Raw genomic sequence first — 115343 nt, forward strand, 5'->3', positions numbered from 1 at the left:
ATATCATATAAAGAACCTTCACCGTTGATATAATCCGTTATTGCTTTAATCTTAAGTTCATGTGAATAATGTTTATTTCTACTATTACTTATTAATCCATCCACTCCAAAAGCCTTATATTTACGTATCCATTCCTCAACCGAGAAGCTAGAAACTTGTAGTTGATAAGCTATTTGCCCTACACTTATTTTTCCTGATAAATACTCCTTAACAACCTCTATCTTAATTTCTGACAATATTTTAGTTTTTCTTTCCATAATAAAATGCTCCCTCTATATAAACAGTTTTTATTATTTCAACTGTCTACTATAAAGGGAGCATATCAAACAACTAGTCTTTTTTGAAAATTTCTATTTTATAAGGTCATCTGCAATATCAACTATTTTTTCTTTAGAATAAGTTGAAGCTAGCTTAGCTAGTTTATTACGCATTTGTTCTAATAATGCAGGGTTATCTAAAAGATTGTCTACATTTAGATTCAATTCTAAAAGATTATCTACATATAGGGCATATCCATTTGAAGTTAAAAAATCTGTATTTTGCATTTCTTGGCCTGGAATACAAAACGGAATTATAATAGGTAAGGTTTTATTAATGGCTTCAGTTATGGTTAAGCCACCAGGTTTAGTTATTATTAAATCTGAATAATCCATTAAGGATGCAATATCTTTAGAAAAACCAAGAATATGAAGTTTTTTATCTTTTATTCTATTCTTATATTCATTAGATAGACTGTCCTTTAATTTATTATTATTTCCACATACTACTGTAATTCTAAGTTTATGAGAATTATTAAGTAATTCTTTAACTACGTAGGATATATTTTTAAGTCCCATACTTCCGCTCATTAAAAGAATGTTAAAGTAATCTTCATCTTTAGTAGATAGGAGTCCAGGAACTATATTAAGGAATTCTTCTTTTACAGGTATTCCATAAGCAAAAATTTTATTGGAGTCTATACCTTTTTCAATAAGACTTTCCTTTGTGTTTTCGCTACCAGTTATATAAACATTAATATTACTATCTATATAAGTGCCGTGAGCCTTAAAATCAGTTACTATAGAAATTGCAGGTATATTTAAGCCTTTTCTTTTTAAGGTTCCAATTATGTTTACTGCGTATGGGTGTGTAAGTAATATTACATCTGGTTTAATTTTATTAATAAGTTTTAGAACTTTTTTATTCGTAAATAAAAAAAGTAATGATAAAAGCTTATTATTGAATGGACCATCAGTTAGTTTATAAGAAATTCCATAAAGTTTAGGAAATATAGAGGCAAGAACCTCATAACCCCCCACTAAAATAGTGTCTAAAAATTTACCATTACTTTTTAAAAAATCATTTTTTATTACTTCATATCCTCTTGCTTTAAAATTTTCTGCAATAGAATTAGCAGCTTGATTATGACCTTCTCCTGTAGAAGCTGTTAAAATTAAAATCTTTTTCATATATCATTACACTCACTTTTCATAAACTTAGGCACTTTCAAAAAAATAATAGATCAATTTGATAGGCTATTATTTTTTTCAAGTGCCTTAATTATTTTTAATAAGGTATCTTCAAAAAACTAGTCAATATGTTGATATGTCTTATTATTTATTTTAACATTAATTAGTATAATATAACATTATTATCTATTAAATAGTAGTAGAATATTTTTAGATAAGAAAAATGGGAAAGAACATGTCTTTCCCAGAATTTCTTATTCTTATTTGTTAAGATTAAATCTTTTGTTGAATTTATCAACTCTTCCACCAATATCAATTAGTTTTTGCTTGCCAGTGAAGAATGGGTGGCATTTAGAGCATATTTCTACTTTAAGTTCATCTTTAACTGAACCAGTTTCAAAGGAATTTCCACATGCACACTTAACCACTGCGTTGTGGTTATATTCTGGATGTATGCCTTCTCTCATATTTTTCACCTCGTTTCTAAATTTGTGACCTTACGGTTTGTTCAAATAACTTTTAAATTATAGCATATGGTCAAAAAACAGTCAAGTTTTGAAGTGGTTAATACTCAAAAAAATGTCTTTTTAAAGGGATATTTAAATGCTATAATCGATATATATATATACGCAGTGATAAAGGAGAAATTTTAAATGAGTAAATTATATTTTAGATATGGAGCTATGAATTCAGGTAAATCAACACATCTTATGCAAGTAGCTCATAATTATAAAGAAAGAGGAATGAATTCTTTACTTTTAAAACCATCTACAGATAAAAAAGGTGGGGAAAAGGTAGTTTCAAGGCTTGGAGTAGAAAGAAAAGTAGATATACTTGTAGCAGAGGACGATGATATATTTAAAAATGTTGAAGCATTGTATAAAGAAAAAGGTAAAATTGATTGTTTACTTGTGGATGAGGTTCAATTTTTAAAAAGTATACAAATAGATCAATTATTTGAGGTGGCAGTAGGGCTAGATATACCTGTTATATGTTATGGATTAAGAACAGATTTCAAAACACAGGGGTTTGAGGGCAGTACAAGATTACTTTTAATTGCTCATACAATAGAAGAAATGAAAACTATATGTAAGTGTGGCAGAAAGGCTTTGTTTAATGGAAGAAAAATAAACGATAAATTTGTATTTGAAGGTCAACAAATAGCCATAGATAATATAGATAACGTAGAATATGAATCTCTTTGTGGGCATTGCTTCTTTAAATATAAGAAAAGTTAGGGAGTTTCAAAAAACTAATGGAATGAGGGATTTATATGAAAAAGACTAGTGTTGGGGGTCAAGCTGTTATTGAAGGTGTAATGATGCGCGGCAGCAGCGGACTTGCTACAGCAGTTAGAACTCCAAAAGGAAATATAGAGATAGATTTTCAAAAAGTGGTTTCAATAACTAAGAAACATAAGATTCTAAATATACCTTTTATAAGAGGGATATTTATACTTATAGACTCATTAATAATAGGAATAAAAACTCTTAATTATTCAGCTTCATTTTTTGAAGAGACAGAGCCATCAAAATTTGAAGACTGGCTTAAAGGTAAATTTGGAGAAAAAAGTAATGATATAATTATTGGAATGACAATGACATTATCAATGGTGATTGCAGTAGTATTATTTATGGCAATACCAACAGGGGTAGCATCTTTGTTTAAGGGCTTTGGACTAACACCTATAGCACTTAATTTAATAGAGGCAGTAATTAGGATTATAATATTAATCGCTTATATTTATGGAATTAGCCAAATGGAGGATATATTCAGAGTGTTCCAATATCATGGTGCAGAACATAAGACAATATTTTGTTATGAAGCTGAAGAAGAGCTAACTGTAGAAAATGTTAAGAAATATGGTAGATTCCATCCAAGATGTGGAACAAATTTTCTGTTCTTAATTATGATGGTAAGTGTAGTTATTTTTACATTTACAGGTTGGGGAAGTTTTATACAACGATTAGGGCTAAGAATAGTTTTAATTCCTATAATATCAGGTATAACTTATGAAATTATTAAATGGCTAGGTAAAAGTAATAGCAAATTGGCACAAATAATTTCATATCCAGGTTTAAAATTGCAAGGATTAACAACTAGGGAACCTGATGATTCACAAATAGAGGTTGCTATTGCAGCACTTCTAGCAGCAGAAGGTCTTGAAGAACCAGAAAAGACAATTGGAGAATTGTTACAGTTTGGAGTAGAAAAACTTAAAAAAGTAGAAATAGATACTTATATTTTAGATACCCAATTATTATTAGGTAAGATTATAGAACGTGATAGAATATATATTATAACTAATAGAGATGAAAAAATAAATAATAAGTTTAAAAAAGATTATTTAGAGTTAGTAAACAAAAGAGTTAAAAAGATGCCTATAAGTTATATATTAGGTGAAACTGAATTTATGGGTCTAGATTTATATGTGGAAGAAGGTGTATTAATACCAAGAGCTGATACTGAAGTGTTAGTTGAAGAGGTATTAAAGTTAATTTCTAAGGATAAAGAAGTAAAAGTTTGTGATTTATGTTGTGGAAGTGGCGCAATAGGTATAGCACTTGCACATTATAGAAATAATATAAACATAGATTTGATAGATTATTATAAAGTGCCAGAAAAAATAACTATAAAAAATTTAAATAGACATAATTTAAATGAGAGAGCAACATTTATAAAAAGTAATCTATTAGAAAAACCTATAGAAGATAATAAAAAATATGATTTAATAGTCTCAAATCCACCATATATAGAAGAAAAAGTTATAGATACATTGATGGATGATGTAAAAAATTATGAACCTCATACAGCTTTATCAGGTGGAGAGGATGGGTTATGCTTCTATAAGAGAATAATAGACGAAAGTAAAAATGTATTAAATGAAAATGGAATATTATCATTTGAGATAGGCCATGATCAAGCAGAGGAACTAAAAAAATTAATGACGGATGCTGGTTTTAAGAATATTAGAGTCATTAAAGATTTATCAGGATTAGACAGAGTTGCAATAGGGGCTCTAATAGTTGATTAGTAGAGGCTTATTGTGATATAATACAGCAATGTAAAAAAATAGAGTACGGAGTGATAGCATGTTATTAGATAAACTAGCTTTTATAGAAAATAAATATGATGAATTATCAGTGAAAATATCAGACCCTTCAATTATGGCAAATCAAAATGAATGGAGAAAGCTTTGCAAGGAGCACTCAGATTTAGAAATTGTAGTTACAGCTTATAGAGAGTATAGAGATGTAACAGAAGAATTACAATCAAATAAAGAAATGCTAAATGATGAAAGTGATAGAGAAATGAGAGAAATGCTAAATGAAGAAATTTCTGACCTTACAAAAAAAGAGGTAGAATTAGCAGATAAAATACAAATTTTATTACTACCAAAAGACCCTAATGATGATAAAAATGTTTTTGTTGAAATTAGAGGTGGAGCTGGTGGTGATGAAGCCGCTCTTTTCTCATATAATCTTTTTAGAATGTACACAAGATATGCAGAAACGCAAAGATGGACTACTGAAATAATGAGTTTAAACGAAAATGATATCGGTGGATTCAAAGAAGTAGTATTTATGATTAAGGGAAATGGAGCATATTCAAAACTTAAATATGAAAGTGGAGTGCACAGAGTTCAAAGAGTTCCAGAGACTGAATCAAGTGGTAGAATACATACATCTACAGCAACTGTAGCTGTTCTTCCAGAAGTTGACGATGTTGAAATAAAAATAGAAGATAAAGATTTAAGAATAGATACGTACAGATCTTCAGGTAACGGTGGTCAATGTGTAAATACAACCGATTCAGCTGTAAGAATAACTCATATACCATCTGGAGTTGTTGTTGCATGTCAAGATGAAAAATCACAACTTAAAAACAAAGAAAAAGCTATGAAGGTTTTAAGATCAAGATTATTTGATGCAGCACAAGCAGAGAGATCAGCCGGGATTGCTGAAGATAGAAGAAGTCAAGTTGGTTCAGGGGATAGAAGTGAAAGAATAAGAACATATAACTATCCACAAGGAAGAGTAACTGATCATAGAATAGGATTAACTTTATATAAATTAGAAAGTTATTTAAGTGGAGATATACAAGAAGTAATTAATGCATTAATTACAGCAGATCAAGCAGAGAAAATGAAGAAAATGGGAAATACTGATACTATTTAGTATTAGTTGGCATCTAAAAATCCTTAAGGAGCTGAAAGAAAATAACAAGTCAGAGAATCTAATCTTACTAGTTATTTTTTTGAAGCTCCCTTACGTTATAAAACGTAGGGCTTTTAGAATAATTGGAGGTAAAGTATGAATATAAATAAGGCTTTGAAAAAAGAAAGTAAAAGTAAGAATCAATTATTTACAGTGATGATATTACTTTTCATAACTCTTCCTTTAACAGCCTATTTATCAGGAATACAATCTCTATTTTTATGGATATATTTAGGGTTTATAGAGTTGCTGATAATATTGAAAATTATAATAAAGTTAAATTATCATGGATTAAAATTTGTATGTAATAATAATAGACTAAAAATAAAAAGTGGATTATTTATAAAAGAAAGTTTAATATTATGTGATAAAGTTGCATTAGTTCATACTAGTAAAGAAAAGGATGAATTAGAAATTATTATTGTTACAGCAGTAAATTTTAAAAATAGAGGATTAAAACCTATAACACAAGGATTTATAAAGAAGTATTCCGAAGGTGCAGAAGAATATTTAAAAATAAAAAAATTAACACCTGAACATGTATTTTATTTTCAGGTAGTTAGAAAAGGTGCTCTTAAAAAGTACGAGTTACTTGATGCTATTTATAAAAATTGTGTTAGAGCTACATATACCTCATCAGCTATTGAAAATATAAAAATAGCTAGAGGTCAAATTGATATTTAGGCAACTGAAAAAATAATCCCGATTATAGAAGAACATTAAGACACTTTTAAAAAAATAATAGACCAATTGTTAGTCTATTATTTTTTCAAGTGCCTAAAATAAAGAAGGTAGATATTTTGCAAACAAAGGTAGCTATAATAAAAGATATAGAAAATGATAATAAATATATAAAAGAAGCCGCAAACATTATTCAAAATAATGGTACAGTAGCATTCCCAACAGAAACAGTTTATGGGCTAGGAGCAAATGCATTAGATCCTCAAGCTGTTTCAAAAATATTTAAGGCAAAGGGTAGACCTCAAGATAATCCATTAATTGTACATGTTGCAAATAAGGATATAAGTGGTTTAGTTTTAACCATACCAGAAATTGCAAAAAAACTTATTGATAAATTTTGGCCAGGTCCTTTAACAATAATATTAGAAAAAAATAATATTATTCCTGATGCAACAAGTGCAGGACTTAGTACAATAGGTATAAGGATGCCAAATAATGAAATAGCATTAAAGTTAATAGAGATGTCAAATAGACCAATAGCAGCACCTTCTGCTAATATATCAGGTAGACCAAGTCCAACAGAAGTTGAAAGATGTGTTGAAGATTTATATGGTAAGGTTGACTACATATTAGGTGGAAATAGAAGCGAGATTGGGGTAGAATCCACAATAGTAGATTGCACTGTTAACCCACCGGTGGTATTAAGACCTGGTGGAATAACCCTAGAAATGTTAAGAGAGTTTCATCCTGGGATAAATATTGATGAGTCAATTAAAGGAAAACCTAGCCCTGATTTAAAGCCAAAGGCACCAGGAATGAAATATAGGCACTATGCACCAAGGGCTAAACTTAAAATAATAAGTGGAAATAAAGAAAAAACTATTGATAAAATTAAAGAAATAGTAGACAATTATATAGAAAAAAATAAAAATGTAGCTATTTTATGCACAGACGAAAATGCGAATAAATTTCCAAAGGGTAAAATTATTTCTTTAGGAAGTGAGTTTATTTTAGCTGATATAGCTAAAAATATTTTTGAGGCTCTTAGAAGTTGTGATGATTTAGGTGTAGATTTAATTCTATGTGAAGCTTTTGAAGAAAAGGGTGTAGGAGTAGCTATTATGAATAGGCTAAATAAGGCAGCCGGATTTGATATAATAGAAGTTTAGGCATTTGATTTTTGAAGTGCCTTAATAATTAGGAGGGATCTCTTATTATGAAAATAGCAATAGGGTCAGACCACGGTGGAGTGGATTTAAAAGAGGAAATAATAAACTTTTTAAAATCAGAGAACTATGATGTAAAAGATTTTGGGACAAATAGCAAGGCATCTTGCGATTATCCAGATTATGCATTGAAAGTGGCAGAAGCTATAGTGGCTAAAGAATTTGAATTTGGTATATTAGTATGCGGTACGGGTATAGGTATAAGCATTGCTGCAAACAAGGTGCCGGGAATAAGAGCTGCTTTATGTTCAGATACATTTAGTGCACATGCAACTAGAGAACATAATAATGCAAATATATTAGCATTAGGGGCAAGATCTGTAGGCCCAGGGTTAGCATTAGATATAGTTAAAACTTTCTTAAATGCTAAATTCGAAGGTGATAGACATCAGGCAAGAATTGATAAAATAACAGCTATTGAAAAAAAATATATTAAATAATAAAACATATTGGAGGAATTTTTAATGAGCAGAGTAATACAAGTAGAACATCCATTAATACTTCATAAATTAGCTTTTATAAGAAGTAAGAATACAGGTGCTAAAGATTTTAGGGAATTAGTTGAAGAAGTTTCAATGCTTATGGCATATGAAGTAACTAGAGATTTGGCTACAGAAGAAGTAGAAATCGAAACACCAATTTGCAAAACAAAGTGTAAAATGTTATCAGGAAAGAAAATAGCTATAGTTCCAATACTAAGAGCAGGTCTTGGTATGGTGGATGGAATGTTAAAACTAATTCCAGCAGCTAAAATTGGACATATAGGTTTATACAGAGATGAAGAAACACTTCAACCAGTAGAATATTTCTGTAAATTACCACAAGATATTGCAGAAAGAGATGTAATGGTTGTAGACCCTATGCTTGCAACGGGAGGATCAGCTGCAGATGCTCTTACTTTATTAAAGAAAAAGGGTGCTAAGAACCTAAGACTTGTATGTTTAATATCATCACCAGAAGGTATTAAACTTGTACAAGAAACTCATCCAGATGTAGACATATATGTAGCTGGGATAGATGAAAGGTTAAATGAAAAGGGATATATAATACCAGGTCTTGGAGATGCTGGGGATAGATTATACGGAACAAAATAATTTAATAATTATAGTATATTCAAAAAAATAGTTAATATTATATTCTATTTTGAATCATACTTGCTTAATAGAGTTCACTGATAGTACAACTATCGGTGAACTCTATATCATAGTATGGCTCAAAATATATATTATAATTTAAACTCCTATTTAAGATTATTAAAGTTTAAAAATTAATTAATTAAATAATATTTTGAAAATTTGTATTGTGCAATAGATAGAGTGTATAATTATAGAAGTTATAAAAAGGGTATTGATATATTAAGGAGTGATTTCATTGAAAAAGAAAATTATAACAATATTTGGAACGAGGCCAGAGGCTATAAAAATGGCTCCATTAGTAAAGGAACTTGGAACTAGAGAGGGCATAGATATAAAGGTGTGTGTAACAGCACAACATAGAGAAATGTTAGATCAAGTTTTAGAGTATTTTGATATTATTCCAGATTTTGATTTAAATATAATGAAAACAAAGCAGACCTTAACTGGAATAACTAATAGAGTTTTAGAAGGACTTGAAGAGGTTTTTATAAATGAAAAACCTGATATGATATTAGTACATGGAGATACAACAACTACATTTTCAGGCGCACTTGCTGCGTTTTATCAACAAATAAAAGTTGGTCATGTTGAAGCTGGGCTTAGAACCTTTGATAAATATTTTCCGTTTCCAGAAGAAATGAATAGAAAACTTACTGGAGGATTAGCAGATTTACACTTTGCACCAACAAGTGGCTCAAAGAATAATCTTCTAAGAGAAGGGGTAAAGGAAGAAGAAATATATATAACAGGAAATACTGTAATAGATGCAATGCTTCATACTGTGAAAGATGGTTATATATTTGAAAATGAAGAATTAAATAAAATAGATTTTCAAAATAAGAAAGTTATTATGATTACAGCTCATAGAAGAGAAAATTGGGGAGAGGGTATAAATAATATTTGTGAGTCTTTAAAAGCTATTGTAGAAGCTAATAAGGATGTAGAATTAGTTTATTTAGTGCACTTAAACCCAGTTGTTAAAGATGTAGTCTATAGAAAATTAGGCGGAATAGAAAGAGTTCACTTGTTACCGCCATTAGATACTAAAGAAACACATAACTTAATGAATAAATCATTTATGGTTATGACTGATTCTGGTGGGCTTCAAGAAGAAGCACCACATCTTGGTAAACCAGTATTAGTTTTAAGAGATGTAACTGAAAGACCAGAGGCAGTATCTTATGGAACGGTTAAATTGGTAGGAACTAATATAAAAACAATAGTAGAAAATGCAAACACTTTATTAAATAACGAAGAAGAATATTTAAAAATGAGTAAATCAGTTAATCCATATGGTGATGGTAATGCTTCAAAAAGAATTGCAGATGCCATTGAAAAATACTACGGGTTAAGAGAAGAAGAAGTAGAAGAATTTAAGAGATAGTATTAACCATAAAAATAACTAGTTGTTTACGCGACTAGTTATTTTTATATCTTAAAGTGGGAAAAAAAACTAAAATTTAGTTGATTATAGAATTAAAAGTGTTATAATTGAATTGTGTTAATTGTTTAACAAGTTGGACAATTCAAACGATGAAAATTAGGAGGTATTGTGAATATGAGAGAAGTAGTTATTGTAAGTGCAGTAAGAACAGCAATTGGGGCATTTGGAGGAGCATTAAAAGATGTTTCTGCAGCAGATTTAGGTGCTCTTGTAATTAAAGCAGCTATTGAGAAGGCTGGCGTTCGTGGTGAATTAGTAGATGAAGTTGTAATGGGTAATGTAATACAAGCGGGTCTTGGACAAAATATTGCAAGGCAAGCAGCTATAAAATCAGGATTGCCAGTAGAAGTTCCAGCTATGACTATAAATAAAGTATGTGGATCTGGATTAAGAACTGTAGCATTAGCTGCACAAATGATAAAAGCGGGAGATGCTGATATAGTTGTTGCAGGTGGTATGGAAAATATGTCACAAGCACCATATGTATTGAAAGATGCAAGATGGGGACAAAGAATGGGTGACGGTAAAATGGTAGATACAATGATAAATGATGCTCTATGGGATTCATTTAACAATTATCATATGGGTGTAACAGCTGAAAATATAGCTAAACAATGGAATCTAACAAGAGAAGAGCAAGATCAATTTGCTGTTAATTCTCAAGTTAAAGCTGAAAATGCTATTAAAGCTGGAAGATTTAAAGATGAAATAGTTCCAGTTATAATTCCTCAAAGAAAGGGAGAACCAAAAGTATTTGATACTGATGAATTTCCAAGATACGGTGCTACAATGGCAGGGATGGCAAAATTAAGACCAGCATTTGCCAAAGAAAATGGTACAGTAACAGCAGGAAATGCTTCAGGAATAAATGATGGAGCAGCAGCTTTCGTAGTAATGAGCGCTGATAAAGCTAAAGAACTTGGAATTACTCCTTTAGCTAAAATAGTTTCATATGGTCAAAGAGGTTTAGAACCATCAATAATGGGTTATGGACCATTCCATGCAACTAAAAAAGCTTTAGAAGTTGCAAACCTTAAGATTGAAGATTTAGATTTAATCGAAGCTAATGAAGCTTTCGCAGCTCAAAGTTTAGCTGTAGCAAAAGATTTAAACTTTGATATGGATAAAGTAAATGTAAATGGTGGAGCAATTGCACTTGGACATCCAGTTGGAGCATCAGGTGGAAGAATATTAGTTACATTACTTCATGAAATGCAAAAAAGAGATGCAAAAACTGGTTTAGCTACTTTATGTATAGGTGGCGGAATGGGAACAGCATTAATAGTTTCAAGAGACTAATGTTATTTTGAAAAGATCCTTTAATTAGGATCTTTTTTTTTGTGTGTATTATATTTCTTAAATAGAATTTCATGAATTAATATTAAAAAAATGAGAATAATAAAAATATTAATGTGAAAAAAATATAGTAATTACTACTTTTTACTTTAATAATATTAAACTTATAATAGGTATATTAAATTTGGTAAAAACAATATTGTATAAAGGATAATAATTGCAAATAAAACGTATATAAAACTTATGCAAAACGTATATAAAACTTATGTGAAACGTATATAAAACTTATATAAACTAGATATTAGTCTATATACACATTAATATATGAATATTTAATTATAATAGTAAATTAAATGTCGAAAATAAAAATAAAAAAATAAAAAAATGAATAATTAATATTCAAATTTATTCATTTAGTGAAAAGGTTGAATTGAATTAAATTATTTGTTAAAGTATTCTATTTAAAAAAATAACTTCAAATAGAATAAAAGTGATAAAAAAACGTGAATGAAAATGTTAACATTAAATTGAAAGAAAAAACAGAAAAACAGAAAATTCAGTTAAATGAATATAGCTTGTATAATTAAAACTATAAACTTAGCAAAAGTTATTAATAATGAATGTAGTTAAGGAAATTGAGAATAAACCTATGTAGACAGTAAATTCAATCAAAACATAGGTAATTTGATTAAAAATGAGGTTTCCTTTAATTTTTTTTGAGGATTATAATTAGGACAGTCATTAGGGGGTATTGATGTATGAGTAAAGACGTGAATAAATTTCTTAATGAAATGATAAAATATGATTTGTATGGAGGAATTATTCTTTCTCTTATATTATCAATAACAGTTAATACTAAATTTTCAATTATTTATTTTCTTGGAATTATAGTTTCCCTAGCTAATTTTTTTATAGGTGGAAAAATTATGAAAAATATGCTAGAAAAAAAAAGAGGTGGTATGTTATTTCCGATAAGTGGTCTTATAAGGATATTAATAATAGTTGGAATAGCAGTACTTTTTATGAGTAAGTTAATTAATCTAATAGCATATATTACAGGATACATATCACATTTTGTATTCCTAACAATATATTGGGTAAAAAGTGAGAAGGGAAGTGATTAGGTGGAAACTCTAGAGCCTATAGTTTCTTTTACATTAGGAGGATTTAAAATAGACATAACTCCTGAGATGGTAGTTCAATGGGGCATAATTATTTTTATAGCTCTATTATGTTGGTGGACTACAAGAAACTTATCAATAAAACCTAGTAAAAAGCAAACTGTGGTAGAAACAATTTATAAATCGTTAAAGGGACTAATTATAAATAATGTTGGAGAGAAGTATTTAGACATACTTCCGTTTATAGGAACAACAGCAGTATTTATATTTATGATGAATATGGTTGGTCTTATAGGAATATCACCGCCAACCAAAAGTTTTAGCGTAACAGTATCATTAGGTTTAATATCGTTCTTTGTTGTTCAATTTTATGCAATTAAAAATCATGGCATAGGATCATATCTAAAAGGATATGCACAGCCAGTAGCGATAATGTTGCCTATAAATTTGTTGGAAAGAGTAATGTTTCCAGTGTCATTAGCATTAAGATTATTTGGGAACATATTAGCAGCTACAATTTTAGTAGAATTAGTTTATGAAGCTCTAGGCAGTGTAGCTTGGATAGCACAAATAGGTTTACCAATACCACTACATGGATATTTTGATGTCTTTGATGGGGTAATACAAGTGGTCATATTTGTAATGTTGACCATGATAAATATAAAAATAGTATCAGAACATTAAACAAAATTTAAGGAGGAAATAACAATGGATGCAATAGGAATGAGAGCAATAGCAGCTGCAATAGCAGTATTAGTAGGAGCAGGAGCAGGAATAGGAATAGGAATAGCAACAGGTAAAGCAGTAGAGGGTATTTCAAGAAATCCAGAATCAAGCGGAAAAATAACAACAGCATTAATTATAGGTGCGGGTTTCGCAGAAGCAACAGCTATATATGGATTATTAATATCAATTATTCTAATATTTGTTGGAATAAAATAGTTGCTTTAAGTGACTCCAGAGAGGAGGAGGTAATAATATGATGGAATTAAATCCTTCAATAGTAATAGCAACCATAATTAATTTCATTGGTTTGTTAGCAATATTAAAACATTTCTTTTTTGATAAGGTCAAGGCTATTATTGATGAAAGAGAAGCGCTTATAAACGAGCAATTAGATAATGCAGAAGAAGAACAAGAAAAATCAAGAATGTTAGCAATAGAAAATGAAAGAATGCTTAAATCTGCAAGAGAAGAAGGTAAGAAAATTACTGAGAGAGAAAAGCAGAAAGCCGAATCAATATATGAAGAAATTATAGGTGAGGCTCACACTGAAGCTAAAATAATTTTAGAAAGAGCTAAAATAGAAATCAATAGAGAGAAAGAAAAAGCAGAATATGAGTTAAAGAAGCAAGCTATAACTTTAGCTATTGAAATTTCTAAAAAGGTAATTGAAAAAAACATCGATGAAGAAAAAAATAGAGAATTAATTGATAATTTTATATCTAAGGTAGGTAGCTAGTATGCATGAATATCTAGATCGAAGATATGCCTTAGCACTTTATGAGGTAGCAGAAAAAAAAGGTAAAGTTCAAGAGTATCTAAGGGATTTAAGAGAAATCTGTGAAATTATAGATACAAATAAAGAGTTTTATGAAGTAATTAGACATCCTCAAATAGGGACTAAACAAAAAAAGAAAACATTTATTAATATCTTTAAAGGTAAAATAGATGAAGAATTATTATCATTTTTATTAATTCTTATAGAAAAAGATAGAATACTTTTTTTAAGAGAAAAACTTAATCAAATGGAAAAAGTAGATTTAGAGCGTAAAAACACTTTAAAAGGAATTGTTAAGACAACAGTCCCTTTAAAAGAAGAAGAGTTTAATACTCTAGTTTCTAAATTAGAAGCCAAATATAATAAACATATTATCCTAGAGCAGGTAATAGATAAAAGTATTTTAGGTGGGATATACGTTCGAGTTAATAATGATGTTATTGACGGAACAGTTAAGTCAAAATTAGAAGAATTAGAAGAATTAATGCTTAAAACGGAATAGAGGTGAAGTCATGAATATTAAGCCTGAAGAAATAACGTCTATAATTAAAAAAGAAATAGAAAGATATGAAAAACAGATTGTAACAGTAGATTCAGGAACTATTATACAAATAGGGGATGGAATTGCAAGAGTTTATGGACTAGATGACTGTATGCAAGGTGAATTATTAGAATTTCCTAACGGAGTCTACGGTATGGCTTTAAACTTAGAACAAGACAATGTTGGATGTGTTCTTTTAGGAGATGAAAATGGAATAAAAGAAGGCGATATAGTAAAAAGAACTGATAAAATCGTTGAGGTTCCAGTAGGTGAAGCATTACTTGGTAGAGTAGTTAACTCACTAGGTCAAGAAATTGATGGAAAAGGACCAATAGATTTTGCTGAATATAGACCAATAGAAGTACCAGCACCTAGCATAATAGATAGAAGTTCAGTAAATGAACCTCTTCAAACTGGTATTAAAGCTATAGATTCTATGATTCCAATAGGTAAAGGACAAAGAGAGCTTATAATAGGAGATAGACAAACTGGTAAAACTGCATTAGCAATAGATACTATATTGAACCAAAAAGGTAAAGATGTAATATGTATTTATGTTGCAATAGGCCAAAAACAATCAACAGTAGCTCATATTGTTAATACTTTAGAAGAAATGGGTTCTTTAGATTATTCTATAATAGTAGCAGGAACAGCTGCTGAAACAGCACCTTTGCAATATTTAGCACCATATGCTGGATGTAGCATGGGAGAATATTTCATGGATCAAGGAAAAGATGTATTAATTATATATGATGATCTTTCGAAACATGCAGTAGCTTATAGAACAATGTCATTATTATTAAAGAGACCACCAGGTAGAGAAGCGTATCCTGGAGATGTATTCTATATTCATTCAAGACTACTTGAGAGAGCAGCTAAGCTTTCAAAAGAAAAAGGTGGCGGATCTTTAACAGCGCTACCAATAATAGAAACATTAGCAGGTGATGTTACAGCATATATACCAACTAATGTAATTTCAATTACAGATGGACAAATATTCTTAGAATCAGGATTATTTAATTCAGGACAAAGACCAGCTGTTAATGCAGGTATATCTGTATCAAGAGTTGGAGGAAATGCTCAAATTAAAGCAATGAAGCAAGTTACAAGTACTTTAAGACTTGAACTAGCTCAATATAGAGAACTTGAAGCATTTTCACAATTTGGATCTGATTTAGACAAGGATTCAAAAAAGAGACTTGGAAAAGGTAAAAGATTATTAGAAATATTAAAACAAGATCAATATATTCCAATGTCTGTTGAAAATCAAGTAATAATTCTATATGTGGTAATTAATGATTTCTTATCAGATATCAAGGTTTCGGATATAAGAAAATTTGAAAAAGAATACTTGGAATATGTAGATACTCATCATAGAGACTTATTAAAAGAAATAGCTGTAGGAAAAATTTTAACAGATGAAATAAAAGTTAAAATAGAAGCCTGTGTTATAGAATTTAAGAAAATATTTTTATAAGATGCATAGCTTCAAAAGCTATGCACTTCTTTAGGAGGTGGAATTTTGGGAGCAGCAGGACTTATTGACATTAAAAGAAGAATAAAGTCAGTTGAAAGTACAAGAAAAATAACCAAAGCTATGGGTCTTGTAGCCACTTCTAAACTTAGAAAATCTAGGAAAGAACTTACTTCAAGCGAAGAACATTATAGTTTATGTGAAGATATAGTAAATGAATTAATGGGAGTTATACCTGAGGATTTTGATAATCCTTATTTAAAAAGTAAAGGCAAAACTTCTGATAAATTATATATTGTAATGGCATCTGATATGGGACTTTGCGGAGGCTTTAATGGAAATGTAGCAAATAATCTAAATTTATTTATTAAAGATAAAGATAGAGCAAAGGTAATAATAGTTGGGAGTAAAGGAATTTCGTACATGAATAGATACAAGTTTGATGTTGTAGGACAGTATGTAGAAATTTCAGATATTCCAACTGTAAGGGAAATTAAAGCTATATACCAAGATGCACTTTATATGTTTAAGAAAGGTGATATATGTGAGGTTAATATAGTTTATACAAAGTTTATATCACCAATGAAGCAAGAGGTTAAAATAGATAAATTATTACCAATGGATAAAACTAAAGGAAATAATGGAAACTTTTTAATAGAACCTAGTATGGATGAAGTATTAAATTCAAGTTTAGATGTATATTTTAAGAGTAGATTAAGAAGATCTATGTTACATTCAAAAGCTAGTGAACAGAGCTATAGAATGACAGCTATGAATGGAGCTACTCAAAATGCGGATGATATATTAAAGGCACTTAAAATTAAATTCAATAGAATAAGACAAAGTGCAATTACACAAGAAATATCAGAAATAGTAGGTGGAGCAGCAGCTCAAAAATAGCAAGGAGGTATTACTATGGCTAATAAAATAGGGAAGGTAGTTCAAGTTATTGGACCAGTAGTTGATATAAAATTCGATACTGATGGTTTACCAAATATCTATAATGAAATTAAAATAGATATGGGGGAAAAACAATTAGTAGTTGAAGTAGAGCAGCATATAGGTGATGATATTGTTAGAACAATATCTATGGAAGCAACAGAAGGCTTAAGAAGAGGTATGAAGGCTATTGATACAGGAAGATGTATTACAGTTCCTGTTGGCCAGCCTGTACTTGGAAGACTATTCAACGTGCTTGGAAATACTATAGATAATAAAGGTCCTGTAGAAGGGGAAGTTGAATATTATCCTATTCATAGAAAGGCACCAACTTTTAAAGAGCAATCTTTAGAACCAGAAATGTTTGAGACTGGAATTAAAGTTATAGATTTGTTAGCACCTTATCAAAAAGGTGGTAAAATAGGTTTGTTTGGAGGCGCTGGAGTCGGAAAAACTGTTTTAATTCAAGAACTTATAAATAATATAGCTAAAGAACATGGTGGATTATCTGTATTTACAGGTGTTGGAGAAAGATCAAGAGAAGGTAATGATTTATACAAGGAAATGATAGAATCAGGCGTTATAGATAAAACGGCTTTAGTGTTTGGTCAAATGAATGAATCACCAGGAGCTAGAATGAGAGTTTCTTTAACTGGTTTAACTATGGCAGAGTATTTTAGAGACAAAGGTCAAGATGTGTTATTATTTATAGATAATATATTTAGATTTACTCAAGCTGGTTCAGAAGTATCAGCGCTACTTGGAAGAACACCATCAGCAGTTGGATATCAACCAACACTAGCAACTGAAATGGGAGCACTTCAAGAAAGAATTACATCAACTAAGAATGGTTCTATAACATCGGTTCAAGCTGTATATGTTCCAGCTGATGATCTTACAGATCCAGCACCAGCAACAACGTTCTCACATCTTGATGCAACAACAGTTTTATCAAGAAGTATAGCAGAACTAGGTATATATCCGGCTGTTGATCCTCTTGAATCAGCATCAAGAATATTAGATCCTAGAATTGTTGGTAGAGAACATTATGATGTTGCGACAGAAGTTAAAAACATATTAGAAAGATATAAGGAATTACAAGATATTATTGCAATTCTGGGCGTAGATGAACTTTCAGATGAAGATAAAAAGGTAGTTGCAAGAGCAAGAAGAGTTCAAAGATTCTTATCACAACCATTTACTGTTGCAGAACAATTTATTGGAATGAAAGGTAAGTACGTTACAGTTAAAGAAACTGTAAGAGGATTTAAGGAAATATTAGAAGGTAAGTATGATGATATACCTGAATCAGCATTCTTGTTTGTAGGAAATATAGAAGAAGTAGTAGAAAAAGCTAAAACCTTAGTGTAAGGGGAGGATAGTTATGGATAAAACTTTAAAAGTAAATATAATTACCCCAGGAGCACCAACAATTACTGAAGAAATACAAGCACTACATACTAGAAGTCAAGATGGTGAAGTAGAATTTAGAGCAAATCATACACCTATAATTTTAAGTACAGTACCAACTGTAACTAAAATTATAAAATTGGATGGTAGTAATGCAATATATTTCACCTCATCAGGAATAATTATGATTAAAGATAACTTAATAAACTTTTGTTGTGATAGTGCAGAAACACCAGACAAGATTGATTTTAATAGAGCTATGCAAGCTAAAGAAAGAGCTGAGGCTAGATTAAAAGAAGATAAAAGTGAAGATATAGATGAGGACCGATTAAAACTGGCATTAGCAAGATCTATGTCTAGAATAGAAGCAGTAAATATATATAAAAGTTAAAAATGGTATAATCCTTTTGGATTATACCATTTTTTTTTATTTTAATTTAAATAAGTTTTAGTATAAATGATGACAAGCTATCACAAATTTTACATATTTTTATATATTATAATATAGCACCAGATGAATAAAATATAAAAAATGGGACAATAATTAGAATAAGAGTAGGGGGGGATTTTATGAAAAAGAAAATCTGCATAGTACCTCTGGTAATCTTTTCTTTATTGTTAATTGGAGCTAGACCATTAAAAAACTTCAATTCACCATCTTTTTTTGATTTAAACGAACAAGCCATTATAGAAAATGGTAATTTTATAGAAAATGGTGTAAAAATGAACTATTGTTCAAAAGTAGATATAGAAACAGAATACAAGAGATTATTAAAAGAATTTAAGAAGAGTGAAACTGAAAATTTACAGTTTAGCACTAATAAAATAATGTATAAAGACTCTAGTGAGGATATTAAAGTAATACTGTGGAAAGAAAATAATAAAACTATGGTAGAAATAATTGTTATTAATAAGAATAGTTCAAAGAGTTCTTTGTCATTAAAGAAGGAATTGGAAAAATTACAAAATAATAATTCTAATGAAGAAAACTATTTTGCTTTTATAAAGGGAAAGATAGAAGAAGAAAGTTATGAAAAAACAAAAGAAATGCTAATGGATAGCATCAAAAAAAATACATTAGAAGAATTAGATATCCAAAATGGTTATGTAGCTACGGCAAGGTTTAAGGATAACCAAAGAGTTAATATAGGATATATGAAATACGATTCAGGAAGACAGATAATTATTGGAACACCAATAATTTTCGTAACATACTAAGGCCCTTTCAAAAATAATAGACCAATTTGCTTAGTCTATTATTTTTTCAAGTGCCTAACAATTTATGATGGAGGATAATATGGAAAAAATAGTAATAAAAGGTGGAAAGAAACTTAAAGGTGAGGTAGATATTAGTTTAGCGAAAAATTCTGTTTTACCAATAATAGTAGCGAGTATCTTAAGTCCTAATGAAATAATAATTAAAAACACGCCAGTTTTAGAAGATGTAACTGTATTAGTTAATTTATTAAAAGATTTAAATTGTGAAGTTGATTTTTCTCATGAAACTGGAGAATTAAAACTAAATACAGCAAATTTACAACCAATAAGTTCAAATAGTGATTTAATAAGAAAAATGAGGGCCTCATTTTTAATAATGGGACCGATGCTTGCTAGGTTTGGAAGTTGTAAAATTTCATTGCCAGGAGGCTGTAATATTGGAAGTAGACCTATAGATCTTCATTTAAAAGGATTTAAACTTTTAGGTGCAGAAATAGAAATTGGGCATGGTTTTATAGAAGCGAAAGCAAAAAAATTAAAAGGAAATAGAATTTATTTAGATTTTCCATCTGTTGGAGCTACAGAAAATCTTCTTATGGCAGCTGTGTTTGCAGAAGGCACAACAATTATAGAAAATGCAGCTGAAGAGCCAGAAATTTGGGATTTAGGAAATTTTCTAAACTCAATGGGAGCTAAAATAGAAGGGGCAGGACTTGGAAGAATAACAATTGAAGGGGTTGAATCCTTAAAGGGAATAGAATATAAACCTATATACGATAGAATAGAAGCTGGAACATTTATGGTAGCAGCAGCTATAACTGATAGTATTATAACTATAAATGGAGTAAATGAGGAACACTTGAGGCCAACAATAGAAAAACTGAAAGAGTGTGGTGTTAAAATTCAGGTTAATGGTGATAGTATGATAGTAGATGGCACAGGGAAGAAAAAACCAGTAGATATTAAGACTTTACCGTATCCAGGGTTTCCAACAGATATGCAACCACAAATGATGAGCTTATTGTCTTTAATAGAAGGTTCAAGCGTAATTACAGAAACTGTTTTTGAAAATAGGTTTATGCATGTAGCTGAGCTAGTAAGAATGGGTGCTAGTATTAAAATTGATGGTAGAACGGCTATATTGGATGGAGTAAGTAATCTAACAGGATGTGAAGTTAAAGCTACTGACTTAAGGGCTGGAGCGGCTATGATACTAGCAGGGCTTGTAGCTCATGGAGAAACTGAAATAGGAGAATTATATCATATTGATAGAGGCTATACTAATATAGAAGAGAAGTTTAGAAAATTAGGTGCAGATATATATAGAGTAGATAAATAAAATGTTAGCTTAAGAATTTGAAAAAATATTAATATATTAAATAATTATTTTTTAAAATTAATTATTTAAATTAAAGAACTTGGATTAATTAACCCAAGTTCTTTAATTTTATATTGAATTAATAAAATCAATATAAATACATTGATTAGTAATATATTTAATAAATTTAAATTTATTACTTTCAAAAAAATAATAAATCAATTTATAGCCTATTATTTTTTCAAGTGCCTAAAAATATATAATGAAAAATAAAGTATATTTATCAAATTGTTACATATATTTAATCGTACAAGCTATTAAAGGAGGGCATTGCTGTGAAAAGAAATATAAATTTACCAGAGGGATTAATGTTATTACTAGGTGTTAGTATAGTGGTGATAATAGCAACTATAGCCATGCCAATGATGGCGATAAAGGCTTCGAGCAAAGAAAATCCTAAACCGAAAATTGAAGATGGAGTAATTTCAAAAAATACATCTGTGCAATTAGATGGAGAATCTACAGTTAAAGTTTTCATAACTGCAGAGAATAAAGTTGAAGAAGTAGATTTAGAAGAATATATAATAAGTGTAGTTTCAAGTGAGATGCCTGCAAATTTTGAAACAGAGGCCCTTAAAGCACAAGCAATAGCTGCGAGAACCTATCTTGCTACTAAAAAGGTTAAACCTTGTGAAAAGGCATCTGGTGGGGAGATATGTGATTCGATTCATTGTCAGGTTTATATGAATAAGGAAAGTAGAATTGAAAAATGGGCAGGTTCCGACGGTAAAGGTAATTGGGAAAAAATCAAAGAAGCAGTTGATGCAACGAAAGGTAAGGTTTTGAGTTATAATGGGGAGTTAGTAATGTATCCACAGTTTTTTTCAACAAGCTCAGGAAAAACAGAAAAAGCTATTGATGTATTCTCAAATGATTTACCATATTTAGTTTCAGCAGAAAGTAGTGGAGAAGAAATTGCGCCTAAATTTGAAACAGATTTAAGTATTAACATTGATGAATTCATTAATATTATTAATACAAAATATAATAAGGCTGGACTTACAAGGGAAAATATTAAGAGTAATATCGAAATTATAAGTAGAAGTGAATCAGGTGGAGTTAAGGAGATAAGGATTGGAACTGAAAAAATAAAAGGAACAGATTTTAGAATGTTATTAAAGTTGAATTCGACTAATTTTAAATTTGAAATAACTGAAAGTGAAGTTAAATTTAGCTGTAAGGGCTATGGCCATGGTGTAGGTATGAGCCAATGGGGTGCGAATGTAATGGCAAAAGAGGGACAGAAATATGATTATATACTAAAACATTATTACACAGGAGTAGATATTGTAGATTTAGAGTTTAAATAAATATATTTTATATTTGAAACGCCGTTTAGATAATGGCGTTTTTTATTTGTATATAAAATTACTAACTTTCGACATGAGATGTAGAAATTTGGTGTAAATAAATAATAGATAAACTGTATTATTTTAAAACAAAAGGCAAGAATACAAAAAGGAGGTGTTGATATGGACAACAAGAAAAAAGATAAGGTAAAAGACTTTTTTAGAAAGGAAGGTTTTTATGTAGCTCTATTCTTTTGCTTATGTATAGTTGCTACAGTGGCAGCTGTAACTATGAAGAGCAATAAAAAAGTAGAGCAAGCGAAAAAGCCTGCACAGGAATTTTCTTTAAATGTTGATAACAATGATGTTTCAACAGAAAAGCAAAATGCTGAAAGGGTTAAAAGTGAAACTGAAACTGAAAGGGTAGCTGATGCAACAACAGCAGAAGATGTTAATGTTGCAGCAGGAACAACTACAGAAGTCAAGTTTACAAACCCTGTTGAAGGAACTATAGCTAGAGAATTTTCATATCCTAAACCAAAGGAAATGAAAGATGGTTCGTTTAGAAACATAAAAGGGATAGACATAGAAACTAAGGTTGGAACACCGGTAAAATCATCAGCTGAAGGTGTTGTTGAAGTTATTACAAATGATGTTGAAGAAGGCTCATTTATAATAATAACTCATGCTAATGGGATAAAAACTAAATATGCTAATTTAGAGAAAGCAATTTTAGTTAAAAAAGGCGACAAAGTAACTTCTGAAACAGTTATTGGTAAGGTTGGAGATAGCTCTAAGATATTTAGCAATAAAGATTTTGGTGAACATATAAATATTCAAGTGCTAAATTCAAAGGATGAACAAATGGATCCAACTAAATATTTTAACTATAAAGCATAGTTAAAAAATAAAAAATTCATCAGTCATTTTCTTATGAAAATGACTGGTGTTAAGAATTTAAAGGTTTAATGCCGCATATTAATAATTATAGCGAAGTAAGGAGGTAGCATTTTGAAGGACTATATTGAAGAACGGGTACTTGAAGTAGCACAATACATCATTGATTCAAAAGCTACAATAAGAAAAACAGCAAAGGTGTTTGGGGTAAGCAAAAGTACAATACACAAGGACATGACAGAAAGATTGCCAAAGATTAATCCGGTAATAGCGGAAGAAACTCATACTATTTTAGAAATAAATAAGGCAGAAAGACATATTAGAGGTGGAACAGCCACTAAATTAAAGTATAAAGCTATTGATTGATTACCACATTCCATATATAATATTTAATAGAAGTTAATTATGTAAAACTTTATAATATTATAAAAAATAGTGGGGAAATAGGAGTGAAAAGGAATGTGGTTTTGGAAAAGTGGGACTGATTTGGGAATTGATTTAGGAACAGCAACCGTATTAGTATATGCTAAAGGAAAAGGTGTGATATTAAAAGAACCGTCGGTAGTTGCTATAAACAAGAATAATAATAAAGTACTTGCGGTTGGGGAAGAAGCAAGGAAAATGATAGGTAGAACGCCTGGAAACATAGTTGCAGTTCGTCCTTTAAGAGATGGAGTTATATCTGATTATGATATAACAGAAAAAATGCTTAACGCTTTTATAAAAAAAGCCTGTGGTAAAGGTAAAATTACAACTCCAAATGTAATGGTATGTGTACCTTCACAAGCTACAGAAGTAGAGAAGAGAGCTGTTATGGATGCAGCAAGGAATTCTGGGGCTAAAAGGGTTCATCTTATAGAAGAGCCACTAGCTGCAGCAATAGGTGCTGGTCTTGATATAACCAAGCCTAATGGATCTATGGTAGTAGACATTGGTGGAGGAACTACGGACATAGCAGTAATATCATTAGGTGGTGTAGTAGTTAGAGATTCGATTAAGGTAGCTGGTGATAAATTTGATGAAGCTATAATAAAATATATAAGAACTAAATATAAAATAATGATAGGTGAAAAGACGGCCGAAGATTTAAAAATATCAGTTGGATCTGCATTTAAAGGATCAAGAAATTTGTTAACAACAATGAAAGGTAGAAATCTAGTAACAGGATTACCAGATAAATTAGAAATAAGAACAGAAGAAATTAGAGAAGCTATTTTAGAATCTGTAACATTAATAGTTGATAGTGTAAAGTCTGTATTAGAAAAAACGCCACCAGAATTGGCAGCAGATATTATTGAAAAAGGTATTTTGATGACTGGTGGAGGAGCCTTATTAGATGGATTAGATAAGCTTATTGAGTTAGAAACAGGAGTACAAGTAACAGTCGCTAGTAATTCGGTAGAAGCAGTTGTAGAAGGAACTGGACAAGTGCTGGGATATCTAGATAAATTAGATTCATTCTTACTAGGACAAGAAATAACTCTAATAGACTAAATTACATAATAAAAAGTTTTCTATGTTTTATAATAGAAAACTTTTTTATTTTTTATATTAAATTAAGCCGTATTTTATTTATAAGAAAGAATATTAGTCGTCTAAAAATAAATTATAAGCATGGGTTAAACCGTGAGTAATAACTTTAGACATTTCCATTACTAAATATAAACGTATACTTCTAGATGTAAAAAAATCAGAACTATCGCTAGAATCAATAATACCTATAATAGAAATAGTTCCAACATCAGGTAGAGACTTACCAACACCTTTTCCTGGGTGAATTGGATAGTCCCTGGTGTGGATTTCACCTATTGATTTAGTATCTCCGAGGCAGGCATCAATACCTATGATAGATGCATTAGGATGAATTTTTTTTATTTCGTTAATACGATTATCTATATTTAATGCATGTATTGGTGATTCAATGGTACCGTAAACAGGTAGCGGAAAAAAACTTTCTTTTAAAAAGGTGCCAACTAATGGACCTAGACAGTCACCAATACATTTATCAGTTCCAATACAAACTATTACTGTATTCTCGGAAATATAATCTTTAACAAAGACAGCAATATCAGAGTAAGCTAAAGATGATTTATAATTAATTTTTCGTTTAACCAAGTGCCACACCTCCTATGCATAATGTATATGTTCGTTATACACATATTATAATTAATATGTGTAAAAAAAGAAAAGTGTGACAATTGTTTTATAAGTAGAAGCGTAGAAGAATGATATTGGTAATAAATAGAGGGATTACTTAGCTAGATAGAGGTGTTTAACTATAATCAAGTTATAAGGGTAATTATGGACTTGAAATATATTAGAAATGATTATATACTAGTCATTGTCAGCGGAGAGTTTGTAAAAACAAATCCAAGGCAGTGAAAGTTAAATATGGAGAATTTCCCGAGTGGCCAAAGGGAGCAGACTGTAAATCTGTTGCGTATCGCTTCGGTGGTTCAAATCCACCATTCTCCACCACTTTTTAACTTTTTTAACATGCTAGTGTAGCTCAGTTGGTAGAGCAGCTGATTTGTAATCAGCAGGTCGTAGGTTCGAGTCCTATTACTAGCTCCATAAAATTGGAGAATTTCCCGAGTGGCCAAAGGGAGCAGACTGTAAATCTGTTGCGTATCGCTTCGGTGGTTCAAATCCACCATTCTCCACCACTTTTTAACTTTTTTAACATGCTAGTGTAGCTCAGTTGGTAGAGCAGCTGATTTGTAATCAGCAGGTCGTAGGTTCGAGTCCTATTACTAGCTCCAAATCCGGAGAATTTCCCGAGTGGCCAAAGGGAGCAGACTGTAAATCTGTTGCGTATCGCTTCGGTGGTTCAAATCCAGAGAGCGAATCCGGAGAATTTCCCGAGTGGCCAAAGGGAGCAGACTGTAAATCTGTTGCGTATCGCTTCGGTGGTTCAAATCCACCATTCTCCACCAAAAAAGCAAGAGTTTATCTCTTGCTTTTTTTATTTTTTAAAAGTTTTCTAAATATTATAAGGATATTTTTAATATTGACTAACAAAAACAAAAGTGATATAATCATCGCATATAAAATTTAATATTGATTCTTATCAAGAGAGGTGGAGGGAATGGGCCCTGTGAAACCCGGCAACCTACTAATATAATTAATTTATACAATTGATTATTAAAGCGTGGTGCCAATTCCTGCAGAGATTCTGCAAGATAAGAAAGAGTTTATAATTATGAGCGTCTTCTTATGGAAGAGGTTTTTTTATTGTCCAAATTCAAAAAGACATATAATAAAAAATAGACTATTACTAATCTTGTAGTTTTTTAAATATTCCCAAAGTAATAAATGTAGCTGATATAGAATTAATATAAACAATAAGAGAGGAGAAATAAGATGAAAAGATTATTTACATCAGAATCAGTAACAGAAGGACATCCGGATAAAATGTGTGATCAAATTTCAGATGCTGTATTGGATAGTATATTAGCACAAGATCCAAATGCTAGAGTTGCCTGTGAAACCGCAGTAACAACAGGAATGGTATTAGTAATGGGAGAAATATCAACTAACTGTTATGTTGATATTCCAAAGATAGTTAGACAAACGGTAAAAGAAATAGGCTATGACAGAGCTAAATATGGGTTTGATGCTGAAACATGTTCAGTTTTAACTTCAATAGATGAGCAATCATCTGATATAGCAATGGGAGTAGATGAAGCCTTTGAATCAAGAGCTGGTGAAAAGGATAATGTTGAAGCAGTAGGGGCTGGAGATCAAGGAATGATGTTTGGTTATGCAACTAACGAATCCGAAGAATATATGCCACTACCGATAGCTATGGCTCATAGATTATCAAGAAGATTATCAGAAGTAAGAAAGAATGGTACGTTAGATTACCTTAGACCAGATGGTAAAACACAAGTAACTGTTGAATATGATGATAATAAGGTTGTTAGAATAGATACAATAGTAATATCAACACAACATGGTCCAGAAGTGTCTCAAGAACAAATTAAGAAGGATTTAATGGAATATGTAATAAGAGCAGTTGTGCCTGCTGATTTATTAGATGAAGCTACTAAATATTATATAAACCCAACAGGTAGATTTGTTATTGGTGGACCTCAAGGAGATTCAGGTTTAACAGGAAGAAAGATAATTGTTGATACTTATGGTGGATATGGAAGACACGGCGGTGGTGCTTTCTCAGGAAAAGATCCAACTAAGGTTGATAGATCAGCAGCATATGCAGCTAGATGGGTTGCTAAGAACTTAGTAGCAGCAGGAGTTGCAGATAAGCTAGAAATACAATTAGCTTATGCCATAGGAGTTGCTAAACCAGTTTCAATAGGTATTGAAACATTTGGTACAGGTAAGAAAACAGAAGAAGAAATAGTAGCTATAGTTGAAAAATCATTCGACTTAAGACCGGGAGCTATAATAAGAGATTTAGACTTAAGAAGACCATTATATAAGCAAACAGCAGCATATGGTCATTTTGGAAGATTAGATTTAAACCTTCCATGGGAACAACTTAATAAAGTTGAAGAAATTAAGAAGTATATCTAAATTTATTTGGAGAAGCTTAAGAAAAGGTCCATTAGCGAAAGCTAGTGGACCTTTTTGTGAGTTATATCTTATTTAATAGAATAACTGTGGATTAAATAAGACACTTTCAAAAAAAATAATACACCAATTTGATAGTCTATTATTACTTCAAATCCCTTATATAGAATTATTAATATTAAGCGGTATGAACAATTTTACCGTTAATGATTACAGTTTTAACATCAATATTTTCATCGAATAAAACTAAATCTGCATCATAACCTTCTTTAATAAGACCTTTTTTATCATCTACTCTGCAGTGTTTTGCACCATTGAATGTTGCCATTTTAACAATTTCGAAAAGAGGTAAATCTGTGTTCTTATTAACATTATCAATAGCCTTATCTAAAGTTAAGATTGAACCGGCTAATGAACCATTAGTAAGCCTTGCAGCTCCATTAGAAACTATAACATCTTGCCCACCTAATGAATACATACCATCTGGCATGCAACAAGCCATCATAGAATCAGTTACAAGTAAAACTTTATCTGTAGTTTTTTGTTTATAAGCAATTCGAAGTGATGGGTATGAAATATGAATACCGTCGCTAATAGTTTCAGTGGTAATTTCACTATCGAATATAGCACCAACAACACCAGCTTCTCTATGAGCAAAAGGTGTCATAGCGTTAAATAAATGAGTTGAGTGAGAACAACCACATTTTATACCTTCCATGGCTTCTTCATAAGTGGCCTTTGTATGACCAATTGAACAAACAACTCCTCTAGAGGTTAATTCTTTAATTAATTCTTTAGCACCACAAACCTCAGGAGCAACAGTTATAGATATTACTGCATCTTCACAATCACCTACCATTTTCATATATGTATTAATATCAGGTTTTTGTAAATAATTAGGGTTTTGAGCTCCGATAGCAGAAGGACTTATGAAAGGACCTTCTAAGTGAGCTCCTAAAACTATAGCGCCATCAGTTCCATTAAGCTTAGCTTCTTTTATAACTTCCATAGATTTTTTTATAGCATCTATAGATACAGTCATAGTAGTTGGAGTAAAAGCGGTTGTTCCATTTTTAACTATAGATTTAGATATTTCATTTATAGCTAAAAATGTTCCATCCATAGTATCGTGACCTGCAGCACCATGAATATGAACGTTTATAAATCCAGGTGAAAGGTAAAGACCTTTCCCATCGATAATCTCAGTAGAGATTTCATTAGTGGGGTTAATTTCTTTTATTTTTCCATCTTCAATTAAAACAGAACCTTTTTCAATTTTATCTAAGTAAATAACATTACAGTTTTTTATTAACATAATACACCTCCGAAATTATTTCATCTAAATGAATTTTAAATTTTCTTCTATGTTATAATTATATAATAAAAAGTTAAAGATTAAAATATCAATATAAGATTTGGAGAGATAATATGGAAGTTCTGAGTGGATTAGTAGAATCTATACTATTTAAAAGCGATGATACTGGATATGTAGTTGCTAAAGTAGAAATTAATAAAGAAATAATAGCTATAGTTGGTATATTACCGTTTTTAAAAGAGAGCCAACATGTAAAGTTAAAAGGTCAATGGATGCTTCATAAGCAATTTGGAAGACAGTTTAAAGTGGAAGAGTGCGAAGAAGTTCTTCCAGATTCAATAGAAGGAATAGTTAAATATTTAAGTACTGGAGTTGTACATGGTATAGGACCTGTTACTGCTAAAAAAATAGTAGCAGCATTTGGAGATAAAACTCTAGATATTATGGATAATCATATAGAGAGGTTAAAAGAAATAGAGGGCATAGGAGAAAAGAAATTTGAAATAATATATGAATCTTATATAGAACAAAAAGATTTAAAAGATATAATGATTCATTTTCAAGGACATGGAATGACACCAAATCAATGTATAAAAATATATAAAAAATTTGGACCAATGTCAAAAGATATAGTTTCTGAGAATCCATATATTTTAAGTGATGAAATATCAGGAATAGGTTTTATGACCGCTGATAAAATAGCTAAAAATATAGGGATTGAAAGTACTTCAGATTTTAGAATACAAAGTGGAATTAAATATGTATTAAATCAATTTTCCTTAGCAGGAAACACATATATGCCAAAGGATGAATTGATTAAGGAAGTTGTTAATGTTTTAGACGTAACAAAAGAACTTATAGAAGAGAACATATATAATGCAACTTTAGAAAATAAAATTAAAATAGAAAAAATAAATGATGTGGAAGCTGTATTTTCATTACCATATTATTATTGCGAACTTGGCGTAACTAATAAAATTATTACACTAAGTATAGAAAACTTTAGAACTATTAATACAGATGTAGAGTTTGAAGTTGAACAATTTGAAAAAGATAATAATATAGAATTTGCAGAAGCTCAAAGAGAAGCTATAATTGGGGCTTTTGATAATGGAATTGAAATAATAACTGGTGGACCTGGAACAGGTAAAACAACAATAATAAAATCTATAATTGAAATTTATGAAAAAAATAATATGAAGGTTTTACTTGCAGCACCAACAGGTAGAGCTGCAAAGCGAATGGCAGAATCAACGGGAAGAGAAGCTAAGACAATACATAGACTTTTAGAAGTAGGAACAAGTGATGATGATAAATCATTCTTTGGAAAAGGGGAGAGCTCTCCACTAGAAGGAGATGTAATAATTATAGATGAGGCATCTATGATAGATATAATGCTTATGCAAAGCTTGCTTAAAGCAATTCAACTAGGTACAAGAGTTATTATAGTTGGTGATGTAGATCAGTTGCCATCTGTAGGACCTGGAAATGTACTAAAAGACCTAATTGAAAGTGATTTTATAAAAGTTGTTAGGTTAAATGCTGTTTTTAGACAAGGGAAAGAAAGTATGATTGTAACAAATGCTCATAAGATAAATAATGGAGAAATGCCTTGTTTAAATAAAAAAGATGGAGATTTCTTTTTTGATCACAAAGAAGATAATGATGAAATACTAGATACAATAATAGATTTAATAAATAGAAGGTTACCTAAATTTAATCCAAGTTTAGATAAGTTAAAAGATATTCAAATATTAACACCTATGAGAAAAGGAATACTTGGAGTTCAAAACCTTAATAATAAGCTTCAAGAGAGTTTAAATCCTCCATCATCAAGTAAAAAAGAAAAAGAAATAAAGGAAATTGTTTTTAGAGAAGGCGATAAGGTTATGCAAACTAAAAATAATTATCAAATTGAGTGGTTTAGAATTAATGGCTATGGTGATAATGAAGGTAAGGGCGTATTTAATGGAGATATGGGATTTATCCAAAGTATAAATGAAAATGATAAAAATGTAATAGTAATTTTTGATGATGAAAAAAAAGTAATTTATGATTATATATCTTTAGATGAATTAGATTTAGCATACGCAATAACAATTCATAAAAGTCAAGGAAGTGAATTTAAAGTAGTGATTACCCCAGCATTTATGGGTTCACCATTTTTAATGAATAGAAATTTACTTTATACAGGAATAACAAGAGCTAAAGAATTAGTTGTAGTTGTAGGGAAGCCAAAAGCACTAAAGTATATGGTTGATAATACAAATAGCAGTGAGAGATATTCATCTCTTAAAGATAGAATATTAGAAATAACAGCAGGAGATAATTTAAGCGAATAAGGAATTGTAGAATAAATAACTATAAATATGAGGGATAAGAATATGCTTAATTACAAAGAGTTTAATAATTGTGTTACTAAAATAAATCAATGGTATAGAAAGCAGTCGAAAGTGCTTACAGTAACCACAAGCCCTTACAACACTACTTTAATATATTCTAGTATAATTAGTGAAGTTATAAGTCAAAATGGTAAAATACTTTATATATGGGGAGAAGAATTGGGAAATAGGGAGCTTATTAATAATATAAAACTTAAAAATAATAAAGTTACCTATAAATTTTTAAAAAGTGGAGAAGCTGATTTAGATATAACATTTACTAGTTTTAAAAATATAATTAATATTAGAGGATATTATGATTTATGTATAATTGATGATATAAGTATGTTTTCTTTAATGAGCAAAGAAAACATTATAGAACTTGTAGAAGGGATGTATTTATACAATAAAAGGATTATCATATACTCGGTAGAAAAAGTAGTAGCTATTGGAGAGAGACTAGACCTTTCATCTGTAGTTGCTAAGAGGCCATTTGTAGAACCAAGAATTATAAAAACAAGAATAAATCTTGAAGAAGATATACCATATGCTTTGTATGAATATTTAAAATGGTTTAGAGATAATAAAAGACGGGTTACTATATATGTACCAACTTTAGATAAAGTTAAGAAAATATATGACTATTATAATGAAATGCTTAAAGTAGAAAATGTAAAGCTTGTTGCTTTTACAAGAGGTGAATCAACAAGAGAATTAGAAAAGGTTATGAATATTAAAGATAGATCAGTATTTATAATAACTAATTATTATGGTCATTACTTGCATAATATAAATAATTTAGACATAGTAATGTTATTTTCTGATAATAGGTTTTATTCTTATAAAAAAATATTATATTTATGCGCAGAAGCAGGAAAGGATAATGAGAAATCTGGAGAAGTTTTAATGGTATCAAGAGATGTGTCTAGTGATATGGAAATATCTAAAACAATATCTAGAGATTTCAATAAGAAGATATGGGAAAAGGGATTATTACGTTATTAAAAAATATATTAAATGGAATATTAGATATAATATTTCCTCCAGAAGAAACTTGTATTTCATGTTTTGAAGAAGGCTATGTTGGGTTGTGTCCAAGATGTTTTAAAAAGATTAAACGACTAAGAAGTGAAAGTAATGTTTTTTCATACGGGTACTATGTAGGACCACTAAAGGCTTTAATATTATCATTTAAATATAAAGAAAATTACTTAGCTGGAAGAATTTTAAGTGAATTTTTATGCCAAATAATAGAAGATAATAATTTAAAGTGCGATATTATTGTGTATGTACCTTTATCAAAAAAATCCATGAAAAAAAGGGGATTTAATCAATGTGAGATATTAGCTAAAAAAGTAGCTGATAGATATAATATTCCTATTTCAAAATCCTTAGTTAAAGTAAGAGAAACAAAAGAACAAAAAACATTATCTAGAGAAGATAGAAAGAAAAATATTATTGATGCATTTGATATTATAAAGAAGATCGATATAGTAGATAAAAGTGTTATTCTAATAGATGATGTAACAACTACAGGGGTTACGGCTTTAGAATGTGAAAAAATATTAAAAAAATATGGAGCTAAAACAATAAATATAGTGACTGTTGCTCAAAGTTTTATATAAGTTATAGCCTTTAAATTCCATAAAATATTATAAGTTTTAATTAGTATTTTTTAGTGTGAATTAATAAAAAACAAAGCTATTAAGAGGGTTATAGAGAAAAATGCACGAAATATTCAGAAAATTAACAAAATTACATTTGTATATTTAAATAAAAGGTAGTAGAATATAAACAAGAAAAGAAAACATATCAAAAATTTGAAATCTCCTAATCAAAGATTAGAGCGAAAAGGAAGGGGTTGACCTTATTATGAGAATATCAATAATAGGAAAAAATATCGAATTAACACCGGCGTTAAAGGAAATGGTAGAAAAAAAGATTTCAAAATTAGATAAGTATTTTGAACCGCATGTAGAAGCAAGAGCTAAACTTACAGTTCAAAAAAACAGACACATATTTGAAGTTACAATACCCTTTAATGGAGTTATCCTAAGAGGAGAAGAAGCTACTGATGATATGTACAAATCTATTGATATAGTTGAAGAAAAGTTAGAAAGACAAATTAGAAAACAAAAAACTAAACTAGCAAGACGAAGTATGGAATCACTTAAATTCCCATATATTGATGAAGTAGCTGTTGGAGACGATGACGCTAATGAGAAGGAGCCAAGCATTGTAAGAATGAAAAAATTCTGTGCGAATGCAATGTCATCAGAAGAGGCTATTTTACAAATGGAGTTACTTGGACACAGTTTCTTTATATATGAAGATATCGATGAAGCTAGTATTTGTGTTATATATAAAAGAAAAGATGGAAATTATGGTTTGTTAGAACCTCAATATAGTTAAGGTATTTGAAATAATAAAATCAAAAAGAAGTCTCTATTTACAGAGACTTCTTTTTGATTTGAAGAAGATTAATATATTGTAATTTAATATTAAATTTTAATTTGGATGTAATTGATTCATATTATCTTATAAAAATTAAAAAAATATTAGGATAATTACAAAAATTTACTTATTTAAAGTTAATATTATGTTATTTTGTTGAATTAATAAGGCTATGAATGGTATAATTTATAAATATAAAGAAGTAATAATAAAAAAATAAAATATAGATATGATTGGAAGGAATTAAATATGGGATTTTTAGATAAAGTATTTGGGACTTATAGTGAAAGAGAAGTAAAGAGACTTTTAACAGTAGTAAAAGAAATTGAAGATTTAGATGAAAGTATGCAAAAACTTTCAGATGAAGATTTAAAAGGAAAAACAATAGAGTTTAAAGAAAGAATATCCAAGGGTGAATCTTTAGACCATATTCTCCCTGAAGCCTTTGCAGTATGTAGAGAAGCTTCAATGAGAGTTCTTGGAATGAAACATTATAGAGAACAATTAATTGGTGGAATGGTATTACACCAAGGAAGAATAGCAGAAATGAAAACTGGTGAAGGTAAGACATTAGTTGCAACGCTACCAATATATTTAAATGGTCTTTCAGGAAATGGAGCTCATATTATAACAGTAAATGACTATCTTGCAAAAAGAGATAAGGAATGGATGGGAAAATTATATGAATTCTTAGGGTTAACAACAGGTGTTATTGTTCATGGTGTTACTCAAGAAGAGAGAAGAGCTGCATATGCCGCTGATATAACTTATGGAACCAATAATGAATATGGATTTGATTATTTAAGAGATAACATGGTTATATTTAAAGAAGAAAAAGTTCAAAGAGGCTTAAATTTTGCAGTTGTAGATGAAGTAGATTCTATTCTTGTTGATGAAGCTAGAACACCACTTATAATTTCAGGTGCTGGAGATAAATCAACTAAGTTCTATAATGTAGCAGATAATTTTGTTAAACAATTGGTAGCAGATAAACACTTTACAATAGATGAAAAAGCAAGTGCTGTAATGTTAACTGATGAAGGTATTGAAAAAGCAGAAAAAACTTTTGGAATAGAAAACTATGCTGATGCTGAAAATTTAGAGTTACAACATTATATAACTCAAGGATTAAAAGCTAACTATAGCATGAGAATAGATAAAGACTATATGGTTAAAGATGGTCAAGTAATTATAGTTGATGAATTTACAGGAAGACTTATGGAAGGTAGAAGATATTCAGACGGTCTTCATCAAGCTATAGAAGCTAAAGAAGCCGTTAAAATAGAAAGAGAATCAAAAACTCTAGCTACAATAACTTTCCAAAACTACTTTAGAATGTACAAAAAATTATCAGGAATGACAGGTACTGCATTAACAGAAGAAAATGAATTTAGAGAAATATATAATTTAGATGTTATTGTGATTCCAACTCATAGAGAAGTAGCAAGATTAGATAATCTAGATTTAGTTTATAGAAATCAAAATGGTAAATACAATGCAATAGTTGAAGAAATAATAAAGTCTAATAACATTGGTCAACCAGTTTTAGTTGGTACAGTAAGCATAGAAAAGTCAGAATACGTATCTGCTCTTTTAAAGAAGAGAGATGTAAAACATAGAGTGCTTAATGCTAAATATCATGAACAAGAAGCTGAAATAGTTAGCACAGCAGGAGAATTCGGAATGGTTACAATAGCTACTAATATGGCTGGTAGAGGAACTGATATTAAGCTTGGTGAAGGTGTTATAGAAGTAGGTGGACTTAAGATAATAGGTACAGAAAGACATGAAGCAAGAAGAATAGATAATCAATTAAGAGGTAGAGCTGGTCGTCAAGGAGATCCTGGTGAATCAATATTCTTTATTTCACTTGAAGATGATTTAATGAGAATATTCGCATCAGAAAGATTAGAAGGTGTTATGGAAAAATTAAAACTTGAGGAAGATGTAGCTCTTGATCATAAAATATTAACTAAGACTATTGAGAATGCTCAAAAGAAAGTAGAAGGAAATAACTTCGAAATAAGAAAAACACTTATTGGTTATGATGATGTTATGAATATGCAAAGAGAAATTATATACAGACAAAGAGGCGAAGTTCTTGAAGGTCAAAATATGAAAGAACAAATCGAATCAATGATAAGCGAATTAGTTACAGAGTCTGTTAATGCTCATTTAATAGGAGAAGAGGATAATTATGAAGTAGAAATAAGTAAGTTAATTAAATACTTAGAAGATATATGTTTACCTCATGGGAGTATTACAGTAGAAAATATAGTGGACTTATCAATTGAAGAAACAATAGAGAAGTTATTATCAGTTAGTATGGATGCTTATAGAGGTAAAGAATTAGAATTTGGTGAAGAACGATTAAGAGAGATAGAAAGAGTTATTCTATTACGAGTTGTTGACCAAAAGTGGATGTCTCATATAGATAGTATGGATCATTTAAAACAAGGTATAGGGCTTAGAGCTTACAGACAAGTAGATCCAGTTCAAGCTTACCAAATGGAAGGTAGCTCAATGTTTGAAGAAATGATAGAAGGAATTAAGGCAGAAACAGTTAAATTCTTATTCCATGTTCAAGCAGAGAAACCTGTTGAAAGAGAAAGAGTAGCTGAAGAAGTTACAGCAACTCATGGAGAAGAGGATAAAAGTTTAAAGAAAGAACCTGCTAAAAATGATAATAAGGTAGGAAGAAATGAAGTTTGCCCATGTGGAAGTGGGAAGAAGTATAAAAATTGTTGTGGAAGAGAAGCATAAGATATTTTTATAGCTAATAAAAAAGAGTGCCTTAGGGCACTCTTTTATATATAATAGAGTTATAAATATTAAAGTATCTGAATGGCAATAATACAGACATGCAGAATTTAGGAATCACCAAATAAATAAGAATAGGACGTGATTAAATGATAATTAAATTAGAAGCAGAGCTTTTAAAGCTTAATGATATAAAAAATAGTATAAAAGAAATGGGGGCTTCACTTTGACAAGGGAAGATTAGAAAATGAAATTGAAGAGTTAGAAATGAAAATGCAAGAAAAAGGATTTTGGGATGATATAAAAAGAGCAGAAGAGATAACGAAAGAATCGAAAAGTCTTAAAGATAAACTAGAAAAACAAGAATCACTAGAATTAAGAGTTGAAGATATAGATGTTTTAGCAGAATTAATGGAAGAAGATGATGAAACTTCAGCTGAAGAAATTATTACAGAAATAAAAGCTATTGAAAAGGAAGTAGAAGAATATAGAATACAAACATTATTATCAGGAGAATATGATAAAAATAATGTTATTTTAACTCTTCATACAGGAGTTGGTGGTAGTGATGCTAACGACTGGACAGAGATGTTACTTAGAATGTACACAAGATGGTGTGAAAAAAAAGGCTTTAAAGTTGAAACTGTTGATATATTAGCTGGAGATGAAGCGGGTATAAAAAGTGTAACTCTTAAAGTTAAAGGTGAGTATGCTTATGGGTATCTTAAAGCAGAAAAAGGAATACATAGATTAGTTAGAATATCACCTTTTAATGCAAATGGGAAAAGACAAACTTCATTTGCATCACTTGAAGTACTACCGGAGTTAACTAAAAATCAAGATATAGAAATTAGACCAGAGGATTTAAAAATAGACACATTTAGAGCTAGTGGAGCTGGTGGGCAGCATGTAAATAAAACAGAATCAGCAATTAGAATAACTCATATAAAAACAGGAATAGTTGTGCAATGTCAAAATGAAAGAAGCCAATATTCAAATAAAGATACAGCTATGGAAATGCTTAAATCAAAGCTTATAGAATTAAAAGATAGAGCACATAAAGAAAAAATAGAAGATTTAACTGGAGAGCTTAAAGATATGGGTTGGGGAAGTCAAATACGTTCATATGTATTCCATCCATATAATTTAGTTAAAGACCATAGAACAAACGAAGAAACAGGAAACTTAGGAGCAGTTATGAATGGTGATATAGATAATTTTATAATAGCTTATTTAAATTTAGAAAATCAATAAAGAGATTGGATATAATTATATATATAAATTAGAGGGGACAAATGTTATGGATAATGCAAATGGAATATTAGATAAATATAATGAATCAATAAAGTTAACTTATAATTATACTTTTAGAATGTTAACTCATTTAAAGAATATTAGAGATAATTTTAAACAAATTGATAGTCCAGATGAAATAACAACAGAGGTATATAGAGATTCAATAATTAAAAAGTATGAAACTTTAGAAGATTTATCTTGGAAGTTATTATCTAAAATTTTCAAAGCGTCAGGATTAGATATTAACAATCCTAGAGGTTGTTATAAACAAGCATATAAGGAAGGATTAATACATGATATAGATATTTGGAATGAAATATTGTTATCTAGGAATTCTACAGCTCATGTTTATGATGAGAAAGATTATGATGAGAAAGATTATGAAGATATTAAAAATAGAATAATTGAAGTATATATATATGCCATAGAAGAATTATTAAAAAACATTTCGTATAAGGTGATGTGATAGCTATGTATGGAATAAATGAAAAGGTATATAGGAGCTTAATTAGATACTTTGAAAATAATAATAAAATAAAAAAAAGTAGTTATTTTTGGTTCAAGGGCAAAAGGAACAGAAAATGCAAATTCAGATATAGATCTTTGTATTAAGTGTTTAGAAAATTATAGAGTTACCGTAGTTGATGAAGTTAATGATGTAATAGGAATTTACTCTTGTGATATAGTTTTTATAGGTTCTTTAAATAAAGAAATAGAAAATCAAATTAAGAGAGATGGAATAATTATATATGAAAAAGAGATAGTATAAAATTTTATGCTATCTCTTTTTCTTATAAAAATATAGTTGAGAATTATTTAAAGAAGCGTGGCGTATGTATTTTCGAATATATAAATATTTATTTTTCAATAGAGTTAATATTCTTAGGTTAAATAGTAAAATAATCCAAATAAAGCATTAACAAATATCACTAAATAGGTTATAATTAGTATATTGATTGGGAAATATTGGTTTTGTGAATTTTAGGCATCATCCAATAAATAATAGACCAGTATTCTTGTTATTTTACAATGCATTAGAAAATTATTTAAAAGAGTGGGAGGCTCATAAGTTAGAAAAAATTGGGTAAATAATAATAAGCTAATAGAATATTTTAGAAGAATTGAGGGGGATATTATGGAAAGCGAAGTTAAAAAATATCAGATGGTCAATATTATGAAGTTTATTTGTGCAATTTTAGTTATTACAATTCACACTTCGGCATTTAGGTCTTTAGGAGAAGGAGCAAATGCAACTTTAAGTTTAGTAATTGCAAGAATTGCAGTACCATTCTTCTTTATAGCAGCAGGTTATTTCTTCTATATGAAAATGGGAAGTAGAGAAGGTTATTTAAAGGGATATATTAAAAAACTATTAATTATATATGTAATAGTTAATAGTTTATATTTAGTTTTATTATTTCAAACGGCAACAAGTATGATTAATGGAGGTTTTGGATATTTAAAAGCAATTTATGCAAATGGATTTGCACTAAGTCTTTGGTATTTTCCAGCATTAATTTTATCTATATCATTTGTTTATTTATTTTTGAAGAAAAATTGGATAAGACCCTTAATAGGAATAAGTATAATTTTATTTGTAGTAGGTTTAATGGGAGATAGTTATTTTGGTTTAATTCAAGGAACACCTCTAGAAGCTATAGTAAATGCATATAAATTTATATTTGATGCTACAAGAAATGGGTTGTGCGTTGGTGTACCATTTATAACAATAGGAGCTTTAATAAATAAATATAGTTTAGATGTAAAGGTTAAAAAATCAATAATATTTATGGCAATATTTTCACTGATTCTTGGACTTGAAGCTTATACTTTAATTATAAATAAAATACCAGCGGATTATAATATATATATTTCATTAGCATTGCTAGTGCCATTTATATTTATATGGGCATTAAAATGTAAAATAAATATAAGTGATAGAAATTCAAATCTTTTTAGGGATATGAGTCTTTGGATATATTGTGTTCATGAACTTATAATGATGAGTATGTTTAGGTATACAAGGTTTCTAGGGACTAATAGTGTTGTAAACTTTATAGTAGTAGCATTACTTTCGGTTTGTGTTGCATATTTTATTGCAAATAGGAGAGTTAAGCCAGAGGCAACAAATAAAAAGAAAGAGTTAACATTTGCAATTGGATCATTAGCATTAGCGATGTTGTTTATATTTGTTGGAGTAAAATTGAATTCAGCACCTCAGGGAGAAGGGAATCCATATGTAATAAATGTTGCAGATGATGCACCAACTTCTAATATAGTGGGTCTATTATGGAAGATTTCGGATGAAGATAGCGGTATGTATTTATATGGGAATCCCATGATTGGAACAAAAGATATGTATCCGCTAGCACCAGTTGTTGAAGAAGCATTTAAAAATTCGGAGGGATTACTTATACAATTTAATGATGCTGGCCTAGATGGAGAGAAACTTAGAAAAATAATGATGTATGAAGAGGGAGATTCTTTAGATAAACATATTACTCCTGAAGCTATGAAAATAATGGAGGAAAAAGTAGAGGAACAAGGCGGTAATATAGATCAATATAAGAAGATAAGATCTAGGATTGGTAGTCAAATTATTATAACTAACAATATTAACAATGATAAATATTCACTAGTATATGGAATTGATGCTTATTTAAGTTATAGGGCTAAACAGCAAAAAAAACCTATAATAGGTATGGATGATATTTATGAATGTTGTATAGTGGATAACAATGTATCTAATGAAGTAGAAGATGCATCCGTTAAGTTAATGCAATATAATGACAGGATGTCAGAAAAGTATTTAGAAGGATTAGACGCATGGAAAACAGGAGATTCACAAAAAGTAGAAGAGTGTTTAGAGAATCCATATACTGTATCGGAAGAAGAAAAGGGAAATTTAAATAAGTTAACTGAAATAATAAGAGTGAATGATAAAATTATATTAACTAATCAAAATAAATTATATGAATCAAAAATAGATCAATATATGAAGGATAATAAAAATTACTTTATATCTATGTCAGTAGATTATATTTTAGGTAAAGATGGAATAGCTAAAATGCTAGAAGATAAAGGTTATAAAGTTGAGAGAATAGAAAATTAGAAAAATATTATTTTAAACCCTAATTATGATATTTAAAAATCGTAATTAGGGTTTAGGTCATCGTAAAACAAATAACAGACCAACATCTTTGGTCTGTTATTTGTTTTATAATAGCTAAGTCATTTTTTGAAATATATTATTAGGAACACTTCTTTTTATTTGCAAAAGGAGCAGCAACTAAAATTCCAAATAAGAATGAAAAGATAAGTATTGAGTATTTATCATGGAAAAATACAGTTATATTTCCATAAGATGAATCTTTAATTTTTGCTTCAACAATGGTATAAACACTATCAATTGCATCAGTGTTTATAAATTCAACTTTATCATTTGGTGTATGGATCTTAGTCATATCACTATGACAGAAACTTAAAGCATCTAACCCTGCATTTGTAAAACTTGCATGGTCACTTGAATCTTTATATTCAATTTCATAAGGTGTATCGTATTTTTTTGAAAGTTTTTCTACAGATTTAAGAAGTTTAGAATCTGTATCCTTAGCTTTTTCACCAAGCATAAAGGTAATAGGGTAATTTTCACTACCTATCATATCAAAGTTAATTACCTCCGCTCCTTCTAGCTTATCTTTATTGGTTTCGGCAAATTTTTTAGAACCTAGAAGTCCGAATTCTTCTGCATTTAATGCAACAAAAATAATATCACGTTTAGGTTTCGCATAGGTTGAGAGACTTCTTTGAAGCTCTAACATAAAGGAGGTGCCTGAAGCGTTATCTAGTGCTCCGTTATAAGTGTTTCCTAAACCATCAGTGCCTAAATGATCATAATGTGATGTAATAACAAGTGGTGGCAACTTAGAGTTAGATCCCTTAAGTACACCAACAATGTTAGAAATAGTTTTTTCTTCAGTAGTAAATGGTACGTGGACAGAAACATCTAAACCAGCACGAACAGAATCTAAGATTTTATTATAAGTATTAGTATTAATCATAATTGCCATATTATAAGGAAAGTCACTCATAAAAGAACTTCTAAATGAGAAATCATTATCTTTGGCAACATAGAATAGATACTTCTCTGCATCAGTAGTAATAACTTCAATAGAATTAGTATTAATGTTTACAGTATCACTTTGGGAAAAAGTAACAGAATTTTTTTTGAAATTAAGCATATCTTCCTTAAAATCAACTCCATATTTAAGATCTTCAATAACAATACCATTAGAAGAAATAGTTAGGTAAGGTATGGTATTTGTTTTAATAGGACATAGGGTAGTGAAGTCCTCACTGTAAGTTTCGTTTAAGGGAACAAGCTTAGAATCCGTAAAGCTTTTTCTAATTAATTCACCAATTAACAAATTCTCATTACTTCCAGGTAACCGACCAGCATAGTTATATGAAGATAAGTTAGCTACCTCTTCTTTTACTTTATTTGAGTCAAAGGATGAATATGTAAAATTAAAAAATAGTGAAACAGCTAATAATACAAATGAAATTAGTAAAGAAAAACAATACAAAAGTTTTTTCTTCATAAAAAATCCCCTCCCAATTAATAGTTTTATTTATTAAATACTATTAATTGAGGATGCGGATTATGATTAAATATTTATTATTAGGTTGTACATATTGAAAAAATAAGATAATTACCCCTTTTTATAAACTAAAGATATTAAACTAAAAACTATAGCAAATAGTAATGAAACATAAATAAATATATTTAAAGATTTATTTACAATGGCAAAAACTCCACCAACGATGGTGCAAAATAAAATCACTCCATTTATAAACCGTGCAAGACCTGATTTGTTAGTCACAAGTTGTTTCATAGACGTCATAAGAATCAATATTAGAGTTAAAAATACAAGGACGTTCTTTAATGTACCTGAAAATTGAATAACATAATATTCATTTAGGACTAAAAAAACCACAAACATTATAAGAAATATACTTAAGATTTTATCAATAACTTTATCCATACTACCACCCAAATGTAAAATTTTAACAACTACATTATACTATAATAAGTAACATAATATCAAGAGTATTTATAGAAACATAATATATAGTTTCTAGTTGTTTTGAAAACTTAGAGCACTGAAAAAATAACAAGCCAATATACACCACATAGTGACTTGTTATTTTTTTATATAGCTCTAATTTAAATATATAATTGAATTCACTTGTATTATTTGTAAAAAATATTATAATTATAATAGCATTATGTAAAATTTCAGGTCAAGTTTAGGAGGATAAAATGGTAAATATAGAAGAAAAAATTGCGAAAGAGCTTAGTATTAAACTAAGTCAAGTAGAAAATGTTATAAATTTATTAGATGATGGGAATACAGTTCCGTTTATATCTAGATATAGAAAGGAGCAAACTGGAGACTTAACTGATGAGGTTTTAAGAAATTTTCAAGAAAGATTAAATTATCTTAGAAATTTAAAAGATAGAAAAGATAATGTTATAAGATTAATAGATGAGCAAGGAAAGTTAACAGAAGAATTAACTAAATCATTAGAAAAAGCAGATACTCAGGCAGAGGTAGAAGATATATATAGACCTTATAAGCAAAAGAAAAGAACTAAGGCTACAATTGCTTTAGAAAAAGGTTTGAAACCTTTAGCTGAATTAATTATGAATGGAGAATTTAAAGAAGAAATAACTTTAGAAGCTAGCAAGTATATTAATGAAGAAAAAGGGGTTATTACTTATAGTGATGCAATTCAAGGATCTTTAGATATTGTTGCAGAAGCAATATCAGAAGAGGCTAAATATAGAAAATGGATTAGAGAATTAGTTTTAAGAGATGGAAAAATAGAATCTAAGGGATCTAGTGATACTCCAACTGCTTTTGAAATGTATTATGAATATAGTGAAGATGTAAAAAGCATACCAGCACATAGAATTTTAGCTATAAATAGAGGAGAAAAAGAAAAAATACTTTCAGTTAAAATAACTATGGGGGAAGATAGGATAATAACATATCTTCAAAGAAATGTTTTAAAGGGTAATTCTATTACTGATGAATATTTAGAAACTGCAATAAGAGATTCTTTAAAAAGATTAATTTATCCGTCTATTGAAAGAGAAGTAAGAAATGAACTTACAGACATCGGAGAACAAGGTGCTATAAAAATCTTTAAAGAAAATCTTAAAGCATTACTTATGCAACCTCCGATTAAAGGGAAGGTTGTTATGGGATACGATCCTGGGTTTAGGACAGGATGTAAAGTTGCTGTTTTAGATAATACAGGTAAGTTTTTAGATAAGGCGACAGTTTATCCAACTATGCCAAGAAATGATACCCAAGGAACTAAAAGAATTTTAAAAGAATTAGTTAATAAATATAATGTAGATGTTATTTCTATTGGGAATGGTACTGCATCAAGAGAATCTGAAGAAGTAATTTCAGAAATGTTATCAGAAATTAAAAATGAAAATGGAAAAGAATTAGCTTACGTTATAGTTTCAGAAGCTGGGGCTTCTGTTTATTCTGCATCAGAACTTGCAACTAAGGAGTATCCTGACTTAGATGTAACTATAAGAGGTGCTATTTCAATAGGTAGAAGACTTCAAGATCCTATGGCAGAGCTTGTTAAAATTGACCCTAAGGCTATTGGCGTAGGTCAATACCAACATGATGTAACTGCAAAGAGGTTAGAAGAGTCCTTAGCTGGGGTTGTTGAAGATTCGGTAAATAAGGTAGGAGTAGATTTAAACACTGCTACACCTTCACTTTTAACTCATATAGCAGGTGTTAATGTAGCTATAGCAAATAATATTGTGGCTTACAGAGATGAAGTTGGAGAATTTAAAAGTAGAAAAGAACTTTTAAAGGTTAAAAGATTAGGACAAAAAGCATATGAACAATGTGCTGGGTTCTTAAGGGTTATGGAAAGCCGCGAGCCCCTTGATAACACATCTGTTCATCCTGAATCCTATAAAGTAGCTACAAAACTAATGGAGTTACTTGGATATTCAAAAGCAGATTTGAAAAATAGAAAACTAAATGATATAGAAGAAAAAGTTAATGAAAAAGGATTAAATAATTTACTTAAGGAATTAGAAGTTGGTGAACCTACTCTTAAGGATATAATTAAGGAAATACAAAAACCAGGAAGAGATCCAAGAGAGGGAATGCCAAAACCAATATTAAAAACAGGAGTAATTGATTTAAAAGATTTAACTCCAGGAATGGTGTTAATGGGAACAGTTAGAAATGTTTCTGATTTTGGAGCATTTGTTGATATTGGAGTCCACCAGGACGGCCTTGTTCATAAAAGTCAAATGGCTAACAAATTTGTAAAACATCCTTTAGATATAGTAAAGGTTGGAGATGTTATAAAGGTTAGCATTATGGAAGTTGACTCTAAGAGAAAAAGAATTTCTCTTTCAATGAAAGATATAAAAGAACAAGAAGCATAAAAAAATGTTGCAAAAAATTATAAACATACATATAATAAAAGTATAATTAAATAATATCTTCAGGGCGGGGCGTGAATCCCCACCGGCGGTAAAGCCCGCGAGCTAGAAATAGCAGATTCGGTTAAACTCCGAAGCCGACAGTATAGTCTGGATGAAAGAAGGTAAAGGTTAGAGTTTTATTTAAGTGTATTTATAATGCAATATAAATAAACCTATTTCTTTGTGTATTTTAAGCCCTGATGTATTCATACATCAGGGCTTTTTTAATGCATAAAATAAGTAACCTATACCCCAGGGGATAAACTTTTGGGAGGAGAGAAAACAATGAAGAATGAAAGCAAAAAATTAGACGTAAACAAATGTATCAAAATCTCACTACTAGGGGCGATATCAGTAATACTTATGTATTTTGATTTTCCAGTAATACCAATGTTTCCATGGCTTAAAATTGATTTAAGCGATGTACCAGCATTAATGGGGGCATTTGCTTTTGGACCTATGACAGGAATTGTTATAGAGGGATTAAAAAATATATTAATATTAATAGTAAAGGGAACTGGAACAGCTTTTGTTGGAGAAATAGCAAACTTTATAATAGGAATATCCTTAATTGCACCAACCGCATATATATATAATAGAAATAAAAGTAGAAAAACTGCATTAATAGGTATGACAGTAGGGTTTGTATCTGTTCAAATAGCCGGAATAATAACAAATGTTTATTTCTTATTACCAGCCTTCGGAATGCAAATGGATAAAGTTCAAACACTTCAATATGTAACAGTTGGATTATTACCATTTAACGGAATAAAAGCTGTATTAGTATTTGCAATTACCTATGTTTTATATAAAAAAGTATCAAGAGCAATATTTAAAGTGGAGCCTGCCTTAGATCGAAAGTAAAAGAAAGGTTAGTTTTTTAGAAAAATTTAGGCATCTTTAAAAAATATACTAGCAGATAGACTAGTTATTTTTTGAAGATGCCTTATTTTAGAAAAAATTAAATATAAGAAAAAATTATGCGCATTAAAAGTCGTATTTTTGCATTAAAATAGCATCTTCGCTATTACCATAATAGTTTTTTCGAAGACCTGTTTCTTTAAAACCAAGTTTTTTGTAAAGATTTTGAGCGATTAAGTTTGAACGCCTAACCTCTAAATTAAAAATTGTACAATCTAAATCTATACAAAGAGTTAAAACTGAATTTAATAATTCACTTGCAATGTTATTACGTCTATAATCTGGATGAACGCCGATATTAGTTATATCTCCAATATCAGTTATAATCCATACACCTATAAATCCGACTACGTTGCCAGTTTCAATATCCTTTGCAACTATATATTTAGCCAAAGGATTACTTAGTTCGGATTCAACTGATGCTTTAGACCAAGGTAGAGAAAAACAAATTTTACTAATTTCAAAAACTCCATCTATGTCACTGGTAGTCATTAGGTTATAAGTTATTTTCATTTTTTAATGCCATCCTTTTTTCAAGCTCTCTTTCAGCTAGAGGTTTTTTTAAGTAAAGAGGAGATGAATTCACATCATCATATTTTCCTTCTAATAAAAGTTTTAATCCAAGTTCACCAAGAGATGAAGCACGAACTAAACTTAGATGATTAGGAGCAAATAAAGCATTAGGTAGATGTTCTTGAAGGTAAGATTTATACTTAATAAGACCATCACCTGTGAATAATATTTTTTCGCTTTTTTCTTTTAGTAAAGAAACTAATTCTTCTAAATCAAGAGCACAATAATCTATTAAAGGATTTAAGGTTCCATTTTCATTTTTATAAAGACAGGTATAAACACTATCTCTTAAAGCATCCATTATTGGACATATTATTCCGTCAAAGTTTATTGACGAGTAAGCTAAAGCATCTAAACTTGAAACACCTATATAGGGTTTGGATGTCCCAAAGCTTAAACCTTTTATTGTTGCCATACCAATTCGGAGTCCGGTAAAAGAACCAGGTCCTTTTGAAATAACAAAACCATCAACTTCATCAATATCAATGTTGTTATCTTTTAGAAGCATTTCAACAATGTTCATTATAAGTACTGAATGTTCGCGCTTATTATTTATAACATATTCAGAAAGTAGGCAATCATCTCTTAAGAGAGCACAAGTTGCAACAGAAGATGATGAATCTATACTTAAAACTATCATATTTTCAGCTCCTTTATATAGTTATATTTGTCGCCGTAGGCAATTATAGTTATTTTTCTAAAATTTTCATCAATATTTAAATCTTTTTCAATATTGATATGTAAATATTCTCTAGGTAATATTTCTTCGATATAATTTGCCCATTCAATAATTGAAACAGCATCAGAAAAAATATAATCATCAAATCCTATAGCACATATTTCATCAGGATCATTAACTCTATAAACATCAAAATGGAATAGCTTTAATCGGCCTGTATCATATTCATTAACTATTGTAAAAGTCGGACTTGTAATATGATCATCTATGTTTAAACCTTTTGCAATTCCTTTAGTAATATGAGTTTTCCCAGTTCCTAAATCTCCTGTTAAGCAAATAATATCACCGCTATTTAAAAGCTTACCAATATTAAAGCCAAGAACTGTAGTTTTTTCAACACTATCAACATGGAAATACATAAATGAAAGCTCCTTTCTAAATAATGAATATTTAAATTTAATACTCATAAAATCTTGCTTATTATATTCTATCTAAAAATAGAGTAAAAGAAAAGAAAATATTATAAATGTTAATAATACTTTTATATTGATAAAATGTAAAAAGTAAGTTAGAATTATATAGAAATTCAATTTTGTAATAAAAAGTAAATTTTATTAGCATGATAATTAAATTTGTAATATTATTATTTTAGTGATATTATAATAAATTGTTATAATGAATTAATATACTTTATAAAGAGTAAGAGAGGACAAGGATATTTCCTTGGGTGAGATAGTGTGAAAAATGTTACTTATGGATTAATAATCATTACAATGATATTGTTTTTAGGATTAGGTTTTTTTCAAAGTCCATTATTAGCTAATACAGAAAATGAAATAGAAGCAGGCGAAGAAGTGCTTTTAAATATAACAACTGTGAGTAAAAATCAATATTCTATGGTTAAATCAATAGTTTTAAATAAACATAATGTTGAATATTTATCTGAAAATGAGAGCGAAATTTATAAATTTAAATATAATGAAGACATAATAAATAATATATCCGGAAGAGATTTATTTATATATTCAGGAATTAATAATGAACCTTGGGTTAATGACTTTATAGCAGAGTTAAAGAAAGGTGATTTAGGTATAATAAATATGAGTAGAGGTATAAAAACCTTAACTTATGAAAATGGAAATGAAAACCCTTATTACTGGTTAGGAATTAATGAGTATAAAATAGCTTTATATAATGTTAAATCGGCAATTCAAGAGAAAGACCCTAAAAATAAAAGCTACTATGAAGAGAATTATACTAATGTTATTAATAAAATAGAAGAGTCTGCAAAAGAGGTCAAACTAGAGTTAGAGAAGTATAAAGATTATACTGTTTTAACAAATACAAATACATTTGATTATTTATTAAGGGATTTAGGATTACAAGTAGTGAATGTAAAAAAAGAAGTAACAAGAAAAAATTTAGACGAAAAGAAATTAGATGAAAATAAGATAGTTTTTGTAAAAGAAAAGGATCCAATAGAGATCGTTAATATAATAGAAACTAAAAAAGAAGATGACAAAGTAGAAGAAACTAAAAAAACAAATGAAGAAAAGTTAGAAGTCCCAGAGCTTGAAGCCAAAAAACCATTAGATATTAAGTCTGTAGAATTAATTAGATGGGATGGAGAAAAAACTCTAGTGGAATTGGCTTTATCAAACATTAAACTGGTAACAGATACATTGAAAAAACTTCCTATAGTGACAAAATAGAAAAACAGTTGATTTTTGAGCTAGTATAGTTTATAATAAATTATATTGCGAAGGGGTATAGCTCAGTTGGTAGAGTAGCGGTCTCCAACACCGTTGGCCTAGGTTCAAGTCCTAGTACCCCTGCCATTTTAAAAGCAGTAGATTTAATCTACTGCTTTTTTGCTATTTTAAATTTAGGAAAAGGAAAGGTGTAGATATGAGCAAAAGAGAAGGATATATTTCATGGGATGATTATTTTATGGGAGTAGCATTACTTTCAGGGCAAAGAAGTAAAGATCCATCAACTCAGGTTGGTGCATGCATAGTTAATTATGACAATCGTATAGTATCAATAGGCTATAATGGCTTTGTTAATGGTTGTTCTGATGAAGATTTTCCTTGGGAAAGAGAAGGAGATTTTCTACAAACTAAATATCCTTTTGTAGTTCATGCAGAACAAAATGCAATTTTAAATTCTAAAAGTAAATCTTTAGATAAATGTCGTATATATGTAAATTTATATCCCTGTCACGATTGTGCTAGAAATATTATTCAATCTGGTATTAGGGAAGTAATTTATCTTAGTAATAAATATGAAGAAACAGATTCTATAAAAGCATCAAAGATGATGTTTGAAAAGTCAGGAGTAAAACTAACACAATTAACTCCTGAAACTAAAGAAATAATAATTTCATTAAGAATAGAAGATATGTAGCATATTGTCTTAGGGAACTTCAAAAAAATACCTAATTAACAGCAACTGTTAATTAGGTATTTTTAAACTTATAATTACTAGGCTTTTAGTATTTCAGATTCAAGTTCATTAAGTAATTCTGAAACTGAAACAATTTTATCAATTCTTGATGCATTTTCTCCACAGAATATCAATCCGTTATCTAAATCCCCACGAACAGAATTAATTAAAGCTTCAGTTATGCAATATAGTGTAGTCGCTGGGTTGCAAGGAATTAAACAATTATAACATTTACTAACCTTAACACCCTTATCTTCTGTTTTTCTTACAAAGTTATTAACTATAGCACGGCCAGGCATACCAACTGGACTTTTAACAATAGAAATATCTTCAGCTTTGCAATTAACGTATGCTTCTTTAAATTTAACATCAGCATCACATTCATCGGTAGCGACAAAACGAGTTGCCATTTGAACTCCATCGGCACCTAATTTTAGATACTTAGCAATATCATAACCATCAAAAACACCACCAGCAACAACAACAGGAATTTTTTTATTATATTTTTCCTCATAAATTTTAACTTCTTTTATGATATCAATAACTGTTGTATCGAAATTAGCAGAGGCTTCTTCTAAATTTTCTTTATGGAAACCTAGGTGACCACCAGCCTTAGGACCTTCGATTACTATTAAGTCAGCAGTTCTGTTATTACGTTTATCCCACATACTAAGAATAACTTTTACAGCTTTAACTGAAGAAACAATAGGAGCAATTTTTATATTATGTCCTTCAACAAGTTTTGGGAGTTTAGCTGGAAGACCAGCTCCAGAGATAATTAAATCGGCTCCACCATCTATTGCAGCTTGAACATGCTCTGCATAATAATTCATTGCTACCATTAAATTAACTCCAATAATACCTTTAGGAGCAATTTTTTTTGCTTTTTTTATATGATTTCTTATAGCTCTTAAATTAGCTTCTAAGGGGTTTATTTCAAAATCTGCTTCTTTATAACCAGTTTGAGCACCAGATATTATACCGATACCTCCACATTTAGCAACAGCACCGGCTAAATTTGATAAAGAAACGCCTACACCCATACCACCTTGAATAATAGGTAGTTTTGCGACTAAATCTCCAATAATAAGTGGTTTTATATTCATAATAATACTCCTTTTCTAAAAAAGATTTGATTATAAAATAGTTTGACTATAAAACTATTTTATAACATTATACGAAAAAACAATAAAAACTACAATAGCAAATAATATAATTCATATAAATAGAATAAATTAACAAAAAGGTTAGGAAGATAATGTTAAGATTAGATATATATTGACAAGCAAATATATATCATGATAAAATAAAATTTGTTAGAGGGGTATAGCTCAATTGGTAGAGTAGCGGTCTCCAACACCGTTGGTTCAGGTTCAAGTCCTGGTACCCCTGCCATTTTTAAAACAGTAGATTTTTATCTGCTGTTTTTTTTGTTTATAAAACTTTCAAACAAATAAAGTGCGATAAGATGCGAATTATGCAGAAATTTGATATAATAGAAGATGGTTAGATAAATAGAAAACAAATCAATAAGGGGTGCTCATGAAAAATCAAATTAAAGGGGTAACATTAAAAGTTTTAGTAATATTATTTTTGATTTTATTACAACCAGTAACAGTAAAGGGCATATCGACTAAGGATACAAATATGACCTTTAAAAGAATTACTATAGAAGATGGATTATCACAAACATCTATTGAATATCTATACCAAGACACTGAAGGTTATATGTGGATTGGAACTGCTGATGGATTAAATAGATATAATGGACATGAATTTGAAATTTACAGATACAAAGAAGGTGCGAAAAGAACTATAGCTGCAAACTATATTTCTGCAATAAAAGAAGATAAAACGGGCGATTTATGGATAGGAACATCTAAAGGGTTAAATAAAATAAATCAGGATACTAAGGAAATAAGCACTTATTTACCTGGAGAAAATGGCGAAGGGATATCTCATTATAATATTTGTGAAATATTAGTAGATTCAAAAGGTGATGTTTTTGTAGCAACAGAGAATGGATTAAATATATATAATAGGGAAACAGATAGTTTTAAAAGAATATTAAATTCAAACGAATTAACAAGTCAATTTATCTATTCTATAGCAGAAGATGAAAAGGGTAGGTATTGGATTGGAACTGACAATGGATTAAATATGTATAATAAAGAAACAGGAGAGGTAAAGCAATTTTTACATGATAAAGACAATGAGAATACAATAAGCTCAAATGCTATTTTTAAGTTATATATGGATAAGGATAATAAATTATTTGTTGGTACAATTGATAAGGGGTTATCAATATTAGATACAGAGAGTTATGATGTAATAAGGTATTTAAAGGATTCAAAGGACAAAAGTTCAATACCTGGGAATTTTGTTAAGGCTATTTTAAGAGATAGTAGAGGTATGATTTGGATTGGAACGGATGATGGCTTTGCTAAGTTTGATGAAAAAGAAAAAGAATTCAAATTATATGAATCTAAAACATATGATTCTCAAAGCATAGTAAACGAAAATATTTTAAGCTTATGTGAAGATAAGTCCGGAACTATATGGGTTGGAACTTATGGTGGGATAAGTTTATTTAATCCAGGAAATATTTTTAGTTTATACAAGAACAATCCTTCTGATGATAATTCTATAAGTGAAGCAAGTGTACAAGGTATATATGAAGATAATGAGGGATTACTATGGGTTGGGACAACACATAATGGGATAAATTCTTTAGATAGAAAAAATAATATTATAAAAAGGTATGTAAATGAAAGTGGTAATGAAAAATCTTTAATAGATAATAATATTAACACCGTTGTTGGAATTGACAATGAAATATGGATTGCCACAGAAAATGGTCTAAGTAAATTTGATAAAAATACTAATGAATTTACTAATTATAAATCTACAGGTGATAAAAATAGTTTGCCAAATGATGTTGTAAGAACATTATACATAGATAGTCAAGGGATATTATGGATAGGCACAAGAGGTGGGCTGGCTAGTTTTGATAGGAAAGATACTTTTGTTAATTATAAGGATTTGTTTGAAGCTAATGGTATAAGGGAACATATGCTTTCGGATATTAAAGAAGATAAAGATGGAATAATGTGGTTTGGATCGGCCATAGATGGAGGATTAATAAAGTATAATAAAGAAACAGGAAAAATTAAAAATTATAAAAACAATAAAGCTGATAAAAATTCTTTAAGCTTTAATTCAATTAAGTCAATTAATGAAGATTCTACGGGAAACTTATGGATAGCTACACACTATGGAATTAATAAATTTAATAAGGAAACTGAAAAGTTCATAAGGTACACAGAAGAAGATGGGTTATCAAATGATTTTACATATGGAATATTAATAGATGAAAATGATGACGTATGGGTAAGTAGTAATTATGGGATATCTAAATATGATATTAAAAAAAACAAATTCATAAACTTTAATGTAACAGATGGATTGCAAGGAAATGAATTTAATGCATATTCATATTTTGAAAGTAAATCAGGGGAAATGTTCTTTGGAGGAATAAATGGTATAACTAGTTTTTACCCGAAAAATCTTATTGAAAAAACATTTATTCCACCGGTTATAATAGAAAGTATAACTATAAAGGGAGAAGTGAAATTTAACTTAAAAGAGGATATAGTAGCAAATTATAGAGATAACAATGTATATATAAATTTCTTTATGCCGGATTATAGAAATAAATCCAAGATACAATATGCATATAAACTTAGGGGATTAGATAAAGAATGGATTTTTTCCGAAAATAGGAATTATGCAAGTTATACTAATTTAGCACCTGGAAGTTATGAGTTCTTTGTAAAAGGAAGAAATTCAAGTGGTGAATGGAGTGATGCGGTATCTATTAAAATTAAAATCAATAATCCGTTCTGGAAAACTCCTATTGCATATATTCTATATTTATTATTGGTTATAATTGGTATTATATTAGTTTTAAATCGTATGAAATGGTTAGATAGATTAGTAAAACAAAAAACCTTTGAACTTAATAACAAATTAGAAGAAAATGAACTTCTATACGCCAAGCTTATTAGGACTGAAAGATATAAAAATAATTATTTTGTGAATCTTTCGCATGAACTTAGAACTCCTTTAAATGTAATATTATCAACACAGCAACTTATTACTAATTTAAATACAAATAATAAGCCAATTAGTAAGGGGAAATTAGATTATTATATGCTTACCTTAAATAGAAACTCTAATAGATTATTAAATCTTATAAATAATATTATAGATACATCTAAAATAGAGTCTGGGGCATATAGGCTGAATATAAAAAAAGTAGATATAGTTTATTTAGTAGAAGAAGCTGTGCTTTCAATGAAAGATTTTGTGGAGGATAAGGGGATAGGATTAATTATAGATCCTGAAATGGAGGAAAAAATAATTGATTGTGATGATTCGGAAATAGAAAAATGTGTTATAAACCTTATTGCAAATGCAACTAAATTTACACCAGATGGTGGAGAAATAAAGGTTGAAATATTGGACTTAGGGGATATGGTAAAAATAATAGTTAAAGATACAGGAATAGGAATAGAAAAAAAATATCATGAATCTATATTTAACAGGTTTGATCAAGTTTATGATAAAATATCAGAAGAACATGGCGGAAGTGGTCTTGGATTAACATTAACAAAGCAACTAGTGAATCTTCATAATGGACAAATAAGTGTAGAAAGTATTTGTGGAGAGGGAAGTACATTTATAATTATATTACCTATTAAACAAAGGTAATATAATTATAATGGGAATTTTGAAAAAGCTTAATAAAAAAGATAACAAGGAGAATATGGAAATGAGAGTAGTTAATGCTAAAATTATAGCAAGCAGAAATGATGGAATAGATATAAAATTCAGTAATGGAATGAGAGAATTTGTTGCTGCTTTAGAAAAAAGTGCAATTGCTTTTGAAGATATAAAAAATAATGAAGTAAATGTTAAAGTTTATTCTATGATAAGAAATTGTTGCTCAGCAGCTCCTTTATATGTATTAGAAAGCGGTAAAAATGAAGACGAAGATTTAGAAATAAAAGAATTGTTAGATTTATTTATTAAACTAATAGGAAAAGATATAAAGGGGATACTATAATTATCAAATGAAACAAAATAGACTATAATACTTAATATTTATTTGAGGATTTATAAGGTGAATTAAGGACTTAATATTGTATATACTAAGTTCTTAAAAATAAAAAAATAATAGGAAAAATATATTGACAACGGTTGCGGTGAGTGGTAATATAAATACATAATTAAATAACGGATTGTTACTGAAATGCAGGCAATACCTAAATTAAGAATGTAGTATAATTACACCTTGATTTGGGTATTTATTTTTCCACCATGAGGAGAAATTATGATAATAGAAAAAGTACTGAATAATAACGTTATTGTAGCAATTGATCCAAAAAGTAAAAAAGAAATAATATTAATGGGATGTGGAATAGCTTTTAAGAAAAAAGTTGGTCAAGAAATTGAAATGGATAAAGTAGAAAAAACTTTTGTGGTAGATGATAAGAGAATGGGTAATAAAATTAAGAAATTAATTAATCAAATTCCAGATGGTATTTTTGAATTATCTCATGAAATTATCTGTTATGCCAGTAAAAGGCTTGATAAAAAACTTGATAAGCAAATTTACATATCATTATCAGATCACATTGCATTTGCATTAAAAAGATATAAGAACAATATTAGAATCAAAAATGATTTATTAGATGAAATAAGAAGAATACATAAAGATGAATTTAAAATAGCACTTTGGGCTGTTGATTTTTTAAATAATAAATTAAATGTAGATTTGCCAGAAGATGAAGCAGGATTTATAGCACTACATTTAATTAATGCAGGATATAATGAAACTACAAATAATTCATTAGTAGCCACAAATATTATTAAAGGCATATTAAACGTAATAAGGTACTATTATTCGGTAGAGTTTGATATAGATGACCTAAATTATGATAGGCTACTTACACATCTTAAATATTTTGCTAAAAGAGTTATAACTAATAAACAATATGACAAAAGTGATACAACATTATTAGAATTAGTATCAAAAAGTTATCCAGAAGCTTTTGATTGTGTATTGAAAATTAAGCAATATATAGAAAAGAATTATAACTATCAAGTTAACGGTGATGAAATAGTATATTTAACAATGCATATACACCGAGTAATTTCAGTTTTAAAAGAGAATAATTAGATTGTTACTGGTTAAGCAGGCAAGACTTAGATTTGTTAGATTATCTATATAATTATATATATCTTTAAAGATATATATAATTATATAGATAAAGACTCTAATAAATTTGGGTCTTTATTTTTTATTTATCAAGTTCATATTTTTATTTAAAAGGGAGGAATTATAAATGTTACAATTTTTACAAAGAATTGGTAAAGCTATCATGCTTCCAATCGCAGCATTACCTATAGCAGGTATATTACTAGGAGTTGGTGGTGCTTTATTAGGTATCGCAGGATTAGAAAATGCACCAGCAGTTTATCAACCATTAATAGCGTTTGTTAGTATTCCAGTTGTTAATGCAATATTAACAATAATGAAAAATGTAGGGGATATAATATTCGGTAACTTACCATTGCTATTCGCAGTAGGGGTTGCAGTAGGTCTTGCAAAGAAAGACAAGGGAACAGCAGCTTTAGCAGCTGTATTTGGATTCTTAGTAATGAACCAAGTTATCACAACTATGTTAACATTAGGATTCACTCAACTTGGAGTTGTAACTCCAGCGAGTGTAAAGGCAACTGGTGAATATGCTACTTATGTAACAACAAACTTAGGTATATTCACATTAAACATGTCAGTATTTGGTGGTATTATAACAGGTATAGTTACATCCGTATTACACGATAAATATCATACAATTCAATTACCAGCAGTAATCGGATTCTTCTCAGGATCAAGATTTGTGCCTATAATAACAGCATTAGTAATGGCTTTTGTTGGAGCTGCATTAGCTTTTGTATGGCCAGTAGTTCAAAATGGTATTTCAATGCTTTCAGAATTTGTTAGAACAGCAGGTCCACTAGGAACATTCTTCTATGGAGTAATAGAAAGAGCATTAGTTCCATTTGGATTACATCATGTATTCTATACACCATTCTGGTATGGATCATTTGTTGAAGGTCAAATTTTAGTAGATGGTACATTAAAGACAGTTGCAGGAGCTAATACAGCATACTTTGCACAATTATCAAGTATGAGCGATTTAGTTGGCGCTTCATCAGGAACAATGTCAACAATAGTAAGTGGTACTACAAGATTTATGGCAGGTAAATTCCCATTCATGATGTTCGGGTTACCAGCAGCAGCATTTGCAATGTATAGAGCAGCAGCTCCAAGCAAGAAGAAACTTGTTGGATCATTATTATTATCAGCAGCTGTTACATCTATGCTAACTGGTATTACTGAACCTTTAGAATTTACATTCTTATTTGTTGCTCCAGTATTATATGGAGTTCATTGTTTACTAGCAGGTTTATCATTCATGTTAATGGATGTACTTAATGTATTTGTTGGTATGACATTCTCAGGTGGTCTAATTGACTTTACATTATTCGGTTTATTACCAGCAGGAGCAGGTGTACCTACTCGTTGGTTCATGATAATACTTGTGGGTATAGTATATGCAGTAGTTTACTACTTCTTATTCTTATTCATGATTAAGAAATTCAACTTAAAGACTCCGGGTAGAGATGAAAATGAACAAGAAACTAAACTTTACAGTAAAGCTGAATTCCAAGAAGCTAAGGGTATAAGCCCAGATGCTAAAGGAAAAAAAGCAAATAACAAAAATAATGAAATTGTTGAAAAAGCTCCAGAAGTTTTAGAAGCTTTAGGTGGAGAAGAAAATATAGTAAGCGTAGATGCTTGCATTACAAGATTAAGAGTTGAAGTAAAAGATAAATCTAAGGTTGATAAACCTAAACTTAAAGCACTTGGCGCAGCCGGTGTTGTTGAAGTTGGTAATGGAATTCAAGCGATATTCGGTGCAAAAGCTGATGCGTATAAGAATGAAATTAACAATATCTTAGATATAGAGTAATTTATAAATTTGAGTGTTCCAAAAAAATTGGAACACTCTTTTATAGTTTAGGAATCTATAATAAAATAGACTACAGTAATAGATAGTTATTTTATAGAGATTACTTATTAAGGAGAAAATTATGAGAGAGTTATTAAAAGGTTCATTTGGGGTATTGCAACGAATAGGTAAGGCTTTAATGTTACCAGTTGCATTATTACCAGCAGCAGGGTTACTACTTGGGATAGGAACAATGCTACAAAGTTTATATTTTTTAGATTTATTTCCAGCTGTAGGTATAGATTGGATTCAATCTATAGCCTTAATAATGTCTGGTTCTGGGAATATAATATTTACTAACCTTCCACTAATATTTGCAGTAGGTGTAGCAATTGGATTATGTGATGGCGATGGAGTTGCAGGGCTTGCAACTATAGTTGGATTCTTAATAATGAATGTTTCTATGGGAATTGGAGCTGGAGTAACAGCTGATATGGTAACAGGTAATCCAATGTACACAATGATTCTTGGGATACCAACACTTCAAACCGGAGTATTTGGGGGTATTATAATTGGGATAGTGGCATCAATAGTATACAGAAAATTCTATAATATAGAATTGCCACAGTTTTTAGGTTTCTTTTCAGGGAAGAGATTTATACCAATAGTTACCGCTGTAGCAGGTTTAATAGTTGGACTTGCACTAGTTATTATATGGCCTCCTATTCAAAATGGATTATTAATATTCTCAAGAGGTATGATAGATACAAATCAAACAGTAGCTGCATTAATTTTTGGAATTATAGAAAGATCATTAATTCCGTTTGGATTGCATCATATTTGGTATAATCCATTTTGGTATCAATTTGGAGAATATACTAATCAGGCAGGGCAATTAATTATTGGAGATCAAGCTATATTTATGGCTCAATTAAAAGATGGAGTAGAGTTTACAGCGGGGACATTTATGACTGGAAAATATCCATTTATGATGTTTGGGTTGCCAGCGGCAGCACTTGCTATGTATCATGAAGCAAGAGAAGACAAAAAAAAATTAGTAGCAGGAATATTCTTCTCAGCTGCACTAACTTCTTTTTTAACAGGGATAACAGAACCAATAGAATTTACATTTCTATTTGTAGCACCAGTATTATTTGGGGTTCATTGTATATTTGCAGGGATTTCATTTATGACAATGCAAATATTAAATGTAAAAATAGGATTAACATTCTCAGGCGGAATTATAGATTATTTATTATTTGGAGTATTTCCAAATAGAACAGCGTGGTGGCTAGTAATACCTGTAGGGGTTATATTTGCAATAATTTATTATTTTGGGTTTAGATTCATAATAAGAAAACTGGATCTTAAAACGCCAGGTAGAGAAAACGATGAAATAGAAGTAGATATAGATGTTGATAATGGTGAACTTGCAGTTAAAGTTCTGGAAGCCTTAGGTGGAAAATCAAATATCAAACATTTAGATGCATGTATAACCAGATTAAGGGTAATAGTATTAGACCTTAGTAAAGTGGATAAGAATGAATTTAAAGTTCTTGGATCAGCTGGAACTATGCAAATAGGAAAAAATATCCAAATTATATTTGGACCTAAATCGGATAGATTAAAAGAACAAATTAAAGGTGTTATAAGTGGGAAAGAAATAGAAAAAAAATTAATTAAGACAATAGAAGAAATAAAGCCGGGGATAGATACAGGAGTAAAAATTGCTATACCTGTATCTGGAAAATTAATTAATTTAGAAGAAGTACCAGATGATGTATTTTCTATGAGGTTAATAGGTGATGGGTTTGCAATAGATCCAACTGAGGGATCTTTACTTTCACCAGTAAAAGGTAAGATAACCGCATTAATAAGAACTAACCATGCAATAACAATAACCACAGATACTGGGATGAAAGTATTTATACATATAGGAATAGATACAATAAAACTTAATGGTGATGGGTTCGTAAGCTTTATTAAAGTAGGCGATGAAGTTAATATAGGAGATAAATTAATAGAATTTCCATTAGAAAGTATTAAAGCAAATAAATTATCACCAATTATTCCAATAATATTTAAAAATATTTCTTTAAATGAATATGTATACTATAAAAGAAGTAACAAGGTAAGGGCTAAAGATTCAAATAAGATTGAAATTCACATGAAATAAGGGAGATAAAGATGGATAGAGATATTGTGGAGAGAAAAGGAAAGATATTTAGACATTTTAAAGGCGATTTATATTTAGTTCAAGATGTTGTAACACATTCAGAAACTGGAGAAAAGCTAGTATTATATAAAGCTTTATATGGTGAATGTGGATTATTTGTAAGACCATATAATATGTTTATAGAAGAGGTACCATCAGAAAAAGAAAATCCAACAGGGCAAAAATATAGGTTTCAGGAATGTGATGTTAAAAGCGTTAAATAAAATAAAAGAATAGAACTAATTTTAATATAGTAGTAAAGATATAGGACTGATAGAAATATAACTATCAGTCCTATATATTTTCTATGAACTATAACCATTAAGATTTTAAATTAAATAAAGAGTATTAATTTAACTTAATCCAAGTTGAGTAAGGTGTATTAAAGTTAGAACCCATATTTTCTAGTGTATATTTATAAAATGATTGTAAAAAGGTAGATCTTTCTTTGTTATCGGTTAAGATAATTCCACCTGCATCTAGTTGGTGTTTTAAAATAGTATCTAGTGGAAGCTTATCTTTGTTATTCATCATTTGATAAAGGGCCATAAAGGTAGTGGTTCTACCTTCCCCTTCAAGGCAGTGAAAATGTAAATGGGCAGTAGCTGGAATATTTTTTATAAATTCTACAAATTCATCGGTAACATCTAAAGTAGGGGTTCCACCATCACGGACAGCAAAACGTTTATAATTAATATTATTTTCTTTAACTAAAGTTTCTTCAGAAAATACTTTATTTACTTTTAATGTTTGTAGTAATTCACCTTTTTTGTTATAAATATTAACGTCAGAACCCAGTTTTATAGAGGCTAAATCCTTCTTCTCGCCTTCAAGTGTTTGTGTAGTAGTAAAATCTTTGTTTAAAAGATTTTCTTTGTTATAAAAACTTATAGGCAAAGTATTAATATATCCATGAGATTCTTGCCTTAAGTCAACTATGTACAAATCTTTATTGTTTAAAGCCTCAATAAGATTTTTTAACTGGAAAGGTGCAAATTCAGCACTACCAGAAATGTTTAAATCTGTTAAATTCCTAAATCTATTAGGTAAGGGAGTTATGCTGTTATTATCCCTTATAATCATTGTTGTATTTGATAATGGATCATTGTATAAAGTGTTAGAGTTTAAATAATTAATGCTAGCATCTACATTAATTGTAACTGATAAAAACAAAACTATGGATAATAAAATTGATAGGAAATTCTTTTTATTATTTTTCATAAATAACTCCATTTCTAAAAAAAGTTTAAAAACTATCATTTAATATTTCGTAATAAGACTGAGGATGGCTACATACAGGACATTTTTCTGGAGCTGAAAGCCCTTCAAGTACATATCCACAAAACCTACAAATCCAAATTGATTTTTCATCTTTTTTAAATACCTTATTATTTTGAACATTAGTTGCAAGTCTATCAAATCTTTCTCTATGATGATTTTCAATTTTAGCAATTAAAGTAAAGCTATTAGCTATTTCTGGGAAACCTTCGCTCCTTGCAATGGCTGCAAAGGCTGGATAAACTTCAGAGTGCTCATGAGCCTCAGCTTTTGCAGAACTCTGCAAATTAGCAAGAGTAGCACCTTTTGCTATAGGATAACTAGCATCAATACATAACTCTTCATTATTAAAATCGTTAATTAAATAATTAAAGAATATTTCAGCATGACCTTGTTCATTTTCACCTGTAAGTTTAAAAATATCAGCTATTTGTTCGTAACCTTCATTTTTAGCAACTTCTCCATAGAACATATATCTATTTCTAGCTTGTGATTCTCCAGCAAAAGCTCTAAGTAGATTTTTGGATGTTTCTGTATCTTTTAATGATTTCATTTTAGCACCTCTTATTAAAATATTTTCATTAATAGTATTTACTAATAAAAATATAATATCCCTCAAAATATCGGTAGATTTATTATGATTAAATATGTTTTTAAATGGATATAATCTAAAAGAATAATTAAAAGAGGTGAATAATATGGGGATAATAAAATTACAAATAATTATATTAATAACAATAATTTTAAGTGGAATATTAGGTGGCAAAAAAGGCGCAATAATTTCAGGATTAGTTTGGCTAGTAGCATCAATTATAATGATGCATTCAAATATATTCGCAGTAATACAACTTATTACTGTAACTATTTCATATCAAATATCTTTGTTAGTTGGAATAGGAAGAGATTATTATATAAAAAGAAAAAATATAAAAATATAAAATAATACAGTAGTTAATAAAAAAATAAGTGTTAAGGCTCTGAAAGAAAATAACAAGTCAAAAATTCTGAGAATATTTTATTCTAGGAGAAGAACCATAACTCAAAATATAGCGCGATTTCACTAGTTATTTTAAAAATGTATTAATAACTTTAATTGGAATATTACCCTGCAATTACACAGAATATAAAATAGAACCTGGGTTACAATAATAGCATAAACAAAATAACTTCTTAAAAAGGAAAAAGCATTTAGGAGGGAAATTAATAAGAAAATTAATTTCTAGGTCGTTTTTGTCTAATTTAAGAAATTTGTTTATAGGGCATCTTAAAAATAAATAGCATCTATGCTAATCATATTTAGAGGATTATTTTTGATTGGTGCCTAATACCAAATCCAAAGGAGGAATACATTATGTCAAGTAAAGCATTAGTACCAGAAGCAAAACAAGGGTTAAATACCTTTAAAAATGAAGTTGCTAGAGAAATCGGTGTACCATTTAGTGATTACAATGGCGATTTATCATCAAGACAATGTGGATCCGTAGGTGGAGAAATGGTAAAAAGAATGGTTGAACAATATGAAAGTTCACTCTAGACAATTTAATTAGGGAGCTTAAATAATAGAAATATTAATAAGCTATATCTAATTAAGTTAACAGTTATATTGGAATACCTAAAAACAAAAGTATGGTAAAAATATTAAATTGTTTTTACCATACTTTTGCGTTAAATATTAAATTATTTTTATCATATATTTATATTAAATATATAAGTGAATCTTTTTTGCAGACGTCTTATATCTTAAATTTTATCTTTAAGATAATTACGATTATGAATTATTTTAGGACTATCAGGAATATATTTAGCAGCTTCTTCATTATGATCATTTGCAATATTAAGTTTCCCTATCCGAGAATAGCAAACACAAAGTTGAAGGTGGGGTAGCCAAGTTGAACTAGCATGATTTGTAAAACCTAAATTGTTTTCATCAGGTTTAAGTGTAGTAGCTAATTCATACCAAAAAATAGATTGATTAAATTTTTCCAAACTTAAAAATTTGAAACCTAATTGGCAACAAAAATCAGCTCTAGGCACATCATATTCGAAGGATTTAAAAATATATTTAAATACATTTTCAGTATCGTTTTTATAGTTAAAACAATCAACTAAATTTGAACAAGCATTTTTATTATCTTCAACCCAACCAAGGTTTGTATCTAAAAAAGCTTTATATTGAACTATTGATTCATCTATACGATTATTATCAAAAAGTTCGTTAGCATAATAAAACATATCTCTTGTAGATAATATTTCTCCTTTTGCAATTATAGATTCATATATTTTTAGGTTTCTTCCAATAGAAGATTTTAACTTGCCGTGAATAACACTAAGACCAGAGTTTATAATGTTACCAGAAACATCTAAGTACTCATGAATTACACCAATCCATTTAAAATTATTTGAACGCTTAACTAATCTATTTCTTCTTAAAGAGTTAGTAGTATTACCATTAGAATCTTGAGAAAGTATATAATGCATAGTAACTGAATCTACATCGTTAGCTAAAGTTTCTTTTAGTTTGATTAAATTAGCAAGAGTATCACGAGTAATATAATCATCAGCATCTAACCAAAGTATATAATCCTTAGTTGCATGACTAAAGGCATAGTTTCTAGCTTTAGCAAAATCATCTATCCATGTGAATTTATGAATTTCAGCTCCAAATGCTTTCGCAATTGAGATACTGTTATCAGTACATCCAGTATCTATTATTATAATTTCATCTACTGCATCTCGTACAGATGCAAGACATCTTCCTAAAACTGTTTCCTCATCTTTAACAATAATGCAAAGACTTATAGATATCATTAAAACACCCCATTATTAAATTTTAATTATTATATAGTATATTATTAAATCTAAAATTATTGATTAAATGGTAAGTGAAATATAAAATATTTATTAATAAAATCTGAAAAAGCTATATTGTTAGAGGATATGACCTATATAGAACTGAAAGTATTTACATTGTTTATATATGGATTTTATAGTAGAATAAAAAATATGAAAGAGTATATAAAGTATTTGAAAAAATGAATATAGGAGGTAGGTGAGTTTATGGAAATAATAAAAAAAGATGGGAAATTAGAAAAATTTAATTCAAAGAAAATAAAGACTAGTATTGAAAATTCAGCAAATGAGGCAGGCATAATTTTAAATGAATCTGATTTAATAATGTTAGTTCAAGATATAGAATCTAAATTATTAAAAATAAGAGAAAAACAATTAATTACATCAAGTTATGAAGTTATAGGTGTAGTACTTTCTGTATTAAAGAAAACTGGATTTAAACAAGTCATTAAATCTTACATAAAATTTTAATAATATTAAATGTAAAAAGAAGTTCTTTAATAAGAACTTCTTTTTATTCGTTAGAGAGCTGAAAGAAAAGGTCCTTAGGTGGCTAGTATAAATGAATCCATAAGGTTTAACACTTAAAATTGAAAGAAAAATTTGTTTGTGATAAAATGAGAACAAAAGTTCTGAAGTTGAGGGTGGTTTTATGAAAAAAATTAAAATATTACATTGTGGAGATATGCATTTTGATACTCCATTTAAAGAGTTAAATAGCAAGCTTTCAAGTATAAGTAAAGAAGAATTATTAGAAGTTTTAAGCACAATTATAAATATATGCAAGACTAATTCTGTGGATATAATGTTAATGGCTGGGGATATATTTGATAATCTAACAGTTAATAAAAAAACATTAGCTTTTATTAGGGAACAGTTAGAAAGAATCGAGAATATAAAAGTATTTATTTCACCAGGAAATCATGATCCTTATAACACAAATTCATTTTATAAAATGATAGAATGGCCAAGTAATGTACATGTTTTTAAAAGTGAAATGGAGAAAGTTTATATTGAAAAGTTAGATACTATTGTTTGGGGAGCTGCATTTAATAAACCTCATATAAGAGAGAGTTTATTAAAAGAAGTTAAGGCCCAAACAAATTACATAAACCTAATGGTATTACATGGGGAGATATCACAAAGTGAAGGGGGCAATGTGTATAATCCAATAACATTAAGAGAAATAGGAGAGTCTGGGGTGGATTATTTAGCGTTAGGACATAGACATAGCTATACAGGAATACTAAGAGAGCGTTCTACTTGCTATGCATACTGTGGGTGCCCTCAAGGACGAGGTTTTGATGAAGTTGGTGATAAAGGTGTTATATTAGGTGAAGTTTATAAGGGATCAGTTAATTTAGAGTTCACTAAAACATCTAAAAGAAATTATTATGTAAGAGAAGTTGATATATCTAAGGCATTTAGTAATGAGGAAGTAAAAGCAATTATTTTAAGAGATGTAAAAGAGGAAGATAGGTTAAAAAACTTTTATAAAATAGTTTTAGTAGGTACACTAGAGCCTCATTTAAATTTAAAAGAAGATGTAATATTTGAGAAGTTAAAAGATGAATTTTATTTTATTAAAATAGTGGACAAAACTGAAATTCAAATAGATTTTGATGAAATATCAAAAGATTATTCCTTAAAAGGGATTTTTGCAGCCAAGTTATTAAAAGAATTAGAAGAAAATAAAGATGAAGAGAATATCGAGGTTATAAAAATGGCATTGAAGCTAGGGATACAATGTCTTTCTCAAGAAGAGGTGAATCTTAATGATTATTAAAAAAATTAATATTATAGCATTTGCTGGAATTAGTAACAAAGTTATTGAATTTAAAAGAAATACTAACATTGTTTATGGAGATAATGAGACTGGAAAAAGTACAGTTCAAAGTTTTATTAAAATATGGCTGTATGGTATATCACCAAAAAGAAGTAAAGATTTAAAAAATAATGAAAGATTAAAATACGCTCCTATTACTGGTGAAAAAATAATAGGAGAGCTTTATATAGAGAATGAGGGAATAGAATATATAATTAAGAAATCCTTTGGAGTTACTAAAAAAGAAGATACATGTGAAATATTAGATGCTTTAACTGGTGAAGTAATAAAAAATATACCAAATGATGAACCAGGAAAATATTTTCTTGGGGTTAACGGATCAACATTTGTAAGAACTTTATTTATAAGCCAATTAGGGGTTGTAGTTAACAAGGATAGAGAAGAAGAAATCATGGAGCGTGCAACTAACCTTTTAGGTAGTGGGGAAGAAAAAGTTTCAATTCATAGAGCTATTGAAAAGCTTGAAGGAATAAGAAAATCCTTAACTACTACAAGAAAATCAGGCTCTTTAGATTTAGCAAGGAATAAAATGGTTAGCCTTTTAGAAGAGCGATATGAAGGATATAAGTTATCAGAAGAAAATCTTCATAAAGAAGAAATTGTAATAAACTTAAAAGATAAAAGGTCATTTTTAAGGAAAGAACTTAAAAACCTGGATATATATAAAAAATATATAAAGAAAATTAAACTCCAAAAAGAATATGAAGATATAACTGTGTATTTAAAAAAAAGCGAAGAACTTAAGAAGAAAGAGAGGTATATTGAAGAATCTATTTCTTTAGATGGTGTTATAGATGAAAGTTTAATAAATGATATAAAAGAAGAAAATACTCTTTATTTAAGCCTATTAGATTTAAAAGGGGACGGTGAAGAAGAATTAAAAATAAGTGAAGAAACTTTATGCGAAAAAAGAGAGAAATTCAAGGAGTTATTATTTATAGAAAAGTTAGAACCAGGAGTAAAAGAAAATTTCTTAAGAACAACAATGGAACAGGAATCTTTAAAAGAAAAAATAGGTATATTTGAAAATTTAAGTAATGATATAAAAAACCTTAATGAAGATATAGCTATAAAAAGTAAATCAATAGGAAATGTAATTGAATTTAGAGATGTAAGAATGAATATAGATTCATTGTTAAAAGCGTATGAGGATAAATTAAAAGAGTTAAAATTTAGAATGGAAAATGAGGATGAGCATAAAATAAGTAAAAGTAATGAAAAAGGCTTATTAAATAAATTTAGGAAAAATAAATATATTTTATTTTTAGATATTATTTTAATTATATTAGCTTTAGTTATGTTCAAAGAAAATTTGTGGACAATAATTCCATTAATATTAGTAGCTATTTATTTAGGTAAGAGAACTTTCGAATTAGGAATAGAAGTAAAATCTCTAGAAGAAAAAAATAATAAAACAGTAACATTAGAGAATCTTAATAGAGAAATAGAAGAAATAGAAGAAAAACTATTTAGATATAAAAAGAAAGTAGGAGCAACTACATATGAAGATTTTATAAAAAAGATAAGGTTATTTGATGAGTTTAATTCTTATGAAGAAAAGCAATTAGTTAAAATATCAGAAAAAGAAATACAATTATCGATTATTGATATAAGAAATCTAAAAAGTAACTATAAAATTAATCTAGAAAAGATAGATATGATTCTAGAAATTTCAGATTCTAAAGATGTAAGGGAAGTATTAGAGAAAATAGCAAAATATGAAATTGAAAATAAAGAAGTGCTATCACTGCAAATAGAAGTTAAAAAGAGCAGAGAAGCCATTGATAGGCTTATAAAAGAACTAAGTGTTAGAGAAGAAAGAATAAGAGGAAAGCTTGAGGTTCTGGGGCTACATGATATGGATTTAATAGACATTGAAGAAAGTCTTAGAGAAATTAAAGAAAAGTTAATACAAAGAGAAGAACTAAGGAGAAGTTTACAGTCTATAGAAGAAACTTATAAAGCGTTAACTAAAGGTAAAGACATTGAACATATAAAAGAAGAGTTAAAGGATATAATTAATGAAAATATTAAATATTCTTATACTACTGAAGAAGAAATAGATGAACAAGTGAGTAATAAATCACATGAGCTAATAGAAGCTGAAAAATCTATTAAAGATGTAGAAAATGAAATAAACACTAGGTTTATGGGGAAGAGGCCTATTCCAACTATAGAAGAAGAAATCGGAGCTGTAGAGGAAATTATAAAAAGAGATGATATGAAATTAAAGGCAACTAAATTAGCACAAGAAAAACTGCAAGAAGCATTTAGAGAAGTACGGGGAAACTTTGGACCAGTATTAAATCAAAAAGTATTAGATAATTTTAAAAGATTAACTAATAATAGATATAGTGATGTTATGGTATCAGATTTATATGAAATTAAGGTTAAGAATGATAATAGTATTCTAGCCGGAGAACTTTTAAGTAATGGTGCTAATGATCAACTTTATATTTCTTTAAGGTTAGCATTTATTTCAATGCTTTATAAAGAAGGGGAAGTACCTGTAGTATTAGATGATGCTTTTGTTCAATATGATGACGAAAGAGTAGGTCATATATTGGATATTTTAGAAGAAAACTCCTTTGGACAACTTATTATATTTACTTGCCAACATAGAGAAAAGGAAATATTAGATAAAAAAAATATAGAAAACAATTATATTTTATTATGATATTGACAATAATAATATAGCAAGGTAAAATTATACCAAGGCAAATGCGAATAATTTGCATTTAGAAAGGTGGATATATGAAAAAGAAATTAATAGCAACAGCAATGATAGTATTAGGTTTAGTTACAACTATTGGATGTAGCACTAAAGAAAATAATAATGAAACAGGGAAGTTAAGAGTTGGAGTTACTATAAGCCCTTTAAAGGAATTTGCAGAAATAATAGGTGGGGATAAAGTTGAGGTATTCTCAATTATCCCACAAAATAGTGATCCACATAGTTTTGAACCTAAGCCAAAGGATTTAGCCAGTTTGAATAATAGTGATATATTTGTGTACAACGGATTAAAGATGGAGTCATGGATAGATCCTATTTTAAAACAAATAGAAAATAAAGATGTTGAAATAGTTAATTCAAGTAATGGAGTAGATATAATTGAATTATCTCAAGACGAACATGCTGGTGAAACTGCTGAAGAACATGCAAAGCATGAAGAAGAGGAACATGCAAATGAAACTGCAGAAGAGCATGCAGGACATGATCATGGAACACAGGATCCTCACATTTGGCTAAGCTTAAAACAAGCTACAAAACAAGCAGAAAACATAAAAAATGCATTAGTTTTAAAAGATGAGGCTAATAAGGATTATTATGAAGAAAATTTTCAAAAGCTAAAGAAAGATTTTAATGATACTTATGAAGAGTATGCTGAAAAATTTAAAAACATAAGTAATAAGAATTTTGTTACAGGACATGCTGCCTTTGGATATCTTTGTAGAGATTTTGGACTAACTCAAAATAGTCTAATAGGAATATATGGTGGGGAGGGTGAGATACCACCTGGAGATTTTAAGGAAATACTTGAATATTGTAAAGAAAATAATATCAAAACAATATTTAGTGAATCAGCAGCAAGTAGTAGTCAATCAGAAGCTCTAGCAAGAGATGCAGGGGCTAAAGTTGAAAAAATATATAGCTTAGAAACAAAAGTAGATAATATGTCTTATTTAGAAGGAACTAGATATAACTACGAAAAAATATATGAAGCTCTTAAATAATTAAAACAAAAGGATTCTACATTTAAGTAGGATCCTTTATTTTATATTTTAAGGGAGCTTAAAAACATAACAAGTCAGAATCTTTGACTTGTTATGTTTGTACAGATCACTAAGAATATATAAAAGTTAGGAATCTTTAAAAAAATAATATATAATTAAATTACTTAAGGCATATCCAAATAAATAATAATAGACCAAGTTAATAAAATATTATTTTTTAAAAGTGCCTAAGGAAGAAAAATATGGTAAAATATTGAATGTGAAAGGGGAGGATATTGTGAGTAAAGCAAAATTATATTATGAAGAAAATATAAATGAAAGTAATAAAAGATTAGAAGGATTAAGAGGAATAACAACTGCCCTAGCAATAGTAAGGCTAGTAATAGTTATTTTAGCTATAGTAACAACGTACTTTTTATATGAAAATAGAATATTTGAATATATAATTATAGAATTAGGTTTATATATAGGAGTTTTCATTATTGTAGCTTATTTTCATAATAATAGACTTGAAGAAAAAAGAAAAAATCAAATAATTGTTGATGTTAACGAAAAAGGTCTTAAAAGAATAGATGGAACATGGAGGGAATTTAAAGATAAAGGTGAAGAGTTTTTAGAAGATACTCATGGATTTTCTGGTGATTTAGATGTCTTTGGAGCCAGTTCACTTTTTCAATGGATAAATAGTACTAATACAAAGTTTGGTAGAATAAGTCTTGCTAATATTTTAAAGTTAAATAAAATTCCAAGAAAAGAAGAAATTATAGAAAGACAAAGTGCTATAAAAGAATTATCAGATAAAGTAGATTGGAGACAAAAATTAATAGTAGAATCAACATTTAAAAAGGTATGTAAAGATGATGTAGAAGAATTAATAACTTGGGCTACTGAGAAAAAGAAAGTAGGGTTTGCCCTAAAAGTTATTCCTTATTTATGTATTGCAGTAACACTTGCTGGTATTTTAATAACAATAATGAAAATAATACCCTTTAGTTATTTACTATTGGTATTTATGTTTAATTATTTAGTTGTAAAGATTTTGACTAAGGATTTAGGAGAAATAGTGAATCTTTTTCATAAACATCAAAAGGATATAGAAGCCTATAGTAACTTACTTGGGCTAATTGAAGAAGAGGAGTTTAATAGTGAATTTTTAAAAGATTTAAAATCAAGAATAAATAATAAAGAAAATATAAGTTGTAAAAAAGAAATGAAATCACTAAAGAAGCTTATTGATTGGCTTGGAGATAGTTCTGCAAATGCATATTATCTTTTATTAAATGTTACTATACTTTCAGATACATTCATTATACGAAATTTAGAATCATGGAGAGGGAAAAATGGTAAATATCTAGAAGAATGGCTAAAAGTTATGGGCGAGTTTGAAGCATTATCAAGCATTTCCGGTATTGCCTATAATTTTGAAAGCTTTACCTATCCAGTTATTTTAGATGAAGCAGAAATATACGGAGTAAACATAGGACATCCAATGATAGGTGAAAAAGCTATTAGTAATAGTTTCTCTTTAAAAGGAAAAGAAAAAGTAGCCTTAATTACAGGATCAAACATGTCTGGTAAAAGTACATTTTTAAGGACTATAGGGCTAAATATATTACTAAGTTATATTGGAGCACCAACTTGCAGTGAAAGCTTTAACTGTGGAGCCTTTAATATATATACATGTATGAGAACTAAAGATAATTTAGAAGAGAGTATATCTTCATTCTATGCAGAAATATTAAGAATTAAATATTTAATAGAAGCTGCAAAAAGAGGGGAAAAAGTATTTTTCTTATTAGATGAAATTTTTAAAGGAACTAATTCAATGGATAGACATGAAGGTGCCAAGGTTTTAATAAATCAATTAGTAAATTGTGGTGGAATGGGATTGGTATCAACTCATGATTTAGAATTATGTGAACTTGAAAAAACTAAAAACTGGTTAGTAAATTATAATTTCCAAGAATACTATGATAATAATAAAATAAAATTTGATTATAAATTAAGAGATGGTGGAAGTACAACACGAAATGCAATTCATCTTATGAAACTAGCTGGAATTGATTTTAATGAATATAAATAAAATTTAATCATTTAGAGAAAGTAATTAATGAAATTTATTCAATTTAATGTCATAATATACCTATGAGAGTAAATAGTGAGAGGGTGAGATATTTGGCGTTTATAATAATTGATTTAGAGTTTAATAATTTAAATGGAATAAATAAATATTATCCAGATATATTTAATGATAATCCAGATTTAAAGGATATACAAATCGAAAATGAAATAATAGAAATTGGGGCAATTAAATTAGATAAATATATGAAACCACTAGGAGAGTATAAGGCGTATATAAAGCCGTCTATAATTCCAGTTTTAAACCCAAAAGTTTTAGAAATTACTAAAATTTCAAAAGAAGATTTAGACTCTGGAATTTCATTTGAAGAAGGAATGGACGGCTTAAGAGCTCTTATAGATGAAGATGATATTATATGTTCTTGGGCAAAAGATGATATTATAGAAATAATGAGTAATGCAATATATCATAAATATGAAGATTTAAAATGGTTAAAAAATTATTTGGATATACAAGAATATTCAACTAAGATTCTTGCTCATAAAAATTCATTAAGTTTAAAAAATGCATTAGAAGAATTAAAAATAAGAATCGATCCGAGTAAATTACATGATGCATTAAATGATGCAGTTTATACATCCTATGTCCTTAAGAGAATATATAATTCAAGAATAATAAAAAATTATGTAATTAAAGATATATATAATATGCCGGCTTTAGAAGTTAAAAATTTACAGGAATATAATTTGGATGAAAATAAAGTTAAGGAAATATGTCCTAAATGCAAGGTAGGTTTGGCTATAGAATATCCATTAAAGCCAATAAATTGGAGGTTTCTATCTCTTGGTATATGCCCAAAGTGCAATAGAAAAGTTATTAATGAAGTTGTAATTAAGAAAACATTTAGCGGAGAAGAAGTATATAAAGAAACATCTACTATAGTAAATGAAGTAGAGTATATAAACTACACATATAAAATGTATAAATAAGCGAACTTCAAAAAATACTAGTCAGCTTCTTAACTTGGTAGAAAAAAGAATAATACTTAATAATTTATTAAAATTCACGCTATTTATACTAAAATTATTATGAATATGATAAAATAGATGTATAGTTTAGTAAGATTACTAAATGTAATAGAGGAATGGTGAAATTATGAATATAGCCTTTTTTTTAACACCTAAGAATGAAGTTATTTATGAGTACTTAGATGCTACGATGAGACAAGTTATTGAAAGAATGGAACATCACGGATACACAGCGATTCCTTTAATAGATAAGGAAGGTAAATATGTAGGTACTCTTACAGAGGGCGACTTACTATGGGAGTTGAAAAATACTCCAGATTTAAACTTTAAGAATACTGGGCTAGTAAAAGTGAAGGATATTACAAGACGAGTTAATCATAAATCTGTATTAATAAGTGCAGATGTTGAAAGTCTAATATCACTAGCAACAAATCAAAATTTTGTTCCAGTAGTTGATGATGATGGGATATTTATAGGAATAATTAAAAGAAGTGATATAATTAATTATTGTTATAACCAAATAAAGAGAAATAAAAAAGATATAGTATAAATAAATTATAGAATGCCAAGAGATGTATCTCTTGGCATTTTTCATTAAGGTTTAGAAGAATGGTGACTAGTTATTTATTTGGATATGTCTAAGAGGGATTAATTGAAAATAATTATCGATAGTGATATTATATTTATAAGGGAGATCCCTAAGATATAAAAAAAGGAGGGATTTGAATGTTAATAGTCATTTCACCAGCTAAAACTTTGGAATTTGAAAATATAAATAAAAATTTACCAATGACAAAACCTAGGTTTCTTCAGGATTCTAACCTTATAATGGATGAATTAAAGAAGTTTGATAGCTATAGCATTGCTAAGCTTATGAAAATAAGTAATAAGTTATCTCTTTTAAATAAAGACAGGTTTAAGACTTGGGAAGATACTTTGGAAAATAGTAAGCACTGCTTATTAGCATTTAAAGGAGATGTGTATAGAGGGTTAGATGTAGGAAGTTTTACAGATGAAGAGTTGTTTTATGCAAATGATAATTTAAGAATTTTATCAGGATTATATGGAGTACTTAGACCTTTTGATGGAATAAATCCATATAGATTAGAAATGGGCAGTAAGTTAAAAGTTGGAGAAAATAAAAATCTTTATGAGTTTTGGGAGAATAAATTAAAGAAATCAGTTCATGAAGAACTTAGAAAACATGAGGAAAAAATCTTAATTAATTTAGCTTCAAAAGAATACTTTAAAGCAGTAGAAGCTATTGAAAAAGAAGATGATATAAAAGTTATTACTCCAATGTTTAAAGAGCTTAGAAATGGAGAATATAAAATAATTTCATTGAAAGCTAAAAGGGCAAGAGGCTTAATGAGTAGATATATAATTCAAAATAAAATTAATAATCCAGAAGAATTAAAAGAATTTAATGAAGAAGATTATGAATATAACGAAGAGTTATCAAGCGAAAAGGAATGGATATTCACTAGAATATATTAGCCTTGGAATCTAAAAAATAAATAAATAACTAGTATTATATTTTTAAACTATGATAAGTCAGCAAAAAAAGCCTATGGATTTTCAAATAATCCATAGGCTTAATTTTTTAATAGTCAGATTGTTCAAAGCTCTCTAATACAAAATTAAATTCAGATTCATTTTCTATTTCACCAAAGTTATCTTCAGAAATACCAGGGTAATAATAAAGAATAAACTTATCATCAGTATCCACTATATTTTCGAGAATAATATATAATTTATCTAAACTGCAATCTTCAAGAGTTGCTAAAACTTTATAAGTACTTGCAATTCCTGAGTCGTTATTAGTTAAATCCAAAGTGAAATTATCATGTTTTCTAATGTTAATTTTATTATCAGTACATTTCTTTATAAATGAGCTTGGTTTACAACCCATACAACTTTTAAATTCACATTCACGAACACAATTTAAGCATGTACATTTAGAACAATTTTCAAATTGTTTAAAAGCATCTCTATTAGAAGTTTTATAATCTATTAAAGTGCTAGTAGAATCATCATTTTTAAATAGAGATAGAAATTTAGGCTTTTTTGAATCCTTAAACTCACTATCATCTAATTTTTTTATATAATCTTTAAGAATTGAGATTTTAGAATAATATTTTCTCTTAATTAAAGTTGATTCCTCTAAAAATGGAGAAATTTCGCTTATGGAATAAGTTATATCTGTATAAATCTTACCCCAATAATCTCTTTCTTTATTTATAAAATCTAAATCCTTGCCCATTTTAATACCACCTATTATTAAGAATTTCTATATTTTTCTAATTCTAAGTCTAAATCAACAGTATCTAAAGCCTCAAATTCACTATCAAAAGTATCTACATTACGTAATTCTGATAAACCTTGAGCTAAAGACTCTTTTCTTTGAATTTTTCTTTCAATATTATCTATTTGAATTGTATTTGTTTTAGTTTGAACATTTGCAAGTATTTCATTTACTTGTTTACTAGCTTCAGCAGTGCTATATCTTGCAGCAGCTTCATCTCTGTAGTTTCTAGTTTTAGTAATTTCAGCTTCTAGGGCAGCTAAGTTCTTCTTAAGGGAGTCAGCTTGAATTTTTGAAGCTTCATAGGTAGCTTGTAGTGTTGTAACTTGTTTATCACAATCAACCTTTTTTGCTAAGGCTCTTTTTGCTAAGTCTTCATTACCTTTTGACATAGCAAGTTTAACTTTGCTATCAAAATCTTCAGCAGATCTTACTGCATTATCCATCTTTTTCTTAATTTCATGAACGTTACCAAGTACTTGAGCTGAATTTAATTTTGCTTTACTTAATTGTTCTTCCATATCCCTAACCTTTTGATCTAATAATTCAATTGGATTCTCCATTTCATCCAAAGTATCATTCACCTTTCCTTTAATCATGTTTGACATTCTTGTAAAAATTCCCATTGATAAAACCTCCTAAAATTTTTAATTTAATATTTTCTCTTACGTAAATAAATTTTAATTCCAATTGCTAATACTATAAAAATAATTAATATTATAAAAATACTACTAAAAGATACGCCAGTATTGTGGCCAAAGAACATCATTGGAGATCTTCCAAATCCTCCTCTACTATAGGTAGGGGAGCTTCCTGAGCTATAATTGCTGCCACCTTTAGTTGTATCTTCAGAATCTTGTTTTTTATCTTTATCCTTATCTTTAGAAGTTGAAAATGATCCAGATTTGAAACCTTTTGAGCTACTCTCTTTTCCTTTAGTAGTTTCTGAGAAACTACTGGATTTGTATCCACCAGAACCACTAGTAGATTCTTTAGTAGAACTGCTTTTTGAGTTCTTGTTAAAAGAACCACTCTTAAAGCTGCTAGAAGATTTTTTTGTACTAGATTTACCACCACTAGATTTTGCGGATACAGTTACTTCTCCCTTAGTGAATGTGTCAAAAATAGAGATAGTATCTAATACAAAACTAGAAGTTAGAAAAATGAAAGTTAATAAAAATATTAATATTAACTTTTTTCTACACCGCTTAATAGGATTCACCCCCTGGAGAAATAGTATACTTATATATTATAGTAAAAAATAGAGTTTATCAAAGTCCATTTTAGATTGTTTACATCCATTTGAAGTTAAAAATAGATGTTAGCTTAAAGTAAATAGAAATATCGTTTGATATCTCCTGTTTAATAGTTAAATCAAACCTTTTAAAGGTTATGAATAACTATTTTACAAATACATAAATATTTCCTTTATTATACCATAGGTTTAGTTAAACAAATAAGTTAATAAATTAATAATACTTTTCAATACTTGTAAAAAAGTAAAAATTATCTTAAAATTATAAGTAGTAAAGTTAGGGAGATAAAATAATCTGACTAGTTATTTTTGAAGATCCCTTAAATAGTCATAATGATGAGGAGTGAATATAATTATGAATGAAATTCAAGAAGTATCAATGAATGATTTATTAAGTGAATTTGATGTAAAAAGAATAAATAAAGGTGACATATTAAATGGGGAAGTTATAAACGTATCGGAAAAAGAAGTATCTGTAAATATTAATTATGCTTTTGACGGCGTTATTAGTAGAGAAGAGTTAACAGCAACAGGAGAAAATCCATTAGATGTTATTTCTAGCGGAGATAAAATCCAAGTTTATGTTATTTCACCTAATGATGGAGAAGGCTATGTTGTTCTTTCTAGAAAAAGAGCTTTATCTATTGTTGAAAAAGAAGAGTTAGTAGAAGCTTTTAAAAATGAAAAAATTATTACTGTTAAAGTAAAAGAAGAAGTTAAGGGTGGATTAGTGGCGTATTATGGAGAGACTAGAATATTTATTCCAGCTTCACTTGCATCAAGAGAAAGAATAGTTTTAAAAGAATTAGAAGGAAAAGATTTAGAAGTTAAATTAACAGAAGTTGATTTTAAAAATAGAAGAATAGTTGCTTCAAGAAGAATATTAGAAGATGCCCAGTATCAAATAGACAAGAAAAAGATATGGGAAACTATAAAACCAGGGGAAAAGAGAACTGGTGAAGTTAAGAAAATTATTAGAGTAGGAGCTATTGTTGATATCGGAGGAGTTACTGGACTTATTCATATTAGTGATTTGGCTTGGGGAAAAGTTAATAGAGTTGAAGATATTGTAAATGTTGGAGATAGTGTTGAGGTATTTATTGGAAATGTAGATGAAGATAAGGAAAGAATTTCATTAATATTAAAAGATGTAAATAGTGATCCATGGACAGTAAATGCAGATGCATGTAAAATTGGAGCTACTTTAGAAGGTAAAGTTACTAATTTATTAGCTTTTGGAGCTTTTGTAGAGGTGTTTCCTGGAGTTGAAGGTCTTGTACATTTATCAGAAATATGTGATGACCACATATCAAAGCCAGATGACGTTTTAAAAGCAGGACAAATTGTTAAAGTTAAAGTACTTAAGGTAAATAAAGAAGATAAAAAATTATCTTTAAGTATTAAAGAGTGTGAGGAAAAATCAAAAGAATATCTTCAGTATAATGATGAAGAAGATGGTGTTTCTTTAGGAGAATTATTCAAGGGAATGTTTAATTAAAGGCTATAAAAAATAATAGACTAGCAAATTGGTTTAGTATTTTTTGAAAGTGCCTAATATAGAAATTCGAAAATACCCTGTAAAGTTATAAATACATACTTAACAGGGTATTTTTTAATATCTAAATTTAAATTTTTTCTATTTTAAGCATATTTGTTCCGCCGTTTTGAGTTGTTGGCATTCCGGCAGCTATTATAATATCATCACCTTCCTTAGCAAAGGATGAGCCTTTAGCAACTTTTTTTCCTTCAGTTATAATTTCGTCAGTTGTATTAAACATTTCACAAAGTAGTGGAAATACACCGAAATTTAAGGAAAGTCCACGTCTTACTTCGTCATGAGGAGTAATGGCGATTATAGGGCATTTAGGTCTATATTTAGAAATTAATTTTGCAGTAGCGCCGCTATTGGTTGCAGCTACAATGGCTTTAGTATTAAGTAAATTAGAAGTTCTACAAGCTGAGTAGCTTATTGCTTCAGAAAATGCATCTAAAGCAGGTTCTTTTAACCTTTTATTTAAGTAGTTATAATCAAGATTATCTTCTGTTTCTATGGATATTTTAGACATAGTTTTTGCAGCATCAAGTGGGTAATTACCACTAGCGCTTTCTCCGCTTAGCATAATTGCATCTGTTCCATCAAAAATAGCATTGCAAATATCACATGCTTCAGCTCTTGTTGGCAATGAATTTCTTATCATTGAATCAAGCATTTGAGTTGCAGTAATAACTATTTTACCTGCCTCATTACATTTTCTGATAATACTTTTTTGTATTATAGGAACTCTTTCTATTGGAATTTCAACACCCATATCACCTCTAGCTACCATAATAGCATCAGAAACTGCAATAATTGAATCTATGTTGTTAACGCCTTCGTGGTTTTCTATTTTAGCTATTACTTGTATAGAGTCACCGCCATTAGCCTTTAATACTTTTCTAACGTCATCAATATCGGATGCTTTTCTAATAAAAGAAGCAGCTATGAAATCTACGCCGTTTTGACATCCAAAGACTAAATCTTCTTTATCTTTTTCTGTAATTGAAGGAAGGTTTATTTTTACGTTTGGAACATTAACACCTTTATGGTTTTGAATCATTCCACCGATTATAGTTGTGCAATGAATTTCTTTTCCTATAACCTCAGTTATTTGGAATTTTAATAAACCGTCATCTACTAATATATTTCCACCAACTGAAACATCTTTATAAAGCTCTTCGTAGGATATGGAACATTTATTAGTATTACCTAAAATTTCACTTCCACAAATAAAGATAAATTCATCTCCTTGTTTAACTTCCACGCCATCATTTATAAAATTATGAGTTCTGATTTTAGGTCCTTTTATATCCAGAATAATAGCAGTTGGTGAATTAAGATCGGATCTAACCTTTTTTATCAAATCTATCTTCTCTTTATGAGTTTCATGAGTACCATGAGAAAAGTTTAATCTTGCGGCACTCATACCGATTTTAATGAATTCTCTTAAAGTTTCTTCATTATCACTAGCAGGACCGATTGTAAAAATCATTTTAGTTTTTTGCATAATAAACACCTCTCTAATTTATTTTGTTAAAAATTGAAAATAAAAAATAATCTGAATATTTGAAATGTGAAATGGAATTTAAGTATTATATATACTATGATATACTAAACTTAATATAATAATTCTAGCATAAAATAAAGAGAGGAAGAGAGAAATATGAAAATTTTACAAAATGTTGAACCTAAAATAGTGTTTTCTTATTTTGAAGAAATATCACAAATACCAAGAGGCTCAGGAAATGAGAAGGCTATAAGTGATTATCTTGTTAAATTTGCAAAAAAATTAAATTTAGAGGTTATTCAAGATGAAGTTTTAAACGTAATAATTAAAAAGCCAGGAACTAAGGGCTATGAAAACTCAAAAACTGTTATTATTCAAGGTCATATGGATATGGTCTGTGAAAAAAATAAAGGAACAAATCATGATTTTGAAAAAGATTCTCTTAAGTTAAGAGTTGTAGGAGATAATGTTTATGCAACAGACACTACACTTGGAGCAGATAATGGGATAGCGGTAGCTTATGGATTAGCATTAGTAGCTTCAAATGATATTCCACATCCACCATTAGAAATACTAATAACAACTGATGAGGAAACAGGAATGTCAGGGGCTATGGGAGTATCAAAAAAACACATAGATGGCGAATTGTTAATAAACCTTGATAATGAAGAAGAAGGTCAATTATTAGTAAGTTGTGCTGGTGGAATAAGAGCTAAATCTTCAGTTTATATAGAGTTAGAAAATAATATTGATAAAATTATTATTGAACTAATAATAAGAGGTTTAAAAGGTGGTCATTCAGGTATAGAAATCCATAAAGAAAGAGGAAATTCTAATAAAATTATGGGAAGAATATTAAAAGATATGTCATCTAAAATTGATTTTAATATACAATCAATAAATGGTGGATCAAAGGATAATGCTATTCCAAGAGAAATGGATGCATTAATAGCAATAAAATCTTCAGACTTGCAAAAGGTTAAAGAAATAGTAGCTAATTGGGAAACTGTATTATTAAATGAGTTAAAAACTCAAGATCCAGAGATCGAGATTGGATGTATAGTAGTAGAAGATTTATCAAAAAAAATATTTACAAAAGAATGTACTAAAAAAGTTGTAGAACTTTTATATTTATATCCAAATGGAGTTAATACAAGAAGTGTTGAGATTGAAGGGTTAGTAGAAAGCTCGATAAATCTTGGAGTAGTAACTACTTTTGAAGATGCAGTTAGATTTGATAGTGCTATAAGAAGTTCAGTTGCATCATTAAAAGAAGAAATAATATTAAAAGTAAAGACTATAACAGAATTAGTAGGAGCAAATTTTGAAACAACAGCTGGGTATCCAGAATGGCAATATAATAGAGAGTCAAAGCTAAGAGATATTTGTCAAAAAGTTCATACTAACATGTATGGGAAAAAAGCAGAAATTGCGGCAATACATGCAGGCGTAGAATGTGGACTATTTAATGAAAGATTAGGTGGATTAGATATGATAAGTTTTGGCCCTAACCTATATGATGTTCATACACCACAAGAACATATGAGTATTTCATCGGTAGAAAGCATTTGGAAATATCTAAAGGCAGTTTTAAAAGAATTAAAATAATACAGATAAACTCCATCCATTTTTTATGGATGGTTTTTTTTATGGATGTTTTTTTTATTACATAATGAATATTATTGTACTCTACAGAATATATATTATTAGGTGTCTAAGTAAACTTTTAAAAAAATATATTACATGGAAATAGGGGGAGAATAAAGTGAGATACACAAAATATCAGTACAAGAAAAAAAGTAATGGAATAAATTTTCTAACATCTGTGGTAATGATGATATTAGGAGCAGGAGCCATTGGTCTTATTGTTGGCACGATGATATTTAATACTGTATGGGGCAATAAATTAATGAAAATTGGAGGAACAAGTCAAGAGGTTGTGGCTGATGAAACAGTGAAAAAAGAAGCTTTCGAATCGGTACAATGTGGATATTTTTCTAAAGAAGAAAATGCAAATAAAGTATTAGAAAGTTTAGGTAAAAGCTATAATTCTTTTGTAGTTAAAGATGAAGAGAAATTTAGAGTTTTAGCAGGGGTATTTACTGGAGAAGAGGGAGATAAAGCTTTAAAGGAATTAAAAGATAAAGGAATTGAAGCTGCTAAAGTAAAATTTACTCTTGATGAAGAAGATAAAGTACAAGAGCAAATCAGTGCTATTTCAGATGGATATTTTAAAATAGTAACAACACTTAAAAATAATGAAGTTAAAGCTGTTAGCACAAGTGAGTTTAAAGGTTGGACAAAAGAATTGCCTGAAATAACTGAAGGTGATAAAAAGGAAATTATTGGACAGTTTAAAAAGCATATTGAAGAATTACCAAGTGAACTAAAAAAAGAAAATTTAACTGATGAATTAAAATATATTTATACAATACTTATTAATTTTAAGAGATAGAAAATAATCCTTTAATATAAATCTACTTATTTAATTAATGATATTATCATAAATTAAATTAAGTAGATTATTTTTTTATATAAGTTAGAGAACTTCAAAAAAATACCAAAAATATTACAAATAAATAAAATTTGTATAAAGAATGGCAAAGATACTTGTGTGGCTTTATATAAAATGATAAACTATATAAGATATAGGTAGTAGGTATAAAGGTCATTGCAACCTTTAATCTTCAGATTATGACAGTCTGAAAAAAAATATTATAATGTGTAGAATGCACATTTTTGGGCAATATATAATATAGATAGGTAGGATGTGATAATTTGAAATATATTTTAGCATCAGCATCAGAAAGAAGACAAGAACTATTACATAGGATAGTAAATGATTTTGATATAATAATAAGTAATTTTGATGAGGATTCAGTTAGAGTAGGAAAAAATGTAGAAGAATACGTTATAGAAATTGCAGAAGGCAAAGCAATAGATGTAATAAAAAATATTAATGAAGATGCAGTAGTAATAGCTGCGGACACAATTGTTACTCTAGATAATAAAATTCTTGGAAAACCAAAAGATGAAAATCATGCTTTTGAAATGTTAAAGTTATTAAGTGGTAAAACTCATAGAGTTTATTCCGCGGTAGTTGTAATTAACACTAAGAATAAAAAAGTTGAAAAAAAATGTCTTTATACAGAGGTTAAGTTTTCGGAAATAACTGATGAAGAAATAAAACAATACATAGAAACTAGAGAGCCTTTAGATAAAGCAGGATCATATGGAATTCAAGGCTACGGTGGTATATTTGTTGAAAAAATTAACGGATGCTATTATAATGTGGTAGGATTACCATTGAATAGTCTTAATAAAATGATAAAAAATGTCATATGAGATGCTTCATTAGAAAAGCTACATTAATGTCACCAAGTCTAGAGGGAAAATAGGGATGGGGTATATTTAAACAAGGAGTAACTTTATGAATAATAATGTTAGGATAAGTGATATACCAGAAAATGAAAGACCTATAGAAAAAATGTTAATTAATGGACCTGAGGGACTAAATAATGCTGAATTGTTAGCAGTAATATTAAGGACAGGTGTAAGAGGTGAAAATGTAGTTGCACTAAGTACTAGATTACTGGCAGAGGTAGAGGGTTTAGATGGATTGTTAAAAAGTGATTATGCTGAAATGACCAATATCAAAGGAATAAAGAAGATTAAAGCAAGTCAATTAATTGCGATGATGGAACTTTTTAAAAGATTTAAAACCTTAAGGGCTCAAAATCAAAATTATAAGATATCTTCTCCAAAAGATATTGCAGATATGTTAATGAATGAAATGTCAGATTTAAACCAAGAGGTTTTAAAACTAATAATGCTAAATACTAAAAATAACGTAATTGGTATTAAAGATGTTTTTAAAGGAAGTTTAAACACTTCAATAGTACATCCAAGAGAAATATTTAGTGAAGCTGTAAAGCGAAATAGTGCTAACATAATTATTTGTCATAATCATCCATCCGGAGATCCAACACCTAGTAAAGAAGATATAAATATAACCATAAGAATTAAAGACTGTGGCAGCATTATGGGAATTAATTTATTAGATCATATAATAATAGGAAATACAAAATTTGTAAGTTTGAAAGAAAAAGGAATCATATAATAGAAAGGGGAATTCACATGGGATTTTTCAGTAGTAATAAAGATATGGGTATAGATTTAGGAACAGCAAATACTTTAGTATTTGTAAAAGGTAAAGGTATAGTTTTAAGTGAACCTTCAGTTGTGGCAATAAATACTACAACTAGAAAACTTTTAGCAGTAGGGGCAGAGGCAAAATTAATGATAGGAAGAACTCCTGGAAATATAGTAGCTATAAGACCGTTAAAAGATGGAGTAATAGCTGATTTTGATATAGCTCAAACAATGCTTAAAAAATTAATAGAAAAAGTAACAAGTAAGAGTGCTTTCACAAGCCCAAGAATAATAGTATGTTATCCATCAGGGGTTACAGAAGTTGAAAGAAGAGCTATTGAAGACGCAGCTAAGTTTGCTGGAGCAAGAGATGTTGTTTTAATGGAAGAACCAATGGCAGCAGCTATAGGAGCAGGTCTTCCAGTTGCAGAACCAACAGGAAGTATGATTGTTGATATCGGTGGAGGTACAACGGAAGTAGCTATAATTTCACTTGGTGGAATTGTTACTAGTAAGTCGTTAAGAGTTGCTGGAGACGAATTAGATCAATCAATTATTGCTTATGTTAAAAAAGAATTTAATTTATTAATAGGTGAAAGAACATCAGAACAAATCAAAATGGAAATAGGTTCAGCTTATAAAACAGAAGAAGAAAACATTGAGATGGAAATAAAAGGAAGAGATATGATTACTGGATTACCTAAAATAGTGGTAATAACAGAAGATCAAATAAGAGATGCATTAAAAGATCCGGTAATAGCTATTGTAGAGGCTATTAAAACAACATTAGAAAGAACTCCACCAGAACTTGCATCAGACATAATGGATAAAGGAATAATGCTAACGGGTGGAGGCGCTTTATTAAAGGGATTGGATCAACTTATAAGAAACGAAACAAATATGCCTGTTCATATTGCAGAATCACCACTTGATTGTGTAGTACTTGGAGCAGGAAAGGCGCTAGAAAATTTTGATGAGTTAAATAGGAGTCAAAGAGGTCAATAATGAAGATTTTTAAAAATAAACTGGCAGTTACTATAATAGTACTGTCAGTTGCCTTTTTTGGCATAATTATTTATACTATAAAAAGTGATCAAAAGGGTGCAATATCAGGTGGCGCAGGTACTGTAGTAAGTCCTTTGCAGAAAATTGTTTATGGAGCAAATAGTAAATTAAAAGGATTTGCAGACTTTTTATTAAATTTTTCTGAAGTAAAAGCGGAAAATAAAAGTCTAACAAGTTCTAATATTGAATTAGAAAATAAATTATTAGAGTATAATAATTTAAAAGAAGAAAATGAACGTCTTAGAGAGGTTTTCAAATTAACTGAAAGTAAAGATAATTACACTTATTTAGGGTGTAATATTATAGGCGACAGTGGTGGAAACTTTCTAGATGGATATACTATAGATAAAGGTGAAAAAAATGGAATCACAAAGGACATGATTGTGATATCAGCTAAGGGGTTAGTAGGTCAAGTAATTTCAACAGGAAGCAATTGGAGTATAGTAGAAACCTTAACAAGTCCTAATATATCAGTTGCGATAATGGTTGATAGTACAAGAGATTCAACTGGGATTTTAAAAGGGTATAAAGATAAAAAAAATAATAATATAGTTAAAGTTGAAAATATTCTTCTAGATTCTAAAATCAAAGAAGGCGATGTAATAATGACCTCAGGCCTTGGAATGATTTACCCTAAGGAAATAAGAATTGGTGAGGTTATGTCAGTTGAAACTGATAATGTTAAGGTTATGAAAAGTGCAATAATTAAACCTTATGTAGACTTTAATAAGTTAGAAGAATTATTTGTTGTTATTCCTAGTGAAACAAGGGATATTAAATATGATTAAGAGGTAATATATGAAAAATTGGGTGGTTATTTTAGTTTCAATAATACTATTAATATTAGATAATTCTCTTATGCCATTCTTAGCTATAAGAGGGGCTTTTCCAAGCTTATTATTTATATTTGCTATTAGCTACTCCTTAGTTAAAGGTGGTACAGAAGCTGTAATAGTAGGTGCTTTTAGTGGAATTCTCCAAGATATATTCTTTTATAACGGTATGGGGATAAATTCGCTTTCAAATCTATTATTATGTGTACTAGCCGCCTTTGTAGGAGAAAATATATTCAAAAATAAAAGGCTTATACCTGTATTAACTATGTTTATAGTATCAATAATTAAAGTTGGTGTAGTCTATATATTTATAAAGGTTAATGGTAATGATATTAATATTAGAATGGCGTTACTATCGTCCGTATATAATGCAATTGTATTGTTCTTTGGGTATAATTTTGTTTTAAAACTTTGTGATAAAGAATATAAAAAAAGTTCATGGAGGTTTAGATGATAGTTCAAAAGCCAAGAAAGAAAAAAAAGTTATCAAGATATACTGTTTTAAATATAATAATGTTAACTATATTTGGGATAATAGTTATAAAATTATTGTATCTTCAAGTTTATAAGTATGATGATTATAAAGAAAGAGCTGATGTTAGTTCAACAAGATTTGTTGCTGAAAAGGCACCACGGGGAAAAATATATGACAGTAAAGGAAATATATTAGCAACTAATACTCAAACATATACACTAACATATACAAAAACTGACGAGTCACAAGAAAGATTTTATGAGACTATGGATAAAGTTTTTAAAATATTATCAGAAAATAGTGAAAAATTTCAGGATGATTTATTGTTGAAAATTGATGGTAATGGGAAATTTTATTACGACTTTAAAACAACTAGTGCAGATAGTAGAAAAGCCGTAGAAAAATTATTTAAGAGAGATAGAGGCTTACATGAAGGAGTTCAAAAGAAATTATTTAAAGATGAAAAAGGTGATTTAACTGATACGCAAATAGATAAAATTAATGAAGAATTACTTAAAATGACACCTGAAGATACTTTTTATGAGCTAGTTAAAACATATGATATGTACGAGTTGATTTTAAATCCTAATCTAAACCAAGAAGGAAAAGAAAAAGAAAAAGAAGCTGAAATAAAAAAATATACAAATATGACTGGTAAGGAAATAACAGATTTATTACTAGAAAAATATTCTATTAATGATTTAAGAAATTATATGGTTATTAAGGATACTATAAAAATGCAAAGTTTTAAAGGTTATAGAGCGGTAACTATTGCAAATAATATCAAAAGAGATACAGCATTTATAGTTGAACAAAAACTTAATGATCTTCCTGGTATAGCTGTTAGTTTAACACCTATAAGATTGTATCCTTATAAAAATTTAGGCTCAGCAGTTTTAGGATATATGTCTTCTATTGGTAGTTGGGAAGAAAGCACTTATGAATTACAAGGATACGATGCATCTTCAGATTTAATTGGTACTGCAGGGATAGAATCTGCATTTGAAGAACAGTTAAAAGGAACTAAAGGTGGATCTACCATAAAGGTAAACTCTAAAGGTAAAGAAACTGAAAAATTATTTGAACTTGAATCATATCAAGGAAACAATGTTCATTTAACTATTGATAAAGATGTACAATATGCAGCTCAACAATCTCTTGCAGATCAGATAAATGCATTAACTACTACTGGGGTTAATGGAGAACAACCATGGAAAAGTGCCACTAGAGGTGCAGTAGTTGCAATAGAAGTTAAGACAGGAAGAATATTAGCTTTAGCTAGTTATCCTGACTATGATCCCAACTTATTTGCAATACCAGGGCAATTAACTCCAGAACAAAGTGAAAAGTATTTTAATCCTGATTTAGAGAAGTTTGGTAAAGAATTTATATCTAAGACAGGTGCTACAGGTGGTTTGGATAAGTTGTTTTATAAAGATGAAGAGTCTGGAATTAGAGACGATTCAAATGATGTTTATCCAAGAAGTTTCTATAATTATGCAACTCTTGGATTGATTCCACCAGGTTCAGCCTTTAAACCAGTAACGGCAGTTGCGGGGCTTCAAGAAGGAGTTTTTGCTATCGGAGAAACTATATTTGATGGGGGGATATTTGATATACATCCAGAGATAGGATATAAACCTAAAAATTATGGAGGAATAGGTAATGGTCCTACTGATATAAAAAAAGCATTAGAAAAATCATCAAATTTCTATTTCTTTGAAACTGAATATAGACTATACAATAAATATAATGGTGGAATTGAAGCTCAAAATAAACTAGCTGAATATGCATGGAAATTTGGACTTGGAAGTGATCCAAACGGAAAGCAAAAACTAGGAACTGGAATAGAAATTCCAGAACGTATAGGTACAATGTATTCTTTTGAAGAATACAAATCAGCTAAAATATCAACGTCAATGTATGCATTTGTAAATGCATTTAAAAAGGGCGAATATACTGGGCGTACATTTATACCCTTTGATATTGAAAAATTAGATGATGATTCAGATGAATTAAAGGCAGCGAAACAAGCTCTTAAAGACAAAATTTTAGCAAGATTAGAATTAGTAGGTGTAGATGTTGAAAAAGCTACTGATGATGAGTTTAACAAAAGTGTTGAACCGGAGATACTTAAAATTATGAAGTTATCAACTAAGTACAAAGAGACTATTGATAGCTATGAAAAGGAAAAGGGAATAAAGGTTGATTTAGAAAATGAAGTAGCTAAATTAGCAAATGCAGTAACCTTATTTACAATAGATCAAAAGACTGAAATGACAAATATAGCAGAACCTATAAATGCAGCTATTGGTCAGGGGATAAGTAATTTCACACCTCTTGAACTAGCTAACTATATGGCTACTTTAGCTAATAATGGTGTAAGAAATAGAGTTCGGTTAGTTGATAAAATAACTACACAAGATGGTGAAGTTGTTAAAGAATTTGAAACAGAACAAGTTGATAAAGTAGATATTGATCCACAAAATTATGCAGCAATTAAAGAAGGTATGCGGAGAGTTACTAATTCAGGTGGATACGCTCAAACTGTATTCGATGGATTTCCTATAAAAACAGCATCTAAAACAGGAACTGCAGATTTTCGTAGTGATGATGAAAAATATAAAGAAATTGGCAGACAGCCTTATGCAACATTTGGTGGCTTTGCTCCACTAGATGATCCTAAAATAGCTGTTTTCTCAGTTATTTATGATGCTAGTAGAGGTAGTTTTGCATCAATGCCAGCAAGAGCAGTATATGAAGCTTACTTCAAAGATGAATTAATAAAAATGGATCCTAATTATCCAAGTAAATCTTCAATGTTTAAAAAATATGTAACTGATTCACCTTATAAGGACAATAAAGATACGCTGGAACAGGTGAAAACAGAGGAAATAAAAAAACCATAGTAGAAAATATTTAAATAAGGACTTTGCATGCAAAGTCCTTATTTTTATATAAAAATATAATGAAGTTAAATTCTTATATAATACGAAAGTTATCGGTTTATGGTTAATTTAAATATGTTATTTATTGTTGTTTAATGCTATAATTATTAAGTACATAATTATAAGTATGTAAATTAAATTTATAATGGTTTTAAAAATTGGTGGAGGGTGACCAATGAATGATGATAGATTACAAATAAGAGGAACTAAAGAAGGTATAAATGCGATAATAGATATGGAAAAGTTTGATACCTTTGAGGAGATGCTAGATTTATTAATTGAAAAATTAACAGCTGGTAAAAGCTTCTATAGGGGATCTACCCTTAAAATAACAGCAAATCTTAAAAGAGTAAGTGAAGTAGATATTGAGAAATTAAAAGCAGTTTTATTTGAAAAAATACTAATTAGAGATTGTATCCTTGAAGAAACCCAAATAGATAAAAAAGAAGAAATAGAAAAAGAAAATAAAATATTTAATGGCGTTTATGAAGGAAAAACTAAATTTTTAAAAAAGACAGTAAGAGGTGGACAATTAATAAATTATTCTGGTAATATTGTAATAATAGGTGATGTTAATAGTGGAGCAGAGGTCCATGCAGGTGGAAACATTATTGTAATGGGAAGAATTAAAGGACTAGTGCATGCAGGTGTAGGTGGAAATAAAAAAGCTATAATTTCGGCATTAAGTCTTCAACCAGAAGTACTACAAATTGCTAATATAATAACAATATCACCTGATGATAGTCAAAAGCCTAGCTATCCAGAAGTTGCAAAGATTAAGGATGATACAATAATTGTAGAACCTTATTTACCAAATAAATATATATATTAAAATCGGAGGTATAATGATATGGGAGTTTCTATAGTTATTACATCGGGTAAAGGTGGAGTTGGAAAAACAACAACAACTGCTAATATTGGAACAGCACTCGCTGCACTTGGAAATAAAGTAGTAGTAGTAGATGGTGATACAGGTCTTAGAAATTTAGATGTTTTACTAGGTCTAGAAAATAGAATAGTCTATACTATTGTGGATGTAATCGAAAATAGATGTAGACTTAAACAGGCTTTAATTAAAGACAAAAGATATCCAAGTCTTTGCTTATTACCAACAGCACAAACAAAGGATAAAGATGATATAAGCGCTCAAGATATGCTAAAGGTTATTAAAAATCTTAAAGAAGAATTTGATTATGTAATAATAGATTCTCCAGCAGGAATAGAACAAGGTTTTGAAAATGCAGTTATTGGTGCTGATAAGGCTATCATTGTAGTTAATCCAGAAATAACTTCTGTTAGAGATGCAGATAGAGTTATAGGAAAGCTTGATGCTAAGGGGCTTGATGATCATGCAGTAATAATTAATAGATTAAACTATGAAATGACTCAAAGAGGAGATATGTTAGACATATCTGATATTATCGAAACATTATCAGTTGAGTTATTAGGGGTAGTTCCCGATGATAGAAATATAACGGTTTCAACAAACAAGGGAGAACCTATAGTCTTAGATGAAAATTCTAATTCGGGACAAGCATTTAGAAATATTGCTAAGAGATTAACCGGGATAGATGTTCCGTTAATGGATTTGAAAGAGCCAAGCGAAGGATTCTTTACATCGTTAAAGAAATTGTTTAAACGTAAGTAGGGGGGTATAAAAGGGTGGAATTTTTTAAGAAATTTTCAAATAAACCAACACCAAAAGAAGTTGCGAAAGATAGGCTAAAGTTAATACTAATACATGATAGGGGAGATTTACCTCAAGAAACCCTTGAAAAAATAAGAGTAGAGATATTAGCAGTAATATCTAAGTATATAGAGATAGATGTTGATGATGTGGAAATAGCAGTAAGTAAATCAGAGTCAGTTGATGGAAATAGTCCTTCTCTAGTTGCAAATATTCCAATTAGGAATGTTAAGGGAAGATAAAAGTGCTTTTGCACTTTTTTTTTATTCTTAAATTTTTATTAAATTTAGCTTATTTACTTAATTTATTATAGTGAAATATTTGATTTTAGGATATAATAATTAGAGAGTAACAAAGGAGCGAGATGGATTATGTTATCGAAATTTAAAATTAATTTTAAAATGTTAAGACAGCTAGATAAAACAGTGACAATTTCAATGGTATTATTAATACTTTTTGGTATTTTAAACATATATGTAGCTAGTAGAAGCGAGTATGGAACTATGTTTTTAAAGAGACAACTTATATGGTTTGTAGTATCTATGGTTGCACTATATTTTATGATAGCTATAGATTATTCAGTATTTAAAGCATACACCCCTTTATTTTATTGGGGATCTGTTGCATTACTTATATTAACTATGTTTATAGGAACAGATATAAATGGGGCAAGAGGTTGGATAAGATTAGGACCGGCATCTTTTCAGCCATCGGAGCTTGCGAAAATGGCTACAATAATGATGCTAGGAAAACAATTAGAAGATATGGATGGAACTATAAATGAGCTTAAAAACTTTATGAAAATGGCATTTTATGCAGCAATACCAGCATTATTTATAGTTACACAGCCGGATATGGGAATGACAATGGTTTTATTTTTTATAGTATTAGGAATTTTCTTTGTAGGTGGATTAGATGTAAAGATACTAGGTGGTGGATTACTTTCACTACTATTAGTTGTTATATTGGTATGGAACTCAGGGTTAATTCAAGATTACCAAAAAAAGAGGCTTACATCATTTACAAATCCTGAGGCAGATAGTTCTGATACTGGATATCATCTAAGACAATCTTTAATAAGTATTGGATCAGGTGGATTTATAGGCGTTAGAAATCCTGTAGTTGGAAATAAAACAAGCGGATATGCAGCGCAATATGTACCAGAAGTACAAACTGATTTCATTTTTGCATCAATAGGAGAGCAATGGGGAACACTTGGATGTATGTTTTTACTACTTCTATATGGAATGTTAATTTCTAAAATGGTAGCTATAGGAAGAACTGCAAAAGACAAATTTGGATCAATAATATGTGTGGGACTAGTTGCCTATTTCTTATTTGCAATACTCCAAAACATAGGAATGACAATAGGGCTTATGGCAATTACAGGAATAACACTTCCTCTTATTAGTTATGGAGGAACATCATTGTTAACTACTGTTCTATCAGTTGGATTAGTAATTAATATTGGTATGAGACGAAAGAGAATATATTTCTAGTAATCTTGAAGAGTCTTAGGAAAAATCGAACAAATAAAGAGCTAAATAATCATATGATTATTTAGCTCTTTATTTGTTTTATAGAATCTAGAAGGTATAAGAAATCTTCGGAAAATAACAAACTAAACTACTAATCTATCTTAAAAAAAATGACTAATATGTTCTAAAAATAGATAATGTTAAATATAATTTAATAATTACCTAAATGCTTGGAGGGTTTTAAATGGGAAGTTATGAAGAGGAATATAGAAAATATTATTCAAATACAAAAGCTAAATTGAATATTAAATCAGATAATAAATTATCTATAAATGAATCAGATTTAGAAAAGGAAGGAATATTAGATTTAAACTCAGCTAAGGATATATACCCTAAAACAAACTATAATAATGGAGACAGCAATGTTTATAGCAAGGAAGAAAATAAAAGTAAGTACCTAGTGGAAGGTTGCCAAGAAAGAGAATCATGCAAAGGAACAGGAACTTATAGAGGAATAAATAATTATAATAATTCAAACAGTTATAAATGGGGAGATGGATATAACGGGAAAAATTATTATGGTTATAATGGAGTACATGATTTAAATGGGAAGGTAGAGGAAAAAAATCTGTTAGGGAAATGGGGAAATAGAATTATTTTTGAATTAGTACTAACAGTTGTATTATTTATTTGCGTAATAGGAATGAAAAGCTTGCCTTATAAAGAAGCAAAGACAGTGTATACAGCTTGCAAAGAAATAGTAAATAAAGATTTTGATTATAAAGAGTTTATAGAAGAGGTTAAAACAATTAATTTTATGGAAGAAATAGATAAGATTAAAGTGAGTTTAAAAATAGATGAGGCTATAAAAACAAAATCAGAAGATGTTATAGACAGTAAATTAGATGATGAGACAACCTCTGATGAAGTTAATTAAAGTATAAATTAGTGTGGTCTATTGCAAACTGATGTATTTGAAAGTAGATTGTAATTTTATAAGACATAAGCATTTATCAATTTTTAGGGAGATATAAATGAATAAAAAGACAAAAATATTTATAGCAGAAATAGTTTTGATTAGTATAATTTGTAGCTATAACAATATTTTTTTGTTAGCATTTTTATGGGTAATTTTGCATGAATTAAGTCATATGATAGTAGCTAGTTTAATAGGCTGTAAATTTAATAATATACAATTGCATATATTTGGTGCAAAAGCAGAACTGCTAGATTTAGAGGAATTTACAGATAAAAAGAAACTACTAATATATATAGCTGGTCCGGCATTTAATGGTATTATGGCTATAATACTTTTTATTATAGGATTAAATATAAAATCCTTTATAATAAATGAAAGTATAAATTTAAACATTGGGCTAGTATTTTTTAATTTATTGCCAGCATATCCCTTAGATGGTTCAAGGATTTATGAAATATTATTATCAAAAAGGATGTTGTATAAAAAAGCACAAAAAATAATGAGTATAGTTAGTTATTGTATGGCGGCATTTTGCTTTGCTACAGCCGTAGTAGGACTTATATTTCTACATAAATTTAATATCAGTAGTGTTATAGCTGGTATTATAATTATTTATATTACTAAATGCGAAAGCAGAGATACTATGTATATTATTATGGGAAACATAGTTAAGAAAAGAAAGTCATTAATTAAAAATAATTATATTGATAATAAAACTTTATCTGTATACTATAAGAATGGACTTGTTAATGTTTTAGGATTAGTAGATAGAAATAAATTTAATACCTTTTATGTATTAGATGAAGAAATGAAGCTTCTTTACATATTGAATGAAGATGAGTTAATAGAAGCATTGAAAATTCATGGAAATATAACATTGCAGGAATATATAAAAGAAAGACATGGGAGTTTGTAATTCATTTAAGAAGTTTTAAAAAAATAATGGAATACACTAGTTTAATTTGCACTATACGTCGCAGATTGGCTTGTTATTTTATTTAAATGCCTTACTTTTGAATAAGATATATGCTAAAATAGTTAGGGTATTAAAGAAGTATAGAAATATACTTCTTTTTTAATTGGAAGACATATAGGAGGAACTTAAATGAATAAAATTACAGATAATATTTTACATAAGGTTGAAAAGCCAGCTAGATATGTTGGTGGAGAAATGAATCAAACAATTAAGAATATAGATGAAGTTGACATAAGGTTTGCTTTTTGTTTTCCAGATGTTTATGAAGTTGGAATGTCACATTTAGGAACAAGAATACTTTATCACGTAATAAATCAAAGACAAGATACTTATTGTGAAAGAGTATTTACTCCATGGCCAGATATGGAACAACAATTAAGAATGAATAATATTTCATTATACGCACTAGAAAGTAAAGACCCTTTATCAAAGTTTGATATTTTAGGGTTTACACTTCAGTACGAATTGAGTTATACAAATATATTAAATATGCTAAACTTATCAGGAATAACTATAAGAGCTTCAGAAAGAGGCGAAGAAGAGCCTATAATTATGGCTGGTGGGCCATGTGCTTATAACCCTGAGCCTTTATATGATATAGTAGATTTCTTTGAACTTGGTGAAGGTGAAGAAATAATGAATGAAGTTTTAGATATTTATAAAAAATATCAAAACAAGGGTAAAAAGAAAGAATTCTTAAGAGCAATATCAAAGTTAGGTGGAGTTTATGTACCTTCCCTTTATGATGTTACTTATAATGAAGATGGCACTATAAAAGAATTTACACCAAAGTATGATGATGTGCCTAAAACTGTTAAAAAGAGAATAGTTACAGATTTAGATAGCGTACAATTTCCAAGTGAGATGATAGTACCGTACACAGAAATAATACATGATAGAATAGTTTTAGAAACAGCTAGAGGATGTACAAATGGATGTAGATTCTGTCAGGCTGGTATGATATATAGACCAGTTAGAGAAAAAACTAGGGAAACATTACTTAAGCAAGCAAGAGACCTTGTAAATGAAACTGGATATAAAGAAATATCACTTGCGTCATTAAGTATTTGTGATCACTCTGATATACAAAATATAGTTGCAGATTTAATTAACGAACATAGTAGCAAAAATATTGGAGTTGCACTACCTTCAATAAGGGTAGATGCTTTTTCTGTTGATTTAATAAAGGAAATTCAAAAGGTTAGAAAAACTGGATTAACTTTTGCACCAGAAGCTGGATCTCAAAGAATGAGAGATATAATAAATAAAGGATTAACAGAAGAAAAAATCTTGGAAGCTGCAGAAAGTGCTTTTAGATCAGGATGGAGTACCCTTAAGCTTTACTTTATGATTGGATTACCATATGAAGAATTATCAGATGCTACTGGTATTGGAGAGCTTGCTCAAAAAATAGCAGATATTTATTATTCAATTCCAAAGGCAGAAAGAAATAAAGGATTAAAAATTAATGTTAGTACTTCAATATTAATACCAAAGGCATTTACACCATTCCAATGGGCTGCAATGGCAAGACCAGAAGAGATCCAAGAGAGAATAAGTGCAGTTCGTGATGCTATAAAATCAATGGCTATAAACTATAAATACCATTCACAAAAGACTTCATTTATGGAATCTGTATTTGCAAGAGGAGATAGAAGAGTTTGTGATGTATTAATTAAAGCTTATGAAAATGGCGCTAAATTTGATGGGTGGTCAGAATACTTTAATTATCATATATGGGAAGAGGCAATGGAAGAATGTGGGTTAGATCCAGAATTTTATGTTTATAGAGAAAGAAGCTACGAAGAAGTACTTCCTTGGGACTTTATAGAAATAGGAGTAACTAAAAAATATCTTCAGCAAGAAAATGAAAAAGCTAAGAGAGTAGAACTTACAAAAAACTGTATAGAAGGCTGTACTGGTTGTGGAGTTAATGTAAGCTTTAAAGAAGGGGAGTGTTTTCAAGGTGCGTTACGTAATTAAGTATACTAAAGGTGCTGATATAAAATTTATATCTCATTTAGATTTAATGAGAATAATACAAAGAATTATAAGAAGAACAGATATACCAATAAAGTATTCAAAGGGATTTAATCCTCATATGGCTATATCTATAGCTCAACCACTATCTGTGGGAGTATATTCAGATGGTGAATATATGGATATTGTTTTAGATGGAGAATTAAACGAAAATGAAATAATTGAGAAATTAAATGAAAAAACAGTTAGAGGAATTAGATTTCTTGAAGCTAAGAAGGTTAGAGAAGTGTTAGAAGGCGAAAAGAAACTTCCTCAAGCAATGGCGCTTTTAGATGCAGTTAGATGCACAATAAAAATGCCTATTTCATCAGAAGAAGGTATTGCAAAGAAAGTAGAAGAAATATTAGCACAAGAATCTTGGGTAACAATGAAAAAGAGTAAGAAGGGTCCTAAAGAAGCTGATATAAGACCCTTTGTTAAGGATATTAAGTGTTATGTTGAAAGTGGTAATTTAGTAATAAATACATTAATTGCCACAGGAAGCCGTGAACATTTATCACCTGATCTTTTAGCAAGATATATAAAAAGTAACATTGAAAATGTAATAGAAGATGAATTTATAGATATAAAAAGAGAAGAAATGTATGTGTTAAGAGATGAAGAATACATTCCTCTTTATAAAAGTATATAGGAAGTGTTAGCATGAGAGATATATTTATTGAAAGAGGAAAAAACCTTTTAAGGGTAGCTATAAAGGAAAAAACAATTTTAACAGAATGCTTTGTAGAAGAATGTTCCAAGGAACCCCAAATAGGTGAAATATACAAGGGCAGAGTAAAAACTATACTTCCAGGTATTAATTCTATATTTGTAGATATAGGATTAAAAAAAGAAGGATATATGTATTTAAGTAATGAAATTAAAAGCCAAGGTATAAAAAAAGGACAGGAAATTTTAGTTGAAATAGTAAAAGAACCATTAGGTAGTAAAGGTGCTAAGTTAACTAATAAAGTGAGTATACCTGGAAGTTTTATGGTTTTATCATTAGGTGGAAAAGGCATTACATTCTCAAAAAGAATAAGTAATAGTGAAGCAAAAGAAAAAATAGAAGAATTTATAAAACCTATTGATGGTTTAGAAGTAACTATAAGAACTGATGCTGTATCAGCATCAAAAGAAGATATGTTATGTGAACTACAAACTCTTTTAGAAGAAGTACGTGGGCTTGAAAGAAAACTTAATTATAGTTTAAACATTGGTAAGATCTATGGCGATAATTTAATATTAAACAAAATATTAAGAGAAAATTTAGGTAATAACACTAATATTGTAGTAGATAATGAAGAAGATTTTAAAGATATAAAAGAGGCAGTTAATAAAAAAGAAAATATAAATATAAGTTTATTTAATGAAAGCAGAAGTCTTTTTGATTATTATGGAATAGAAAAAGAAATAATTAAACTTAGACATAATAAAGTTAACTTAAATTGCGGAGGAAGTATTGTAATAGATAAAACTGAAGCAATGAACGTTATAGATGTTAATACAGGTAAAAATACTAAAGGTAGATCTTTTGATAAAATAATTTTAGAAACAAATCTAGAAGCTGCTAAAGAGATAGGTAGACAAATAATGCTTAGAAACTTAAGTGGTATTATAGTAATTGATTTTATAGATATGAGAGATTTTTCTCATAAAGCAATTGTAATGAATGCTTTAAAAGAAGCTCTAAGTCCAGATAAAGGAAATATAAAAATATTTCCATTTACAGAACTTGATTTAGTTCAAATAGCTAGAAAAAGAAGAGGGAAATCTATTTATGATTATTTAGAAGAACCTTGTTTAAGGTGTAAGGGAAATGGAGAAGTTCTTAAAATTTCTTACATAGAAAATTTATTGAGAAATGAAATTATAAAATCAAATATAGATAACGCTATAGAAGACTTCTATATTGAATTAGATAAAAACTATGAAGAAATAGTAACTGGAGATTTATTTAATTTTCTAAGAAATATTGAGGGGTTAAATAAGGAAATATATCTAAATTTCGCTTGTGGAATTGAAGGGTATAAAATAGAACCTTTGATTTTTCAAAGTCAAAAAGAAAACCTTAAAAATTTCAAAATAAAAGGTTATGAAAAATGCGAATAAACTTCTTTACAAATACTATGTTAATATGATAAAATGGCAGATGTAAACCGCACATATGAGGTTTTTAAAGAAACAAAGTTTAGAACTTTGTACCTCGGTTGGCGAGACCGTTATGAGGAGGTGTTTTAATGTACGCAGTAGTAAAGACAGGTGGAAAGCAATTCAGAGTTTCTGTAGGTGACGTATTATTCGTTGAAAAATTAATTGCTGAGGTAGACTCAACAGTTGAATTAACTGAAATATTAGCTGTTTCAAATGGTGAAACTTTAACAGTTGGGAAGCCAATGGTTGAAGGTGCTAAAGTTTTAGCTAAGGTTGTTGCTCAAGGAAAAGCTAAGAAAGTAATTGTTTTTAAGTATAAGAGAAAGAAAGATTACAGAAGAAAAAATGGACATAGACAACCATATACTAAGATATTAATTGAAAAAATCGAAGCTTAATTATTATGATTAAAGTAACGATATTTCAAAAAGATAATATTTCTTATGGATTTAAGATAAAAGGTCATGCCTTATCTAGAGAACAGATGGAAAGTGAAACAGGTGATGTATATGACTTGATTTGCAATTCAGTATCTGTATTATCTCAAAGTGCTGTTATAGGCCTTACGGAAGTTTTAAAACTACCAATAAAGTATGATACTGAAGATGGATTCTTACATATGAATTTATTTAATCTTAAAGAAGAAGAAGTTAAGAGTGCGCAAATTTTACTTTTAACCTTTGAAAAAAGTTTGGAAAGTGTAATTATGTCTCTTAAATCTAGTTTTGGAAAAAACAAATGTAATGAATATATAAAATTATTTAAAAAGGAGGTGCAAGATATATGTTAATGATGAACCTTCAATTATTTGCCCACAAAAAAGGGGTAGGTAGCTCAAGGAATGGTAGAGATTCACATTCAAAGAGATTAGGATCTAAGGCTGCAGACGGAGAATTCGTTTTAGCTGGAAATATTCTATATAGACAAAGAGGAACTAAGATTCACCCTGGTACTAATGTAGGTAGAGGTGGAGATGATACTTTGTTTGCTACTGAAGATGGAATCGTAAGATTCGAAAGATTGGGTAGAGACAAGAAAAAGGTTAGCATTTACCCTGTAAGTGTTGAAGAAATAGTGGAAAAGATAGCTGAATAATTATATTTTTCATAAAGCACCCTACACTAGGGTGCTTTTTATGTTAAAAAGATAAAAAGTAATAATGCAAAATTTCTTTTTTTATTTATGTTATTATAAATATTGATAAGTAATGCAATAATATAAGATATAACATTAATTAAAATAAAAAATTTACAAAAAAGGATAGGTGATCATATGTTTATTGATAGATCCAAGATATTTATTAAATCAGGAGATGGTGGTAATGGTGCGGTTTCTTTTAGAAGAGAAAAATACGTGCCACTTGGTGGTCCAGATGGTGGAGATGGTGGAAGAGGTGGAAGTATAATATTCAGAGTTGATACTGGTATTACTACACTTTTAGATTTTAAATTCACTAAGAAATTTGTAGCTAAAGATGGAGAAAGAGGTTCAAAATCAAAATGCTACGGTAAAGATGCAGACGATTTATACATAACAGTTCCACTTGGAACTCTTATTAGAGATTTTGAAAGTAATAAAGTAATAGCAGATCTTTCAGATAAAGAAGACGTTTTTGTTTTCTTAAAGGGTGGTCAAGGTGGTAAGGGGAACTGTAAGTTCTGTACACCAACAAGGCAAGCACCACATTTTGCTGAACCTGGAATGCCAGGAGAAGAAATGTGGTTAACTTTAGAATTAAAATTACTTGCAGACGTTGGGCTTGTAGGTTTCCCTAATGTAGGTAAATCAACATTGTTATCAACAGTAACTGCAGCTAAACCAAAGATAGCTAACTATCACTTTACAACAATAAGACCAAATCTTGGAGTTGTTAAAGCTGGCGGTGTTAATGCTTTTGTTATGGCAGATATTCCAGGAATAATTGAAGGAGCATCAGACGGTGTTGGGTTAGGACTTGATTTCTTAAGACATATAGAAAGAACTAGACTATTAATTCATATTGTTGATATTTCAGGAATGGAAGGTAGAGAGCCTTTTGAAGATTTTAACACAATAAATGAAGAACTTAAAAAATACTCAGTTAAGCTTTGGGATAGACCACAAATAATTGTTGCTAACAAAACAGATTTACTTTATGATGATTCAGTTTATGAAGAATTCAAAAGAAAGATGAATGAACTTGGATACGATAAAGTATTCAAAATGTCAGCAGCTACTAAAACTGGTGTTGAGGAAGTTATTAAAGAAGCGGCAGCTATGCTTCAAGCTATACCAATAACAGGATTAGAAATAACAGATGAAGAAAGATTCATCCCACAAGAGAAGAAGTTTACTTATACAATTCAACTAGAAAAGGGTGAAGAATCAGATACTTACTTCATTATTGGAAGTTTCGTAGATAGATTATTAAACACTGTAAATATTCATGATGCCGATTCATTAAGATACTTCCATAAAGTATTAAAGAATAAGGGTGTATTAGATGAATTAAGAGAAATGGGAATTAAGGATGGCGATATGGTAAGCCTTAATGACTTTGAATTTGAGTATATATTATAGGAGGAAATTAAATGTTGACAGGAAAGCAAAGAGCTCACTTAAGAGGATTAGCTAACGGTTTATCACCATTATTCCAAGTTGGTAAAAATGGTATAGAAGAAAACTTTATTAAACAAATAAAGGAATCTTTAGAAGTTAGAGAATTAATTAAGATAAAAGTTTTAGAAAACAGTGGATTAGAAACTAGAGCAGCTTCAGATGAAATCTGCAGAGCTGTAGGTTGCGAAGGAATCCAAGCAATTGGAAGTAAAATAGTTTTATACAAAAAATCATCAAAAAATCCGAAAATAGAAGTGCCGGAAGTTAAGAAGAAAAAGAAATAGTATGAAAAGAGTTGGTATAATAGGTGGAACCTTTAACCCTATTCATTTGGCTCACTTGTATATTGCATATGAGTCGAAGGACCAGTTAAGTTTAGATAAGGTGATTTTTATACCCACAGGAAGCCCCCCTCACAAAGATAATAGAGGTGTAATTAGGGCTTCCTTAAGGTATTCAATGGTAGAAAAGGCGATAGCTTCTTATGATGGATTTGAGATAAGTGACTATGAAATACAAAAGATAGGTTATAGCTACACTCATGAAACTTTAGAAAAATTTAAAACAAATGATTGTGAATTGTTTTTTATAACAGGCGCAGATTGTTTAATGGATATTGAAAAATGGAAGTATCCAGAAAAGATATTAGAACTATGTACTTTTGTAGTATTTACAAGAAGTGGATATGATAATATGAAATTACAGGAGCAAAAGAAAAATATAGAAAAAAAGTATAACACAAATATTAAATTTTTAGATATAATAGATTTAGAAATCTCATCATCTATGATTAGAGAAAGAATTAAAGAAGATAAAAGAATTGATTTTTTTGTGCCAAAAGATGTTTTAGATTTCATTATAGAAAAAAATCTATATAAGGAGATATAATATGTGGGATATAGATAAGATAAAAGCTTACCTTGAAGAAAATTTAACAGAAAGTAGATATATTCATACCTTAGGAGTTATAGAAACAGCAAAGGCTTTAGCTAGTATAAATAAGATAGACTTGGAAAAAGCAGAAATAGCGGCTCTAGCTCATGATGTAGCTAAGAATATGAATATAGAAACAATGAGGCAAATAATTGAGGAACATAATATAAAATTGCCATATGAAACCTTGAAAACACCAGAGTTATGGCATAGTATTATTGCACCGATTATTGGAGAAGAAGTTTTTCAAATAGAGGATAGGGACATATTAAATGCTATGAGATGGCATACTACAGGAAGAGAAAATATGACTACCTTAGAAAAAATTATCTATATGGCAGATATGATAGAGCCAAAACGGAGCTTTCAAGGGGTAGAAGAATTAAGAAAAGCTACCTTTGAAAATTTAGATAAAGGATTTATAATGGCGTTAAACCATACTATAAATTACTTGTTAAATAAAGGGTTTTGTATAGATGTTAATACTATAGAAGCTAGAAATTTTATTATATTAAATAATAAATAAGCATTTTTTTCAAGATATCTAATGAAATATATATCATTTAGATTAATTATTTACAGAGAAATGAGGTTTTTATAATGGGGAGAGATAGAAAGAAGTATAGTGAAGCTGGAGTTAGCACTAGTAAAGAAGTTGAAAGACGTAAAAAAAAGATGAAAATGAAAAAACAGATGAGGAGAAGACGAATTACAACATTAATAATCACCTTAATTATAGGAGCTATAATAGGTGGTGGAATTTATATTTACTCATTCTTATCTGGATTAAATAGTAGCAGTTTACCAGGAGCAGTAGATCCTATTGGTAAAAATCCTGTAAACATTCTTGTGTTAGGAATGGACATAGGGGATGCAGATCAAGCAGAAAGTGAAGTTGGAAGACGAACAGATACAATGATGGTTCTAAATTATAATCCAACTACTAAAAAGGCGAAAATTGTATCGGTACCAAGAGATACAATGATAGAAGTAAATGGTGCAGTTGGTGAAAATGGGAAATTACAAAAATATTGGAAAATGAATGCGGCTTATGCTATTGGCGGAGATGAAGAAGTTACAAATCAAATACAGGATATTTTAGAAATCCAAATTAACTATCTAGTAAAAATTGATTATAATGCATTTAGAAATATAATAGATGCTATTGGTGGGGTAGAAATGTATATAGATCAAGATATGTACTATGATGATGATGGTCAGGATCTTCATATAAACTTTAAGGCTGGAGAAACTGTTAATTTGGATGGGAAAAAGGCAGAGGAATTCTTTAGATGGAGAAAAAATAACGATGGTACAGGATTTGCAAATGGTGATTTAGATAGAATTGAAAATCAACAAAAGTTTGTTAAAAAAGTTATAGAAAAATGTATTTCACCATCAGTAGTTGTTAAAATACCTAAAATATTGAATGTTGTAAAGGCTAGTTTAGAGACTAATTTAGATGCAAACCAAATGCTTAAATATGCAATGCAATTAGTAAAGCTAAGTAAAGAAGATGTTACAATGGCAACAGTACAAGGGGAAACCAAAGATATTTATGATCAATCTTTCTTTATATATGATAAAGAAATGAATTTAGAACTTTTAAAATCTTTACATTCAGGAGAAGGTGTAGATAGTTCTGATAAAACTGATATGGTAGATATATCAAAGATACAAATTAAATCGAATCTGAAAATAATGGTGTTAAATGCTACCAGTATAAATGGTTTAGCTGGTAAAGTTAAGGATAAAATGGATAATTTAGGATACGGAAATATTGAGACTGGCAATACAGAGCATCAAGATAAAAGTGTTATAATGACTGAAAATAAAGAAATCAAAGATTTTTTAAAGACTGATACGGATATAAAGAAAGTTGAAAAACTATCTAAAAAAGACTATCAAAATTATGATGTAGTAATTGTTCTTGGAAAAGACTATGATTTGTCTGGAGAGTAAATAATGTGTACTATAGAAAAAAAGGTAGAAGAAGAGCATAAGGGTAAAAAGATAAGATTGTTTTTAAAAGAGGATCTTGGTATCTCATCAAGAATGATAAGAAGTGCGTCCATTGAAAAAAGAATATTAGTTAATAAAGTTCCAGTGAAAATGGATTATCTTTTAAAAGTAAATGATAATGTTGTTGTTAATTTATTTAAAGAAGAAAGTCAAAATATTACACCGGAGCCTATGGATTTAGATATTGTTTATGAAGATGATGATATTATTGTAGTTAACAAAAGACCTAATATGATTGTTCATCCAACAAAAAATAATAAATCAGGAACTTTAGCTAATGGGCTTTTGCATTACTTCAAAGAAACAAACCAAAAATGTATTGTAAGGCTCGTAAGTAGGTTAGATATGGATACTTCAGGGTTAATAATAATTGCAAAACATCAATTTGCTCATATGCAGTTATCAAAAGATATGAGTGAAGATAAAATAGAAAAGCGATATATAGCAGTTGTTCATGGTAATTTAGAAAAACTAGAAGGTACAATAGATTTACCTATATATAGACCAGATGGAGAAGGGGCAGTAAGAAGAGTAATTGATAGTAGAGGTCAAAGAAGTATAACTCATTATAAGGTAGTTGAAAGGCTGAAAAATGCTGATATAGTTGAATGTATTTTAGAAACTGGAAGAACTCATCAAATAAGAGTGCATTTAAAAGCATTAGGGCATCCCATATACGGAGATACATTCTACGGTGATGAAAATGATAATGAGTTAATAAATAGGCAGGCATTGCATGCTTACGGCTTAAATTTAGAATCTCCTAGAACTAAGGAAGTTTTAGAACTTAGAGCAACATTACCAAGTGATATAGAAAACCTTATAAATCTATTAAAAGTATAAAAAACAGGCATTTAAATTTAATATAATTTAAATGCCTGTTTTTTTATGTTTTATATTTTTAAAAATATATATGGTGACTTGTAATCTAGTATTTTTCAGATTTCATATGTCGTTTAAATTTAACAAATAGAATGGTCATAAGGGCTAATATTATTACTAAAATTGAAGCTAAACCTAGCATAGACATTTTGTTTTGCTTTAAGTTATCTATAGATGTGGCAACAGCAATTTTAAAAGTATATTCCCTATCTGCAGCACTAATAAATTCTAAATCACCGTAAATTTTACCGTTTAACAATATATTACCGGTAAACAATGATTGACCTTTAGTTAGTGTCTCTTTTGATAAATTTTTAGGTTCATAAGAGAATGTAACTTCGGGAACTATATCGGATTTAGCTTTACTATAATAGAGATCCTTATTCGAAAGTAAGGGTATTATAGTTTCATCATTTATATTATATTCAGCTATTTTATCCCCTTTTGAAACTAATTTAACTGTTTCAAAGGAATCAAAACCATAATCAAATAATTGACCAACACTTAAAAATTGAGCATCTTTATTTTCTGCATTTAAAAAAGACGATATAAGTACTTGACCATCTTTTACAGCAGCAGCGGCATATGTATGGTTTGCTTCAGGAGTATATCCTACTTTACCTGAATAAGCATATTTATAATAGTAAGGAGTTTCTGCGTTTAAACAATGATTTTTATTGTTAGCCCATTTTTCACTACCATCATAATTTGGATTGCTTTTAAAAATATAATAAGGAGTTCTATCAATTTCATTAAATTCAGGACTTGCATAAGCGGCTTTCATAATTAAAGCTAAATCATAAGCTGTTGTTATGTGGCCATCCTCATGTAATCCACTAGGATTTTTGAAGGTGGTATTATTAGCTCCAAGATCCTTAGCTTTTTGTGTCATTAAAACTGCAAATGCAGCATTTGAACCTGCAATGTGTTCAGCTAATGCTTCAGCAGTATCATTACCAGATTCTAGCAATAAACCAAGTAAGAGTTCTTTTATTGTATAAGTTTGACCCGTAGATATACCAATTGCAGATCCGTCAACTAGTGGTGGATTAGCACCTATAGTTACTTTGTCATCTAGGTTAGCATTATCAAGAGTTACTAAAGCTGTCATAAGCTTTGTAGTAGAGGCTGGTTCAAATTGAACATCTGGATTTTTAGAAAACAGAACATCTCCTGTAATTCCATCCATTAAAACTACTCCCTTAGCATCTAAGGGTGGAACCGTAGTAGCTGTAGCTGTAGTAATAATTAAGTTAGTACAAATAAATAATATTAAAAGAATTTTTGCAATTAAATTTTTCATAATTAATCCCCCGCGAATTTCATTATTTTTTTCAAGTGCCTAATGTATATTAAATAAATATTTATGAATATATAATTATTTATTTAACATGCATAAGTATTCTAACAAAAATAATTACAAATTTCTAGTTATTGTTGCTTTATTAGTTGTTTTTAATAAAAAAATTGTATTAAAATGGTAAAAATAAGGCGTGTTCAAAAAAGAAAGACTATCATATTGACTAGTTATTTTTTTCAAGACCCTAAGTAAATTGAATTAAAATAGAATAAATAGGTCAATAATTATAAAGAAACTTATGGGCTGAAAGAAAATATACTAGAATCTGACTAGTTATTTTTTGAAGCTACATTAACAAATTAAGAGGAGTAGGGTATGAAGCATTTAAAAGATTTGAAAGATAAGAAAATTATAGGATGTGTGGCTTTAGTTGTGATATTCTTTTTAGCTTCATTTTTCATATATGGACAAAGAAAAAATAAGGTGTTTAAAGATGAATACATGAAAAATATATTTGTAGATGAAGGAGGCTTAGAAGAAAGTGTGCAGGTTAATGGAAAAGTAGAAAAAAATAGTGGAATTAAAAGTGAATCGGCAGAAGTTCCATTAAAGAAAAGTGAAGTTACAGTAGAGATAAAAGGTGAGGTTAAAAATCCAAAGGTATATACTTTACCACAAGGATCTATAATAAATGATTTAATAGATAAGGCTGGTGGGTTAACAGTCGATGCAAATATTTTAAATATAAACAGAGCTAAAGTTCTGAAAAATGAAGATTTAATAGTAATAGAAAATATAAAAAATGTGGAAGCTATTCCGCAAGGTGGAGCAAATGGTAAAATAGAAGGTGGCGGTGTTAGCGCAGCTAAGGTTGATTCAAATGCTAACACAATAAATATTAATACAGCTGACTTAAGTGGTTTAATGAATATAGATGGTATTGGAGAAAAAACAGCTCAAAAAATAATAGATTATAGAGAAGAAAATGGCGGGTTTAAGTCAATTGAAGATATTAAAAATGTGGATAGAATAGGTGATAAAACCTTTGAAAAAATGAAAGATAAAATTTCTTGTTAGTTAAGGTTTGAATAAGTAGTGTTTTATGGTAAACTTATTTATAGAAATTTAAATGGGGGGAAAGGGAAGCGAAAATAATTCTATAAAACTATAATAAATTATAGTAATATATGACAAAATATAGTGCAAAGAGCCCTGTTATGGAGATTTAATTCAATTTACAACACTTTTAAAACATAATGGAAGGTGTTATAATAGAATTAATTATGAAAATAAAAAATAAAGAAATTTCTAGGGGGAATTACATTATGGGAAGAAAGTTAATTGCCGTTTTAATATGTGGAATACTAACTTTTTCTTTAGTTTCTTGTAAAGACAACAATGGAAAAATTGAAAAAGAAACTCCCAAAGTTAAAGTTGAGGAACGCGTAATTGAAGGGACTTGGGCAAAAGATTACACAAAAGATGAAATTACATCTTTTCACAAAGATATAATGAGTAGGGTGGAAGATTTAACGAAAATATATGAATTGAAATATGAAAAAAAAGAAATAGTTAAAGAGGAAAATGGAGTTACGGTTAATTCTAATGAAATATATGTGGATAATTTAAACCCAGAGCCAAATAGACTAGAAAGCATGTACTATGGTTTTAAAATCTATGGTGAAGATTTATCACAAGGTCAAATTTTAATGAAATTAGGATTTAACTTAGATAATAAGACAATAAAAGAAGCTGGTAAATTTGATTTTAAAGAAACCTCAATAACTTCATATTCACAAGCATTTACAGGGGTAAATGATAGAGACTATACTGAATTAAACAATAAGATATATGCAATTATAAATGGCGATAATTCGGAACAAACAATAGAAAACAATTTAGATGGAATTATAGAAACAGTAAGCATAAAGGATAATTATCTTTTATACAAATTAGAAACCAAAAAATATAATTTGAAAAAATAATATGAGTAGTTTTGAATATTTATTTTTAAAATTATTTAAATAGTAGGAGGAAGTTAGAATGTCAGAAAAGGAAGTAGTAGTAGAAAATGAGGAAGTTTCAAACATAGACAATACAATTGAAGAAACAGAGGTTGTATCAGAAAGTGTTGAAGAAATATTAGTAAAAGAAAGTTTGGTAGAAGACATACAAGTAGAAGATAAACAAAAGGTAAAAGATAATTGTTTTATTAAAGAATTATTAGTGGGTGTAATAGATCAAATAGTTGTTATAGCAGGAGCTTTAGCTACTTTATTAGTATTTAATTTAATACTAAAGATATTTGGATATTATGTATCAGAAAAAGAAACTATTTTCTTAATAATATATATACTTATAAATATTATATATGTACCAGTTTGTAAAATGCTTAAATTAAAAGAAACAGTAGGAAGAAAAATATTATTAAATAAATAATATTAGTCACTTAAAAATAACTAGCAATTAGACATTTAAAAAATAACTAGAATATAGACTTGTTATTTTTTTTATGTCTCTTATGCTGGTTATTTTCTTTGAGAAGACTTAAAAATTAGGAGTGTAATATGAGAAAAGGAAGCCAACTTACAGTTAAAATAGAAAAAATAAAATTTCCATCAACAGGAGTAGGAACCCATGAAGGAAAGGAAATACATGTTAAAAATACTTTCCCAGGTCAAACTGTTACGGGGATGATTAAGAAAAATAGAAGTGAATTTTCAGAGCTTAAACTTATATCAATAGATGAAAAAGCTGAATATGAAATAGATGCCCCTTGTGAATATTTCGGTGTCTGCGGAGGCTGTAGCTCACAAAATATTGCTTATGAAAAGCAATTAGATCTATTAAGTGAAGAAGTTAAAGAACTATTTGAAACATCAAATACACCAATGGGTGAATATCTAGGTGTTGTTGGAAGTCGTGAACAATGGGAATACAGAAACAAAATGGAATTCACTTTTGGAGATATGGAAAAGGGTGGAGAACTAGGTTGTGGAATGCACATGAAGGGGAAATCATTTGGAATTATAACAGTTGAAAACTGTATGATAGTTGATGAAGATTTTAGAACTGTAATTAAAGCAACAGTTGATTACTTTAAAGGTAAGGGCCTTGATTATTATAGAGTTATGAAAAGAACAGGTTTCCTAAGACACTTAGTAGTAAGAAAAGCTACAAATACTGGTGAGTTAATGATTAACCTAGTAACTACAACTCAATCAGATTTTGACCTAACAGAATGGGTAGAAGTTATGAAATCTAAAAAATATAAGGGTGAATTAGTTTCAGTACTACATACGGAAAATGACTCATTATCAGATGCAGTTATTCCACAGAAATTAAACATAATGTATGGAAGAGACTATATAATAGAAAGTTTATTAGGGCTGAAATTCAAAATATCACCATTCTCATTTTTTCAAACAAACTCACAAGGTGCTGAAAGTCTTTATAGCATAGTTAGAGATTTTATGGGAGATGCTAAAGATAATGTAGTATTTGATTTATATTGTGGAACAGGAACAATAGGTCAAATAGCAGCTGCAAATGCAAGCAAGGTTATAGGACTTGAGCTTGTGGAGGAAGCTGTTGAATCTGCAAAAGAAAATGCAAAGTTAAACGGATTAACTAACTGCGAGTTTATAGCAGGAGATGTAGCTGTAACAATAAAAGATATTAAAATAAAACCAGATATAATAATATTAGATCCTCCAAGAAACGGAGTATCTCCGAAAGCATTAGAATACGTAATAAAATTCAATGCCAAAGAAATAATATATGTATCATGTAATCCTAAAACATTAGTAGAAAACTTAGAAACACTAACAGCAAGAGGATATGAAGTTGTGCGTAGCACAGTTAAAGATATGTTCCCAAATACACCACATGCTGAAGTTGTTGTGAAATTAAAGAGAAAATTGTAATCTCTCGCAATAAATTAACTCTCTCCGAATAAACACTGCCGATTCTAATAAACAATGACCGGGGGCATCTTTGATGCAGAGTTAAGGTTGAAGATTTAGAGGAAAGTGTCAACTAAAGTTGCAGAGTTAAGGGAGAAAGCTAAAGCAAGGTAAATACAGGGGTGATGGTTGTTTTTTCAACCGTTACTTCTTTTTTTATACCCTTGAATCTGTAATGCGTTAGCATTACCCCAGCATTACCCTTTAGTCAAACTTTAATCAGAATCCGAAGAAAGAGTGACTAAGAAAGAGTTTTTTAATACGATTATTTTGTAAGCGTCAAAGAGGTTCTTTCCAAAGTTATTGGAGATGTGATAAAAAAATAATCCTAAGTTATTATTTTCCTTTTAAACTTTCAAGTTGAAGAACCTTATATTTTAGCAACTCAAAATTATTTCTACCATACATTATTCTTTTAATGCTTTTTATTTTATTGACGCTACCTTCTGCTAACCCATTATTGTATGAATAAATTATTGCATTTCTAAAAGCATCATAATCACTGTTTATACCATTGATATAACTATTCAACTCTTTTATATTTAAGTTTCTAGTTTTTTCTATCCAAGATTTGAGTTTTCCCGATTTTTTTCCACCTAACATATCCTTGAATTCTGTTAATAACTCAAGCAATTTCTCTACAATTGGATGTTTCTTTATTATTTCTTTCATTTGTGATTGATTAAGTTCTTTAACTTTATCAATTGGCTTATATAAAAGTTTTAATAGTGACTTTTTATCAATTAATTCTGTAGGCTCTTTGTCTTTTAGTATATCCTTTGCAAGTCTTTTTTCTTTAGCTACAAAACCTCTAAGTGCTGCAACACTTCCTGTATAACCTTTTTCCCGGATTCTATTTGTTATCTCCTCGTATTTAACCCCTTCGCCCCTAAGAGATAGGACTTCGTTACGGAAGGGTTCTAATAATCCAGATCGGCTTGTACCATATTGACCATGTACACAATTAAAATCTCTAACTAAATATTTTGAAATACTTGGAGTGCTATATCCTGTAAGTTTAGCTATTTCTTTTATCTGTAATCCCTTTTCATGCAACATAATCACACGTTCTGCTTTATATTTCACTTTATTAGTAGCATCTAAGTGCTCTTTTTCTCTTACTGAAATTGTCTCTTTGGGGATATCTACTTCCTTTATTAGTACATATTTTCTCGTTGTAGTTGTGCTAACTTTTAATATAGATGCTATTTCATCATAACTATGACCACTTCTTCTTAAACTCTTAGCTTCTATAATTTTTTCTCTTCTTGTTAAACTTGTTAAATATTGAGTTCTTTGTTTTGCTTTTTCAGAGGTTACAGGAATCTCTATACGCCCAATTATTAACCTTTGAAATGCTTTCTTTATTGAGGTTACTAAATTCTTAATCATATGAAATCTATCATTAACCTGCATAGCTTTTGGATGAGCCCTATCAATTGCTGATTTAAATGCAATTGAACCATCTCTTGCTACAATTTCAATATTTGGATAGGTCCCTAACCACTTAATAACATCTGGAGTATCCCTGGATTCTATTAAATCTACGATACATCTTGTTTCCATATCAATCATTACTGTACCATAAGTATGCCTTTTCCTAATGGCAAAATCATCTATACAGATATGCTTTATGCTTTCCCTATTGATTATTAGTGCTTTTTTTTTAGATAATTACATATAGAACTTTTTTTAATATCCACTGTACTTTCTGTTAAATATTTTGCAGCAGATACAGAGCTTTGCGTCAATGATACTCTTACTATTTCTTCAATTAATCGTTTAGTCTTTTTCGCTTTTGAATCTAAAAAATCAAATTGTTCTGAAAAAGTATATTTATTACAATTGTCATTTTTACAAAACATATTTCTATTGTTTATGACTAACATTACTTTTTTACCTTGTATTGGTAAGTCTTGAAAACTTTTAAGGTACCTTGAGTGAGTTTTACTTGTTTCGTATCCACAATCAGGACATTTTAATGTTTCTTTCTTAGACTTTATAGTAATATAAAGTGTGTTATCTATCAATTCATGAGACTGATAATCTAATAATTGATCAAGCATTTCAATAATACTATCCACAATATCCCTCCAACTCATTTATAGTTGAATTATACCATGCTTTCTCATCTTTTCTAATAACTTTGGAAAGAACCTCTTTGACGCTTACATTATTTTTATGGGTTTTTCGCAGTCATTTTATATTCGGAATTTTTCAAGAATGGGATGGATAGGGAAGTCGAAGGGAATCGAAAAAGTCGAAGTTTAGTCGGAGAGTACATAGTATACAAGGATTTTCACAAAATGCTTGTATACAGAGTTAGGGTATGGAACGTTTAGAGTTCAGAATAAAAGATTAAGTACAACGTGTATTTGGTCTTTTTTTTGAATTATAGAGCCATAATTAATGAGGAAAGGTTACAATATTTTATGTTAGATATACAATTAAATAAGCAAGATTTTAATTAATGATAGGGGATGGATTTTTTATGGGTATATTTGAAGTGTTTAACAAATATGATGAAAGAGGATTTGACGCTAAAGGAATACATAGAAATGGAACGAGGTATTCTGATAATGGGTATGATACGGAAGGTTATAGTAAATATGGATTTAATATAAAGGGAATTCATAAAAATGGTACTAAATATAATAAAGAAGGCTATGACAGAAGTGGTTTTCATAGAAGTGGAAGAACCAGATGTGCAGATGAGAGTGTTGTATATGATAACGAGGGATATAATAGAGAATGGTATGATAAATACGGCTATGGGAGAGGTGGATATAATAAGGCTGGGTTAGATAGAGAGGGATTTAACACGAAACAAATACATAAAAATGGTACAAAATATGATGATTTAGGTTTTGATAAATTTGGATATGACAAAGATGGTTATGAGAAAAACGGATTTAGTGAAAAAGGATTTAATAAAAAGGGATATAGTAGAAATGGGACAATGTACAATGAAGATGGATATAATGAAGATGGATATGATAAAGAAGCATACAGTAAAGACGGATATGATAAAGCAGGATTTGATAGAGCTGGGTTTGACAAATTTGGTTTTAACAAATCAGGAATAGATAAAAAAGGATTTAACAAGACTGGAGTAGATAAATTTGGTTTTAACAGGTCAGGAATAGATAAAAAAGGATTTAACAAGATTGGTGTAGATAGAGGTGGTTATAATAAACAAGGTTATAATAAACAAGGTTTTGATAGAGATGGTTATAATATAAAAGGATTTAACCAACTTGGAATCCACAGAAATGGAACATACTTTAATGCTGAAGGCTATGCTGTAGATTGTTTCAATAAGCAAGGTTTAGATAAAGATGGTTACAATCGTGGAGGCTATAATAAAAAGGGTTATAATCGAGAAGGATATAATAAATATGGATTTAATATAAAAGGAATAGATAAAGAAGGTTTTAATACCAAAGGAATAGATATTGCTGGATATGACAGAACCGGATATGATGAGCAAGGCATAGATAGAGATGGTTATAATCAACAAGGGTATAATGAAGGAGGTTATAATAGGTTAGGCTTTGATATAAAAGGATTTAATAAGCAAGGATATGATAAAGGTGGATATACGAAGTTAGGTTTTAATATTAGTGGTTTTGATAGGGCGGGTTATGATATAGAAGGCTTTAATGTAAGAGGTTTTGATAGAAATGGTTTTGATATGCAAGGTTATAACATTAAGGGAGAATATGCTGAATTTATAGATAAGTATATTAATGACAATACAAATATTAAGATAAAAAATAATGCTCTTATTTATTCAGATGAGATGAGAGAATTGATTATTGATATAGATAGAACTAAGAAGAGTATTAATATAGAAGATTATATTGCTTCAATGTCTCATTTGAGAAGGGGGGCAGAGAAGTTCTTAGATGAAGTATTTATGAATAGTGGTATATTACCATATAAATTTATGAATTTAGACCAGTGTGAAAAGATAGATTTTGCTAAGCAGTCGGATATATTATCAAATAGTAGTATAGATTTACTGCATAGGATTAGAAAACAGGGTAATTTAGCAGTACATGAAGGACAAGCCAATAAGAATTTAGCTACTAATGTATTAGAAGAGCTACAAAGAGAAATTCATAAATGGTTAGAATGTAACAATAAATAATAATATTTAATAACAAAAAAGTTTTGATTTTGAAAATAGTTTTGAAGAGTTCTGTATATGACTTTAAAGGTTATATGCAGAAATCTTTAACCTTTAACTCTGCAAAATGAATAAATCAATTAAGTTGGAATATTAATAGTATAGTTAATACTATTGGAGTTGTTGATATAGATGATGACATACTCGGTAAAATAATATATTCAGTTAGCAATTTTGAAAAAATAGAATAATAATAAAGAAATAAGATGTAGATTAGGTTTCTATATCTTATTTTTTTATATTAGCAGAGTATATTAAAGTTCATACAGTTAGGTTAATACAATAAAATATGGTAAAATATAGTTAAAGAAAGGTTGTATAGTACTATAAAAGAATATATAGAAAAAATTTAAGGGAGTTGGATATGTATATGAAGATAAATGATGGTATGATTGGATATTTTATATTTGGATTGAATGCAATTATTGATGCAGGAGAGAGTATTTCAATAGCCGAAGCATCAGAATTAATAGAAAACAACAAATTAATTAAAACATTACAAGAAAAGTATAATAAGTATTGGGATTGGGATGTTTTAGAGAAGTATGATGATAATATACATGTGCGATTAACGGATTACATTCATTATATTGAAAGTGATAGCTATAGAAAATTTGGGATTGAGAATAATGGTTTTTTAATAATATCTTCTGTAGCAACTCAAATAATTGTAAATGGGGATAGAAAATAAGATGGATAGCTTAGAAATTAAAGAAGAACAACTTTTAGCATATTTATATTCACAGTTAGAAAGTAGCTCAATTCGTAAAATAAGTAGAGATGTTAATGGGAGCATTGCTACTTTATATAAATATATAAAAATTTTGATTAAAGATGGATATATAATTC

At 29.1% G+C, this 115343-nt stretch carries 109 protein-coding genes, 7 tRNA genes and 2 riboswitches (1 of these 118 running past the window's edge); of the genes, 95 read left to right on the forward strand and 21 right to left on the reverse strand.

The genetic code is table 11. The features are described 5' to 3' along the window. The 3 genes from BLS77_RS08690 to rpmE form a co-directional block, all read right to left on the reverse strand. Positions 1 to 257: helix-turn-helix domain-containing protein (locus BLS77_RS08690; RefSeq protein ID WP_139164832.1), on the reverse strand; the 257-nt coding region annotated here is incomplete at its 3' end. 93 nt (positions 258 to 350) lie between these two features. Further along, positions 351 to 1448: an MGDG synthase family glycosyltransferase gene (locus BLS77_RS08695; protein ID WP_089968292.1), complete on the reverse strand. Its 1098-nt coding sequence runs from the start codon at positions 1446 to 1448 to the stop codon at positions 351 to 353. Between the two features lie 260 nt (positions 1449 to 1708). Beyond that, positions 1709 to 1915 carry a 50S ribosomal protein L31 gene (gene rpmE / locus BLS77_RS08700; protein WP_089968295.1) on the reverse strand — a complete coding sequence of 69 codons (207 nt, stop codon included), beginning with the start codon at positions 1913 to 1915 and terminating at the stop codon, positions 1709 to 1711. Positions 1916 to 2101: 186 nt separating this feature from the next. Between rpmE and BLS77_RS08705 the strand changes: the two genes are divergently transcribed. The 24 genes from BLS77_RS08705 to mreB all read left to right on the forward strand — a co-directional run bounded on the left by BLS77_RS08705 (position 2102) and on the right by mreB (position 24710). Then, entirely contained in the window at positions 2102 to 2686 is a 585-nt protein-coding gene (locus BLS77_RS08705; RefSeq protein WP_089968298.1) for a thymidine kinase, read from the forward strand. Positions 2687 to 2721: 35 nt separating this feature from the next. Next, a complete protein-coding gene (gene prmC, locus BLS77_RS08710) occupies positions 2722 to 4482 on the forward strand; it encodes a peptide chain release factor N(5)-glutamine methyltransferase (RefSeq protein WP_089968300.1) in 1761 nt (586 codons plus the stop codon). A gap of 58 nt (positions 4483 to 4540) precedes the next feature. Further along, complete coding sequence (prfA, locus tag BLS77_RS08715; RefSeq protein ID WP_089968303.1) at positions 4541 to 5626, forward strand: peptide chain release factor 1; 1086 nt, start codon at positions 4541 to 4543, stop codon at positions 5624 to 5626. 135 nt (positions 5627 to 5761) lie between these two features. Beyond that, entirely contained in the window at positions 5762 to 6349 is a 588-nt protein-coding gene (locus tag BLS77_RS08720; RefSeq protein ID WP_089968306.1) for a hypothetical protein, read from the forward strand. A 116-nt stretch (positions 6350 to 6465) separates the two neighbouring features. Next, the gene (locus BLS77_RS08725; protein ID WP_089968309.1) at positions 6466 to 7515 is read left to right on the forward strand and encodes an L-threonylcarbamoyladenylate synthase; all 1050 of its coding nucleotides are present in this window, start codon (positions 6466 to 6468) and stop codon (positions 7513 to 7515) included. A 47-nt stretch (positions 7516 to 7562) separates the two neighbouring features. Continuing rightward, complete coding sequence (gene rpiB, locus BLS77_RS08730) at positions 7563 to 8012, forward strand: ribose 5-phosphate isomerase B (RefSeq protein ID WP_089968314.1); 450 nt, start codon at positions 7563 to 7565, stop codon at positions 8010 to 8012. 24 nt (positions 8013 to 8036) lie between these two features. Beyond that, complete coding sequence (gene upp / locus BLS77_RS08735) at positions 8037 to 8666, forward strand: uracil phosphoribosyltransferase (protein WP_089968317.1); 630 nt, start codon at positions 8037 to 8039, stop codon at positions 8664 to 8666. Positions 8667 to 8943: 277 nt separating this feature from the next. After that, entirely contained in the window at positions 8944 to 10092 is a 1149-nt protein-coding gene (gene wecB, locus BLS77_RS08740) for a non-hydrolyzing UDP-N-acetylglucosamine 2-epimerase (protein WP_278336657.1), read from the forward strand. A gap of 174 nt (positions 10093 to 10266) precedes the next feature. Next, the gene (locus tag BLS77_RS08745) at positions 10267 to 11451 is read left to right on the forward strand and encodes an acetyl-CoA C-acetyltransferase (RefSeq protein WP_089968320.1); all 1185 of its coding nucleotides are present in this window, start codon (positions 10267 to 10269) and stop codon (positions 11449 to 11451) included. Between the two features lie 755 nt (positions 11452 to 12206). Beyond that, entirely contained in the window at positions 12207 to 12572 is a 366-nt protein-coding gene (locus BLS77_RS08750) for an ATP synthase subunit I (RefSeq protein WP_089968323.1), read from the forward strand. Then, a complete protein-coding gene (locus tag BLS77_RS08755; protein WP_089968326.1) occupies positions 12573 to 13253 on the forward strand; it encodes a F0F1 ATP synthase subunit A in 681 nt (226 codons plus the stop codon). It abuts the gene before it with no gap. Positions 13254 to 13277: 24 nt separating this feature from the next. Then, positions 13278 to 13511: an ATP synthase F0 subunit C gene (gene atpE / locus BLS77_RS08760; protein ID WP_089968329.1), complete on the forward strand. Its 234-nt coding sequence runs from the start codon at positions 13278 to 13280 to the stop codon at positions 13509 to 13511. 40 nt (positions 13512 to 13551) lie between these two features. Continuing rightward, positions 13552 to 14031, forward strand: coding sequence for a F0F1 ATP synthase subunit B (locus BLS77_RS08765; RefSeq protein WP_089968929.1), 480 nt, complete (start codon positions 13552 to 13554; stop codon positions 14029 to 14031). A gap of 1 nt (position 14032) precedes the next feature. After that, positions 14033 to 14572: a F0F1 ATP synthase subunit delta gene (locus BLS77_RS08770; RefSeq protein WP_089968332.1), complete on the forward strand. Its 540-nt coding sequence runs from the start codon at positions 14033 to 14035 to the stop codon at positions 14570 to 14572. Positions 14573 to 14582: 10 nt separating this feature from the next. Next, positions 14583 to 16088, forward strand: a complete 1506-nt coding sequence (gene atpA / locus BLS77_RS08775) for a F0F1 ATP synthase subunit alpha (protein ID WP_089968335.1) — start codon at positions 14583 to 14585, stop codon at positions 16086 to 16088. A 45-nt stretch (positions 16089 to 16133) separates the two neighbouring features. Further along, positions 16134 to 16985 (forward strand): ATP synthase F1 subunit gamma, encoded by an 852-nt coding sequence (atpG, locus tag BLS77_RS08780; RefSeq protein ID WP_089968338.1) that lies wholly within the window; start codon positions 16134 to 16136, stop codon positions 16983 to 16985. A gap of 15 nt (positions 16986 to 17000) precedes the next feature. After that, positions 17001 to 18395, forward strand: a complete 1395-nt coding sequence (gene atpD / locus BLS77_RS08785; RefSeq protein ID WP_089968341.1) for a F0F1 ATP synthase subunit beta — start codon at positions 17001 to 17003, stop codon at positions 18393 to 18395. A 13-nt stretch (positions 18396 to 18408) separates the two neighbouring features. Then, complete coding sequence (locus BLS77_RS08790; RefSeq protein WP_089968344.1) at positions 18409 to 18825, forward strand: ATP synthase delta/epsilon chain alpha-helix domain-containing protein; 417 nt, start codon at positions 18409 to 18411, stop codon at positions 18823 to 18825. Positions 18826 to 19004: 179 nt separating this feature from the next. Then, complete coding sequence (locus tag BLS77_RS08795; RefSeq protein ID WP_089968347.1) at positions 19005 to 19652, forward strand: hypothetical protein; 648 nt, start codon at positions 19005 to 19007, stop codon at positions 19650 to 19652. A gap of 79 nt (positions 19653 to 19731) precedes the next feature. Next, positions 19732 to 20991 (forward strand): UDP-N-acetylglucosamine 1-carboxyvinyltransferase, encoded by a 1260-nt coding sequence (gene murA / locus BLS77_RS08800; RefSeq protein ID WP_089968350.1) that lies wholly within the window; start codon positions 19732 to 19734, stop codon positions 20989 to 20991. Between the two features lie 314 nt (positions 20992 to 21305). Next, positions 21306 to 22340: a stage II sporulation protein D gene (spoIID, locus tag BLS77_RS08805; RefSeq protein WP_242873965.1), complete on the forward strand. Its 1035-nt coding sequence runs from the start codon at positions 21306 to 21308 to the stop codon at positions 22338 to 22340. A 162-nt stretch (positions 22341 to 22502) separates the two neighbouring features. Then, entirely contained in the window at positions 22503 to 23219 is a 717-nt protein-coding gene (locus BLS77_RS08810; RefSeq protein ID WP_089968352.1) for a M23 family metallopeptidase, read from the forward strand. A 111-nt stretch (positions 23220 to 23330) separates the two neighbouring features. Beyond that, positions 23331 to 23582, forward strand: a complete 252-nt coding sequence (gene spoIIID / locus BLS77_RS08815; RefSeq protein WP_089968355.1) for a sporulation transcriptional regulator SpoIIID — start codon at positions 23331 to 23333, stop codon at positions 23580 to 23582. A 93-nt stretch (positions 23583 to 23675) separates the two neighbouring features. Beyond that, complete coding sequence (mreB, locus tag BLS77_RS08820) at positions 23676 to 24710, forward strand: rod shape-determining protein MreB (RefSeq protein WP_089968358.1); 1035 nt, start codon at positions 23676 to 23678, stop codon at positions 24708 to 24710. 93 nt (positions 24711 to 24803) lie between these two features. Here the strand turns inward: mreB and yyaC are convergent, their stop codons facing one another. Then, positions 24804 to 25331: a spore protease YyaC gene (gene yyaC, locus BLS77_RS08825; protein ID WP_089968361.1), complete on the reverse strand. Its 528-nt coding sequence runs from the start codon at positions 25329 to 25331 to the stop codon at positions 24804 to 24806. Between the two features lie 278 nt (positions 25332 to 25609). Here yyaC and BLS77_RS08830 point away from each other — a divergent pair. The 6 genes from BLS77_RS08830 to metK all read left to right on the forward strand — a co-directional run bounded on the left by BLS77_RS08830 (position 25610) and on the right by metK (position 27755). Beyond that, positions 25610 to 25694: transfer RNA gene (locus tag BLS77_RS08830), tRNA-Tyr, on the forward strand. Between the two features lie 20 nt (positions 25695 to 25714). Then, positions 25715 to 25790 (forward strand) — tRNA-Thr (locus BLS77_RS08835). Positions 25791 to 25797: 7 nt separating this feature from the next. Next, positions 25798 to 25882, forward strand: a tRNA-Tyr gene (locus tag BLS77_RS08840). 20 nt (positions 25883 to 25902) lie between these two features. Then, positions 25903 to 25978: transfer RNA gene (locus tag BLS77_RS08845), tRNA-Thr, on the forward strand. Between the two features lie 89 nt (positions 25979 to 26067). Next, a tRNA-Tyr gene (locus BLS77_RS08850) sits at positions 26068 to 26152 on the forward strand. Positions 26153 to 26280: 128 nt separating this feature from the next. Further along, positions 26281 to 26405, forward strand: a riboswitch (SAM riboswitch). Between the two features lie 174 nt (positions 26406 to 26579). Then, complete coding sequence (gene metK, locus BLS77_RS08855) at positions 26580 to 27755, forward strand: methionine adenosyltransferase (RefSeq protein ID WP_089968364.1); 1176 nt, start codon at positions 26580 to 26582, stop codon at positions 27753 to 27755. A 175-nt stretch (positions 27756 to 27930) separates the two neighbouring features. Here metK and nagA read toward each other — a convergent pair whose 3' ends face one another. Beyond that, positions 27931 to 29067: an N-acetylglucosamine-6-phosphate deacetylase gene (nagA, locus tag BLS77_RS08860; RefSeq protein ID WP_089968367.1), complete on the reverse strand. Its 1137-nt coding sequence runs from the start codon at positions 29065 to 29067 to the stop codon at positions 27931 to 27933. 113 nt (positions 29068 to 29180) lie between these two features. Between nagA and recD2 the strand changes: the two genes are divergently transcribed. The 9 genes from recD2 (at position 29181) to BLS77_RS08905 (ending at position 41070) form a co-directional block, all read left to right on the forward strand. Continuing rightward, positions 29181 to 31409 (forward strand): SF1B family DNA helicase RecD2, encoded by a 2229-nt coding sequence (gene recD2, locus BLS77_RS08865; protein WP_089968370.1) that lies wholly within the window; start codon positions 29181 to 29183, stop codon positions 31407 to 31409. 27 nt (positions 31410 to 31436) lie between these two features. Continuing rightward, positions 31437 to 32453: a hypothetical protein gene (locus BLS77_RS08870; RefSeq protein ID WP_167865787.1), complete on the forward strand. Its 1017-nt coding sequence runs from the start codon at positions 31437 to 31439 to the stop codon at positions 32451 to 32453. After that, on the forward strand, positions 32426 to 33073 hold the full coding sequence (locus BLS77_RS08875; protein ID WP_089968376.1) for a ComF family protein: 648 nt from the start codon (positions 32426 to 32428) through the stop codon (positions 33071 to 33073). Before BLS77_RS08870 ends, BLS77_RS08875 begins: the two co-directional genes overlap by 28 nt. 247 nt (positions 33074 to 33320) lie before the next feature. Beyond that, positions 33321 to 33860, forward strand: a complete 540-nt coding sequence (gene hpf / locus BLS77_RS08880) for a ribosome hibernation-promoting factor, HPF/YfiA family (RefSeq protein ID WP_089968378.1) — start codon at positions 33321 to 33323, stop codon at positions 33858 to 33860. A 291-nt stretch (positions 33861 to 34151) separates the two neighbouring features. Further along, a complete protein-coding gene (gene secA / locus BLS77_RS08885) occupies positions 34152 to 36665 on the forward strand; it encodes a preprotein translocase subunit SecA (protein WP_089968379.1) in 2514 nt (837 codons plus the stop codon). A 146-nt stretch (positions 36666 to 36811) separates the two neighbouring features. Then, a protein-coding gene (gene prfB / locus BLS77_RS08890; RefSeq protein ID WP_139164833.1) for a peptide chain release factor 2 occupies positions 36812 to 37916 on the forward strand; the annotation gives its coding sequence in 2 pieces (ribosomal slippage) (positions 36812 to 36889 and positions 36891 to 37916; 1104 coding nt in all). Positions 37917 to 37962: 46 nt separating this feature from the next. Continuing rightward, positions 37963 to 38424: an HI0074 family nucleotidyltransferase substrate-binding subunit gene (locus BLS77_RS08895; protein WP_089968386.1), complete on the forward strand. Its 462-nt coding sequence runs from the start codon at positions 37963 to 37965 to the stop codon at positions 38422 to 38424. A 129-nt stretch (positions 38425 to 38553) separates the two neighbouring features. Next, positions 38554 to 38727 carry a hypothetical protein gene (locus tag BLS77_RS20655; protein ID WP_341423447.1) on the forward strand — a complete coding sequence of 58 codons (174 nt, stop codon included), beginning with the start codon at positions 38554 to 38556 and terminating at the stop codon, positions 38725 to 38727. Positions 38728 to 39093: 366 nt separating this feature from the next. Next, positions 39094 to 41070: a TraB/GumN family protein gene (locus tag BLS77_RS08905; protein ID WP_089968389.1), complete on the forward strand. Its 1977-nt coding sequence runs from the start codon at positions 39094 to 39096 to the stop codon at positions 41068 to 41070. A gap of 139 nt (positions 41071 to 41209) precedes the next feature. Here the strand turns inward: BLS77_RS08905 and BLS77_RS08910 are convergent, their stop codons facing one another. Continuing rightward, positions 41210 to 42559: a M28 family metallopeptidase gene (locus BLS77_RS08910; protein ID WP_089968392.1), complete on the reverse strand. Its 1350-nt coding sequence runs from the start codon at positions 42557 to 42559 to the stop codon at positions 41210 to 41212. A 111-nt stretch (positions 42560 to 42670) separates the two neighbouring features. After that, positions 42671 to 43003, reverse strand: a complete 333-nt coding sequence (locus tag BLS77_RS08915) for a hypothetical protein (RefSeq protein WP_089968395.1) — start codon at positions 43001 to 43003, stop codon at positions 42671 to 42673. A gap of 278 nt (positions 43004 to 43281) precedes the next feature. Here BLS77_RS08915 and BLS77_RS08920 point away from each other — a divergent pair, with 278 nt between their 5' ends. Then, on the forward strand, positions 43282 to 45456 hold the full coding sequence (locus BLS77_RS08920; protein ID WP_089968398.1) for a Tex family protein: 2175 nt from the start codon (positions 43282 to 43284) through the stop codon (positions 45454 to 45456). Positions 45457 to 45507: 51 nt separating this feature from the next. Beyond that, positions 45508 to 45623: riboswitch (FMN riboswitch) on the forward strand. Between the two features lie 157 nt (positions 45624 to 45780). Further along, positions 45781 to 46359 (forward strand): ECF transporter S component, encoded by a 579-nt coding sequence (locus BLS77_RS08925; protein ID WP_089968934.1) that lies wholly within the window; start codon positions 45781 to 45783, stop codon positions 46357 to 46359. A 123-nt stretch (positions 46360 to 46482) separates the two neighbouring features. Here BLS77_RS08925 and rimI read toward each other — a convergent pair whose 3' ends face one another. From rimI to tsaE, 3 genes are read right to left on the reverse strand one after another with little or no spacing between them, the layout of a single operon-like run. Next, a complete protein-coding gene (gene rimI / locus BLS77_RS08930) occupies positions 46483 to 46929 on the reverse strand; it encodes a ribosomal protein S18-alanine N-acetyltransferase (RefSeq protein ID WP_089968401.1) in 447 nt (148 codons plus the stop codon). Next, positions 46913 to 47629: a tRNA (adenosine(37)-N6)-threonylcarbamoyltransferase complex dimerization subunit type 1 TsaB gene (gene tsaB, locus BLS77_RS08935; RefSeq protein ID WP_089968404.1), complete on the reverse strand. Its 717-nt coding sequence runs from the start codon at positions 47627 to 47629 to the stop codon at positions 46913 to 46915. Before tsaB ends, rimI begins: the two co-directional genes overlap by 17 nt. Further along, the gene (gene tsaE / locus BLS77_RS08940; protein WP_089968407.1) at positions 47626 to 48087 is read right to left on the reverse strand and encodes a tRNA (adenosine(37)-N6)-threonylcarbamoyltransferase complex ATPase subunit type 1 TsaE; all 462 of its coding nucleotides are present in this window, start codon (positions 48085 to 48087) and stop codon (positions 47626 to 47628) included. Before tsaE ends, tsaB begins: the two co-directional genes overlap by 4 nt. 318 nt (positions 48088 to 48405) lie before the next feature. Between tsaE and BLS77_RS08945 the strand changes: the two genes are divergently transcribed. The 3 genes from BLS77_RS08945 to BLS77_RS08955 all read left to right on the forward strand — a co-directional run bounded on the left by BLS77_RS08945 (position 48406) and on the right by BLS77_RS08955 (position 50074). Beyond that, positions 48406 to 49380, forward strand: coding sequence for a metal ABC transporter substrate-binding protein (locus tag BLS77_RS08945; RefSeq protein ID WP_089968410.1), 975 nt, complete (start codon positions 48406 to 48408; stop codon positions 49378 to 49380). A 51-nt stretch (positions 49381 to 49431) separates the two neighbouring features. Next, positions 49432 to 49506 (forward strand) — tRNA-Trp (locus BLS77_RS08950). A gap of 70 nt (positions 49507 to 49576) precedes the next feature. Further along, the gene (locus BLS77_RS08955) at positions 49577 to 50074 is read left to right on the forward strand and encodes a deoxycytidylate deaminase (protein WP_089968413.1); all 498 of its coding nucleotides are present in this window, start codon (positions 49577 to 49579) and stop codon (positions 50072 to 50074) included. Between the two features lie 77 nt (positions 50075 to 50151). Here BLS77_RS08955 and BLS77_RS08960 read toward each other — a convergent pair whose 3' ends face one another. Beyond that, positions 50152 to 51219, reverse strand: a complete 1068-nt coding sequence (locus BLS77_RS08960) for an NAD(P)H-dependent flavin oxidoreductase (protein ID WP_089968416.1) — start codon at positions 51217 to 51219, stop codon at positions 50152 to 50154. 214 nt (positions 51220 to 51433) lie between these two features. On the opposite strand from BLS77_RS08960, the gene BLS77_RS08965 reads away from it, so the two are divergent. The 7 genes from BLS77_RS08965 (at position 51434) to BLS77_RS08995 (ending at position 60636) form a co-directional block, all read left to right on the forward strand. Continuing rightward, a tRNA-Trp gene (locus tag BLS77_RS08965) sits at positions 51434 to 51508 on the forward strand. Positions 51509 to 51655: 147 nt separating this feature from the next. Then, positions 51656 to 54886 carry a ligand-binding sensor domain-containing protein gene (locus BLS77_RS08970; protein ID WP_089968419.1) on the forward strand — a complete coding sequence of 1077 codons (3231 nt, stop codon included), beginning with the start codon at positions 51656 to 51658 and terminating at the stop codon, positions 54884 to 54886. A 61-nt stretch (positions 54887 to 54947) separates the two neighbouring features. After that, positions 54948 to 55241: a hypothetical protein gene (locus tag BLS77_RS08975; RefSeq protein WP_089968422.1), complete on the forward strand. Its 294-nt coding sequence runs from the start codon at positions 54948 to 54950 to the stop codon at positions 55239 to 55241. Positions 55242 to 55508: 267 nt separating this feature from the next. Next, on the forward strand, positions 55509 to 56357 hold the full coding sequence (gene licT / locus BLS77_RS08980) for a BglG family transcription antiterminator LicT (protein WP_089968425.1): 849 nt from the start codon (positions 55509 to 55511) through the stop codon (positions 56355 to 56357). A 166-nt stretch (positions 56358 to 56523) separates the two neighbouring features. Further along, positions 56524 to 58218, forward strand: coding sequence for a PTS transporter subunit EIIC (locus BLS77_RS08985; protein ID WP_089968427.1), 1695 nt, complete (start codon positions 56524 to 56526; stop codon positions 58216 to 58218). 121 nt (positions 58219 to 58339) lie between these two features. Next, a complete protein-coding gene (gene ptsG, locus BLS77_RS08990; protein WP_089968431.1) occupies positions 58340 to 60373 on the forward strand; it encodes a glucose-specific PTS transporter subunit IIBC in 2034 nt (677 codons plus the stop codon). An 11-nt stretch (positions 60374 to 60384) separates the two neighbouring features. After that, positions 60385 to 60636: a DUF1653 domain-containing protein gene (locus tag BLS77_RS08995; protein ID WP_089968434.1), complete on the forward strand. Its 252-nt coding sequence runs from the start codon at positions 60385 to 60387 to the stop codon at positions 60634 to 60636. Between the two features lie 124 nt (positions 60637 to 60760). On the opposite strand, the gene BLS77_RS09000 is transcribed toward BLS77_RS08995, so the two are convergent. Further along, on the reverse strand, positions 60761 to 61633 hold the full coding sequence (locus BLS77_RS09000; protein ID WP_089968437.1) for a phosphatase domain-containing putative toxin: 873 nt from the start codon (positions 61631 to 61633) through the stop codon (positions 60761 to 60763). 25 nt (positions 61634 to 61658) lie between these two features. Continuing rightward, positions 61659 to 62243 carry a rubrerythrin gene (gene rbr, locus BLS77_RS09005; RefSeq protein ID WP_089968439.1) on the reverse strand — a complete coding sequence of 195 codons (585 nt, stop codon included), beginning with the start codon at positions 62241 to 62243 and terminating at the stop codon, positions 61659 to 61661. Positions 62244 to 62388: 145 nt separating this feature from the next. Here rbr and BLS77_RS09010 point away from each other — a divergent pair, with 145 nt between their 5' ends. Both BLS77_RS09010 and BLS77_RS09015 read left to right on the forward strand, forming a co-directional pair. Next, positions 62389 to 62628 (forward strand): hypothetical protein, encoded by a 240-nt coding sequence (locus BLS77_RS09010; protein WP_089968441.1) that lies wholly within the window; start codon positions 62389 to 62391, stop codon positions 62626 to 62628. Between the two features lie 413 nt (positions 62629 to 63041). Further along, on the forward strand, positions 63042 to 63224 hold the full coding sequence (locus BLS77_RS09015) for an alpha/beta-type small acid-soluble spore protein (RefSeq protein ID WP_089968444.1): 183 nt from the start codon (positions 63042 to 63044) through the stop codon (positions 63222 to 63224). A 206-nt stretch (positions 63225 to 63430) separates the two neighbouring features. Here BLS77_RS09015 and BLS77_RS09020 read toward each other — a convergent pair whose 3' ends face one another. Further along, on the reverse strand, positions 63431 to 64498 hold the full coding sequence (locus tag BLS77_RS09020) for a glycosyltransferase family 2 protein (protein ID WP_089968448.1): 1068 nt from the start codon (positions 64496 to 64498) through the stop codon (positions 63431 to 63433). 249 nt (positions 64499 to 64747) lie between these two features. On the opposite strand from BLS77_RS09020, the gene BLS77_RS09025 reads away from it, so the two are divergent. The 8 genes from BLS77_RS09025 (at position 64748) to yaaA (ending at position 74726) form a co-directional block, all read left to right on the forward strand. Beyond that, the gene (locus BLS77_RS09025; RefSeq protein WP_089968452.1) at positions 64748 to 65011 is read left to right on the forward strand and encodes an ATP cone domain-containing protein; all 264 of its coding nucleotides are present in this window, start codon (positions 64748 to 64750) and stop codon (positions 65009 to 65011) included. A gap of 181 nt (positions 65012 to 65192) precedes the next feature. Beyond that, positions 65193 to 66326, forward strand: a complete 1134-nt coding sequence (locus tag BLS77_RS09030) for a metallophosphoesterase family protein (RefSeq protein ID WP_089968455.1) — start codon at positions 65193 to 65195, stop codon at positions 66324 to 66326. Continuing rightward, the gene (locus BLS77_RS09035) at positions 66316 to 69063 is read left to right on the forward strand and encodes an AAA family ATPase (protein ID WP_089968458.1); all 2748 of its coding nucleotides are present in this window, start codon (positions 66316 to 66318) and stop codon (positions 69061 to 69063) included. Before BLS77_RS09030 ends, BLS77_RS09035 begins: the two co-directional genes overlap by 11 nt. A gap of 77 nt (positions 69064 to 69140) precedes the next feature. Further along, entirely contained in the window at positions 69141 to 70121 is a 981-nt protein-coding gene (locus BLS77_RS09040; RefSeq protein WP_089968461.1) for a metal ABC transporter solute-binding protein, Zn/Mn family, read from the forward strand. Positions 70122 to 70398: 277 nt separating this feature from the next. Beyond that, the gene (locus BLS77_RS09045; protein WP_089968465.1) at positions 70399 to 72204 is read left to right on the forward strand and encodes a MutS-related protein; all 1806 of its coding nucleotides are present in this window, start codon (positions 70399 to 70401) and stop codon (positions 72202 to 72204) included. Between the two features lie 92 nt (positions 72205 to 72296). Next, a complete protein-coding gene (locus BLS77_RS09050) occupies positions 72297 to 73190 on the forward strand; it encodes a 3'-5' exonuclease (RefSeq protein ID WP_089968468.1) in 894 nt (297 codons plus the stop codon). A gap of 166 nt (positions 73191 to 73356) precedes the next feature. Continuing rightward, a complete protein-coding gene (locus tag BLS77_RS09055; RefSeq protein ID WP_089968471.1) occupies positions 73357 to 73779 on the forward strand; it encodes a CBS domain-containing protein in 423 nt (140 codons plus the stop codon). Positions 73780 to 73955: 176 nt separating this feature from the next. Next, entirely contained in the window at positions 73956 to 74726 is a 771-nt protein-coding gene (gene yaaA, locus BLS77_RS09060) for a peroxide stress protein YaaA (protein WP_089968474.1), read from the forward strand. 106 nt (positions 74727 to 74832) lie between these two features. Here the strand turns inward: yaaA and BLS77_RS09065 are convergent, their stop codons facing one another. The 3 genes from BLS77_RS09065 to BLS77_RS09075 are packed head-to-tail and all read right to left on the reverse strand — an operon-like array spanning position 74833 to position 76756. Then, positions 74833 to 75492, reverse strand: a complete 660-nt coding sequence (locus tag BLS77_RS09065; protein ID WP_089968477.1) for a DUF1292 domain-containing protein — start codon at positions 75490 to 75492, stop codon at positions 74833 to 74835. 17 nt (positions 75493 to 75509) lie between these two features. Continuing rightward, a complete protein-coding gene (locus tag BLS77_RS09070; RefSeq protein ID WP_089968479.1) occupies positions 75510 to 76160 on the reverse strand; it encodes a PspA/IM30 family protein in 651 nt (216 codons plus the stop codon). 26 nt (positions 76161 to 76186) lie between these two features. Next, positions 76187 to 76756, reverse strand: a complete 570-nt coding sequence (locus BLS77_RS09075) for a hypothetical protein (RefSeq protein ID WP_089968482.1) — start codon at positions 76754 to 76756, stop codon at positions 76187 to 76189. Between the two features lie 385 nt (positions 76757 to 77141). On the opposite strand from BLS77_RS09075, the gene rpsA reads away from it, so the two are divergent. Next, the gene (rpsA, locus tag BLS77_RS09080; RefSeq protein WP_089968936.1) at positions 77142 to 78287 is read left to right on the forward strand and encodes a 30S ribosomal protein S1; all 1146 of its coding nucleotides are present in this window, start codon (positions 77142 to 77144) and stop codon (positions 78285 to 78287) included. A 127-nt stretch (positions 78288 to 78414) separates the two neighbouring features. On the opposite strand, the gene pyk is transcribed toward rpsA, so the two are convergent. Further along, entirely contained in the window at positions 78415 to 79833 is a 1419-nt protein-coding gene (gene pyk / locus BLS77_RS09085; protein ID WP_089968485.1) for a pyruvate kinase, read from the reverse strand. A gap of 156 nt (positions 79834 to 79989) precedes the next feature. Here pyk and BLS77_RS09090 point away from each other — a divergent pair, with 156 nt between their 5' ends. The 26 genes from BLS77_RS09090 to BLS77_RS09215 all read left to right on the forward strand — a co-directional run bounded on the left by BLS77_RS09090 (position 79990) and on the right by BLS77_RS09215 (position 104998). Beyond that, positions 79990 to 81441: an aminoacyl-histidine dipeptidase gene (locus BLS77_RS09090; RefSeq protein WP_089968489.1), complete on the forward strand. Its 1452-nt coding sequence runs from the start codon at positions 79990 to 79992 to the stop codon at positions 81439 to 81441. A gap of 157 nt (positions 81442 to 81598) precedes the next feature. Beyond that, positions 81599 to 82288, forward strand: a complete 690-nt coding sequence (locus BLS77_RS09095; RefSeq protein ID WP_089968492.1) for an SPOR domain-containing protein — start codon at positions 81599 to 81601, stop codon at positions 82286 to 82288. A gap of 323 nt (positions 82289 to 82611) precedes the next feature. Further along, positions 82612 to 83178: a Maf-like protein gene (locus tag BLS77_RS09100; RefSeq protein WP_089968495.1), complete on the forward strand. Its 567-nt coding sequence runs from the start codon at positions 82612 to 82614 to the stop codon at positions 83176 to 83178. Between the two features lie 85 nt (positions 83179 to 83263). Next, a complete protein-coding gene (gene radC / locus BLS77_RS09105; RefSeq protein WP_089968498.1) occupies positions 83264 to 83953 on the forward strand; it encodes a RadC family protein in 690 nt (229 codons plus the stop codon). A gap of 17 nt (positions 83954 to 83970) precedes the next feature. Beyond that, on the forward strand, positions 83971 to 84990 hold the full coding sequence (locus tag BLS77_RS09110) for a rod shape-determining protein (protein ID WP_089968500.1): 1020 nt from the start codon (positions 83971 to 83973) through the stop codon (positions 84988 to 84990). After that, positions 84990 to 85838 (forward strand): rod shape-determining protein MreC, encoded by an 849-nt coding sequence (gene mreC, locus BLS77_RS09115; protein ID WP_089968504.1) that lies wholly within the window; start codon positions 84990 to 84992, stop codon positions 85836 to 85838. The genes BLS77_RS09110 and mreC overlap by 1 nt, the downstream gene beginning before the upstream one ends. A gap of 10 nt (positions 85839 to 85848) precedes the next feature. After that, on the forward strand, positions 85849 to 86340 hold the full coding sequence (gene mreD / locus BLS77_RS09120) for a rod shape-determining protein MreD (RefSeq protein WP_089968507.1): 492 nt from the start codon (positions 85849 to 85851) through the stop codon (positions 86338 to 86340). Beyond that, positions 86337 to 89270 carry a penicillin-binding transpeptidase domain-containing protein gene (locus BLS77_RS09125; protein ID WP_089968510.1) on the forward strand — a complete coding sequence of 978 codons (2934 nt, stop codon included), beginning with the start codon at positions 86337 to 86339 and terminating at the stop codon, positions 89268 to 89270. The genes mreD and BLS77_RS09125 overlap by 4 nt, the downstream gene beginning before the upstream one ends. A 214-nt stretch (positions 89271 to 89484) precedes the next feature. Further along, the gene (gene minC, locus BLS77_RS09130) at positions 89485 to 90141 is read left to right on the forward strand and encodes a septum site-determining protein MinC (protein ID WP_089968512.1); all 657 of its coding nucleotides are present in this window, start codon (positions 89485 to 89487) and stop codon (positions 90139 to 90141) included. Positions 90142 to 90159: 18 nt separating this feature from the next. Continuing rightward, complete coding sequence (gene minD / locus BLS77_RS09135) at positions 90160 to 90957, forward strand: septum site-determining protein MinD (protein ID WP_089968514.1); 798 nt, start codon at positions 90160 to 90162, stop codon at positions 90955 to 90957. A gap of 14 nt (positions 90958 to 90971) precedes the next feature. Beyond that, complete coding sequence (gene minE, locus BLS77_RS09140; protein ID WP_089968520.1) at positions 90972 to 91238, forward strand: cell division topological specificity factor MinE; 267 nt, start codon at positions 90972 to 90974, stop codon at positions 91236 to 91238. Positions 91239 to 91367: 129 nt separating this feature from the next. Beyond that, positions 91368 to 92495, forward strand: coding sequence for a rod shape-determining protein RodA (rodA, locus tag BLS77_RS09145; RefSeq protein ID WP_089968523.1), 1128 nt, complete (start codon positions 91368 to 91370; stop codon positions 92493 to 92495). A 223-nt stretch (positions 92496 to 92718) separates the two neighbouring features. Next, the gene (locus tag BLS77_RS09150; protein ID WP_089968526.1) at positions 92719 to 93411 is read left to right on the forward strand and encodes a hypothetical protein; all 693 of its coding nucleotides are present in this window, start codon (positions 92719 to 92721) and stop codon (positions 93409 to 93411) included. A 97-nt stretch (positions 93412 to 93508) separates the two neighbouring features. Next, positions 93509 to 94369, forward strand: a complete 861-nt coding sequence (locus tag BLS77_RS09155; RefSeq protein ID WP_089968529.1) for a site-2 protease family protein — start codon at positions 93509 to 93511, stop codon at positions 94367 to 94369. A 189-nt stretch (positions 94370 to 94558) separates the two neighbouring features. Continuing rightward, positions 94559 to 96412 carry a TIGR03960 family B12-binding radical SAM protein gene (locus tag BLS77_RS09160; protein WP_089968532.1) on the forward strand — a complete coding sequence of 618 codons (1854 nt, stop codon included), beginning with the start codon at positions 94559 to 94561 and terminating at the stop codon, positions 96410 to 96412. Beyond that, positions 96396 to 97100 carry a TIGR03936 family radical SAM-associated protein gene (locus tag BLS77_RS09165; protein WP_089968536.1) on the forward strand — a complete coding sequence of 235 codons (705 nt, stop codon included), beginning with the start codon at positions 96396 to 96398 and terminating at the stop codon, positions 97098 to 97100. Before BLS77_RS09160 ends, BLS77_RS09165 begins: the two co-directional genes overlap by 17 nt. A gap of 11 nt (positions 97101 to 97111) precedes the next feature. Then, positions 97112 to 98560 carry an Rne/Rng family ribonuclease gene (locus BLS77_RS09170; protein ID WP_089968539.1) on the forward strand — a complete coding sequence of 483 codons (1449 nt, stop codon included), beginning with the start codon at positions 97112 to 97114 and terminating at the stop codon, positions 98558 to 98560. 128 nt (positions 98561 to 98688) lie between these two features. Next, on the forward strand, positions 98689 to 99000 hold the full coding sequence (gene rplU / locus BLS77_RS09175; RefSeq protein ID WP_089968542.1) for a 50S ribosomal protein L21: 312 nt from the start codon (positions 98689 to 98691) through the stop codon (positions 98998 to 99000). A 5-nt stretch (positions 99001 to 99005) separates the two neighbouring features. Further along, complete coding sequence (locus tag BLS77_RS09180) at positions 99006 to 99392, forward strand: ribosomal-processing cysteine protease Prp (protein WP_089968546.1); 387 nt, start codon at positions 99006 to 99008, stop codon at positions 99390 to 99392. Beyond that, on the forward strand, positions 99386 to 99697 hold the full coding sequence (gene rpmA / locus BLS77_RS09185; RefSeq protein WP_089968549.1) for a 50S ribosomal protein L27: 312 nt from the start codon (positions 99386 to 99388) through the stop codon (positions 99695 to 99697). Before BLS77_RS09180 ends, rpmA begins: the two co-directional genes overlap by 7 nt. Positions 99698 to 99874: 177 nt before the next feature. Next, complete coding sequence (gene obgE / locus BLS77_RS09190; protein WP_089968552.1) at positions 99875 to 101161, forward strand: GTPase ObgE; 1287 nt, start codon at positions 99875 to 99877, stop codon at positions 101159 to 101161. An 11-nt stretch (positions 101162 to 101172) separates the two neighbouring features. Then, positions 101173 to 101484 carry a ribosome assembly RNA-binding protein YhbY gene (yhbY, locus tag BLS77_RS09195; protein ID WP_089968554.1) on the forward strand — a complete coding sequence of 104 codons (312 nt, stop codon included), beginning with the start codon at positions 101173 to 101175 and terminating at the stop codon, positions 101482 to 101484. 1 nt (position 101485) lies between these two features. Beyond that, positions 101486 to 102088 (forward strand): nicotinate-nucleotide adenylyltransferase, encoded by a 603-nt coding sequence (gene nadD, locus BLS77_RS09200; protein WP_089968557.1) that lies wholly within the window; start codon positions 101486 to 101488, stop codon positions 102086 to 102088. A 1-nt stretch (position 102089) separates the two neighbouring features. Next, positions 102090 to 102659, forward strand: a complete 570-nt coding sequence (gene yqeK / locus BLS77_RS09205; RefSeq protein ID WP_089968560.1) for a bis(5'-nucleosyl)-tetraphosphatase (symmetrical) YqeK — start codon at positions 102090 to 102092, stop codon at positions 102657 to 102659. A gap of 74 nt (positions 102660 to 102733) precedes the next feature. Further along, entirely contained in the window at positions 102734 to 104095 is a 1362-nt protein-coding gene (locus BLS77_RS09210; protein ID WP_089968564.1) for an LCP family protein, read from the forward strand. Between the two features lie 3 nt (positions 104096 to 104098). Then, complete coding sequence (locus BLS77_RS09215) at positions 104099 to 104998, forward strand: RluA family pseudouridine synthase (RefSeq protein WP_089968567.1); 900 nt, start codon at positions 104099 to 104101, stop codon at positions 104996 to 104998. Between the two features lie 85 nt (positions 104999 to 105083). Here the strand turns inward: BLS77_RS09215 and BLS77_RS09220 are convergent, their stop codons facing one another. Next, positions 105084 to 106340, reverse strand: a complete 1257-nt coding sequence (locus tag BLS77_RS09220; RefSeq protein ID WP_089968571.1) for a D-alanyl-D-alanine carboxypeptidase family protein — start codon at positions 106338 to 106340, stop codon at positions 105084 to 105086. A 372-nt stretch (positions 106341 to 106712) separates the two neighbouring features. On the opposite strand from BLS77_RS09220, the gene BLS77_RS09225 reads away from it, so the two are divergent. The 4 genes from BLS77_RS09225 to rlmD all read left to right on the forward strand — a co-directional run bounded on the left by BLS77_RS09225 (position 106713) and on the right by rlmD (position 110263). Beyond that, entirely contained in the window at positions 106713 to 107414 is a 702-nt protein-coding gene (locus tag BLS77_RS09225) for a ComEA family DNA-binding protein (protein WP_089968574.1), read from the forward strand. Positions 107415 to 107662: 248 nt separating this feature from the next. Next, the gene (locus BLS77_RS09230; protein ID WP_089968939.1) at positions 107663 to 108322 is read left to right on the forward strand and encodes a hypothetical protein; all 660 of its coding nucleotides are present in this window, start codon (positions 107663 to 107665) and stop codon (positions 108320 to 108322) included. A gap of 58 nt (positions 108323 to 108380) precedes the next feature. Beyond that, positions 108381 to 108776: a hypothetical protein gene (locus BLS77_RS09235; RefSeq protein ID WP_089968577.1), complete on the forward strand. Its 396-nt coding sequence runs from the start codon at positions 108381 to 108383 to the stop codon at positions 108774 to 108776. A 128-nt stretch (positions 108777 to 108904) separates the two neighbouring features. Further along, positions 108905 to 110263 (forward strand): 23S rRNA (uracil(1939)-C(5))-methyltransferase RlmD, encoded by a 1359-nt coding sequence (gene rlmD / locus BLS77_RS09240; RefSeq protein ID WP_089968581.1) that lies wholly within the window; start codon positions 108905 to 108907, stop codon positions 110261 to 110263. Between the two features lie 375 nt (positions 110264 to 110638). Here rlmD and BLS77_RS09245 read toward each other — a convergent pair whose 3' ends face one another. Beyond that, complete coding sequence (locus tag BLS77_RS09245) at positions 110639 to 111955, reverse strand: ISL3 family transposase (protein WP_139164834.1); 1317 nt, start codon at positions 111953 to 111955, stop codon at positions 110639 to 110641. Then, positions 111955 to 112386 carry a transposase family protein gene (locus BLS77_RS09250; protein ID WP_175490822.1) on the reverse strand — a complete coding sequence of 144 codons (432 nt, stop codon included), beginning with the start codon at positions 112384 to 112386 and terminating at the stop codon, positions 111955 to 111957. The genes BLS77_RS09245 and BLS77_RS09250 overlap by 1 nt, the downstream gene beginning before the upstream one ends. Before the next feature lie 407 nt (positions 112387 to 112793). On the opposite strand from BLS77_RS09250, the gene BLS77_RS19880 reads away from it, so the two are divergent. The 3 genes from BLS77_RS19880 to BLS77_RS09280 all read left to right on the forward strand — a co-directional run. Continuing rightward, on the forward strand, positions 112794 to 114455 hold the full coding sequence (locus tag BLS77_RS19880) for a DUF4145 domain-containing protein (RefSeq protein WP_175490823.1): 1662 nt from the start codon (positions 112794 to 112796) through the stop codon (positions 114453 to 114455). 403 nt (positions 114456 to 114858) lie between these two features. Beyond that, positions 114859 to 115185, forward strand: coding sequence for a hypothetical protein (locus BLS77_RS09275; protein WP_089968591.1), 327 nt, complete (start codon positions 114859 to 114861; stop codon positions 115183 to 115185). Between the two features lies 1 nt (position 115186). Next, on the forward strand, positions 115187 to 115343 hold the 5' portion of the coding sequence (locus tag BLS77_RS09280) for a zinc-binding metallopeptidase family protein (RefSeq protein WP_089968595.1). 557 nt of this gene lie beyond the right edge of the window; only the first 157 of its 714 coding nucleotides appear in the window; the start codon lies at positions 115187 to 115189; its stop codon lies beyond the right edge, outside the window.

It is taken from the genome of Clostridium gasigenes (genome assembly GCF_900104115.1).
Classification (GTDB): Bacteria; Bacillota; Clostridia; order Clostridiales; family Clostridiaceae; genus Clostridium; species Clostridium gasigenes.

Coding starts and splice junctions, on each gene's coding strand:
- hpf (WP_089968378.1), top strand. CDS start 33,321: ATGAGAATATCAATAATAGGAAAAAATATCGAATTAACACCGGCGTTA.
- BLS77_RS09110 (WP_089968500.1), top strand. CDS start 83,971: ATGGGATTTTTCAGTAGTAATAAAGATATGGGTATAGATTTAGGAACA.
- prfA (WP_089968303.1), top strand. CDS start 4,541: ATGTTATTAGATAAACTAGCTTTTATAGAAAATAAATATGATGAATTA.
- rbr (WP_089968439.1), bottom strand. CDS start 62,243: ATGAAATCATTAAAAGATACAGAAACATCCAAAAATCTACTTAGAGCT.
- BLS77_RS08810 (WP_089968352.1), top strand. CDS start 22,503: ATGGACAACAAGAAAAAAGATAAGGTAAAAGACTTTTTTAGAAAGGAA.
- rpmE (WP_089968295.1), bottom strand. CDS start 1,915: ATGAGAGAAGGCATACATCCAGAATATAACCACAACGCAGTGGTTAAG.
- BLS77_RS08770 (WP_089968332.1), top strand. CDS start 14,033: ATGCATGAATATCTAGATCGAAGATATGCCTTAGCACTTTATGAGGTA.
- rplU (WP_089968542.1), top strand. CDS start 98,689: ATGTACGCAGTAGTAAAGACAGGTGGAAAGCAATTCAGAGTTTCTGTA.
- BLS77_RS08870 (WP_167865787.1), top strand. CDS start 31,437: ATGAGGGATAAGAATATGCTTAATTACAAAGAGTTTAATAATTGTGTT.
- BLS77_RS09040 (WP_089968461.1), top strand. CDS start 69,141: ATGAAAAAGAAATTAATAGCAACAGCAATGATAGTATTAGGTTTAGTT.
- minC (WP_089968512.1), top strand. CDS start 89,485: ATGAATGATGATAGATTACAAATAAGAGGAACTAAAGAAGGTATAAAT.
- BLS77_RS08975 (WP_089968422.1), top strand. CDS start 54,948: ATGAGAGTAGTTAATGCTAAAATTATAGCAAGCAGAAATGATGGAATA.
- BLS77_RS08745 (WP_089968320.1), top strand. CDS start 10,267: ATGAGAGAAGTAGTTATTGTAAGTGCAGTAAGAACAGCAATTGGGGCA.
- BLS77_RS09275 (WP_089968591.1), top strand. CDS start 114,859: ATGTATATGAAGATAAATGATGGTATGATTGGATATTTTATATTTGGA.
- BLS77_RS08720 (WP_089968306.1), top strand. CDS start 5,762: ATGAATATAAATAAGGCTTTGAAAAAAGAAAGTAAAAGTAAGAATCAA.
- rimI (WP_089968401.1), bottom strand. CDS start 46,929: ATGAAAATAACTTATAACCTAATGACTACCAGTGACATAGATGGAGTT.
- BLS77_RS08915 (WP_089968395.1), bottom strand. CDS start 43,003: ATGGATAAAGTTATTGATAAAATCTTAAGTATATTTCTTATAATGTTT.
- ptsG (WP_089968431.1), top strand. CDS start 58,340: ATGAGAGAGTTATTAAAAGGTTCATTTGGGGTATTGCAACGAATAGGT.
- BLS77_RS08970 (WP_089968419.1), top strand. CDS start 51,656: ATGAAAAATCAAATTAAAGGGGTAACATTAAAAGTTTTAGTAATATTA.
- BLS77_RS09010 (WP_089968441.1), top strand. CDS start 62,389: ATGGGGATAATAAAATTACAAATAATTATATTAATAACAATAATTTTA.
- recD2 (WP_089968370.1), top strand. CDS start 29,181: ATGGAAGTTCTGAGTGGATTAGTAGAATCTATACTATTTAAAAGCGAT.
- BLS77_RS09170 (WP_089968539.1), top strand. CDS start 97,112: ATGAGAGATATATTTATTGAAAGAGGAAAAAACCTTTTAAGGGTAGCT.
- BLS77_RS08875 (WP_089968376.1), top strand. CDS start 32,426: ATGGGAAAAGGGATTATTACGTTATTAAAAAATATATTAAATGGAATA.
- BLS77_RS19880 (WP_175490823.1), top strand. CDS start 112,794: ATGGGTATATTTGAAGTGTTTAACAAATATGATGAAAGAGGATTTGAC.
- BLS77_RS09230 (WP_089968939.1), top strand. CDS start 107,663: ATGGGAAGAAAGTTAATTGCCGTTTTAATATGTGGAATACTAACTTTT.
- BLS77_RS08995 (WP_089968434.1), top strand. CDS start 60,385: ATGGATAGAGATATTGTGGAGAGAAAAGGAAAGATATTTAGACATTTT.
- mreD (WP_089968507.1), top strand. CDS start 85,849: ATGAAAAATTGGGTGGTTATTTTAGTTTCAATAATACTATTAATATTA.
- BLS77_RS09125 (WP_089968510.1), top strand. CDS start 86,337: ATGATAGTTCAAAAGCCAAGAAAGAAAAAAAAGTTATCAAGATATACT.
- rpiB (WP_089968314.1), top strand. CDS start 7,563: ATGAAAATAGCAATAGGGTCAGACCACGGTGGAGTGGATTTAAAAGAG.
- BLS77_RS08765 (WP_089968929.1), top strand. CDS start 13,552: ATGGAATTAAATCCTTCAATAGTAATAGCAACCATAATTAATTTCATT.
- BLS77_RS08905 (WP_089968389.1), top strand. CDS start 39,094: ATGGAAAGCGAAGTTAAAAAATATCAGATGGTCAATATTATGAAGTTT.
- BLS77_RS08695 (WP_089968292.1), bottom strand. CDS start 1,448: ATGAAAAAGATTTTAATTTTAACAGCTTCTACAGGAGAAGGTCATAAT.
- minD (WP_089968514.1), top strand. CDS start 90,160: ATGGGAGTTTCTATAGTTATTACATCGGGTAAAGGTGGAGTTGGAAAA.
- BLS77_RS08750 (WP_089968323.1), top strand. CDS start 12,207: ATGAGTAAAGACGTGAATAAATTTCTTAATGAAATGATAAAATATGAT.
- pyk (WP_089968485.1), bottom strand. CDS start 79,833: ATGCAAAAAACTAAAATGATTTTTACAATCGGTCCTGCTAGTGATAAT.
- BLS77_RS09015 (WP_089968444.1), top strand. CDS start 63,042: ATGTCAAGTAAAGCATTAGTACCAGAAGCAAAACAAGGGTTAAATACC.
- nagA (WP_089968367.1), bottom strand. CDS start 29,067: ATGTTAATAAAAAACTGTAATGTTATTTACTTAGATAAAATTGAAAAA.
- BLS77_RS08910 (WP_089968392.1), bottom strand. CDS start 42,559: ATGAAGAAAAAACTTTTGTATTGTTTTTCTTTACTAATTTCATTTGTA.
- BLS77_RS08705 (WP_089968298.1), top strand. CDS start 2,102: ATGAGTAAATTATATTTTAGATATGGAGCTATGAATTCAGGTAAATCA.
- obgE (WP_089968552.1), top strand. CDS start 99,875: ATGTTTATTGATAGATCCAAGATATTTATTAAATCAGGAGATGGTGGT.
- licT (WP_089968425.1), top strand. CDS start 55,509: ATGATAATAGAAAAAGTACTGAATAATAACGTTATTGTAGCAATTGAT.
- rodA (WP_089968523.1), top strand. CDS start 91,368: ATGTTATCGAAATTTAAAATTAATTTTAAAATGTTAAGACAGCTAGAT.
- BLS77_RS08925 (WP_089968934.1), top strand. CDS start 45,781: ATGAAGAATGAAAGCAAAAAATTAGACGTAAACAAATGTATCAAAATC.
- murA (WP_089968350.1), top strand. CDS start 19,732: ATGGAAAAAATAGTAATAAAAGGTGGAAAGAAACTTAAAGGTGAGGTA.
- secA (WP_089968379.1), top strand. CDS start 34,152: ATGGGATTTTTAGATAAAGTATTTGGGACTTATAGTGAAAGAGAAGTA.
- BLS77_RS08895 (WP_089968386.1), top strand. CDS start 37,963: ATGGATAATGCAAATGGAATATTAGATAAATATAATGAATCAATAAAG.
- BLS77_RS09210 (WP_089968564.1), top strand. CDS start 102,734: ATGGGGAGAGATAGAAAGAAGTATAGTGAAGCTGGAGTTAGCACTAGT.
- BLS77_RS09030 (WP_089968455.1), top strand. CDS start 65,193: ATGAAAAAAATTAAAATATTACATTGTGGAGATATGCATTTTGATACT.
- tsaB (WP_089968404.1), bottom strand. CDS start 47,629: ATGATAGTTTTAAGTATAGATTCATCATCTTCTGTTGCAACTTGTGCT.
- BLS77_RS09000 (WP_089968437.1), bottom strand. CDS start 61,633: ATGAAAAATAATAAAAAGAATTTCCTATCAATTTTATTATCCATAGTT.
- BLS77_RS08790 (WP_089968344.1), top strand. CDS start 18,409: ATGGATAAAACTTTAAAAGTAAATATAATTACCCCAGGAGCACCAACA.
- BLS77_RS08920 (WP_089968398.1), top strand. CDS start 43,282: ATGGTAAATATAGAAGAAAAAATTGCGAAAGAGCTTAGTATTAAACTA.
- BLS77_RS09090 (WP_089968489.1), top strand. CDS start 79,990: ATGAAAATTTTACAAAATGTTGAACCTAAAATAGTGTTTTCTTATTTT.
- yaaA (WP_089968474.1), top strand. CDS start 73,956: ATGTTAATAGTCATTTCACCAGCTAAAACTTTGGAATTTGAAAATATA.
- mreC (WP_089968504.1), top strand. CDS start 84,990: ATGAAGATTTTTAAAAATAAACTGGCAGTTACTATAATAGTACTGTCA.
- BLS77_RS08955 (WP_089968413.1), top strand. CDS start 49,577: ATGAGCAAAAGAGAAGGATATATTTCATGGGATGATTATTTTATGGGA.
- tsaE (WP_089968407.1), bottom strand. CDS start 48,087: ATGTATTTCCATGTTGATAGTGTTGAAAAAACTACAGTTCTTGGCTTT.
- BLS77_RS09235 (WP_089968577.1), top strand. CDS start 108,381: ATGTCAGAAAAGGAAGTAGTAGTAGAAAATGAGGAAGTTTCAAACATA.
- BLS77_RS09025 (WP_089968452.1), top strand. CDS start 64,748: ATGGAAATAATAAAAAAAGATGGGAAATTAGAAAAATTTAATTCAAAG.
- BLS77_RS09065 (WP_089968477.1), bottom strand. CDS start 75,492: ATGGGCAAGGATTTAGATTTTATAAATAAAGAAAGAGATTATTGGGGT.
- BLS77_RS09155 (WP_089968529.1), top strand. CDS start 93,509: ATGAATAAAAAGACAAAAATATTTATAGCAGAAATAGTTTTGATTAGT.
- BLS77_RS09055 (WP_089968471.1), top strand. CDS start 73,357: ATGAATATAGCCTTTTTTTTAACACCTAAGAATGAAGTTATTTATGAG.
- upp (WP_089968317.1), top strand. CDS start 8,037: ATGAGCAGAGTAATACAAGTAGAACATCCATTAATACTTCATAAATTA.
- atpA (WP_089968335.1), top strand. CDS start 14,583: ATGAATATTAAGCCTGAAGAAATAACGTCTATAATTAAAAAAGAAATA.
- yqeK (WP_089968560.1), top strand. CDS start 102,090: ATGTGGGATATAGATAAGATAAAAGCTTACCTTGAAGAAAATTTAACA.
- BLS77_RS09225 (WP_089968574.1), top strand. CDS start 106,713: ATGAAGCATTTAAAAGATTTGAAAGATAAGAAAATTATAGGATGTGTG.
- BLS77_RS08985 (WP_089968427.1), top strand. CDS start 56,524: ATGTTACAATTTTTACAAAGAATTGGTAAAGCTATCATGCTTCCAATC.
- rlmD (WP_089968581.1), top strand. CDS start 108,905: ATGAGAAAAGGAAGCCAACTTACAGTTAAAATAGAAAAAATAAAATTT.
- BLS77_RS09160 (WP_089968532.1), top strand. CDS start 94,559: ATGAATAAAATTACAGATAATATTTTACATAAGGTTGAAAAGCCAGCT.
- BLS77_RS09220 (WP_089968571.1), bottom strand. CDS start 106,340: ATGAAAAATTTAATTGCAAAAATTCTTTTAATATTATTTATTTGTACT.
- radC (WP_089968498.1), top strand. CDS start 83,264: ATGAATAATAATGTTAGGATAAGTGATATACCAGAAAATGAAAGACCT.
- nadD (WP_089968557.1), top strand. CDS start 101,486: ATGAAAAGAGTTGGTATAATAGGTGGAACCTTTAACCCTATTCATTTG.
- prmC (WP_089968300.1), top strand. CDS start 2,722: ATGAAAAAGACTAGTGTTGGGGGTCAAGCTGTTATTGAAGGTGTAATG.
- atpE (WP_089968329.1), top strand. CDS start 13,278: ATGGATGCAATAGGAATGAGAGCAATAGCAGCTGCAATAGCAGTATTA.
- BLS77_RS08795 (WP_089968347.1), top strand. CDS start 19,005: ATGAAAAAGAAAATCTGCATAGTACCTCTGGTAATCTTTTCTTTATTG.
- metK (WP_089968364.1), top strand. CDS start 26,580: ATGAAAAGATTATTTACATCAGAATCAGTAACAGAAGGACATCCGGAT.
- BLS77_RS09215 (WP_089968567.1), top strand. CDS start 104,099: ATGTGTACTATAGAAAAAAAGGTAGAAGAAGAGCATAAGGGTAAAAAG.
- rpmA (WP_089968549.1), top strand. CDS start 99,386: ATGTTAATGATGAACCTTCAATTATTTGCCCACAAAAAAGGGGTAGGT.
- BLS77_RS08960 (WP_089968416.1), bottom strand. CDS start 51,219: ATGAATATAAAACCACTTATTATTGGAGATTTAGTCGCAAAACTACCT.
- BLS77_RS09020 (WP_089968448.1), bottom strand. CDS start 64,498: ATGATATCTATAAGTCTTTGCATTATTGTTAAAGATGAGGAAACAGTT.
- mreB (WP_089968358.1), top strand. CDS start 23,676: ATGTGGTTTTGGAAAAGTGGGACTGATTTGGGAATTGATTTAGGAACA.
- BLS77_RS09150 (WP_089968526.1), top strand. CDS start 92,719: ATGGGAAGTTATGAAGAGGAATATAGAAAATATTATTCAAATACAAAA.
- yhbY (WP_089968554.1), top strand. CDS start 101,173: ATGTTGACAGGAAAGCAAAGAGCTCACTTAAGAGGATTAGCTAACGGT.
- BLS77_RS09070 (WP_089968479.1), bottom strand. CDS start 76,160: ATGGGAATTTTTACAAGAATGTCAAACATGATTAAAGGAAAGGTGAAT.
- atpD (WP_089968341.1), top strand. CDS start 17,001: ATGGCTAATAAAATAGGGAAGGTAGTTCAAGTTATTGGACCAGTAGTT.
- BLS77_RS09035 (WP_089968458.1), top strand. CDS start 66,316: ATGATTATTAAAAAAATTAATATTATAGCATTTGCTGGAATTAGTAAC.
- BLS77_RS09180 (WP_089968546.1), top strand. CDS start 99,006: ATGATTAAAGTAACGATATTTCAAAAAGATAATATTTCTTATGGATTT.